Consider the following 115,343-nt stretch of genomic DNA (forward strand, 5'->3'; position numbering starts at 1 on the left):
CGAATCAAAGATACTGACTTTGCGAAAGAAACAACGTCTATGACTAAGTCACAAATTTTGCAACAAGCATCTACTTCTGTACTTGCTCAAGCAAAACAAGCACCAAATACAGCACTAAGCTTACTAGGCTAACTGAATTTGGTTATTCGCTAGATAGAGTCGCGAAGAGAATGATAAACCCTGACAGAGATGTTGGGGTTTTATTTTATCTAAGGGATCTTAAGCTGGGTAACGGCAAAAATGCCAGCTAACTTGGGATCACAGTCACAAAACACTTTACTAACAATAAAAAAACAAAAAAAATCTGATTTTTCTCTAAAGGATTCATTTCAACCGCCGTTAAGAGGAGTGAGAGAAATGAAATCGATGTGCCCAAGCGAGGTGAGAGACGCAAAAGGCATATCACCCCTAAATGCCTAAGGAGATCAATTATGGCAATAAGTGTGAACACGAATGTGTCTGCAATGACCGCTCAGCGCCACTTAAATGGTGCTAACGAGGGGCTAAACAAGTCGATGGAGCGCCTGTCTTCAGGCTATAAGATCAACAGTGCTCAAGATGACGCTGCGGGTCTACAAATATCTAACCGACTTACCGCTCAGAGCCGTGGTTTAACCATGGCAGTCCGAAACGCAAACGATGGTATTTCTATTGCACAAACCGCAGAAGGTGCAATGACAGAAACCACCAACATTTTGCAACGTATGCGTGACCTTTCTTTGCAATCGTCTAACGGCTCTAACAGTCGTTCTGAACGTGTTGCGATTCAAGAAGAGGTATCAGCACTTAATAACGAACTCAACCGAATTGCCGAAACAACCTCATTTGGTGGTAATAAACTGCTAAATGGTAGTTTTGGTAGTCAGTCATTCCAAATCGGTGCGGACTCAGGTGAAGCTGTAATGCTTGGCATGGGAAATATGCGCTCTGATGATGTTGCTATGGGTGGTAAAAGCTACGTAGCGCAAGAAGGAAAGGCTGCAGATTGGACGGTTCAATCTGGCGCAAATGATCTGGTTATTGCCTATACTGATAAACAGGGTGAAGCGAAAGAGATCAATGTTGAAGCCAAAGTAGGTAACGATTTGGAAGAATTGGCTACCTATATTAATGGTCAAAATAGTGATGTTAAAGCGTCGGTAGGTGAAGAGGGTAAACTACAAGTTTTTGCCTCAAATCAGAGTGTTGAAAACGGCGAAGTCACCTTTAGTGGTGGTCTTGCTGGTGAGCTGAACCTTGGTGGAGGAGTAGAAAAAACCGTTAATGATATTGATGTAACAACGGTTGCAGGCTCTCAACAAGCGGTATCTATTATTGATGGCGCACTGCAAAATGTTGATAGTAATCGTGCTCAATTGGGTGCGTTCCAAAACCGATTCAATCACGCGATCAGTAACTTAGATAATATCAACGAAAACGTTAACTCATCGAGAAGTCGGATTATGGATACTGACTTTGCTAAAGAAACCACGCAGATGACTAAATCTCAAATTTTACAAAATGCGAGTACCTCTGTGTTGGCACAAGCGAAGCAGACACCATCGGCAGCTCTAAGCTTATTGGGTTAAGTAGGTTCGGGTTTGTAGCCTGTGCTTGCTATCAAAGTGATTAATTCGCTTACCCAGAAGGTGGAAGGGAGATCAGTATGGATATTTCAGCATACACATCGAACGTCCAGCCTTACGGCTCTTCTGGTGGCACAAAACTTGCTTTAGGTAGTGGCGACGCAACAAATAATTCGGTATCTACTGATAAACCTGTTGAACGAAAAGCCGACTCTGAAACGGCTCAAAAAGCCAAAGCTGTGGAACAATTAGTTCAGAAACGAATTGATTTGAATAAAGAGCAGCTAGAGAAAATGGTGGAGAAGATGGATGAATTCGTTAACTCTATTAATAAAGGACTTTCGTTCAAAGTTGATCAAGAATCAGGGAGAGAAGTGGTCACAATTTATGAAGCCAGTACTGGTGACATAATAAGGCAAATCCCAGATGAAGAGATGCTAATTATACTAAGGCGTTTAGCGTCTGCCTCCTCAGGGCTATTTATTGAGGAGACGGTGTAACTGTCATAAAGGTGAGTTTGAATGAGTGTAAACCCATTGGGTGCATCTGGCATGGATATTAACTCCATGGTCAGTAAAATCGTGGAATCGGAGCGTGTGCCTAAACAGCAACGAATCGACCAGGATCGTGCCAAAATTGATACTAGTATCAGTGCCTATGGGCGACTCAGAGAGTCACTAGATACGATGAAAAACCTGATGGCAAACTTTCGTCAAGAGAAAGCGTTCGCAGTGAGAACGGTTGAGTCTTCTGATGAAAATGCGGTGTCTGCCACAGCAACGACAGAAGCTATCGCTGGTAGGTATGCTATCGATGTGTTGCAGCTTGCTCAGAGTCATAAAGTAGCGTCAGAGGCTTTTGCTGATGACCTAGAATTTGGCCCGGGTAAGCTGCAAGTTAATTTAGGCGATAGGGTCTTTTCCGTCGAGGTTAAGGACAAATCTAACTTAGTTGATGTTGTAAGAGGAATAAATGGCGCGAGTGGAAATCCTGGCGTCAGAGCCTCAATCATAAATGACACAAATGGACAGCGACTTATTGTCGCTTCAGATAAATCGGGTATTGATAACAACATTAAAATCAGTGTTGATGCGGATGAAGGAAATACCCTAAAAAAACTTGAATATAAAACGTTAGAAGAGAGAGTTAAAGCGCTTGAGGAGGCAAGAAATGCAGCCGCAGAGGCATTAGCTGCACCGCTGCCAGGGCAAGATATTGCCAATCAAGATGAAAATACCTTAATTGATGGTCAGGAAACCGATCCAAGTAAAGCATCAGAACAGAAATTAAATGCGGATGGTATGCCAGTAGATGCGGATGGTAATCTAATAGATGCCGACCTAGATCCATCTCTTCCTGTTCCACCTCTGTCTACACAGCCAGAAGATACTATTCCCGGTTGGTCTGAAACTGCCTCCGGAACCTTGCTGGATTCCTATCAAGCCCCAATCCCTGAATTAGACGATGTTGCCTTAGACAAAATGTCTCAAGTGCCTGGATGGAATAACTCCGCGTCAGGGACCTTAACGGACTCTTATGTTACGCCTAAAGAAGCGACAGCAGAAGAGAAAGCACGTATGGCCGAAGAAGATGCGGCTATTGCGGAAGCTGTTGCAACTGGACAGCTAACAGAAGAGCAAGCGTATCAACTCAAGCTACAACGAATGACTCCAGAAGAGCGCGAGCGGCAACTGAAAATTGATGATACGCAACAAGCATTAAAGAGCGCTGAAGAATCAATGGCCTCTTATGATGGCATGACAGAAGTACAAGAAGCACAAGATGCGATAGTCATGCTAGATGGTATCGCTCAGCTAAGTAGTGAAAACAATGTGATTGAAGATGCCATAGATGGTATTGATTTAACCGTCAAAGGTGTAACTGATCCAAGTAAGCAGAAAACTGAAATCGGCGTTGAGTATGACCGGCAAAGTGTACGAGATGATATCGAACAGTTTGTTTCCTCATATAATCAGTTTTATCAAGTCAGTAAGGAGCTATCCGCTGTTGATCCTCAAACAGGAGTCGCTGGTCCGTTAGCTGGTGATAGCGTAGTGAGAGGTGCTCAGTCGCGATTGAAATCGGTGTTCTCTGCTAATATAGAGACAGCCCCTGAAGACCTAAAAACGTTAACAGAGTTTGGTATTACAGGTACGAGGCAAGGGACGTTAGAAATAAATTACGATATGCTGGATAAGCAGCTAAATAAAAACTTTACCAAATTAGAAGACTTTTTTGGCGGCAACCAAGGCTTTGCTAAAAAAGTGGAAGATGCCATTCAGTCTATGACTGGGGTTACTGGTACAATACGAACCAGAGAGAAATCGCTTTCTGAACAAAATTATCGCTTAAGTGATGATCAATCTGCACTTAACCGGCGCATGGATAGCTTAGAAGAACGGACCAAGAATAAATTTATGGCAATGCAAGATGCAACGACGAAGATGCAAGGGCAGCTTTCTGGTATGATGAATGCGCTTGGATAAAGAGGTGACGGAAGGTTTACTCGTATTACGTGAGTTAGATCAGACTTTGTTCTCTCTTTTCGCCGAAGACGAGTTAAACAGTGAAGAAATACTGTTGTTGGTCGATAATAGGGAACAATTATTGCAAAGCATAATTGAGGATGTGAAATCACTTCCAGATTTTGATAAAACATCAGATTGGCAGGAAGCCATAGAAAGAACAAAAAAGATTGTTACTATTATGCAGTCTACAACCAATCAAATTGGTGCGGAATTGAAGAAATATCGACACGGTAATAAGTCGGTGCAACGTTACCAGCAGTTTTTATAAAAAGAGGAATACCATGCGTGGTTCATTACAAGCATACAAAAAGGTATCTGTAGATAGTCAATTAAGTGCGGCATCTCCGCATAAAGTGATCCAGATGCTAATGGCCGGTGCGATTGAACGTTTGGTGCAAGGCAAAGCAGCAATGGAGCAAGGCAATATTGCTGTTAAAGGCGAACGTCTGGGTAAGGCGCTTGATATTGTTATTAGTCTTCGTGGCTGTCTATCGATGAATGATGGTGGTGATGTGGCGCAGAATCTTGATCAATTATATGAATTTATGATCAGTCAGATTTCTATAGCAAATGCTGAGAATAGACCTGAACCTATCGATGATGTTATCGATATTATTCGTGAAATAAAATCTGCTTGGGATCAAATTCCAACGGAATATCACAATCTAACATCCGCTGAATTAGGGCAATAACCGCCATTTTAATAAGACAATCCTTACATTCCCTTGGTTGCCTTATTTTTTTTATTTAATAAAATGGTAACCTTGTGCAAGGATGACCACTTTTTTAAAAAGTTGAACACACATCAAAGTCCACACTCTAGTGGACTTTTTAGTTTGCTGTTCTACGCTAATTGTCTATCGTTAGTAGTGGTTATATAGTTTAGTGATATCACAAAGATGTTGTGCAATTTCTGATATTATTCTGCTAATAAAACAATAATTAAGAACGACCAGCCACAAGATAATTAAAGATAAAGGCAACTATTTTATTAATATGCAAGATTTAGCAAAGTTACTCGTCATTGAAGATAGCAGTGCATTAAGGCTTCAGTTATCTACGATTCTGGATTTTCTTGGAGAACAGGCAGAATACTACGATTCAAATGAAATAGACGTAATTGATTGGTCTAAAAATTGGTCAGGATGTATTTTAGGCTCACTAGGCTGTGATGAACTGTCGAGTCAACTGTCTGTAAAATTGCAGAAAATTATTCATATTCCACTATTAGCCCTAGGCTCACCTTCTTATCAGTTGAATGAATTTCCGCAATATATCGGAGAGTTGGAGTTTCCACTTAACTATCCGCAATTAACCGACGCCCTTAATCACTGTGCTACCTTTTTAGGCAAGCAGGGCAGTGATTATAAAACAGGACGCAAGGCGACTCTATTTCGCAGTTTAGTCGGCCAAAGTAACGGTATAAAAGAAGTTCGGCACCTAATCGAGCAGGTGGCTGTAACGGAAGCGAATGTATTGATTCTTGGCGAGTCAGGAACCGGAAAAGAAGTGGTTGCGAGGAATGTTCATTATCATTCTTCACGGCGTAATGGCCCTTTTGTTCCCATTAACTGTGGAGCAATACCTGCAGACTTATTAGAAAGTGAACTTTTCGGTCATGAAAAGGGAGCATTTACCGGAGCGATTACTTCTCGTAAAGGGCGCTTTGAAATGGCTGAAGGCGGGACTATTTTCTTAGATGAGATCGGTGATATGCCAATGCCGATGCAAGTCAAGTTACTAAGGGTACTGCAAGAGCGCTGCTTTGAGCGAGTCGGGGGCAATAGTACCATTAAAGTTGATGTACGAATCATTGCTGCCACCCATAGAAATCTAGACACCATGATATCTGATGGTGGCTTTCGAGAAGATCTATTTTACCGGTTAAATGTTTTCCCTATTGAAATGCCAGCATTAAAAGAGCGGTGCGATGATATTCCTCTGTTGCTTAAAGAGTTAATGTCTAGAATGGAGGCTGAAGGGAGTCAAACCGTACGCTTTACATCTCGATCTATTAACTCGTTGATGGAACACTCTTGGCCCGGCAATGTAAGAGAGTTGGCTAATTTAGTTGAGAGAATGGTGATTCTTCATCCCAATAAACTTATTGATGTAAACCATTTACCAACGAAATATCGTTATAGTGATATCCCAGAATTTCAAATGGAAGTGTGCAGTGAGACTTCTACGATTGAAGAGCAAGAGAGAGATGCACTGAACGGTATTTTTTCTGAGAATTTCAGGCTAGAAGATGACAACAGCCTGATGAATGGTCAGCTCGACAGTCTCGCATTGCCGAGTGAAGGGCTATCTTTGAAAGAATATCTGGCCGATTTAGAAGTAAGCATGATTAATCAAGCACTTGATGCTCAAGATTGTGTTGTTGCTCGAGCGGCAGATATGTTGGGCATGCGTCGTACTACGCTTGTAGAGAAAATGAAAAAATACAAGCTTCATCGGTAATGAGTTTTATAGAGAACGTCAATTTAATGACAGTTTTTTATGTATAACTCATTGAAATGTAATGATAATTAGCTTGGCCTGTATATTGCATGTCAAGCTATTGTCTTATTAAGCCGAGAACTCGACATGTCATCCGCCTCTACACAAGAAAATCAGACACACTTAGGAACACTTGAAGAACAAGTGATTCGTTATAAACAAGTGCTTGATGTGATGCCTGCAGGCGTGATTCTACTGGATACTCAGGGCGAGGTGAAAGAAGCAAACCCAGAAGCTCAGCGTCTGCTGGATGTTCCATTAGTCGGTGAAAAGTGGTTCGCGATCATTCAGAGCGCTTTTGCTCCTCAAGAAGATGATGGCCATGAGATCTCGCTAAGAAATGGTAGAAAAGTGCGCTTGGCCATTTCGGCATCATCAACGGGGCAGTTAATTCTAATTACTGACCTAACCGAAACACGTTTACTGCAATCTAGAGTGGGAGATCTACAACGTTTATCCTCTTTAGGACGTATGGTTGCGTCACTTGCTCATCAAGTTCGTACGCCTCTCTCTAGCGCTATGCTTTACGCTTCTAACCTCGCGGCAGCCAACCTTGCTACTTCCACTCGTGAAAGATTTCAAAGTAAACTGATGGATCGCCTTCATGATCTAGAGAAGCAGGTAAATGATATGTTGCTGTTTGCTAAAGGCGGCGACAATAAAGTGGTTAATTCATTTTCAGTGGCTGATCTGGTTAGCGAATACCAGCCCATGGTAGAAACGGCGATAAAAAATAATCATATCGACTATCACATAGAAGTAGAGCAAGATCAGATGGTTATGCTCGGCAACGCAAATGCTATCGCCTCAGCGATTAGTAATTTGGTCATTAATGCCATTCAAATCTCAGGCAAACATTCGCAAATAGATATCTTTTTTAGACCGGTATCAGGGGAGCTAAAAATCTCTGTACAAGATAGCGGTCCAGGTGTTCCAAAAGAACTCCAAAGTAAAATTATGGAACCCTTTTTTACCACTCGATCTCAAGGCACAGGCCTTGGTTTAGCTGTTGTGCAAATGGTATGTCGAGCACACAAAGGTCGTTTAGAACTCTTATCAGAAGAAGGGGACGGTGCTTGTTTCACCATGTGCCTTCCACTGACTAATGAACAATCCGGAGAAAAATAATGGCTCAAAGTAAAGTATTGATTGTGGAAGATGATGAAGGCTTAAGAGAAGCCCTAGTCGACACGTTAGCACTTGCAGGGTATGAGTGGATTGAAGCAGATTGTGCTGAAGACGCCTTGATCAAGCTTAAATCTAACGATGTCGATATTGTTGTCTCTGATGTGCAGATGGCGGGTATGGGGGGATTAGCCCTACTACGCAATATCAAACTTCACTGGCCTAAATTGCCGGTATTGTTAATGACGGCGTACGCCAATATCGAAGATGCGGTCGCGGCAATGAAAGAGGGAGCCATAGATTATATGGCCAAGCCGTTTGCTCCTGAAGTGTTGTTAAACATGGTGTCACGATACGCGCCAGTTAAAAACGATGACAATGGTGATGCGATTGTTGCCGATGAGAAAAGTTTAAAGTTGCTGGCATTGGCCGACAAAGTGGCTAAAACAGACGCTAATGTCATGGTGTTAGGGCCGAGCGGATCAGGCAAAGAAGTGATGTCTCGTTACATTCATAACATGTCGAATCGTAAGGATGGCCCGTTTGTTGCGATAAACTGTGCAGCGATTCCAGATAATATGCTAGAAGCAACGCTCTTTGGTTATGAGAAAGGTGCCTTTACAGGCGCGATTCAAGCGTGTCCCGGTAAATTTGAGCAAGCTCAGGGGGGCACGATTTTGCTGGATGAGATCAGCGAAATGGATTTGAATCTGCAAGCAAAACTGCTACGAGTATTGCAAGAGCGAGAAGTTGAGCGTCTTGGTAGCAGAAAAAGCATTCAGTTAGATGTTCGGGTATTGGCTACCAGTAACCGAGATTTAAAGCAGTATGTTGCAGAAGGTAATTTCAGAGAAGATTTATATTATCGTTTAAATGTATTTCCAATTGCATGGCCGCCATTGTGCGAGCGTAAAGGTGATATTGAACCATTAGCCAAACATTTGGCTGACAGACACTGTCAAAAACTTGGCTTGCCAGTCCCTTCCTTGTCGAATGACGCATTAAATAAGTTATTGAGCTACTCATGGCCGGGAAATGTTCGTGAGCTTGATAATGTGGTTCAGCGCGCCTTGATACTGAGTGAACAGACAAACATTGAGTCTGAGCATATCTTGTTAGAAGGTGTCGACTGGCAAGATGCTAATAGCTTGCAAACGGCATTAGAAACCAATGATGTAGCACCAACTATTAAGCCGATAGCAGAAGTGAATCACGAACCAGCGATTGCTAAATCCCTTTCAAGTGGTGAAGGACTAGGTAACGATTTGAGAGATCAAGAGTTTGCGATTATTTTGGAAACGTTAGTCGAGTGCCATGGACGCCGCAAAGAGATTGCTGAAAAGCTCGGTATTAGCCCAAGAACCTTACGCTATAAGTTAGCAAAAATGCGTGATGCGGGTATTGATATTCCTTGTTAACAAGGCGTCCGATAACGACAAAACGTAAAGTGATATGTGCTGGCATATAAATTGCTTCGTCAATATAAGGTCAAAAATAAAAGTCAAAATATTGGCTTGGAGAGAATGAGATGAATATTGGTGGAATACAGGGTGAAATGCAGGCCATGATGCTAGAAGCATCAAACACCACAACACCTGCGACAAGTCAAAAAGTATCCGCCGATTTTGGGCAATTACTCAATACCGCTATTAACAATGTTAATGGCTTGCAAAAGAGCTCTAGCGACTTGCAAATGCGCTTCGACAGAGGTGATGAAAACGTCTCATTGTCTGATGTGATGATAGCGAAGAACAAATCGAGTGTTGCTTTTGAAGCCACAATACAAGTAAGAAATAAGCTGGTAGAGGCTTATAAAGAAATGATGAACATGCCGGTTTAGGGTTGGGTGATTAATAGTGGCTGAAGAAAAACAATCAACAGACTTAGCAGTTGCCGATTCTGCTGGCAGTGGTGCACTTGCTGCGACAAGTGACCTTGATGATGATATACAGAATCCCGATTTAGACGAAAAAAGTTCGTCTAAAGTCGATTTAGCCATCGGGGATTTAGACCTACTGCGCCAAGTTGTGCTGGTACTCTCTATCTCAATTTGTGTGGCGCTGATTGTGATGCTGTTCTTCTGGGTTAAAGAACCAGAGATGCGACCTTTAGGCTCTTATGAAACCGAAGAGCTCATTCCTATCCTAGATTACCTTGATCAGCAAAAACAGGATTACACTTTAGATGGCAATGTTATTCATGTGCCAGCGACGGAATATAACCAGTTAAAACTGAATTTGACCCGAGCAGGTCTAAATCAATCTGTTGATGCTGGTGATGAGATCCTGCTGAATGATATGGGTTTTGGCGTTTCCCAACGACTTGAAACCGAACGATTAAAACTGAGCCGAGAGCGACAGTTAGCACAAGCTATTGAACAGATGCGATTAGTGCGCAAAGCGTCAGTACTGCTCGCTTTACCTAAACAGAGTGTGTTTGTTCGCCAAAACCAAGACGCTTCGGCTACGGTTTTTGTTACCTTAAAAATGGGCAGTACCTTAAAGCAGGAAGAAGTCGATTCGATCGTTGATATGGTATCGAGTGCGGTTCCAGGAATGAAACCTACGCGTGTGACTGTGACGGATCAACATGGACGATTGCTCAGTTCTGGCTCGCAAGATCCAATCGCGACCGCTCGCCGCAAAGAACAAGATTTGGAGCGTAAACAAGAGCAGTCATTAAGAGATAAAATAGACTCTGTTTTGACTCCTATCCTTGGCATTGGCAACTATACCGCGCAAGTTGATATTCAGCTTGATTTCAGTGCCGTTGAGCAGACACGTAAACAGTTTGATCCTCAAACTCCTGCCACTCGAAGCGAATACACCTTAGAAGATTATAATAACGGCAATGTTGTCGCAGGTGTTCCTGGCGCATTAAGTAACCAGCCTCCCGCTGATGCTTCTATTCCGCAAGACGTGGCTCAAATGAAAGATGGCTCCTTGCTTGGTCAAGGATCTGTACATAAAGAAGCGACACGAAATTTTGAACTTGATACCACTATCAGCCATGAACGTCGTCAAACCGGTGTTATTGACCGCCAAACGGTTTCTGTTGCGATAAAAAATCGTGCGGTAACCAATGCGGAGACGGGTGATGTCAGCTATGAACCACTATCTAGTAGTGAAATAGAAGCCATTAGGCAGGTACTTATTGGTACCGTTGGTTTTAACCAACAACGTGGTGATCTGCTTAATGTTCTAAGTGTTAAATTTGCGGAACCAGAATTTGAGCAAGTGGCAGAAGCCTCTATATGGGAACACCCTAATTTCAATGATTGGGTGCGCTGGGCAGCCAGTGCCTTGGTTATTATCATCGTTATTATCGTGTTGATACGACCTGCCATGAAGAAACTGCTTAATCCACATGCCGATGATGAAGATGAAATTACATACGGTGCTGATGGTATGCCAATTACGGGTGATGAAACCAGCCTGATTGGCAGCGATATTGAAAACGGTGACTCTTTCGAATTTGGTTCAGGAATCGACTTACCAAATCTGCATAAAGATGAAGATGTGCTTAAAGCTGTACGAGCACTGGTGGCAAATGAACCTGAGCTAGCGGCTCAGGTAGTACAAAACTGGTTAGCAAATAATGCCTGATGAAATAGTAAAACGTGATGACGGTGGCCCACTTGCAGAGAGTGAAGTGGATATTGAATCCATTGCCGGTGATGAACGAGCTGCGATTCTGCTGCTCAGTTTAAGTGAAGAAGATGCCGCTGGCATTATCCGCCATTTAGAACCAAAGCAGGTACAGCGTGTTGGTGGTGCTATGGCTCGTGCTTCTGATCTTAATAATGAAAAAGTCACGGCTGTACACCGAGCTTTTCTGGAAGACATTCAGAAATACACCAACATAGGTATGGGCAGCGAAGACTTCATGAGAAATGCTCTGGTTGCCGCGTTAGGTGAAGATAAAGCTGGTAACTTGGTGGATCAAATACTGCTAGGAACGGGCTCAAAAGGGTTGGATTCTCTTAAGTGGATGGAACCTCGTCAGGTTGCTGCCATTATTATTAACGAGCACCCGCAAATTCAGACCATTGTTTTATCCTATTTAGACCCAGATCAGTCTGCGGAGATACTGTCGCAGTTCCCTGAAAGGGATCGTCTCGACCTTACCATGCGTATCGCAAACCTTGAAGAAGTTCAACCATCAGCACTGGCTGAGTTGAATGAGATTATGGAGAAACAGTTTGCTGGTCAAGCTGGTGCTCAAGCAGCGAAAATTGGTGGCCTGAAAGCGGCAGCCGAAATCATGAACTACATGGATAACAATGTCGAAGGCATCTTGATGGATCAAATTCGAGATCAAGACGAAGATATGGCGACTCAAATTCAAGATCTTATGTTTGTATTTGAGAATCTTATTGAAGTTGATGACCAAGGTGTGCAGAAACTGCTTCGAGATGTACCACAAGATGTACTGCAAAAAGCGCTTAAAGGTGCCGATGAAGGATTGCGTGAGAAGATTTTCAAGAACATGTCCAAGCGTGCTGCAGAGATGATGCGAGACGATATCGAAGCGATGCCGCCTGTTCGTGTGGCAGATGTAGAGTCTGCACAGAAAGAAATTCTTGGTATTGCCAGAAAACTGGCAGACAGCGGCGAAATTATGCTCTCTGGTGGCGCAGACGAGTTCTTGTAATTATCAGACATAAAAAAGGTGTGATATGTCTCATGAACGAAAACGCGGTTTTTTGCGACCAGATGAAGATGGAAGTGATGTAAAACCAGAAAAATGGGGTTTACCCGATTACACGTCTGACGTACATAAGTCGGCCAAGGAGACCGCTCTTAATTATGATCCGAGTTGGATTCCTAATTTTGAAACAAATGAAGTAGAAGCCCCTGTCGAGCTAACTGAAGCGGATATCGAACAGATAAAAGAGATGGCGAAGCAGGAGGGTTTCCAACAGGGACAGGAAGCCGGATTTAACTCAGGCTATGAGAAAGGAAAAGAACAAGGGTTAGAAGCGGGTCATAGTGAAGGCTATGAGGCAGGTAAGCAAGAAGGCATCACCGCAGGTGAAAGCCATATTCAGCAGCAAGTCGATCTGTTTATGAACTTGGCAAATCAGTTTGCTCAACCTTTGGAACTGATGAATGCTCAGGTCGAAAAACAGCTAGTGGATATGGTGCTCACGCTGACCAAAGAAGTTGTGCATGTTGAAGTTCAAACCAATCCACAATTGATTCTTGATACCGTTCGAGAGTCGGTAGAAGCCCTTCCTATATCTGGCCATGCAATTACCTTAAAGTTACACCCAGAAGACTGCGATATCATCCAAACATCTTATGGAGAAAAAGAGCTCGATTGCCGTAATTGGACTCTGGTTTCTGAGCCATCTCTTAATCGAGGTGATGTTCAAATTGAAGCTGGAGAATCAAGTGTCAGCTACAAAATGGAAGAGCGTGTACGTACAGTGCTGCAATCATTTTGTGGTGTAAACAGACATCAGGGAAGTGAGTAATGCTGGCATTAGCAGATAGACTCTCTCAATACAAAACCCAAGGCATCACTACTCGCGCTATTGCGTCGGGTAAGTTGGTACGAGTAGTCGGTTTAACGTTAGAGGCGACAGGATGCAAGGCGCCTATTGGCAGCTTGTGTAAAGTTGAAACCTTATCTGGTGAAATGGAAGCGGAAGTGGTTGGCTTTTCGGGTGATAATCTCTATTTAATGCCCAGCGAACAGATCACAGGTGTGTTACCCGGAGCAAAAGTAACCCCCCTTACTTCAGAAACCGGGCTGTCCGTTGGCATGGAGCTATTGGGAAGAGTGATCGATGGTGTAGGCAATCCTATTGATGGCTTAGGTGAAATATATACTGACCATAGAGCCTCTTTTAATTCAGAACCGATCAATCCCCTAATGAGAAAACCCATATCTGAACCTCTGGATGTCGGCTTGAAAGCGATTAACGGCTTGCTTACCGTCGGTAAAGGTCAGCGGATAGGTCTATTTGCAGGTTCCGGTGTAGGTAAATCTGTCACTCTCGGTATGATGACCAGAGGAACAACGGCTCAAGTTGTGGTTGTTGGGTTAATTGGTGAACGTGGCCGTGAAGTAAAAGAGTTTATTGAAGAGATTCTGGGTGAAGATGGCAGACGTCGCTCTGTCGTGGTGGCAGCGCCTGCCGATTCATCTCCTTTAATGCGACTAAAAGGCTGTCAAACGGCGTTGACCATCGCCGAGTATTTTCGTGATCAAGGCCTGGATGTATTACTGCTAATGGATTCACTGACACGTTTTGCTCAAGCGCAACGTGAAATTGCTCTCTCTGTGGGCGAACCTCCGGCGACAAAAGGTTACCCGCCATCCGTGTTTGCTAAGCTGCCCGCCTTGGTTGAGCGAGCAGGTAATGGTAGCCCTGAGCAAGGTTCGATTACCGCCTTCTTTACCGTATTAACAGAAGGTGATGATCTGCAAGACCCTATTGCGGATGCGTCACGAGCGATTTTGGATGGCCATATTGTCCTCTCTCGTGAAATGGCAGATGCCGGACATTATCCTGCAATTGACGTAGAGAAATCCGTCAGTCGTGTTATGCCTCAGATAACGTCAGAAGAACATGTGCTTATGTCAAAAGCGGTTCGTCAGGTTCTTTCTATCTGTCGTAAAAATCAGGATTTGGTCTCCATTGGCGCTTATAAACCCGGTACTGACCCTGCGATAGACGGTGCATTTACCTTAAAACCGACGTTGGATCAGTATTTGCAGCAAGGGATGAAAGAGTCTGTGCCTTATGATATGTGCGTCAATATGCTGCGTCATATTTTGCAACCGGCCAGCAACGGCTAAGGGCAGTAGATGGAAAATGCATTGGATTTTCTGCTAGAGCAGGCAAAAGAGAAAGAGAACCAAGCCATACTTGCCTTAGGTAAAGCCAACTCGGAGTTAGAAGATTATTACAAGCAGGTTGCTCAGATTGAGCAGTACCGTCTGGACTATTGTCAGCAATTAGTTGACCGAGGAAAAGGTGGCTTATCCGCCAGTGAATATGGCCACCTAAATCGCTTTTTAACTCAGCTTGATGAAACGCTCACCAAACAGAAAGAAGCTGAGCATCACTTTAAGTCACAAGTGGAAAACTGTCAGGAACACTGGATTGAAACTCGTAAACAGCGCAGTAGCTACGAGTGGATGATAGAGAAAAAACAGTCAGAGCGGCTTAAACGTGAGAACCAGCTAGAGCAGCAACAGATGGATGAGTTCTCCACTCTTCAATACGCCCGACGTCGTTCAGGCTTTTAATTTGGTCTGAATATTGCATTACTCATAGATGAGTTGGCTTATGGCCTGCAACAGATAACTTTTCAGAGAATATTGAATTGGTATTCTGCCGAATGATTTAGCGTAAGAGACTGTTTTTATGAATCAAAGTTCTTTGTCGATCAGTGATATGGGTAAATCAAATACCTTACTCCAAGTTGGTGCTGGGGAGAGTAAAACCTTGCCAGACTCTGAAGAATCCGGCAGTTTTTTATCGACTCTTGGCGCGCTTTTTCAATCGGATGAAAAAGGCGGCGAAGAGGTTAAAACAGATAAACTCTCCTCTGTCAGCAGTGAATCAGGTACAGAAAGTGTCGATGAACTCATTGATGCGGGTGACGAGGTTGAAGAGGGCGAAGGATCCGAAAAACTATCGAAAAAACAACAAATTGATGAAGCATCTGTAGACGCTACAACGCTAAGTGATGATGAAGCTGTGGCCAATGGTGATGCGAGTAGCAAAGTCGCGACTGATAAGTCGGTGCTGGATAAAACAATTACCGAACCAGATAAAGCTGCTAAAGCAATGAGTGAAGGTAACGAGTTGCTGGGAAGACTTGATGAATCGAAACAGGTGCTCAATCCCACTTCCGGCAAGCCATTGCCTCCATCTGCGAGTATCAATGCAGAATCGGCCGATATAGAGGCCGATGTCCTACAAAAATATATAAATGGCGAGGGAGCAACAGATAAGAGTTCAATAGATGCTCCTGCTTCGCAACTGAATAAGACAATGTCAGCCTCTGGTAGCGCAGAGCTGAACATTAAAGCAACTGATGTAACCGATGCCAACTCAGCAACTCTCGGCCAACAAGCGAATAATCCTGAATCGATCGGTCAAGCTAACATTCATCAAGACAATGCTGAACCGCTTCTGCCGACACAAAGTTCAACCGTTTCAAATAGTGAGAAAGTGCCTATTGATCTTGACCAATTGAAAGGGGAGAACAGTAAAGATCAAACCATTGCGTGGGGAGCGGCTGGATTAACTGGCGCCGCGGTGGTATCACAACAAGCCACCAATGGTACTCTCGCTTCAGAAGTAGAACAGAGCGTTGGCTCTTTATCACCAGAGAGTGGTTCGGCGGCTAGTATGGACGCTTTAGTCAGTGATGGTACTGCAGTAGGTGAGTTGTCCGCTTTATCGTTAGAAGATGAGGTGCAAGCACCTATAAATTGGTCAAATACGGTAGTAGAGCAGAGTAAAGCGCCAATTGATGGTGGCAAGGTGGCCACCAGTTCCGCGTCAACGGCGATGGCCAGTAACCAATTATTGCAATCGGCGGCTGCACAACAGCCACTGTCTCAGCAAGCGCAGCTAGCAGGTGCAGAGAAACTTGCTAGTGCTGCTGCCGCTCCGGTGATGAATGCCGATGCATCTGTCATGCAAGCAGCAACCCCGTTTAATCCTATGCAGTTAAACTCGGCGAATAATGCTCAAGGCCAAGCTTTGAAAGCGGCACTTGCCGGTGGTGGCCTATTGGCCGGAGCCAAAATGGCAACGGGCGATAAGTCCGACGCCAAAGAGTCTGCCTTGTCTCAGCAACTTTCGGGCTTAGCATCGCAGCAAGGGGCACAACAAGCACAGTTAAAAACAGACATGCAGCAGGCTGTCGCTCAGTCACCTTTGCAATTGAGTCGAGAAGCGGCGGGTGAGAAGCTTTCTGAACAAGTACAGATGATGATGTCGAAGAATCTTAAGAACGTCGATATTCGTCTTGATCCACCTGAGCTGGGTAGAATGCAAATACGAATGACCATGAACAACGACATCGCTTCTGTTCAGTTTACTGTCTCGAACCCGCAAGCCAGAGATTTAGTGGAACAAGCTATGCCTCGATTAAGAGAGATGCTCGCTCAACAAGGAGTGCAGTTATCTGACTCATCTGTGCACCAGCAAAGTGCGGGTCAGCAACAGCAATATGCGGCAGGAAATGGCAGTGGTGGTAGCGAAGATGGCAGGGGTAATTTGACTGATGAAGGGTCAAACCTTGATGAAAGCATCAATCTTGACCTGAATATTGCGGCAAAAGATGATGGAATTAGTTATTACGCTTAATATTTTGGTATCCCATACTAATAATTCAGTGTATAAATCACTGAAATTACCGATTAAATAAGTCAGAGAATATTATGGCAGACGAACAACCCGCAGGTGATGAAGGCGCACCAAAAAGTAAAAAGAAACTGATTATTATTATAGCCGCCGTGGTGCTATTAGCCGTTGGTGGAGCCGCAGCGTTTTTCTTATTAGGTTCTGACGACTCTGCATCAGTAGAAGCAGAGATGGCGGCGAATCAAGCAGCCCTGCCTGATCCGGCTTCTTACGTTAATATTGCTCAACCATTTCTGTTTAGCGCACCAGGAAAACAAAGAGATAGACTGGTACAAATTAAAGTTCAGTTAATGGTGAGAGGGATCAAAAATGAAGATCTGGCTAGACACCATTCGCCACTGATTGAGAGTACCATTTTAAATACCTTTGGTTCGGCTACGGTAGAACAGTTGAGAACACCAACGGGTAGAACGCAATTGCGCGATCAAGCATCAGAAAACATACGAGCGACTTTGAAGCAACTGGTGGGACAGCCGGTGGTTGAAAAAGTACTATTTACTGACTTTGTGATCCAATAGGTTTATCGTGACAGATCTCTTATCCCAAGACGAAATTGATGCGCTACTTCATGGTGTTGATGATGTTGATGAAGCTGAAGACGAACTAGATACGGAAGTTGAAGGTGCGGTTAACTTTGATTTCTCTTCGCAGGACCGAATTGTCCGTGGTCGGATGCCGACCCTTGAGCTTATTAATGAGCGATTTGCTCGCCATATGCGGGTAAGTTTGTTCAATCTATTACGTAAAACTGCCGAAGTGTCTATCAACGGCGTGCAGATGATGAAATTTGGCGAATACCAAAACACATTGTATGTACCAACCAGTTTAAATATGGTTCGCTTCCGTCCATTAAAGGGTACTGCCTTGATTACCATGGAGGCACGATTAGTGTTTATCTTGGTAGAGAACTTCTTTGGTGGTGATGGTCGTTTTCATGCGCGAATAGAAGGGCGTGAGTTCACTCCAACGGAACGGCGAATTATTCAATTATTGCTTAAAATTGTATTTGAAGATTACAAAGAAGCTTGGTCTCCGGTGATGGGGGTTGAATTTGAGTATCTCGACTCAGAAGTAAACCCAAGTATGGCAAACATTGTGAGCCCAACAGAAGTTATCGTAGTGAGTTCATTTCATATTGAAGTTGATGGCGGCGGCGGCGATTTCCACATGGTAATGCCATACTCTATGGTAGAACCCATCCGAGAGTTGTTAGATGCCGGTGTTCAGTCTGACAAAATGGAAACGGATATTCGCTGGAGTTCGGCTTTACGTGATGAAATCATGGATGTTCCTGTTAACTTTCGAGTGAACTTGTTAGAGCGTGATATTTCGCTACGTGACCTAATGGAGTTACAAGTTGGCGATGTTGTGCCAATCGAAATGCCAGAGCATGCAACGATGTTTGTCGAAGAGCTGCCGACCTATCGAGTAAAAATGGGTCAAGCTAGTGATAAAATTGCCGTTCAAATATCAGAAAAAATTAAGCGACCTGATGTGGTCAAAACAGATATTGCTTTTCTTGGTACCGATATAATGTCGGAAATTGGTAACGAAGAAGAAGAAAGTGAATAAGATAAAAGTAGGTAAGTGAAGATGGAACCGAGTGAAGACCAAAAATTAGCTGATGAATGGGCTGCGGCGTTAAGCGAAGATCCAGCGGCTGCGTTGATGGGTGATGATATCGAAGTTGCTCCTTTAGAAGAGCTTTCGGATGAAGCATCACCAATAACAGAAGATGAGCGTCGTAAGCTGGATACCATAATGGATATTCCAGTCACTATCTCGATGGAAGTGGGACGTTCGCAAATTAGTATTCGAAACTTACTGCAATTGAACCAAGGCTCGGTTGTTGAGTTGGATAGAGTCGCTGGTGAGTCATTAGACGTAATGGTAAATGGTACGCTGATTGCTCATGGTGAAGTTGTTGTGGTCAACGATAAGTTTGGTATCCGTTTAACGGATGTGATTAGCCAAACTGAGCGTATTAAGAAGCTTCGATAACCGTATGAAGATTAATGTCAACGTATTCAGCTTACTTTTTCTTTCATTTCCTGCACTTGCTGCGGGTGCTCCAGAGCTGGATTTGTTAACAACGTTGGGTTCGTTACTGTTTGTTATTGCGCTCATTTTTGCTATGGCATGGTTACTAAAGCGTATGCGATTACCCGCGATGGGAAACCAGAAAGGTCTTTCAGTCATTCGTCAAGTTGCCGTCGGGACCAAAGAGCGAATTGTGGTTGTTCAGGCAGGAGAGGAACAGTTTTTGGTCGGGATCACACCCCAATCCATTAACCTTATTTCACGGTTGGATAAACCATTAGAGCAAGATCAGTTAACATCATCTAATCAGTTTGCCACTCAATTTAGTCAAATATTGAAGAAAAATGCTAAAGAATAACGCCTTCGCTGCCTTTATGGCAGCGTTTGTATTTATGCTGTTTACTCCAATTTCTGTTGCTCAGGAAGAACTTGAGACGCCTATACCCGCCACTGCCGTAGGTGCTGAGCAGATAACGGTGACAGCAATGGAGAAAGAGCAGGGGGCTGCAAGGTCTATTGGATTAGGAAGTTCATCTGGCGGTGCAGGCATTCCTGCTTTGACCATGAAGACCAATCCTGATGGTAGCGAAGATTACTCGGTAAACTTACAGATTTTGGCTTTGATGACCATGCTGGGCTTTTTGCCTGCCATGGTTATTTTAATGACGTCGTTTACCCGTATTGTGGTGGTGATGTCGATACTGCGACAAGCAATGGGTTTGCAACAGACGCCATCAAATCAGGTGATTGTTGGTATTGCTATTTTTCTCACCTTTTTCATTATGTCTCCGGTGATAGATAGAGTGAACCAAACTGCCGTTCAACCTTACCTCAATGAACAAATCAGTGCCCGACAAGCATTTGATTTGGCGCAAGATCCGATGAAATCTTTTATGCTGAAACAGACTCGGGTAAAAGATTTAGAGACCTTTGTGAATATATCGGGTTCTCTGGCGCAAAACCCTGAAGATGTTTCTATGAGTGTGCTTATTCCGGCTTTCATTACTTCTGAGCTAAAAACGGCATTCCAAATCGGCTTTATGCTGTTTTTGCCTTTCTTGATTATCGATCTGGTTGTGGCGTCGATATTGATGGCAATGGGTATGATGATGCTATCGCCTATGATCGTATCATTGCCATTTAAACTTATGCTGTTCGTGCTTGTAGATGGTTGGAACTTAATTTTGTCCACCTTGGCTGGCAGTTTTGCGTTGTAGCGGAGAAGGATAATGACACCTGAAGTCTTTGTAGAAATCTTTCGAAGTGCACTGTGGATAGTGTTGCTCTTGGTATGCGCAATTATTATTCCAAGCTTAATGATTGGTTTAGTGGTAGCGATATTTCAGGCCGCAACCTCGATTAATGAGCAGACATTAAGTTTTCTTCCGCGATTAATTGTAACCTTATTGGCGCTAATGTTTGGTGCTCACTGGATGACACAAACATTAATGGAATTCTTCTTTGAGATGGTAGAACGCTTACCTCAAGTGCTCTATTAAGGCTTGCTATGGAATATCCAACTCATATCATTCTTGACTGGATAGCCAACTACTTCTGGCCTTATACCCGTATCGCAGCGATGTTAATGGTGATGACGGTGACAGGGGCAAGATACGTCTCAACCCGAATCCGGCTTTATATGGGACTAGCAATCACGCTCGGAGTCTCTGCTGCCATTCCTGCGGTGCCACAGGGTATTGCATTACTCTCTTTTCAAGGCTTTGTGGTCACATTTGAGCAGATCATCATTGGTGTGGCGATGGGGATGGTGACGCAGTTTATCAGCCAGACCTTCGTCATGTTGGGGCAAATACTGGGTATGCAATCCAGCTTGGGTTTCGCTTCAATGGTGGACCCTGCTAATGGTCAAAATACGCCGCTATTGGGTCAGTTATTTCTATTTTTAGCGACCATGTTTTTCTTGGCCACCAATGGCCATTTGCAGCTTATCCAGTTTGTGGTAATTAGCTTTAAAACCTTACCCATTGGCAGTGGAGCGCTGACGAATGTGGACTATCGCGAGATGGCTCTGTGGATGTCGACTATGTTTAAGACGGCATTGAGTATGTCTCTATCGGGTATTATTGCGCTGCTGACGATAAACCTCTCGTTTGGTGTAATGACTCGTGCGGCTCCTCAGCTAAATATCTTCTCATTAGGTTTTGCCTTTGCGTTAGTGATCGGCTTGCTTCTATGTTGGTATTTAATGCTCGGACTGTTTAGCCACTATGATCTCTATTGGATGCAAGGTGAACAGCAACTTTGTACATTGATTAAGATGGAGTGCTAACGTGGCAGAATCTGACGGTCAGGAACGTACTGAAGACGCCACGCCCAGGCGGTTGCAACAAGCGAGAGAAAAAGGGCAGATAGCACGCTCTAAGGAGCTTGCATCGGTATCTGTATTGATCGTCGGCGCACTCTCTTTAATGATGTTTGGTGAAAAACTCGCTAAGGGGCTTTTTACCATAATGGGACGATTTTTTACTCTTAGTCGAGAAGAGATTTTTGATAGCGGTAAACTGTTTGATATCGTTTCGGGTGCTCTCGTTCACTTGATACTGCCGCTTGTTTTAATACTCATTACTCTTTTTATTGCTGCTTTAGTCGGTACAACTGGTGTAGGAGGGGTAAACTTTTCTATTGAAGCAGCAATGCCAAAACCTTCTAAAATGAACCCACTCAGTGGTCTCAAAAGAATGGTTGGTTTACAGAGTTGGGTTGAGCTGATTAAGTCTATATTGAAAGTTGCCTTGGTTGCTGGTGTGGCTTTCTATCTGATTAATGCATCAAAAGTCGATCTTTTTCAGCTTAGTTTAGATGTCTTCCCACAAAATATTTTTCATGCCTTGGAGATTCTACTTAACTTTATACTGTTAATTAGCTGTTCATTGCTGGTGGTGGTGGCGATAGATATTCCGTTTCAAATTTGGCAACACGCTGATCAGCTAAAGATGACCAAGCAAGAAGTGAAAGATGAATATAAAGAGACGGAAGGTAAGCCGGAAGTTAAAGGGCGTATCCGTATGCTGCAAAGGGAAGCAGCTCAGCGAAGGATGATGGCAGATGTTCCAACCGCTGATGTTATTGTCACCAACCCAGAGCATTTTTCTGTCGCCTTAAGATATGACTCCCTGACCGACAAAGCACCTGTTGTGGTGGCGAAAGGGGTAGATCATATGGCGCTTAAAATTCGAGAAGTAGCGCGAGAACACGATATCTATGTCATACCTGCTCCTCCACTGGCCCGTGCGCTCTATCACTCCACTGAACTTGAACAGCAAATACCTGATGGCTTATTTACCGCAGTAGCTCAGGTGTTGGCTTATGTGTTTCAGCTTAAACAGTTTAGAAAAAGCGGCGGTCAACGTCCTGTCCTTACTGAAGATAACATGCCTATCCCTCCCGATTATAAGTACTGATGGTTAAACCCTACTTGCTTGTCATTTATTTGACGAATCATATGGTCTGATACTTGCATGTGTAGTGCAAAGTATTGATTTAACTATTTTTCGTTCAAAGATTAAGCGCTGCTAAATAATGAAATTTTCTCTACCTGTTTCAAATAAATTAACATCAATATCGAGTAAGACTTTACCCGCAGTTGGTGCGCCAATATTGGTACTAGCTGCGCTTGGCATGATCATACTGCCCATTCCACCGCTATTACTCGATCTCTCATTCACTTTTAATATCGCCTTATCCATGGTGGTATTACTGGTGACAATCTATACACGACGCCCGCTAGATTTTGCTGCTTTCCCGACCGTATTGTTGGTTGCAACACTATTACGTTTAGCGTTAAACGTGGCATCAACACGGGTGGTTTTACTGTATGGGCATGAAGGAGGTAACGCCGCGGGTAATGTTATCGAAGCGTTTGGTAGCGTGGTTATTGGTGGTAACTATGCGGTAGGTTTAGTGGTCTTCCTGATCCTGATGATTATCAACTTTATGGTGGTAACAAAGGGTGCGGGTCGTATTTCAGAAGTAAGTGCTCGCTTTACGTTAGATGCCTTGCCAGGTAAGCAGATGGCAATTGACGCAGATTTAAATGCCGGTTTAATCGATCAAGAACAAGCAAGAACTCGTCGCTTTGAAGTCACAAAAGAAGCGGACTTTTATGGTTCTATGGATGGTGCTTCTAAGTTCGTTAAAGGCGATGCCATTGCCGGTATTTTAATTCTGTTTATAAACATTATTGGTGGTTTAAGCATCGGTATGGTGCAGTTTGATTTGGGTTTTCAAAATGCCATTGAAATTTATACCCTGTTAACTATTGGTGATGGTTTGGTTGCCCAAATTCCATCGCTATTACTCTCTATATCCGCTGCCATTATGGTAACCCGTCAAAATACAGATGAAGATATGGGCCAGCAGATGGTCTTTCAGATGTTTGACAACCCCAAAGCCTTGGTGATCACTTCTGCCATATTGGGCGTGATGGGTGTTGTGCCGGGCATGCCTCATTTTGCCTTTTTGCTGTTAAGTGCAATAGCTGGTGGTGTTGCTTATTGGCAGTACAAAAAACAGAAGAAAGAAGCGGATAAGCCAGCACTGCCTAAACCACAAGATACCGAAGCGCAAAATCAAAAAGAGCTGTCATGGGACGATGTTCAGCCAGTGGATATTATTGGCTTAGAGGTAGGCTATCGTTTAATCCCTATGGTCGATAGAGATCAAGGTGGTGAACTGCTTGAAAGGGTAAAAGGGGTAAGGAAAAAACTGTCGCAAGACTTTGGTTTCTTAGTGCCAGCGGTTCATATTCGAGATAATCTTGAACTAACGCCGAATAGCTACCGAATAACGTTAATGGGGGTTGCTGTCGGTGAAGCCGAGATTAGACCCGATCAAGAGCTAGCGATCAATCCCGGTCAGGTTTATGGCATGGTCGAAGGGGAACCGACGGTTGACCCCGCGTTTGGTCTTGAAGCTATTTGGATTGCTGAGGAGCAGCGGGAACATGCTCAAGCGCTCGGCTATACAGTGGTTGATTCCGCGACCGTATTGGCTACTCACTTAAGCCAACTTCTCACCAACAATGCTGCTCAGTTAATTGGCCATGAAGAGGTGCAGAATTTACTAGAAATGCTTAGTCGATCTACGCCTAAGTTGGTGGAAGGCTTTGTGCCGGATCAGCTTTCATTGGGTGCTGTGGTTAAAGTGTTGCAGAACCTATTACATGAAGCGATCCCTATCCGAGATATCCGCACTATTGTACAAACCTTGTCTGAGTATGCGCCAAAGAGTCAAGAACCTGACATATTAACCGCCGCGGTTCGTATCGCCCTTAAGCGTTTAATCGTCCAAGAAATCAATGGTATAGAGCCTGAACTGCCGGTAATTACATTAATCCCTGAGCTGGAACAAATATTGCATCAAACTATGCAGGCGTCGGGGGGCGAATCAACAGGTATTGAGCCAGGATTGGCAGAAAGGTTGCAATCATCTCTCAGTAATGCCACGCAAGAACAAGAACTTAAAGGTGAGCCTGCTGTACTGCTTACCTCTGGTGTATTAAGAACGACATTAGCGAAATTTGTTAAGAATACAATTCCAAACCTACGAGTGCTTTCCTATCAAGAGATTCCTGATGAAAAGCAGATACGAATTGTGCAAGCAGTTGGTAATTAGGTTTAGTACGAATTAACCTTGGACAAGTACATTGAAAATAAAACGTTTTTTTGCAAAAGACATGAGACTAGCACTTCTTCAGGTTAAGGAAGAACTGGGTGCGGAAGCGGTGATTATGTCTAACAAAAAGGTCACCGGCGGTGTCGAAATCGTTGCGGCAGTTGATGGTGATGGAAACCCTGCATCTCAGGCAAATCAGCCCTCTCCTGCGCCTCAACAGATGGCCTCTCGATACAATAACCATTCTCAATCATCGTCGATAGATGCTCAGACGGAACGTCGCTTACAAGATGATAGAGTGAGCTTGCAAGGCAGCAGCAAAGCGACAGCTTCACAAACCAAGCGATTTGCTAATATGCTTAAGCAATATAGTCAGGCAGATGAGTCGTTTGCCAATGAAGCCGATTCTCTTTCCGCACTGCTAAAAAGACAGAGCAATGGACAAGATGCTGCGACGGGCAGAAATGCACAATCAAAAGGTGCTATCTCGTCATCATTATCTGAAGAGTCAGGTTTAGCAAGATTAATTGCCGAGGATAGAGACGCAGAACGTCCAAAAGCAAAATTGGATCCGACTCGCTACGACAAAAATATCAGACAAGAACACAGTGACGCTGAAACCACTCAAGAACTCGAGTCAATGCGCGAAGAGATGATGTCTATTCGACGCTTGCTAGAGCACCAAGTGTCTGGGTTGATGTGGCAAGAGGTAGAAAGACGTGAACCACTTCGGGCTATGCTGATTAAGCGGCTTGAACGCATGGGGTTGGCGTCTGAACTTTCTGATCAACTCGCTTGCTATATCCCAGAAGACACACCGCCAGCTCAAGCTTGGAAAGCTCTGTTGGGATTGATTTCAGACCAAATCGCGGTAACCAAATCAGATATTCTGAAAAAAGGTGGTGTGGTTGCCTTGCTTGGTCCTACTGGAGTAGGAAAAACAACGACGATAGCAAAACTGGCTGCTCGAGCAGCGATGGAGTTTGGTCCAGACAATGTTGCACTGGTTACTACCGACACATATCGCATCGGTGCGCATGAGCAGTTAGCGATTTATGGAAGAATTATGGGTTGTCCTGTAAGAATTGCTAAAGATTCTGAGGAGTTAGCCGAAGTAATATATCAACTACGTAATAGAAAGTTGGTATTAGTGGATACGGCGGGTATGGGACAACGTGATGTTAGGTTGTCCGAACAGCTCGATACGCTGATGCAAGATAGTGGGGCGGTGATCAGTAGTTATCTTGTACTTCCTGCAACGGCGCAACGACAAGTATTGCAAGAAACCATAGATCATTTTAAACGAATTCCTTTATCTGGCTGTATTTTAACCAAGATAGACGAATCCTTAAGCCTAGGTGAATTCATAAACGTGATAATTCAAAATGTACTTCCCGTTGCCTATGTGGCCAACGGACAGAGAGTACCAGAGGATATAGTGATTGCTCAGCCAAAGTATATCGTTGCTAAAGCCAACGATCTGCTAGAGAAGTCAACAGAAGATGAACCGCATTACTGGACCAGTGATGCAGAAGGACTCTAGGCGGCAGATGACTATGATGAATGACAATATGCAAGATCAAGCAAGCGGCCTGCGTCGACTTACGCAGCCAACATTGACTAAAGTTATTTCTGTCACCGGAGGTAAAGGTGGTGTAGGAAAATCAAATGTAGCACTGAGTTTAGCCATTTCTATGGCGCGTCAAGGTAAGAAAGTCATGGTACTTGATGCAGATTTAGGTTTAGCTAATGTAGATGTGATGTTAGGCCTTAGAGCAACCAGAAACTTAGGGCATGTTTTAGCCGGAGAGTGTGAGCTAAAAGATTGTATTGTGGAAGGCCCTCACGGAATTAAAATTGTACCTGCAACATCTGGTACTCAAAGTATGACGGAACTGAGTCATGCTCAGCATGCGGGATTAATACGAGCATTTGGGTCTCTAGAAGAAGAGATGGACGTGTTAATTATCGATACCGCAGCAGGTATTTCGGATATGGTTGTCAGTTTTTCCCGTGCCGCTCAAGATGTGTTGGTTGTGGTGTGTGATGAACCGACTTCGATCACTGATGCATATGCATTAATTAAGCTATTGAGTCGTGAGCATGATGTGCAACGCTTTAAAATTGTTGCAAATATGGTCAGAAGTTACCGAGAAGGCAGAGAATTGTTTGCAAAGTTGACCTTGGTCACAGAGCGATTCTTGAATGTTAGCCTTGAACTCGTAGCATGTATCCCATTAGATGATAAAGTACGTCAAGCGGTAAAGAAACAACGTATCGTCGTCGATGCTTTTCCTCGATCTCCAGCTGCTTTAGCACTGAGCTCGTTGGCGAATAAAGCATTAACTTGGCCGATTCCGAAAACTCCTAGTGGTCATTTGGAATTTTTTGTGGAAAGATTGCTGAATAAACGAGAACCCGTAGGAGAGCCGTTTGGTGAATAAGGCGCTAACATATGACCAACGTGCGAATATAACGAGCCAGAATTCTTTTTTGGAACAATATTCGGATTTAGTCAAACGTATTGCGCATCACTTGCTTGGTCGTCTTCCTCCAAGTGTATTGGTGGATGATCTTATTCAAGCAGGAATGATCGGCTTGATTGAAGCACAGCAAAATTACGATGGCTCTAAGGGAGCCAGTTTTGAAACCTACGCAGGTATCCGAATTCGAGGTTCCATGCTCGATGAAGTTCGCAAAGGCGATTGGGTTCCTCGATCTGTTCATAGGAACAATCGAACCATTAACCAAGCCATTAATGAACTCGAGTCGATATTAAACCGAGATCCAACAGATGCTGAAGTTGCTCAACATTTAAATATGACAGCAGAGCAATATCATGTGGCATTATCAGATATTAACTGTTCACGTTTAGTGGGCATTGAAGATTTAGGTGTTTCTGATGACGTTATCGCAACAGCAGAAGAAACCCGAGAAAACTCTCCTTTTCAAGGAGTAGCGGATGAGAACTTTCGCCGTGCTTTGGTCGACTCGATCAAAGAATTGCCAGAAAGAGAAGCATTAGTTCTTTCACTTTATTACGATGAAGAGCTAAATTTAAAAGAAATTGGAGAAGTATTAGGTGTAAGCGAATCTCGTGTAAGCCAAATACATAGCCAATCAATGCAACGTTTACGCGCTAAACTTAGTGCTTGGACGAAAGACGATTAATTACACTGACTTGAACCTCAGTGGAGGTAATTTTGAATAAAAACATGAAGATCCTCATTGTTGATGATTTCTCAACAATGCGCCGAATAGTAAAAAACCTGTTACGTGACTTGGGCTTTAACAATACTCAAGAAGCGGATGATGGCTTGACTGCGCTGCCTATGTTGAAGAAAGGTGAATTTGACTTTGTGGTGACTGATTGGAACATGCCAGGTATGCAAGGTATTGATCTGCTAAAAAACATTCGAGCAGACGCTGAGCTAAAACACCTGCCAGTTCTAATGATTACTGCTGAAGCGAAACGTGAGCAGATTATTGAGGCTGCCCAAGCTGGTGTTAACGGCTACATCGTGAAGCCATTTACCGCCGCAACTTTAAAAGAAAAGCTTGATAAGATTTTTGAGCGCTTATAACTCTTTGATACGCAAAGATTAATAATAACTAGCGTAAAAGGATTTGATTAAGATGATTTCTTTAGAGCAGGCAAAAGAACTGGTCTCCTTACTTGAAGAAGGTAAGCAAGACGAAGCGGATCAAATACTGCTGTCGATTTCTCAAACAGCAGAGAATCCCATGCTCAAAGAGGTGGGGTCTTTGACTCGCGATCTGCATGACGCTTTAGGTCAATTTAAATTTGACTCAAGGATGAATGAGATTGCGAATGAAGAAATTCCCGATGCTCGAGATAGGCTTGAGTATGTCATGGCAAAAACCGAACTTGCCGCCAACCGTACCATGGATGCAGTTGAGGCGTCTCTGCCGATAGCAGATAATTTGCACGAATGTCTCTTAAAAGTAAGGCCAACATGGAACGCCCTCATGAAAGGTCGTATTGAATTATCAGAATTTAAAACGCTTTGTCATGAGATTGATCATTTGCTGGTTCAAGTGGAAGGTGATAGCACTGAACTAAGAAGCCAGCTAACTGAAATATTGATGGCGCAAGACTTTCAAGATTTAACAGGACAGATTATTACACGCGTAATCACGCTGGTGAGAGAAGTTGAAGATAGACTCGTTGAAATAATATCGACATTTGGTGTGGAAGCAGAAACGCAGTCAGAAGAGTCGAAAAAAACGTCAGTTGAAGCAGAAGGGCCAATTATGAACGCCCATGAGCGTGAAGATGCCGTTGCATCTCAAGATGATGTAGATGATTTATTATCGAGTCTCGGATTCTAAGGGTAATATATGAGCTATGAGTTAGACGAAGAAATTCTACAGGACTTTTTGGTAGAAGCTGGTGAAATCTTAGAATTGCTGTCAGAGCAATTGATTGAGCTTGAGAACAATCCTGAAGACACAGAATTACTGAATGCGATTTTTAGAGGGTTCCATACTGTAAAAGGTGGTGCAGGATTCCTTGCTTTGACAGAGCTAGTCGATGCTTGTCATGGTGCAGAAAACGTGTTTGATATATTGCGAAATGGACAGCGTTCAGTAACTGCTGAATTGATGGATACCATTTTACAAGCGCTAGACTCAATAAATATTATGTTTACTGCGGTGCAAGAGAGAGAGCCGTTAACCGCGGCAGATCCTGAAGTTCTTGCAGAGTTACATCGTCTAAGTCGTCCGGCAAGTGAAGACGAAGCTCCTGCTGCAGAACCCGAGCCGATAGTTGAAGCCGCAGTAGAACCTGAGCTAGAGCCAGTGATAGAAGCTGAGCCTGCTCCTGTAGTCGCTGAGAACAACTCTATTGATGATATTTCTCAGGATGAATTTGAAAAATTATTAGATGAACTCCACGGTAAAGGCAGTGCACCGGGTGCTTTGGCTGAGGCTCCAGCTGCGCCAGCTGCCACTCCCGCTCCAGCCGTACCGCCGGCCGGTGGCGACAGCGGTGACATAACCGATGACGAATTTGAAAAGTTACTAGATGAACTGCATGGTAAAGGTTCTGCACCAGGTGCTTTAGAGGCAGATGCTGGCAGTGTAGCAGCGCCTCCAGCAGCTCCAGTCGCGGCTACCACCAATGTTGCGGGTGGCGATCAAGACTTGATGAGTGATGATGAATTTGAAAAATTACTCGATCAACTACATGGCTCTGGTAAAGGACCTTCGGTAGAAGAGTTAGAAGCGGCAACAAAACCTGTTTCTGCTAATCCTCCACCAGTCAAAGCAAAACCAGACGTCGCGAAACCTGCAGCAGCGCCTAAAGCTGCCGCACCTAAAGCCGCAGCGAAACCGAAAGCGGCGGCTAAACCTGCTGCGCCGGCTAAAAAAGCAGCAGCGCCAGCGAGTAATGATAAAGGTAAAGCAAAAGCGGCGGCACCTAAGCCACAGGCAGAAGCGACAGTAAGGGTAGATACATCAACCCTAGATACCATAATGAACATGGTGGGTGAACTGGTTCTTGTTCGTAACCGTTTGGTTAGCCTTGGTTTAAGTCGCAATGATGAAGAGATGTCTAAAGCGGTAGCAAACCTTGATATCGTTACTGCTGATTTGCAAGGTGCGGTAATGAAAACGCGCATGCAGCCAATCAAGAAAGTGTTTGGCCGATTCCCTCGAGTGGTAAGGGATATTGCTCGGACTCTGAAGAAAGATATTGTTCTTGAGATGCGCGGTGAAGATACCGATCTAGATAAAAACCTAGTTGAAGCGTTGGCCGATCCACTGATTCACTTGGTAAGAAACTCAGTCGATCACGGTATCGAAATGCCGGATGATCGCCAAAAAGCCGGTAAGCCAAGAACGGGTAAAGTCATTTTATCTGCTTCTCAAGAAGGTGATCATATTGAGTTAGCCATCGTTGATGATGGTGGTGGTATGAACCCTGATACGTTACGCGGAATTGCCGTTAAACGTGGTTTGATGGATAACGAAGCCGCCAGTCGTTTAACCGACAAAGAGTGCTTTAATCTGATTTTTGCTCCTGGTTTCTCAAGTAAAGAGAAGATTTCAGACATTTCAGGTCGTGGTGTGGGAATGGATGTGGTTAAAACCGCCATCAATACCCTGAATGGTTCTGTAGATGTAGACTCAGAAATGGGCAAAGGAACCAAGATAACCATCAAAGTTCCATTAACGTTGGCAATCTTACCGACTCTAATGGTTGGTGTGTGTAAACAACCGTTTGCACTGCCATTAGCGAGTGTAAATGAAATCTTCAATCTTGATTTGTCTAAAACCAATGTTGTTGATGGTCAATTAACCATCATTGTTAGAGAGAAATCTATTCCATTGTTCTATCTACAGAACTGGCTTGTACCAAGAGCGGGAAGTGTCGATCAGCGTAAAGGTCACGGACATGTCGTTATCGTTCAGTTAGGCAGTCAACGTGTTGGCTTTGTTGTAGACAGCCTTATTGGACAAGAAGAAGTGGTAATCAAACCATTAGACGAATTACTTCAAGGTACGCCGGGGATGGCTGGAGCAACGATCACCAGTGATGGTCACATCGCCCTGATTCTAGACGTACCAAATCTATTGAAGGAATATGCGATTCGTTCGTAAATGTAAGAAGGAATATATGGCAGTACGAGTACTAGTTGTTGATGATTCAAGTTTTTTCCGCCGACGGGTCAGCGAAATAATTAATGCTGATCCTCGACTAGAAGTCGTGGATGTTGCGGTAAACGGAAAAGAAGCGATTCAAAAGGTAATGGACGTCAAACCTGACGTTATTACTATGGATATCGAGATGCCAGTAATGGATGGTATTACTGCAGTACGAGAAATAATGAAGGTAGCACCTACGCCCATCTTGATGTTTTCTTCGTTGACTCATGATGGTGCACGAGCAACGTTAGATGCATTAGACGCGGGTGCGCTGGATTTTCTGCCGAAAAAATTTGAAGATATTGCTCGAAATAGAGATGAAGCGACTCAATTATTGCAGCAACGAGTAACAGAGATTGCGCGTAAAAAAATGCTGATGAGGCGTCGTACTCCGACGCCAACAGCCCCACCGAGTACCAGTTCTTCATTACGTAGGCCTGTTGCATCAGCACCTGCTGCTGCAAAACCAACTTCAACCGCAAGAAGTGTTCCTAGCAAATTTAGAGCCTCTGGAAAGAAATACCAGTTGACCGCTATTGGTACATCTACTGGTGGTCCAGTTGCGCTACAGAAAATTTTAACTAAGTTACCTGCAAACTATCCGCACCCTATTGTGCTTATACAGCATATGCCAGCCACCTTTACGGCTGCTTTTGCTAGCCGCTTAAATACCTTATGCAAAATTCAGGTTAAGGAAGCTCAAGATGGTGATGTACTGAAACCTGGAGTGGCCTATCTCGCCCCCGGTGGATTACAGATGATGATAGAGGGCCGTCCCGGCGCCGCAAAATTGCGTATTGTAGATAGCGGTGAGCGGATGAATTACAAGCCGTGTGTCGATGTGACATTTGGCGCAGCATCGAAAGTTTATCAAGATAAAGTACTCTCCATGGTGTTAACCGGCATGGGGGCAGATGGCAGAGAAGGGGCGAGAATGCTCAAATCTGCTGGTGCGACTATTTGGGCTCAAGATGAAGAGAGCTGTGTTGTATACGGCATGCCGCAGGCTGTCGCGAAGGCGAATATATCCACAGAGGATTTACCGCTGGAGCGTATCGCTGAACGTATGCTTGTAGAAGTTGGCTTAGCTTAGGGAGCAAAGATGATAGTCTGGAGCGTAGCAAACCAAAAAGGTGGCGTTGGCAAAACAACGACTACCGTTACCTTAGCTGGGTTGCTGAGCAAAAAAGGACACCGTGTATTGCTTGTTGATACCGATCCTCATGCATCTTTGACAACCTACCTTGGTTATGACTCTGATGAAGTAGAAAAGAGCTTATTTGATTTATTTCAGTTACCGGAGATAAATCGCGAGTCTGTACTGCCATTAATTATTCAGTCTGAAATAGAGAACATAGATATCGTTCCTGCTCATATGTCTTTGGCAACATTAGACAGAGTGATGGGCAATCGCAGTGGCATGGGGCTTATTTTAAAACGAGCCCTTTTAGCACTGCATGGTGATTATGATTATGTACTGATTGATTGTCCGCCAATTTTAGGCGTTATGATGGTCAATGCATTGGCGGCAAGTGATCGTATTTTAATACCGGTTCAAACGGAGTTTTTAGCAATGAAGGGCTTGGAGCGAATGATTCGTACCTTGGCCATTATGCAGAAATCCAGAAATAAAGCGTTTAAGACAACGATCGTACCGACTATGTACGACAAACGAACGAGAGCGTCTTTAACGACATTGAATCAGCTCAAAAAAGATTACCCTGAAAACGTTTGGAGTTCTGCTATTCCTATTGACACCAAGTTTCGTGATGCCAGTTTGAAACGATTGCCAGCATCACATTTTGCAGAAGGAAGTCGCGGGGTTTTCGCCTACAAACAGTTGTTAATTTATCTAGAGAGGTTAGCTCTAGATGAACAATAAAACGCATGTATTGTCGGGGGAGCAGGCATTAAATGACTATTTTACCTCCCTACTTGATGAGGAAGAGCTGAACGAAGCGTTTAATACGCCGAGTAAAGTAGAGCTTTCTGCCGTTGAGTCGACAGTTTCAGCAGAGGAAATGGTACCTAAGTTACAACCTGATTATCATTCGTCCTATACTGAATTAGAATATAATGAATTTGAAGTTCCTGATTTAGAGGATGTCCAGAAATTACTGGATAAATTGGAAACAACCGATCTTGCTGCCGAGCCAGATATTGCCACCATTATAGAACGAAATAATGGTGAAATTGCTGAAGTAACAAGAGTTGAAAGTGTTGTAGAAGAGATCCAAGAGTGGGATGTCGCAACTGAAGTCGAACAAGTCGTTGCTGAATCACCTGCTGTTGAAGAATTTGAAGTGACTGAACCGGTAATCGCTGAGCCAGAGGTTGTCGAAGAGGTCGAGGTTGAACAAGAGACTGAGGTTGAGCTTCAAACAGAAACCGGTGGAGCGCACATTCAGGACTGGCAAAGCATTGCTAGAAATGAAGATTTTCAAGTGCTCTATTTTGATGTCAACGGAGTAACGTTCGCCGTACCACTTGATGAACTGGGTGGTATCCATCGCCGCGGAGAAATGAGTCACCTTATTGGCCGCCCGGGATGGTATCTTGGATTACAGACGAATAAAAATGATCAGTTAGATGTTGTTGATACCGCGAAGTGGGTAATGTCTGATAGATTAACGGATGATTCGCATAAAGAACATTACCAGTATGTGGTTATGCTTGGTGAGAGTAACTGGGGATTAGCATCTACAGAGTTAAAAGGGACTGAACTACTTAATACTGAAAAAGTCCGTTGGCGCGAGCTCTCAGGTAAACGACCATGGTTAGCTGGAATGGTAAAAGAAAAAATGTGTGCTTTAATTCACGTTGAAGCCATGATAACAATGTTAAATGCTGGTCTAGACGTAAAGTCACTGGACAGTTGATAGAAAAGTTTGTCGGTAGCGACACAAAGAGGATAAGACATGTCTCAAGTTAATGAAGTAGAGTTAAAAAAAGATCAGACCAATGATGAAGTACTTCAGTGGGTAACATTCCAACTCGAAGAAGAGACTTATGGCATTAATGTAATGCAAGTTCGAGAAGTGCTTCGCTATTCAGAGATTGCTCCTGTACCAGGTGCTCCGGACTATGTATTAGGTATTATCAACCTTCGTGGCAATGTCGTTACAGTTATCGATACTCGTTCACGTTTTGGTTTAATCCCGGGTGAAATCACAGATAACACCCGAATTATTGTGATCGAATCTGAGCGTCAAGTTATCGGTATTCTTGTAGATAGCGTTGCTGAAGTGGTTTACCTACGTTCTTCTGAGATTGACACAACACCAAGTGTTGGCACAGATGAGAGCGCCAAGTTTATTCAAGGTGTTAGTAACCGAGATGGTAAGCTACTTATTCTTGTTGATCTTAACAAGTTATTGAGCGACGAAGAATGGAATGAAATGGCACACCTATAATGGTTGAGCTGTTTAACTCTAACGGTGTGTTGGTACTGCTAGGCGGGAGTCTGTTTTTTGTTCTTGTCTTAGTGGTTATGTTGTTGAAAAGCCGCAGCCAGATGCAACGAATCACAGACAGTCAGCGACAAACCGTTAGAGGTATGGAAAAAGAAGTTTCTAAAGCGAACAACCAATTGCTGGAAGTTCGTTCAGTTGTGGTTGGTTTAGGACAGAAAGTTGCAGAGCAACAAGATGTTATTCAGTATTTATCAGAAAGAGTAACAGAGCTGGAGCATACGGATAAAGATAGCCGAATGTATTCTAGAGCCAGTAAAATGGTTCAGCTTGGTGCGGATGTTGATGAATTAATAGAAGAGTGTGAACTGCCTAAAGCAGAAGCAGAACTGATGATGACGTTGCAAAATAAAATTGCGGGGAAAGAGAAAGTCCCCCCTATGAATGTGGCAAAGAATAGGCCTAAAACATCATCAAGGTAATTGATTAATATACAACTTAAACTTGCTGGAACGGGTTTTATTGTTCTGCTGTAATCTAAACTGTCAATGATAAGAGAAGCGAAATGCTTCTCTTTTTTTTGCTCATTATATCGGCAGAAAACCGAGCAGAAAAAAGCCTTGCTGATACTAAATTGCTATTCTGTGACAAAAGTGAGTGAGCAAGTGGGATTTTATTGTGTTTCATGTTGTGTATATCCTACTTAGGATGCAGTAGCATGTGTTAATATGCCCGTTCGATTGTTAATTTTTAGTGCCCATGTTAGAAGTCTCAAATCTTACTGCTATTCGTGATGAGAGAGTGTTGTTTGAAAACCTCTCATTTAAAATTAATACTGGTGAAATCGTTCAAATAGAGGGACGAAACGGAACTGGTAAAACAACCTTACTAAGAATAATTGCTGGGCTAGGGGATAGCGAATCAGGCGATATTCTCTGGAAAGATCTGCCTACCGTATCCAATCGAGATCTATTCCATCAAGATCTGCTGTTTCTTGGTCACCAAACTGGGGTGAAAAGGGAACTGTCTGGTTTTGAAAACCTCGCGTTTTATCAATCAATTCAAAAGTGCAATACCGATAAAGCCACTCTTTGGGGAGCGCTAGCTCAAGTGGGTATCGCTGGTCGTGAAGATGTGCCTGTTGCACAGTTATCCGCTGGACAGCAGCGAAGAGTTGCGTTAGCTAGATTGTGGTTAAGTAAGCAGCCGCTGTGGATCTTAGATGAGCCTTTAACTGCTATCGATAAGCAGGGTGTGAAAGTGCTAGAGAACCTGTTTTTGCAACACGCTGAAAACGGAGGCATTGTTCTATTAACAACGCACCAGGATATGTTTACTGATTCGCCTAAGTTGCGAAAAATTAAATTAGGGGATTAGTATGCTGCAATCGATGTTGATGATTATTAAACGAGAGCTATTAATCGCTTTTCGACGCCAAGCCGACATTTTAAATCCGCTCTGGTTCTTTATTATCGTAATTACTCTGTTTCCGCTTAGTATTGGCCCTGAGCCAAATCTACTTGCTAGGATAGCTGCGGGGATTATTTGGGTTGCTGCATTGCTCTCTGCATTGCTGTCACTTGAAAGACTGTTTCGTGACGATTTTCAAGATGGATCATTAGAGCAGATGATGCTGATGCCATTGCCGCTCCAGCTTGTGGTTATTTCAAAGGTGATAGCTCACTGGCTATTAACTGGTTTACCGCTAATATTAATTAGCCCACTTTTAGCGGTATTGCTGTCGTTAGACTTCAATACTTGGTGGACGGTTGTACAGACATTATTGGTGGGAACACCGACATTGAGCTTTATTGGTGCAATCGGCGTGGCATTGACGGTAGGACTGCAAAAAGGGGGAGTATTATTGAGCTTGCTTATCCTCCCTCTTTATATTCCTATTCTGATTTTTGCCACATCTGCTATCGATGCGGCTAGTCTCGGAATGCCATTTAATGGGCAACTGGCTATTATGGCTGCCATGTTTATTGGCTCAGTAACATTAACCCCATTTGCGATAAGTGCGGCACTTCGCGTAAGTGTGAATTAGAACGGCAAAACAACACCTTATAGGTATTGTTTTGCTCTTGACAAAGAATACGATGGGGATTTCTCTTTCAGAGAATTCCTTTAGAAGTATGTCCTGAGAAGTAAGAGTGAGAAGTGATTATGTGGAAATGGCTCCACCCCTATTCTAAACCAGAAACAACATATAATTTATGTAATAAGTTGTTACCTTGGTTCGCTGTATTAACGATGTTATGTCTTTCTGTTGGCACGGTTTGGGGGCTTGCTTTTGCCCCTTCTGATTATCAACAAGGGGACAGTTTTCGAATTATCTATATCCATGTTCCTTCCGCTATCTGGTCCATGGGCGCTTATATGTCAATGGCGATCGCCGCATTTATAGGCCTTGTCTGGCAGTTACGCCTTTCTAATATGGCTGCAGCAGCAATGGCTCCGATCGGCGCTGTGTTCACCTTTATCGCTTTAGTTACCGGTGCCGTTTGGGGTAAGCCAATGTGGGGTGCATGGTGGGTATGGGATGCGCGATTGACCTCGGAACTGATTCTACTATTTCTATATCTTGGTGTTATCGCCCTTTATCATGCATTTGATGATCAAAAAACAGCTGCCAAAGCAGCCGGTATTTTAGCGATTGTTGGGGTTATTAACTTACCTATTATTCATTTCTCTGTTGAGTGGTGGAACACGCTTCACCAAGGCGCTACTATTACCAAGTTTGCTAAACCATCCATTTCAACCAATATGCTTTGGCCGTTATTGCTCAATATCTTTGGTTTTGCATTCTTTTTTATCACCTTGACGTTGATTCGTTTTAAAAACGAAATTTTGTCTAAAGAGAGTCATCGCCCTTGGGTTCAAGCATTGGTATCATCTGAGAGGACATAATCATTATGCATTTTGAAAGCTTAAGCGACTTTTTCGCCATGGGTGGTTATGGAGCCTATGTTTGGGGAGCATTTGGAGTTACGGCACTCTCCATGTTGATATTGCTGATCAACAGTCTGTTAACAGGCAAAAAAATTAAAAGCGAAATTAAGAATAAACAGGAAAGGCAAGCTCGTATTGATGCTGCAAAAAATTTGGAGAATACATTATGACCCCAAGACGCCAGAAGAGACTCGGAATTATACTTGCTCTGTTTTTTGGGGTTAGTGCAACGGTTGGGTTGGTTGTATACGCACTAAACCAAAATATGGATCTCTTTTTCACGCCAACAGAGCTTGTCTACGGTAAACCTGATGGAACGAAACCAGAAGTTGGTCAGCGTTTGCGCATTGGCGGAATGGTAGTTGAAGGGTCGGTTTCTCGAGACCCAAGCTCTTTGAAAGTGAGCTTTGAGCTGGCTGATGTCGGGCCTAAAGTGGTTATCGAGTATGACGGTATTCTGCCGGATCTCTTTCGTGAAGGACAAGGTATTGTCGCGCAAGGTGTGTTGAAATCGGCAAATACAATTGAAGCGTTTGAAGTGTTGGCGAAACACGATGAAGACTATATGCCACCTGAAGTCGCTGAGGCGATGGAGAAGGTTCATGAACCTATGGGTTATAGTGAAGAGCAACTAAAAGGAAGTGATCAATGATTGCAGAAATTGGTCATTTTGCGCTAATTATTTCTTTAGGATTAGGGTTACTACTTAGTATCTTACCTATGGTGGGGGCGTCGAAACATTCTTCTATGTTAATGGGAACAGCGAGACCTCTCTCTTGGGGGATGTTCCTGATGCTAAGCTTGTCATTTTGTATATTGCTATGGGCTTTTTATACCAATGACTTCACTCTAAAATATGTTGCGAGCAACTCTAATAGTGCTCTGCCTTGGTATTACCGTTTAACCGCCGTTTGGGGGGCTCACGAAGGTTCTTTATTATTGTGGGTACTGATTCAAGCGGGTTGGACAGTGGCTGTTGCTACCTATAGTAAAGGTATGCCGCAAGAGTCTATTGCTCGTGTGCTGGCGGTTATGGGTATTATTACTGTCGGCTTCTTGCTCTTTATTATTTTAACCTCTAATCCATTTTTAAGAACGTTACCCTTCTTTCCTATTGATGGGCGAGACCTCAACCCTCTTCTTCAAGATCCGGGATTGATTATACACCCGCCTATGCTTTATATGGGCTATGTTGGATTCTCTGTGGCGTTCTCTTTTGCCATCGCATCTCTGATGACAGGTCGACTTGATACCGCATGGGCACGCTGGTCAAGACCGTGGACAATCGCAGCATGGTTGTTCCTAACTCTGGGTATCGCTTTAGGCTCTTGGTGGGCGTATTACGAACTTGGTTGGGGTGGCTGGTGGTTCTGGGATCCAGTAGAAAATGCTTCCTTTATGCCATGGTTAGCGGGTACCGCATTAATGCACTCATTGGCGGTAACTGAAAAACGAGGAACATTTAAGGCGTGGACGGTTTTACTGGCTATCTCTGCATTCTCACTAAGCTTGCTCGGCACATTTTTAGTGCGTTCAGGCATTTTGGTGTCGGTACATGCTTTCGCTTCGGATCCAGCCAGAGGTATGTTTATACTCGGCTTCCTATTGTTTGTTATTGGTGGTTCACTGCTGTTATTTGCAGTGAAAGGTTCATCAGTTCGAGTACGCAGTAATTTTGCGCTGTTCTCGCGGGAAAATGGTCTGTTAGCGAACAATATCTTATTGGTTGCCGCGTTAGTTGTGGTTCTGGTAGGAACTCTATTACCACTTGTACACAAACAGATTGGCTTAGGCTCAGTTTCTATTGGTGCTCCTTTCTTTAATATGCTGTTCACTTGGCTGATGATTCCGTTTTCCTTTTTGTTGGGAATCGGGCCACTGATTCGTTGGAAGAAAGACTCTCTATCTTCTTTACTGAAACCGATGCTAATTAGTGGTGTATTGTCGCTTATTTTAGCTGGCGCCAGTGTGTTTGTATTTGCAGAGCGTTTTTCTGGTATGGCATACCTAGGTTGGCTAATGGCGTACTGGATCATTACCATGCACGGGTTTGAACTGCATCAACGGGCAACTCACCGTCATAGCTTCTTTGTTGGGCTAAGAAAAATACAGCGCAGTCATTGGTCAATGATGCTTGCTCATATTGGTCTTGCAGTCAGTGTTATCGGTATTGCCATGGTACAAAACTACAGTATCGAGCGCGATGTACGTTTAGCACCCGGCGAGAGTTTCCAGATATTAGACTACGACTTCTATTTCTCAGGATTGAGAGAGAAAGATGGGCCGAACTATGACGGCTATATTGCCGATTTTGAGATTTCTCAAAATGGTAAATATATTAATACGTTACATGCAGAAAAACGTTTCTATACCACGGCTCGTTCAATGATGACTGAAGCGGCGTTGGAAGTTGGTGTCACTCGTGATTTATATATCGCAATGGGTGAACAACTTGAAGGTGGCAATGCATGGGCAGTGCGACTCTACTATAAACCATTTATTCGCTGGATATGGGCAGGCAGTTTGTTCATGGCGTTAGGTGGTGCCATTGCGATCAGTGATAAACGATATAGATTTAGAAAAAAAGTTAAGGAAGTAAGGGCATAACATGAATAAGAAGATTTTATTTGTACCACTTGCTCTATTTCTTGCTTTGGTTGTGGTGTTTATTGTTCAGCTTTCTCGTAATGCGGAAGGTGAAGACCCAACCAAGCTAGAGTCTGTATTGATAGGAAAAGCGGTACCTGAATTTAGGCTAGAAGATTTAGCTGAACCCGGAAAACTGTACGATCAGGCTATTTTCAAAGGTGAACCACTGCTGCTAAATGTTTGGGCGACTTGGTGCCCAACTTGCTACGCAGAGCATCAATACTTAAATGAGTTGGCTGAGCGCGGTGTGAAGATTATTGGCCTTAACTACAAAGATGATCGTGTAAAGGCAACAGGTTGGTTGAATGACTTGGGAAATCCATACCTGATTAGCTTATTCGACGGTGATGGCATGCTGGGACTTGATCTTGGGGTTTACGGTGCGCCAGAAACGTATCTAATTGATGCCAATGGTGTCATTCAGTATCGCCATGTCGGGGATGTGAACCCAAGAAATTGGGCCGATACCCTAGAGCCTATGTATTTGAAAATGATCGAAGAGGCGAAAAAATGAGAACATTATTTACCGCTTGTTTTGTAAGTTTGCTTTTTTCTTTTTCAGCCATGGCCGCTATTGATGTGTATGAGTTTGATAATGACCAGCAGGAGCAACAGTTTAAGGAGTTAAGCCAAACTCTTCGTTGCCCTAAATGTCAAAACAACACGATAAGTGATTCAAATGCAGAGTTAGCGAAAGATTTGCGTTCTAAAGTTTATGAAATGACCAAACAAGGTAAGTCTTCGGATGAAATTGTTGACTATATGGTCGACCGATATGGAAACTTCGTTACTTATAATCCCCCTCTCACCTTTGCTACCTCTGTATTGTGGCTAGGGCCGTTACTTGTTGTTGTGATTGGATTCGGCCTTATAGTTGTAAATAGCCGCAGAAAGTCTGCTAAAGCAGCACAGAAGGCGGATTGGGATAAAGATAAGGAACAACGCTTAGAAGCATTATTAAAAGAAGATGCTAACGGAGAGAAGCAATAATGATGACTTTTTGGCTATTTGCAATTGTTCTCCTAGCCGCATCTGCGGTGTTTATCGCCTTACCACTGTTTAAAAAGAGTGAGTTTGATGATGAAGAGAGACGTGACGAATTAAATAAAGCGTTTTATAAAGATCGATTGGTCGAACTCGAAGAGGAAGCGGCAGAAGGCATCGTCAATGATAGTGATGAATTGATTGTCGATCTAAAGCAATCTTTATTAGACGATATTCCGGAAAACAAGGGACAAGATGGTGGTTTTTCACTGTCTGCTACGCAAGTTTTTGTTCCTTCAGTTCTGCTCGTTGTGATCATCAGTGTTGCTATGTATTTTAAATTTGGTGGTTTAGATCAAGTTACTCACTGGCAAGGCATCAGTGCTGAACTCCCAGCGTTAACCAAAAAGCTGATGTCACCGGATGAAGAACAGTTGACAGAAAAAGAGATGGAAGATCTAACCTTAGCGTTAAGAACTCGTCTTCATTATCAGCCTGAGGACTCTGCTGGTTGGTTATTGCTGGGTAGAATCGCATTAGCGAATCGCGATGCGGAAACGGCTGTGGGAGCAATGAAAAGAGCTTATGATTTAGCGCCTCAAGATCCTGATGCTCGTTTAGGTTATGCACAATCTTTGATGATGTCTCAAGATGAGTCTGAGCAGCGTCATGCTCGTTCAATCTTAGTGGGGTTATTGCAGGATAACTATGTTGATTTGCGAGTCTATTCTCTGTTGGCATTTGACGCTTTCCAACAAAATCAGTTCGAAGAAGCAATACGCTATTGGCGTACCATGCAAAAGTTGATTGGTCCTGAAGATAGTCGTTACAAAATGTTAGAGCGCAGTATTGTTAACGCTGAGAAGCAGCTAGGCGCTCCAGTATCGAATGTGAATGTCCCTATTACTATTTCTTTAGGTGACAGCGTCAGGCTACCAGAAAATGCTCTATTAATTGTATCCATTCATGACGGTAACGGCTCACCTATTCCAATGGCGGCAGCGCGATTTCCTCTTGGATCATTTCCTCGAACTGTGGTGTTAGATGATGGAAATGTCATGATGGAAGGGCAAAGTTTATCCAGTCTTGAAACGATATTGGTTAAGGTCAGGGTCGATACCGATGGTAATGTCGCGACCAAAGACGGCGATTGGTATGGTCAGAGTAGTGTGGTAAAACTGGGTGAACCAGTTGCATTATCCATCGAGAAACAGTATTAATATACGACTGGTTTATGAAGGCTGGTGTAAACCAGCCTTTTTCTTATGTATTGGATCCAAATTAGCATGTTTTTTGTTCGTTTAAGAACTTTCATTCCTTTAATCATTGCGCTTGCGCTAGTTGGTTGTGCGGCTTCGCCCACGGCAGATATTGATGATGATATCAATACAACTGAAGGTCCGAGTGACCCGTTTGAAGGTTTTAACCGTGCTATGTGGACGTTTAATTATCAATATCTTGACCCCTATCTTGTCCGTCCGGTATCACTCGCATACGTCGATTATACGCCTGTCCCCGTGCGTACTGGTATCAGCAATTTTTTGTCTAATCTAGATGAACCTTCTAGCATGGTCAATGACCTGCTTATGGGAAATGGTGAGTTAGCATTTAACCACTTTAACCGCTTTTGGATAAACTCAATATTTGGCTTGCTTGGTCTTATTGATGTTGCCGAGTATGGCGGGCTTCATCGTGAGGATGAGCGTGTGTTTAGTGATGTCGCGGGGCATTATGGAGTGGGTAATGGGCCGTATTTTGTCGTACCAGCTTATGGCCCTGTAACCACACGTGAAGCAACCAATTTGGTAGATGGAATGTATATGCCACTAAGTTATCTCACTTTTTGGGGTAAGTTAGGCAAATGGGCGTTTGAAGGACTTGAGTCGCGTGCTCAATTGGCGACACAAGAGTCGTTGCTAGAGAATTCACCTGATTCATATATCTTTGCTCGTGATATCTATCTTCAGCGAAGAGATTATAAAGCCCAGATAACGACAGAAACGATTGTGGATGATGAGGAAGAAGACTTCCTCGATGATTATCTAGATGAGTAGCCATTCTATTTAACTGAAGATAATAAAAAAGCAGGGGCAATTAGTAGCCACTGCTTTTTTAATAAATATGCTTTATTACTCAAACATATTTATGGGCTTGGTATAAATTAAAATTTATAACTAGCTTGTATACCAAAGATCAACACGTTACCCGAAGTCTCGCCAACGAAGGTGCCACCAATTGCTGCTGCTCCTGCATCATCAGTATAACCTCTAGGTTCATTGATGCTGGCGTCTTTGGCAATAATATAGGTAAAACCAGCGTCAAAGTTAAGTTGATCAGACCATTTATAACCCGCACCAATGCTTAGCCAAGTGCGATCCGTCTCTGGAATGGTAGCAGAGCGGTTTTTATCACTTACTGCAGAAGTATCATATGCGATACCTGAACGAACTAGCCATTTCTCATCTATTTGGTATGTTGAGCCTACTGCAAAACGATAGTTGTCACGCCAGTTTTCGATTTTAACCATCGAGTGCCCTATGGTGTCAACATTCGCCTCAAGTTTTTCGAAACTGCTCCAATCTGTCCAGTTAAAGCTTGCGTGCAGAGCTAAAGTTTCAGTTAGCTGATGGAAACTTGCTAGCTCTGCTGTAGCCGGTAAAGTAAGTGGCAAACTGCCAGATTTGGTTACATCGGCATTACCTGGACCGAAAAAACCTGCGCCAGTCGCTTTTCCTTTAAGCTTTAAATTAACTTCGGATTTATATGTTAGTCCTAATCGGTGGTCTTCATTAATTTGCCAAACAGTACCGACTTGCCAGCCCCAATCAGTGGTATCACCTTCCATATATTTTAATGTGTCACCAGCATATGCAGCGTGACCGTGAGCCGGTGCTGTCGCACCAAAATGCCCTTCCGCCATAATGTAACGAACACCTGTACCAATGGTTACTGCCGGATCAACTTTATAGGCGAAGTTTACATTGGCTTCCATGGTTTTAACTTCTGCTTTGTTGCCAAAGTGGCTAGCAGCATAATTGCTACCTAAATCGGTTTTCATACCGTAATTAGATGATAGCGCTATACCCATAAAGAACTGATCGTTAATTTGATGAGACAAGTAAGCATTTGGAATTACTGCATCGTTGGCATAATCTTTAGATGAGACATTATAGTTAGAACCGTTATAAGCAACGTTTCCCTTAACATCGATATTTGGGTCAACATAGATGGCTCCCAATGATATCTGGGTACCTTCTAAATAACCGAGCAGAGCCGGGTTACGCCACTGTGAGCTCGCGTTATCGGCCATGGCAGCTTCACCTGCGTATGCGCGGCCTAGTCCTGTCGCAGAGTATTCAGCAAGTTGAAAACCCGCTGCATTTGATGATTGACTTACTGCTAGTAATCCGCCTGCAATGGCAAGAGAAAGCAAAGACTTATTTGTTTTCATTATCTATTTCGCTGAATTTATCGTTATTGAAGAAGCTTAAAATAATGAAATTGAAATTAGAGTAAATACTTTAATAAAACAAAAGAGCAATAGCGCTATAAACGGAATATAAATTTACATTTCCTTATTATTTTAGATTTTAATTCTGATAAAATGGTCTGACCACTGATAAATTGGGCGTACATCTGTATTATGAAATAGGCTGTTAACGCTACAACTGTTCACTGAAACAGTCGATTGGATAGAGAAAGAAGAAATAGAAAAGGGCCGATGAAATCGGCCCTTTAGAGAACAAGTAATCTAGTTCAATTAGAAGCTACGGCTATACTGAAGACCTAGTAATATTGCATCTGCGTGAGTGGTACCTGTCATTGAAGATGCACCATTTGAAAGCTTCTCAGTTACCTTAACATCTTGACCAAGTAAGTAGGTAAAACCAAAATCGACATTAGATTTTTCACTAAAGTGGTATGTAAAACCAGTAGAGAACCATTGGCGATCAGAGTCTGGTACCGAGAAAGATGTAGTCTCATCCTGTGCTGATTCATCAAACATATAACCTGCACGCAATGTCCAATCTTTATTGAGGTAGTAGGTACCACCTAGAGAAATATGGTAAGCATTTTTCCAATCATAAGCTTTTGTAGTTTGGCCTGGAACGTTAGTAAACTTGATTTCGTCAAATGTCTTCCATGCTATGTATTGAAAGCTGTAGTGCACGGCAAAATCGCTATCTTTTATTTTATGAAAGCCAGAGAACTCAGCAATGTCCGGCAATGGTAAATCGATTTCTTGTTTACCATCTTTTGCTGTAATAGTCGGGCTGTAGCGATAAGCTAGACCAAATCGGTTATTGTCATCAACTTCGTATACGGCGCCTAAGTTGAATCCTAATCCCCAGCCTGTTGCGTTATCGATATTAAGCACTGAAGTCGAACCTAAGTTTGCACTTAGAGAACGTTTTAGAGTCCCTTTACCATAAATGATATCTAAACCGCCACCGAGACTAAATTGGTCGTTAATACGGTAAGAAAGTGCCGTTCCAAAGTTCATACTAACTATTTCAGTTTCTCCACCATACTCAGCACCGCGAAAATCGTCACTGAAATCTGTTCGAGTACCAAAGTTTGAGTATGCATTCACACCCCATGCCCATTTCTCATTAATAGGTACAATGAGGTGGATGTTAGGGGCCACAGATGTAGCACCAGCATTATCTTCATTGGAATCGAATGTACCAGTCAAGCCAGCATTAGCTGTATACTTTGCATCTTTGACTTTGATTTTAGAGGTGATTGTCTCAAAACCAAGAGAAAGCGCTGTTTCATCAAACAGTGCCATTGTAGCTGAGTTACGAGCCATTGCTGCAGCGTTATCAGCGATAACAGCATCACCAGCAAAAGCACGGCCTAATCCAGTAGCGGATTGAGCGTTAAGTTGGAATCCGGCAGCAAGAGCTTGCTGTGAAGCGAGAGCGACAGTGACTGCAATAATCGACTTTTTGTACAGACGCGACTTGTTCATTAGTAATTTCCTTTTTGTAATTTCGCCTCTTTGGGCGATATAACCGAGCTTTTGCTCAGTTTTATGGCTGATCCTAGTCACTATTATAACGATGAGAAATCCGACCATTAGCTAATTTGTCAGCAAATTGGTAAAACTGGTAGCTATCTTACAAGAATTGTAGTGAAACTGAGGGGTTTTAGAGTTATGACTCTAAACGCTTGTTTAAAATCATAAACAAAGCCCCTAATATAATTAGGGGCTATATAGACTAAAGTATAGGAGAGATGATAGAGGTGAGCTTAGCAGCGATAGCATCAATGTTTTCACCTTCACTACCGACTAAGATCATGCTGGAATTGGCAATAGGAACCACAACGCCAGACATCCCATTTTCATTAAAATCAATAGGTTGCCCCGAATTTATGTTAGTAACAAACATTGTTACTCGGCCTTTATCTCCTTGAAAAACCATGTGCAGAGCGTTTGAAGCACCAAATCCACAGTGATTAAGGTAATAAACGTGGTATGGAAAACTTTCGCTAAATTGGTAGGCAAAAGGTTGCAACTTTGCATTGATCTGCGTTGAACTTACCTGTTCATCGAGTTTATTTACAAATGGAGACTCATCTACCACGTGTTTCATTGCCGTATCTGCCAAACTTGCGTGTGCAGGACTTACCAGCAACGGTGTCCAGTTTATCTGCCCAATAAGAATACCTGCGGCAAATGCAACGGATGCAGCCATTGCTAACATCTGTTTAGTAAAGCTTTTACTCTCTGTCTGAGCATTTTGACTAAATAAAATGCGATCAGCGAGATCATCAGGAACATCAACCTTCATCGCTTTTTCGAGTTGAGCGTCTAAGCTCAGAATCTCTTCGGCAAACTTGCCGTTGGCTTCGGAAAGGTTGATAACGTCATTAATCTCGTTATCCCGGAATTTGGGTTCTGAGAGTATTCTGCGACGAAATTCTAAATCATCCATTTTTCAGCCCCATGTTGTTTTCTGAAGAATCAATCATTTCTTTAAGTTGATTACGAGCCCTAAATAGTCGAGTCATAACGGTATTTTTATTGAGATCTAGTATATCGCCAATCTCTTCACCGCTAAAGCCTCCAACCACTTGTAGAAATAGAGGTTCTCTATATTCCACTTCTAGCTTCATAATCTGCGCTTGAATCCATTTCTGCTGGTGGTGAGCATCATCACTGACTTTAGCTTCACTACCGTAGTCGTCGATATCAACCAGCTCCAGCTGTTTCCTTTCAAAGCGTCTAGCATTTTCTCGTCTAAGAATGGTGATTAGCCAAGATTTTGCTGCTTTCTCATCTTGAAGACTATCCAAAGACTTCCACGCCCTGAGGCAGGTTTCTTGAACAAGGTCTTCTGCAATGGATTTATCCTTGCATAACCAATAACCGTAACGAAATAGGTCTTTATGATAAGCGCGCACTAGTGCTTCGTACTTTCTTTGTTTATCCATATCCGAGTTGACCGGACTGGAGGTATTTTTCTTTCCGAAAAGATTAATTATCGACACATGTGCCTCCGTTTACCCTCTTGTTGTGCTTCGCAGAGGTAAAATCAACATTTATTGATCTACTTCAAAATCTTACATTGATATCTAGTTATAGTTAGTCTTGTCATCTAGCTAGTCTTTTGGACTAGTGTGTTGAGCAAGATGACACTTCCTTTTGAAGGCTGACTTTACTTTCTCCTAATCAGGAAACTGATTATTTTCAATTGGCGTAAGTTAATTGTTTTATATAGATTCCAACCACACAATTTAGTGTGGTTTTTTTTTGCTTATAGTTTTGGTGAATCTTCCATAATTTACACATTACTCACTTAAATATCTATACCCATTCCGATGTAAAGTTCACCGTTAACTATTTCATTCTTTTCTAATTTTATACTAGATATCACGAATTTCCTGCTGTAATTGTTAAACGGGCGTTTGAATTTGGTAACAATTTCGTTACAATAGCGAAAGGTCAGACCTCTAAGGTAAAGGAGAAGAAATGAGCAGACAAGACGTCAAAACACGCTCTGGAGAACGAATAGCGATAGTTTCTGGGCTACGAACTCCATTTGCGAGACAAAGTACCGAATTTGGTAAAGTCCCCGCGGTTGATCTCGGTAAAATGGTGGTTAGTGAGCTGTTATCAAGAACGGATATCGATCCAGCATTGGTCGAGCAGGTGGTTTATGGACAAGTGGTTCAAATGCCAGCAGCTCCTAATATTGCTCGTGAGATAGTGTTAGGAACAGGAATGAATATCGGCACAGACGCTTATAGCGTAACACGTGCATGTGCGACCAGCTTTCAAGCATCAGTGAATGTCGCTGAGAGCATTATGGCGGGTGCAATCGATATTGGTATTGCAGGGGGAGCGGATTCTTCTTCTGTTCTGCCTATCGGTGTATCGAAAAAACTGGCAGCAGGTTTATTAGCTCTTAGCAAAGCAAAAACACTGAGTAAAAAGATAAAAATAGCTCGAAGCCTTTCTCTTAAAGATCTTGCCCCTGTTCCTCCTGCCGTCGCAGAGTATTCTACCGGCTTATCAATGGGGCAAACCGCTGAGCAGATGGCAAAATCATATGGCATTACTCGTCAGGAGCAAGACGAGCTAGCTCATCGTTCTCACTCTTTAGCCTCTAAAGCTTGGCAAGAAGGAAAGATTCGTGATGAAGTGATGACGGCTTTTCCTGAACCCTATAAACAGTGGATCGATCAAGACAACAATATTCGCCATGATTCCTCTATTGAAAGCTATGCCAAGCTACGTCCAGCGTTCGACCGAAAATTTGGTACCGTCACCGCAGCCAATAGTACTCCGTTAACTGATGGTGCAGGCGCGATACTTCTAATGCGAGAGGGAAGAGCTAAAGAGCTAGGACTCGATGTGCTTGGTTATATTCGCTCATATGCATTTTCTGCCATACAGGTGGAGTACGATCTATTAATGGGGCCATCATTTGCTACGCCAATGGCATTAGACAGAGCTGGGATCGAGTTAGCTGATTTAGATTTAATTGAGATGCATGAAGCATTTGCTGCTCAGACGTTAGCAAACGTAAAAATGTTTGCTAGTGACAAGTTTGCTCAGCAAAAACTTGGCCGCTCAAAAGCGATTGGTGAAATTGATATGGATAAATTTAACGTGCTTGGTAGCTCAATTGCTTACGGTCACCCCTTTGCAGCAACTGGCGCGAGGATGATGGTTCAGACGCTACGAGAGTTAAAACGTCGCGGTGGTGGACTTGCGTTGAATACCGCCTGTGCAGCGGGTGGATTAGGTGCGGCAATGATTTTGGAGGTTGAATAATGAGTGACAATAAATCATTACAGTTAACAATTGATGATGACAACATCGCTTGGCTTTCCATTGATATTGCTGATGAAAAGATGAATGTTCTTCGAGCAGACCTAATAGAAGAGATGGAAAGCTTGTTAACTGATTTCGAAAGCAACGAAAAAGGTATCAAGGGCTTAATTATCCATTCAGCGAAAGAGGATAACTTTATCGCTGGAGCGGACGTAAAAATGCTCGATGCTTGTCAGTCAGCGGAAGAAGCGGAAGAGTTGGCGAAAAAAGGACAACAAGTTTTTGACCGAATTTCATCTGTTAAATTTCCGGTAGTTTCGGCTATTCATGGAGTCTGTTTAGGTGGCGGACTTGAGTTTGCTTTAGCTTGTGATTATCGAGTCTGTTCTGACGACGATAAAACACGCTTAGGTCTACCTGAAGTGCAATTAGGCTTGCTGCCTGGCTCAGGTGGTACACAACGTCTGCCTCGCCTAATTGGTTTGTTACCTTCACTTGACATTATTCTTACTGGTAAGCAAGTTCGAGCAAAAAAAGCGGCTAAGCTGGGTATGGTTGATGCTGCTGTTCCTAACAGTGTTTTACTGGATGTCGCTAAGCAGTTTGTAACTAAGCCAAAACGAAAAATCAAAACCGCGGGTAAAGAGAAACTGATCTCTCGTAATGGGTTAGGACGTAAAGTGATCTTTGATCAAGCGACCAAAAAAACATTACAGAAAACCCGAGGTAACTATCCAGCCGCTGACGCTATATTAGCGGTTATTCGTTTCGGTCTGGAAAAAGGATTGAAGAAAGGTTTAGCAAACGAAGCTAAAGAGTTTGGTAAATTGGTCATGACTGATGAATCAAAAGCGCTTCGTTCAATCTTTTTTGCCACAACTGAGATGAAAAAAGACAATGGCTCAGATGCTGAACCGATCAAAATCAACCGAGTCGGAGTGTTAGGCGGTGGGTTGATGGGCGCAGGTATAAGCCATGTTAGTGTCTCAAAAGCTAAGGTTCCCGTTAGGATTAAAGATGTATCTAACGATGGAGTACTTAATGCCCTTAACTATAACTACAAGTTATTTGAGAAACAGCGTAAACGTCGTATTTTAAGCAAAGCTCAGTTACAAGCTAAAATGATGCAGCTTTCGGGAGGCGTAGACTTTACCTCTTATAACAATGTTGATTTAGTGATTGAAGCTGTTTTTGAGGATCTCGACCTGAAGCAAAAGATGGTGGCAGATATTGAGCAAAATGCCAAAGCAGAAACCATTTTTGCTACCAATACCTCCTCATTGCCGATTGCTAAGATAGCGGAAAATGCTCAACGCCCTGAAAATGTGGTTGGTTTGCACTACTTTAGTCCTGCGGAAAAAATGCCATTGGTTGAAGTTATTCCACATGAAACAACGTCAGATGACGCTGTGGCTACAGTGGTTAATTTTGCTCGTAAGCAGGGTAAAACGCCTATTGTGGTTAAAGATAGTGCCGGTTTTTATGTTAACCGTATTCTTGCTCCATACATGAATGAAGCGGCCCATGTATTGATGGCCTCAGAACCCATCGAAGCATTAGATAATGCACTGTTGGACTTTGGATTTCCGGTTGGGCCGATAACACTACTTGATGAAGTTGGTGTCGATATTGGGGCGAAAATCATTCCTATTTTAGTTAATGAGCTGGGTGAGCGTTTCCAAGGACCAGATGTATTCGATATCTTGCTGAATGACAACCGTAAAGGAAGAAAAAGCGGTAAAGGGTTCTACAGCTACAAAGGAAAGAAAAAAGAAGTCGATAAGTCGGTTTATAAACTGCTAAAACTTGAGCCTAGTGCATCATTAACAAAAGACGAGATTGCTCTTCGCTGTGTTCTTCCAATGTTAAATGAAGCGGTTAGATGTCTAGATGAAGGAATTATTAGAAGCGCGAGAGATGGTGATATAGGGGCCATTTTTGGTATTGGCTTCCCTCCATTCTTAGGCGGGCCGTTTAAATATATGGATAAGATTGGTATTGAATCCCTTGTGGAACTTATGCGTGAGTATGCGTTGAAACATGGTGATCGATATGCCCCTTGTGATGGCCTGCTAACGCGATATGAAAATGGTGAATCGTTCTATTAATTCACCCTGTTAGAAGCTAAACAAGTAAAAGCCGAACTCAATAATAAACTGAGTTCGGCTTTTTTAGTTTGTGCGTGCTAACTTTTAACTTAGCAAAGCTTTATTGATTCGCTTCAAGAGATAGGGACAACCAGAATATCCACAGGGGATTTATTAATCAGGTGTTTTGAGTAAGAGAGCAGCTTGCTCCAAAAGTCGTGGTGGTGTCCACAAATTAATAGATCTACCTGACTATCATTAATGGTGCTTTCAAGTTTGTCGCTTAGATTGCCAGTACCCACAAAGCAGTGCTTGATTTTGTAGTCTGCATAGCGTTCAAATTTTTGTAATTGTTCAATGGAGTGCTCGCTGACAGGGCATTCATTATGATCTTTTTGAATATCAATTAATTCAGGGTAGATCTCTCCGTGAGTACCATCAATATGAATAAATGAAACCTCGGCTTGAAACTGTTTGGCAAAAAATACTGCTTTATCAATCAATAGGTTACTATCTTCTGAAAGCTCTATCGCAACTAAAATATGTTTATAATTCATAATTATACCTCGCCAATACTTATACACCTCTAATCATAACGAGAGGAGCAGAAATAAATGTAGAATAGCTCTCATAACGATTAAAATATTGTTAATATACAGCGAGTTTGAAGAGAGCTACTCCATAAATGAACTGGTGGTATGATGATGAACGATGAAACTATTCAGCAAACCATTGCTAAGTTTACTTCAATTGAGCAAGCACTAACTTACTTTGATATTGAGTTTGATAGTAAGTTTATTGAAGAATATGGTACTCAACTGGTAAAAAGATTTAATGGTTATCTAATTTTAGAAAAACCAGATGATTGGTTTTCAGCAAGGCGTGCGCTTAAAAATGCTTATTGTAAAGTACAACGGGGCCGTTTAGACCCACATACTCGTTCTGCATGTCGAGGCTGTACATCTTGCCAACGACGATAAATCGACGGTTTCTTACTGCTATTTGAGTTTAACTAACCCAGTTCTATATCTTTTGGCCTGAGTTGAAACTCTTCAATATTGCCAATCTCATTACCAATGTTGATAGAACAAGAGTGCTGATGATTGTTTCCTTTTGAATGGAGAATTAACCGGTTAGCGGTGCGAGGCTTAAGTACATTGACCACAAAGCGTATCATTTCTGTTTTATCTAGTTTCTCTATTTCGTCCAGCACAAGTTCTTTTTGATTAAACTCTAGATCTTTATTGCCTATAGCGACCCAAAACCGCTGTGCTCTGCCTCTTAGGTTATTATCTGGCGCGGCGATTTGGTTGCATAACCCCTGCTTACTGTTTAGCCATTGAGATTCACTTAGCTCAAGCAATAGCAAATAGAAGTCGTTTAGGAACTCATCAATGGCCTGCAATAGATCGTTGGGGGCAAACTTAGGTGACTGGACATATAAGACTAAACCGGGATGACGATTTAGCGGCATATTTCCTGTACCAACCATATAACCTAATTGTTGCTTGGTTCTAACTTCATTGAAAAATGAAGCGGACATTAGGTGATTAACCAAGGTGTATAAGGCAATACTTCTAGGATCGCAGTGTGGTGATTGATAATAAATAACGATAGCGGAGTCATCTTGGTCACAGGCTAGCTCTCTTTGGAATGTGCCTGAATTTCCAAGCATCACCAGTGGTCTAAGTGACTCTTCATACTGTTGATTCTTTACTCTCATGGCATCTTTGAGGGTCGTGGCCAACTGAGTTGCTTGCTGACGGGTCCAATCGCCATAGACGAACATTTCAATATGAAGTTCAGCAATAATTGCCTCTACAAATGTCGCTAACTCATCAACCTCTATCGACTCCAATGCTTCAATTAAGGCGGGATGAGGAGGGTTATTTGGTTGCAATAGTCCAGTCATGGCATTGAAAAGTTGCGAAATAGGGCGATCTTTTGCTGCATTACGCCAGTTTCGAAGCATCTGTGTTTTGATGGTGTCAAATCGGTGCTGGCTAAATTCTCTGTTAGTAAACTGCTGTAAGATCATGCTGAGCAGTTCGGGTTGCTTCTGACTAAAACCAGAGATAGATAACGTTACCCCACCTTGGTGGGCATAAACGTTGTATCCCATACCTGCAATCTCTGCAGGATAAGTTTGTGTAGCCAAACTATCTAAGAAAATCTCAACACAGAGTCTCATCTTGACTATTTTTCTGGGAGTAGAGACGGCATGTGGGCTATCTATAGCGATATAGACCACGCCTTTTGGTACTCTAAACTCTCTCTCTTGAAGATGCCATAACCGAAAACCGGGAAGTTCTTCAATCAGTTGCGGGACAGAGGCATCACTTTCTAACTCTTGCGGGTCTAAGTGATAGCAGATAAACGGGTTTTTTTCAGGCAACGATTGCTCAGGATTAAGATCAACATTACTCCAGTTGTTTAACTGCTCAGTTGTAAATGGAGTGACAGAGTAAGGAGTTTGGTACCACTTGGCCGTGCGATCAAAACGGCCCTCTTTGCTGATTAATGTGATTCTGGCGTTGTCGGCGGTTAAATAGGTCAGCATGGACGTTAATAACGTCTCATTATAGTCTGTCATTTTGTAGTCGCCATACACGACATCTTCTTGTGGGTAATGCTGTAAATTCATCACCAAATGGCTGACCAAGTCCATTGGACGGGCTTTTTCCTGAAAGCGGAAGGCGGACTCTAGTACCGCTTGCTTCTCTTTAAAGCGCCACTCATTGATTCCCTGCTGTTTTATCAACTCTATGTACTGGAACAGAGCTAGGATAATATCGTCTTGATAACCCATACCTTGCTGGGTTAGGTTGATGTTGACGGTAAATTCTCTAAAGTTACTGCCATTTATTCCGCCACCAGCGGCTAATGACGTTATCCATCCTTGCTCTTTTAGGGTTAGCATCAAGCTCCCTTTACCTTCCGCACCAATGAGATGAGCAAAGTAGGAGAGAGGTTTGCAGTTGTACTCTTGGTCTAGGTTTGGAAAATTGAAAGAGATGATCAGTTTTCTTGCTTCTTTAACTGGGCAAACTTTAACAAATAAGCTTTTGTCTTGATCTCTCACGAGAGGGACATCTATACCCTTGTGTTCCAGCTGTTGATTGTTAATCTGTGAGAACTTCTGTCGCACTTCAGATTCTAATGAATCAAGATCATCTGGCGTGAGTACCGATAAAGTCATCAGATCAGCAGAGTAGTGTTGCTGGTAAAAGGCGATGATCTCTTCTCTGATGGTACTATTTTCACGATCCGCAAGTGTATCAATATTACCGACAGAGAACTGGCTGAATGGATGGCAAGGGTTAATAACCTCTTTATGTACCTGATACAGCCTGCGCATATCATCTTGTAGTTTTAGACGATACTCCGAGTCGACAGCTTCTCTCTCTTTGTCTAACGCTTCAGCATTAAACAGCGGTAATACAAAAAACTGACTGAAACGATCTAAAGCTTGGCTAAAGGCACTAGGGATAACATCAAAGAAGTAACAGGTATGTTCGGTTCCTGTCCAAGCGTTATTGTGACCGCCGTTCTGGCTGATAAAATGCTGAAATTCACCAACCTTTGGATACTTGTCTGTTCCTAAAAACAGCATATGTTCTAGGTAATGAGCTAATCCTTCTCTATCTTTCGGATCGTCAAAGTGTCCCACGTTAACTGCTAGTGCTGCTGCGGATTTTTGAGCCTGACTATCTTGTATAAGTAAAACTCGTAAACCATTATCTAAACAGAGGTATCGATAATGATTGTGATCATTTGAGCTTAAGTGCACGAGCGGTCTCCAAATAGAGCGTGTTAGTTAAGTATGGCGTTGATACGGATTGCTGCAAACTAAGTGGGCAATTTATTGTGCTTTCATGGTTTTTACGACATTTTTTGATGTTTATCGTTATATAATGCCAGACTTTTTGAGCAAGGTAATTGATATATTTATATTATTTTGCTTTGCTTACTATACCCTAGTCACTCTCGATGCCGGCAACACCAAGAGACCGCCCGGGGATGTAATTTGACCTAGAAAATATCTGTACGGGAAGCAACAATGAAAGTGTTTATTATGCGGCATGGTGAGGCAGAGCATTTTGCTAATAGCGATGCGGAAAGAGAGTTGACGACGAGAGGGCGAGAGCAATCATTAGCGGTGGCTCGAGCGTGTGAACGTCAGGGGTTTCATCAATTTGACTCGGTGTTAGTGAGTCCATACATACGAGCTCAACAGACATGGCAGACCATTTCTAGTGTCTTTACCACTCATGATGACGGTTTCTCTACTTACCAAGACATCACTCCGTATGGAACCTCATCCGATGTTTTTCATTATGTATCTGCACTGATCGCGAGCAAAAACCTTGATACGGTTTTGCTGGTGTCTCATCTTCCTCTTGTTGGCTATTTAACCGCAGAGTTTGTTTCAGGTATTGCACCACCCATGTTTCCCACTTCTGGGCTTGTGTGTATCGAGTACGATGCAGAGACAATGTGTGGTGAACTGTTATGGCATATTCACCCTTAACAGAATAAACATTATTTTTCGGCAATGCTAAGCAGTATAAGCAGAGCGCCATTACCACCAAATTCTAATGGAGCTTGGTGGTAAGCCATAACATCCGGATGCTGAGCCAGCCAGATGGGCACTTTTTGTTTTAATATGTGTTTACCAATACCATGCATAACACACGCGCAGTGCACATTCTCTCTAACACAATGAGCTAACATGGCGGCTAATTCCGCTTTGGCTTCTTGTTGGGTCATGCCGTGCATATCGAGATAGACGTCAGGAACATAGACACCACGACGAAGTCGTTTTACCTCATATTTCGAAACATCGCTTCTGGCATATCGAGTTGGGCCCTCAGCATCTAAGTGCGGAACGAACTCATCTGAGAAGAAAAACTCATTATCTTTTGCTTCTCTGTCAAACCGTTGAGTATCTTTTTGCTTAATGTCTCTTTTTGGTTTTTGGATTATGGTATCCTGTCGCAACTTTTTTATGCCCTTAACTGCGTCTTGAAATAAGGCAAAGTCGTCATCAAAGTTTTGGTCTTTGTTGCTCATAATTAATCATTCTTTGTTAGATGCGGGTATTGTAGCGCTTTTTGGAGACAATTTTGGATAAGATTTTTGTAGATGAAGTGGTTTCAGAGTTATCAACACTTCAGGATATGCTTCGTTGGACTGTAAGTCGATTTAACGCAGCGGGTCTATTTTATGGACATGGCTCGGATAATTCATGGGATGAAGCCGTTCAATTGATCTTACCGACAATATATCTTCCTATCGATATACCCCCACACGTACTAAATTCTCGCCTTACCACATCTGAGCGCAGTCGCATTGTGACCAGAGTGGTTAAACGCATTAACGATAAAATTCCTACGGCATATTTGACCAACAAAGCGTGGTTTTGTGGGCTGGAATTTTATGTAGATGAACGCGTTTTGGTGCCTCGTTCACCAATAGGAGAGTTAATCGAAGCTCAATTTCAACCTTGGTTAGTTGACTCGCCATATCGCATTATGGATTTATGTACCGGAAGTGGATGCATAGCGATTGCTTGTGCTCACGCCTTTCCAGACGCGGAAGTCGATGCAATTGATATTTCTACTGATGCTTTAGAAGTGGCTGAACAAAATATTCAGAGCCACGGTATGGAACAGCAGGTATTTCCTATCCGTTCTGACCTTTTCCGAGATTTAGCCAAAGACGATAGCTACGATATTATCGTCTCTAATCCTCCTTATGTTGATCAGGAAGATATGGCTAGTCTGCCAGAGGAGTTCACTCACGAGCCAGAACTGGGTCTAGCGGCGGGAACGGATGGACTCAAGTTAGTTCGACGTATACTGGCTAACGCTCCTAATTATTTAGGTGAAAATGGCATCTTGATTTGTGAAGTCGGTAATTCTATGGTGCACATGATGGAACAGTACCCTGAAATACCGTTCACTTGGATCGAATTTGAAAACGGCGGTCATGGTGTATTCATGCTGACACGCCAGCAGCTAGTTGAATGTGCAGATCATTTTAGTCTTTATATCGACTAACATGGAACGGCAATTGTCATTGCTGAGTAAAACCCTCAAAAAGATCAGAAATATTCTGGTCTTTTTTTGTTTAGAAAGGGTTTACATCGTGCGCGGATAAAGCGAACATGAAAGCAATACCATTTTTTACTCACCCTCCGTGCTAAGGCGCTTTCTATAAAGCAGATGTAACTAAGCATGTTGCCAGAAGTTCAATGTGAATTGATGATATGTGAGTGATTAACGTTTAAAAACGCGAACAAGATAATGAGGATTTAATGGCTGGAAATAGTATTGGTCAGCACTTTACGGTAACCACATTCGGAGAGAGTCACGGTATTGCATTAGGTTGTATTGTGGATGGTTGTCCTCCAGGACTTGAGATTACTGAAGCTGATTTACAAAAGGATTTGGATCGCCGTCGTCCAGGGACGTCTCGTTATACTACTGCCCGAAGAGAACCGGATGAAGTGAAAATTTTATCTGGAGTATTTGAAGGCAAAACGACTGGTACCTCAATCGGGCTATTAATTGAGAACACTGATCAGCGTTCAAAGGATTATTCCGAAATTAAAGACAAGTTTCGTCCCGGTCATGCAGATTATACCTATCACCAAAAGTATGGGGTACGAGACTATCGAGGCGGAGGACGTTCTTCTGCTCGAGAAACTGCGATGCGTGTTGCAGCAGGCGCTATTGCTAAGAAGTACTTGCAACAAGAGTTTGGTATCGAAGTGAGAGCCTATCTTTCGCAGATGGGAGACGTCACTATCGATAAAGTCGATTGGGATGAGATCGAAAACAATGCCTTTTTCTCTCCTGATGCAGACAAAGTGGATGCGTTTGACCTGCTTATTAGAGAACTGAAAAAACAGGGCGATTCAATTGGTGCCAAAATTCAGGTTGTTGCAAGCAATGTACCTGTTGGATTAGGCGAACCTATCTTTGATCGCTTAGATGCTGATATCGCTCATGCATTGATGAGCATTAATGCTGTTAAAGGTGTGGAAATTGGTGACGGCTTTGAAGTGGTTGCGCAAAAAGGCAGTGAACATAGAGACCCACTAACGCCAACTGGTTTTAAATCTAATCATGCTGGAGGCATCTTAGGGGGTATTTCTACTGGGCAAGATATTGTCGCAAGTATTGCTCTTAAGCCAACGTCCAGCATTACGGTTCCAGGTGAGACAATAACAAAAGCAGGAGAGGCCACTGAACTCATCACTAAGGGTCGCCATGATCCTTGTGTAGGTATTCGTGCAGTGCCAATTGCAGAAGCTATGTTAGCCATCGTCCTTATGGATCATTTACTTCGCCATCGTGGACAGAACTTTTCTGTTACTACTGAAACCCCAAAAATTTAGTAGTAGAGCCTGATGACGTGAGAGCAAGGAAGAGAGTTTGTCTTTCTTGCTCTTTGTTCTTCAGTGGCGCTAAGTTGTTGGCCTTGCTTGCTCTTTGAAGTAAGTAACTAGGCGAAGATGTCGTTTGCTTTTTCAAATGATCAACACATTTGTAGATATATTATGCAACATCACTATTCAGATTTAATCTCCATTTTTAATCAAACCTTTTTTGAACAGTTTAATACTCGTCTAATGCTAGGTGATGATGAGCCGATCTATTTACCAGCTGACGAGACAGTAAGTTATCACCGTATTCTATTTGCCCACGGTTATTACGCTTCTGCGCTACATGAAATAGCCCATTGGTGTGTAGCGGGGGCAGAAAGAAGAGAGCAACAAGATTATGGTTACTGGTATCAGCCAGATGGGCGAACAGAGGCAGTGCAGCGAGAATTTGAAGCGGTAGAAATCCTTCCTCAAGCTTATGAATGGATACTCTCTGTAAGTGCGGGCTTTTCATTTACGGTTAGTTGTGACAATCTGCATGGCGATTTTGAGCCAGATAGGTTGGCGTTTATGCAGCAAGTTTATAATCAAGTTGCCACGACATTATCATCAGGACTGCCACCAAGGTTATTAGCGTTGAGTAATGCATTACGACATTTTTACAGTATTGCTGAGCTTGATATTGACCAATTTGAAGTACGATAGAGAACACTATGATTTTACAATATGAAGAGAAAATATTAGAAAAAATTGATGCATCAGTTACGACAGCGTCAGATGATGAGTTATTTGCCGGTGGCTACTTGCGAGGGCATATATCTCTTGCGGTTGCAGACTGTGAAGCATTGGACATTGATGATATTGCTGTGTTGGAAGAGAAGATAGCAACTAGCTTAGAGCAAGCAAAGTCTGAGTTATCTCCTGCTGACCGCGTTATTGTCATGGCGTTATGGTATGAGCTAAAAAAAGCGATTTGAGCTTTTTAATAAATCATGTTGATGTTATCGCTAGATATAGAGCAATGATACTAACTTGTTATTTTTTCTCTAATAACTCGATTTGTCCTAAAGAAATTAGAATGTAACGACAGATTGAAAAGTTTGACATTGCTTCCATTTAAAAATTTGATCTGAGCGACAGAATAAATTTATTTGCTTGATAAAATGTTAGCCTAAATAACAAAAATCATTAGGTGCAGAAATGAATGGGTTTGACATGAAAACAGCGGTAGTTGTTTTTGTCTTTGTTGAATACATCAGTACCTATGTATTTGCTATAACTTGGTGGCAGAATAAAGGGCGTTTCTCTGGTTTAGGTTACTTTTTTGCGGGCTTCTTTCTTTTTTCCCTTGGTCTTTCGTTAGGGGTGTTTAGAGGCGAATTACCCATACTGTTAACGGTTATTGTCGCCAATATATTGATGTTTTTTAGCAATGTACTGTTTCTGTTTGGACTTAGTGCATTCTTGAAAATAAAGTTGTACAAAAGTATTTACTACGCCTACACCATTCTCTTTACCTTACTATACAGTTATTTCACTTTAATTGAGTACGATGTTTCTAGCCGCATTATTGTCTTTAGTAGCATGATACTGGTGACTTATTCTCATATGCTGTATCTGCTTTATATCAAGGTAAAAAGCGGAGATAGCAATTTTATTTATAGTCTTGGCGTTGCCATTGTATCCTTGGCGATTATCTCTTCTTGTCGGGCCTATTTTGCGTTTGTTGAAGGTTCCCCTACTGATTACTTCTCTATCTCATCCTACGAGACCATACTTGTTATGGCGACTATTGTGGCGATGACACTGTTTGTTTTTTCATTACAGTTAATGGTTAGTGGCCGTCTTTTTAGTATTACTGAAGAGCGGGCGGCATTACAAAAAGTGCTGCTAAAAGAGACGGAAAAATTAGCCACGACTGATAGTCTTACGAATCTATTTAATAGAAGAAAAATTGAGTCGATAGTTGAACAGGAGTTTAAAAAATCCGTTCAAAACCATCGCCAGTTTTCGGTTATTTTATGCGACTTAGACTATTTTAAAGCAACCAATGATAAGTATGGGCATGATGTGGGAGACCAAGCACTTATTGAGGTGGCTTCAATACTCACGGATCTTATTGGTCGATCAGGAGAGGTGGGAAGATGGGGAGGAGAAGAGTTTATGATTGTATTGCCCAAACTGTCACTCAAAGAAGCGTTGCAGGTGGCCAATAGCCTTCAATATTACCTCAGTAACTATCGTCCTAAATTTACGACAGAAAAAGAGATGCTAACGATGAGCTTTGGTGTTGCTGATAACAGTTTCAAACATCGAGATTATCAGGCTGTTGTAAAACAAGCCGATACCGCACTCTATTCTGCCAAAAATAATGGCCGGAATAGAGTGGAGTACTCCGCTGAATTAGTTAACTAATGTCATAGCTGGCGATAGTGCTAAAGTGAATGAGATGCATTGATAGGCTTTCCTTTTAGCAACCTTCTTATCCACATTTTCCCCGGATGAATCACCTCTAACATCTCATTTGGTAATGGCAGCGGGTCGTTACATATTTGGCTGGCTAACACTTCTGCCATTAATGGAGCGGAACATAACCCTCTGCCACCTAATGCAGCAAAACAGTATAGGTTAGGGTAACTGGCAACGTTAGATGCAGATGCTTTATTATTTTTTAAATCGGCGTACTCATTGGCTATTTTTTCTAAGTCGCAAACATTTCCAACATAGGGCAGGTGATCTCGTGTTACACTGCGTACGCCCTGACGAGAGAGATTGTCACTGACATCAACTTCCTTCGGCCATTGCTGTTTTGGTAAGCTACGGAGCAACTTATACCTGTTCTCTTGTTGTATCTCTGCGTCAAAATCTTGATCGACACAGTTTCGATCATGGCTTGCGCCGATACAGTGCAGTTGATCTCGTGGATTGGAAGGCGTCATATAACCGTTATAACAGAGTACCGTATTCAGCTTGGCTAAGTTTTTTGTGGTAGGTAAATGGGAAACTTGCCCCTTAACAGACGTTGCGGCAATAGATTGAGTCTGGTGGAAATGAGTGAACTGATGGCCATTGGCGATCACCACAGACTGATGTTTAAATGGCTGTTTTTCTGATGTTAATTGCCACAATTTATCGTTATCTAGATAATCTAGTTTATCTATTTTGCAGTTAAAGTGAACAGAAAGATTGTGTTCCGACTGAAGGTGTGTAAGTAAGTTCTGCGTCAGCTGTCTAGGCGCGAGCCAGCCACCAAGAGGGTAGCTGACACTCGGGCAGTCGATAGGTAGCCCAACAACTTTGCTAGATTGTTCTGCGGTCAGCTTATGTACAAGTTGTTCAGGAAAATGCCCCTCAAGCAGTTTGTTTAATTTGTTATCGGACTTTTCATCCCATAACAATTGAGTGACGCCACACCAATCATGATCAAAATAGATGGTTTTTGCTAGCTGTTCGACATATTGTCTCGCGTATAAGAAAGCCGGGGCAAATAAGCGTGATACACCGGTGTGAGAGCCGTTGAGTAATGGGTAAAGTGCTCCTTGTCGGTTTCCTGATGCATTGAGAGCCGCTTCTTCATCTTGGCAGTACAGGGTGACTTTTTTACCTCTTCGGCATAGCTTATCTGCTAATATAGCGCTGGCGATGCCGCCTCCTATAATAGCAATATCCTCAACATTATCTGTATCAGGTCTAGCAAACCAAGCTGGTATGTTACCCTTGAACTGTTTATCCGGAAGTGTCCCAGCAATCATCTCTCTTTTATGGCCAAACCCTTTAACTTTTTTCATTTCAAAGCCGGCATCAATTAAGCCTCGGCGGACAAAACCCGCAGCAGTGAAAGTTGCGCAGCTACTGCCAACTTTTGCCAGTTGAGCCATGCCATCAAACAGTGTTTGGCTCCACATGTCTGGATTTTTGCTTGGAGCGAACCCATCAAGAAACCAGCAGTCTACAATACCAGCATCGTTAACAGGGACACTGGGTAAAGTCTCTTTGATATCCCCAAACCAGAGATCAAGAGTTATCATACCCTTTGCCATGGCTATGCGATGGCATTCAGGAAGAGCGATTGGGTAATTTTGCTGCAACTCTTTGGCGTATGTTGCAAGCTCTGGCCAAGATTGGTGCGCCTTATATAAATCAGTCTTGTTTAAGGGGAATTTCTCAAAACTGATGAAATGTAGTTCTTTTAGTGGTGAATTTGGATATTCTGCTCGAAATTTTTCAAAGCACTGCCATACTGCAAGAAAGTTTAATCCAGTACCAAATCCAGTTTCGGCGATAACAAAGCGGCGTTGTTCATATGTTTGCCATCTTTCTGGTAGATTATTTTGCTGAAGAAAAACATATTTTGACTCTTCTAACCCATTAGTGTTGGAAAAATATACGTCGTCAAATTGTTCTGAAACAGGAGTTCCAGCATCATTCCAATCAAGATTGGCATTGGTAATTGTTGTCATCGTCTTGCCGAGTGTTGCTATACTCTTGCTACTTGAAGCTGCAGCAGTGTGACAGGTAACTGGAAACCTACCTGCAAGCCTAAGTAGTTTGGGTATATGTCGAATAATTGGTTTGAATTGTACGGCTTTATAGGAAAGCTGACCACTTTTGTGTTGTAACTTGGTTATTATCTTACTGACTTAATATTTATAGGAATATGAAATGAAACGCGCTGTCATCACTGGTATGGGAATTGTCTCTAGTATCGGTAATAACGTTGAAGAAGTATTGGTATCGTTAAAAGAAGGCAAATCAGGCATAAACGCATCTGAGCAATTTAAAGAGATGGGCTTACGTTCTCAAGTATGGGGTGACTTAAAAATCAACCCTGCAGAACATATTGACCGCAAAAAAATGCGTTTTATGGGTGATGCAGCCGCATATGCATATTTATCAATGGAGCAAGCGATCGAAGATGCAGGCTTGCCAGAAGATGTTGTGTCAAATGACCGTACCGGTATTGTGGTCGGTTCAGGTGGTGCATCTGCCATCAACCAACGTGTTGCGGTAGATACTCTTCGTGAAAAAGGCGTTCGTCGTGTTGGACCTTATATGGTTCCGCGTACCATGTCTTCAACAACATCAGCTTGCTTGGCGACACCGTTTAAGATTCGTGGTGTTAACTACTCTATGAGTTCTGCATGTGCAACCTCTGCTCACTGTATTGGTCACGCTGTGGAACTGATTCAACTAGGCAAACAAGACGTTATTTTTGCCGGTGGTGGTGAAGAGCTCGATTGGACTCAGACAATGATGTTCGATGCGATGGGCGCATTATCGACAAAATATAACGAGACGCCGGATATTGCTTCTCGTACATACGACGCCGATCGTGACGGTTTCGTTATTTCTGGTGGTGGCGGCATTGTCGTTATCGAAGAGCTCGAGCACGCATTAGCGCGTGGCGCAAAAATTTATGGTGAAGTCGTGGGTTATGGCGCAACATCTGACGGCTACGATATGACTGTTCCTTCAGGTGAAGGCGCGGTACGTTGTATGAACATTGCGATGCAAGATGTTGATAGCGTGGATTATGTGAATACTCACGGTACTTCAACACCTGTTGGTGATGGTAAAGAGTTAGAAGCGATTCAAGAAGTGTTTGGTGGCAACAGCCCAGCCATTTCTGCTACTAAAGCGATGACTGGTCACGCTCTAGGCGCTGCTGGTGTGCATGAGGCTATCTACTCAACCCTGATGCTAGACAACGGTTTTATCGCACCAAGTATCAATATTGTTAATCTTGATGAAGCGGCTCATGGTTTAGATATCGTGACAGAAAAACGCGATACTGAGCTTAAGACCGTTATGTCTAACAGCTTTGGCTTTGGTGGTACAAATGCCACTTTGGTCATAAAAAAATATGAAGCTTAATCCGTAAAGGAGAGCGAAAAGTTTCCAGAATCGATCAGTTTTACTGATCTACAGACGCAAACATGTTCCTTTGAGAGCGGAATATGTCCTTTTGTTCTGGAATTTGCCCGGCTACTTAGGTAGTCGGGCATTTTTATCTGCAGGTATAATGTGTACAATCGCCATTATTCAAACATAATTAACTCTTTTCTATGAAAATCCTTATTGATGAAGCCATGCCTTATGCTGAGGCGCTATTCAGCCAACTAGGTGAGGTCATTTGCAAACCTGGCCGCACCATTCAAGCCGAAGATCTACAAGATATTGATGCGTTAATGATTCGCTCAGTAACGAAAGTGAATGAGTCCTTATTAACTCATGCCAATAAACTAAAATTTGTAGGCACGGCAACCGCGGGAATGGACCACGTTGATCAAGCGTTATTGAAAGACAAAGGCATATTCTTTACGGCTGCTCCGGGCTGCAACAAAGTTGGTGTCGCAGAGTATGTAATAAGTGTCGTCATGATTCTGGCTCAGCAAAAGGGTTTCTCCATATTTGATAAAAAAGTGGGTATTGTCGGTGCCGGTCAAGTGGGCAGCTATTTGGCAAAGTGTCTTGAAGGTATTGGTATAGAGGTTCTGCTAAATGATCCGATTAAACAGTTAGAAGGGGATCCTCGTCAGTTTGTTTCGCTCGATGTTTTGCTTGATAGCGCTGACATTATTACCTTACATACCCCCATTACCAAAGAGGGGGATTATCCGACGCATCACCTTATTGACTCTGCGAGATTAGAGGCCATGCGTGGTGATCAAATACTGATAAATGCCGCTCGCGGTCCTGTGGTGGACAATGCAGCATTAAAGCAGAGGTTAATTAGAAGTGATGGCTTTAGTGCCTCGTTAGATGTATTTGAGTTTGAACCAAAAGTAGATTTAGAACTTCTGCCTTACTTGGATTTTGCAACACCGCATATTGCTGGCTATGGCCTTGAAGGTAAAGCGCGTGGGACAACCATGATCTACAATTATTACTGCCAGTTTATGGGTGAGTCACAAAGAGCGGATGCTAATTCTTTGCTTCCAACCGCCCCTATTCCTAAAGTGGAACTGGATAGAGCCTGGAATGAAGCGACACTGCAAAATTTAATTCAATTGATCTATGATGTGCGGCTTGATGACGCAATATTTCGTAGAGAAATAGGGAAAGAAGGTGCATTTGATCAAATGCGTAAAAACTATTGGGACAGAAGAGAGTATAGTGCAATTCAATTAACTGGAAGTGACGAGTGCAATCTCGCACCTTTAGCTAAATTAGGTTTTCAAATTGAGGGTAAAAAATGAGCCAAGAATTTAATGTCGCCGTATTTGGAGCTACTGGAGCTGTCGGTGAAACCATTGTTGAAATATTACAGGAAAGAAAGTTTCCAGTTGGCAATATTTACCTATTAGCAAGTGAGCGTAGTGAAGGTAAAACCTATCGTTTTAATGGCAAAACAATCAAGGTGGAAAATGTCGAGCACTTTGATTGGTCACAAGTTCATATTGCGCTTTTCTCCGCTGGTGGGGAACTGTCTGAGAAATGGGCTCCAGTTGCTGCGGATGAAGGTGTTGTGGTTATTGATAACACGTCACACTTCAGATATGACTACGATATCCCTCTCGTTGTGCCAGAAGTGAATCCGGAAGCGATAGCGGAGTTTCGTAACCGTAATATCATCGCTAACCCTAACTGTTCAACGATTCAGATGTTGGTTGCGCTAAAGCCTATTCATGATGAAGTGGGTATTGAACGTATAAACGTATCCACATATCAATCCGTCTCTGGGGCAGGTAAATCAGGAATTGATGAGCTTGCAGGTCAAACCGCCAAACTGTTAAATGGTGTGCCGGCAGAACCTGACGCGTTTAGCCAACAAATTGCATTTAACTGTATTCCACAAATAGATACTTTTATGGAAAATGGCTACACCAAAGAAGAGATGAAAATGGTGTGGGAAACCCAGAAGATTTTCAATGATCCTTCTATTATGGTGAACCCTACTTGCGTACGTGTGCCTGTTTTTTATGGCCACGCGGAATCTGTTCACGTAGAAACCCGTTCTCCTATCGACGCGAGTCATGTAGTACAACTGTTGGAACAAACGGAAGGGATTGAGGTTTTTCATGATGCAGAGTTTCCAACTCAAGTTGGTCACGCTGGCGGAAAAGACCACGTTATGGTGGGTCGAATTCGTAATGACATAAGTCACCATAGCGGCGTCAATTTATGGGTGGTAGCGGATAATGTGCGAAAAGGCGCAGCCACAAATGCGGTGCAAATTGCAGAACTGCTAATCCGCGATTATTTTTAATAACCGCATTTTCCAACAATATTAAAGAGTAAAGCTGGCTTTTATCTAAGGAGCCAGCTTTTATTTCACTCCTTTTGATAAAGTCGTCAATGTAGTTTCTGTAAGCATTCACGACAAAAACATGTGAATTTTTGTACAAAAATCAAATAAACAAGCGTTCCAACGCATTTTTTTCTCTAATATCTATAGTTTTCCCCTCGTTATCCGATATATTTACCAGATCAGTTATATTTTTTAGAACGCACAAAGACGAGCATTTATATGTCCCATTTTCTAAAGCGTCTTATTACGCCTTTAGCGTTACTTGCAACAGTACAAATTCATTCTGCATCGGCAGAAGGTATTCGACTTATCGGGCCTGATGGAAAAGTTCAATCATCACCTCAATATAATCAATCCATTATTCAAAACCGCTCGACTCAACAAAGTCAACCCGCCAACTATTATGGCCCAACGGGTCAAAATGAGACGCTTTGGTCTATTGCGACAAAGCTACGACCAAATACTCGTTTATCTGTTCAACAAACCTTGTTAGCAATATACAAGCTCAATCCTCAAGCTTTTGCTGATCAAAATATTCACGAATTAATTCCAGGCAGTCGTTTAAGAGTGCCATCACAAAGCCAAGTTCAGGCAGAGAATGTTAATGAGGCGATAAACCTTCTAAAAGTGCATCAAGATAGGTTAACCGACAACACCATAGCTGAGCCTATCCCAGAGCAGCCTGCCACCTCTGAAGTGAATTTGGTTCCAGTAAAACCACCTAAAGTGACGTCAGAGTTACTGGATAACAAAGCGCCGACCACAGAACCGACTACGGAAACAAAACCTACGGATAAGCCAGAGCCAACAGAAGCGGCTCAGCCAATGATGGCGGAAAAAGCAAAATCTGGCGTAGAAGTTAACAAACTAAAAGAGAAGTTAACGGAGTCCAACAGTGAGTTAAGTGCGCTGGAAGAGAAAAATCACAAGCTGCGCTTAATGTTGTCGGACGTGCAATCAGAAGTCGGCAACCTAAAAGATGAGCTTAGTGATGAGAACCGCATCCGTAATGAAGTAGAGAAACTACTAGAAGAAGAGCGGATTAAGAAAGCAGATATAGAGGCAATGAAGCCTAGTCAGCTGGACCTGTTGCTGGCAAATACTTGGTTTGTCGTGCTACTTGCGCTGATTCCCGGATTGTTGTTTGTTCTTATCGTCGTTCTTATATTAACTCGCCGAGGTGGAGCACCACAGGAAGCTGAGGAAGAGATGCCTGTGCAATCAGATGTGGTGACACTCCTTGATGACGACGATGATATCGACCTCGACTCTGATATTGATGAAGAGGTCTCCATTGATGATGACCTGTTTGGCGATGATTCAGATGAAAATATCTTTGATGTTGATGAAGATGAAGACGAGGAAGAAGAGTCGGATATCTTTGCCAGCTTAGACGATAGCGATCTTGACTTTAATTTAGATGATGGTGATGGCGAAGATCCATTTGCGAGTATCGCTGACAATGGTGATTTTGATGGTGATCAAGCTGACGATGAGTTAGAAGAGAGCGCTAACGGTATTAGTGTCGATGGCGATGAGAAAGCGCTGGGTCTAGAAGAAATGGAGCGGGCTCTAGATGACGATAACACCATTTTACCAGATGACATTGAGAATGAGTTTGACCTCTCTGATGACAGCGAAATGTCACAAGCAGAGCTTGATGAACTTCTCTCCTCTGATGATGAGACGGAAGTGTTGGATGGCGATTCCCTTGACCAAGATGATTTAGACAGCCTATTTAATAATCTTGGTGAAGACGCGGATGGTGATGTCGATAGCGATGAGGAAGAGTCACATGTTGACTTCGATTCCCTCCTATCAGAAGGCGAAGACTCAGACGATTTTGACTTATCTGATGATAATGCTGACGATCTTTCTACTGGCAGCCAAGACGATATTGATGATCTGTTTAACCAAAACAGTACCGAGCTGCTTGATGATATCTCTGAACAAGAGCCAGCAACGGAAGAGTTGGACAGTGATACGACCGATTTGCTAGATGAACTGCTTCAGGAAGAGATGGATAGCAGTAGTGACGAAGCAGGTCATGAAGTTGAAGCAGACAGTGATGGAGAACTGGCAGACAACAGTACCGATTTACTGGATGAACTTCTTGAAGATGAATTAATCGCTGATGACGAAGATGTCGCGGCACTAGCAGAAGATAGTACCGATTTATTAGATGAGTTTCTTGATGATGAGTTAACGAGTGACTCTGAAGAGCTAGATGAGTTAGCGGAACTATCAGAACAGAGCACAGAACTGTTAGATGAACTGCTTGGTGATGAGTTAACCAGTGATAGCGAACAACTGGATGAGTTAGCTGAACTGTCAGAAGAGAGCACTGAACTGTTAGATGAGCTGCTTGGTGATGACTTAACCAGTGATAGCGAACAACTGGATGAGTTAGCTGAACTGTCAGAAGAGAGCACTGAACTGTTAGATGAGCTGCTTGGTGATGACTTAACCAGTGATAGTGAACAACTGGATGAGGTAGCCGAGTTATCAGAAGAGAGCACCGAACTGTTAGATGAGTTGCTTAGTGACGATTTAACCGGTGATAGCGAACCGCTAGATGAAGTAGAAGAGCTCTCAGAAAATAGCACCGAGCTGTTAGATGAACTGCTTGGTGACGATTTAGTCGGTGATAGCGAGCAGTTAGATGAGGTAGCAGAGCTATCTGAAGATAGTACAGAATTGTTAGATGAATTGCTCAATGATGAAGTGGATTCATCAACTGCTGACGCAGCGATATTGGATGAGCTTTTAGATACAAGTGTGTCGGATAAAGAGACTGTGAGTGCAGATTCAGCTTCTGAATCTAATGATGTTCAGTCACTAGACACTGATAGCACTAGCGATGATGCAGAACTTGTTGATGACGGTTTTAATTTCTCTCCACAAATTGAAGGCTCTGAAAATGTCGAGCAGATAGAAACATTAGAAAATGTTGACGATTATCTCGCGGAATTAGATGAGCTTTCAGGAGACGTTCAAGCAAAGGAAGAAGGCGCGACAGTTGACGAGGTCGCAGAAGTAACAGCAGAACCCGAGACAGAGCAAAACCAAGCAGTGGCAAATGAGTTTGGTGTTCCTCAAGATGAAGATTGGATTTTTGATGATGAAGAGAGTCAAACTCCTGCAGAGCCAGAGCCAGAGCCAGAGCCAGAGCCAGCCGATTTAGAAGACGCTGCCGAGCGTGAGCTGGAACAGACAGAAAAGTTTGAAGAAGCCGAAACAACAGAAGCTGATGATTTGCAGGAAATGGAGAGTTCGCCTGATGAGCAATTAGAAGCGCCATTAGAAAGTGATGAACCTTCGCAACCAGAGTCCGCAGAAGCTGATGTTGATATCGATGAGTTAATTTCGGTTGACTCTGAAGAGAGTCCTGTTGAGGTTGATGAAACTCAGTTAGAGAGCGTTGAAGAGCCGACATCAGAGAGCGAGTTGCTTGATGAGTCGCTATTGCAAGAAGCAGCAGAATCTGTCGAACCTGTTGAGCAGGGTACAGCCGATGATTCAATGACGTCAGAAAGCATCGAGTCTGAGCTTGAGCAGCCAGAAGAGCTGGACATTACTGAGTTAAATGAAGCAGAGCTGTCTGACGTTGATGAGCAAGATGTAGATGCTAGCGAACGTGACGCGATTGAAAGTGACTTAGACAATGTTACTGAACCTGAACCTGAACCTGAACCTGAACCTGAACCTGAACCTGAGTTTGAAGCTGAAACAGTGGATGACTCTCAAGAGCAGCCATCTGAGCTGGACATATCCGGTGATGAAGTTGGAGACGAGACTAAAGAGCATGTGCCTGCTGATTCAATTGACGCGGAAGAAATTGAGTCTGAGCTGCAAGACGATCTAGGATCAGAACTACCTAATGAAGTTGAGTTGTTAGGTGAAGATGAGTTCGAAGCAAATGAACATACTGCTATTGAGAATGACTTAACGGACGACCTCATTGAAGATGTTGAGGCAGTAGATATCGAAGCAATAGATGTTGAAGCCTTAGATGTTGAAGAAATAGAAGCTGAGAGCGATGAACTTGAACAACCTCTAGAGCAGTCCGAAGAGTTAGATGAGCTGATTGAAACCGATTCACTAGATGAAGAGTTACCACCGCTATCTGAACCTGAAATGGATATCACCGATGATGAACTTGGTGAATATACCGAGGAGCAAGCCGTTGCAGACTCAATTGATGAAGATAGTATTGAGTCTGAGCTACAGCTACAGGAAGAGCCGGAATTAAGTGATAACGAACTTGATTCGATGGATCACGACTTGGATGAAGCTCTTCTTGATGCAGAACAAGTAGAAACTGAGATTGATGCATTTGATGAACCTCTAGAGCCGTCTATTGATGAATCGCTGCAACAGCTAGGTTCTGAGCAGTCGGTTGTAGAGCCTGAGATTGTAGAAGCTGACGTTGACGAGCCCGAAGTTGATGAAGCCGTAACCGAGAAATCAATCGCTCAAGAATCGTCATCAGAGATGGATTTAGAGCTAACCGATGATGAACTTGGTGAATTTACGGAACAACAGGCATTAGCTGACGCGTTTGACTCGGCCAGTATTGAATCAGAATCAGAGCGAACGAATGATCTTGATATCGATGAGCTAAGTGAACTAGAAGAATTCGATGAGTTAGGCGAGCTAGATACAAGTGCATTAGATATAAGTGAAACAGATGACAATCAATTTAATGAGCCTGCCGATGAGCTTTCTGAAGCTGAATTAGACCTTGAGCAGGAGCAACAGCTAGAGCAAGAAAATGAGCCAGCATTATCAGATGATGAACTTGGTGAATTTACGGAACAACAGGCATTAGCTGATGCGTTTGACTCGGCCAGTATTGAATCAGAATCAGAGCGAACGAATGATCTTGGTATCGATGAGCTAAGTGAACTAGAGGAATTAGATGAGTTAGGCGAGCTAGATACAAGTGCATTAGATATAAGTGAAACAGATGACAATCAACTTGACGGCCTTGCCGATGAGCTTTCTGAAGCTGAGTTCGAGGTTGAGCAAGATCCGTTACTTGAGCAAGAAAATGAGCCAGTATTATCAGACGATGAACTTGGTGAGTATACTGAAGAGCAAGCGTTAGCTGACCTTGAAAATGATGATATTGAATCAGAGATGGATCTGCCAGAAGCTGAACCATTGCAGCTTGAACAAGAGGTTGGCTTAAGTGTTGAAGAGCTTGGTGAGTATACCGAACAACAAGCGTTAGAAGATGCATTTGGCTCTGAAGATGCGTTTGTTTCTGAAGACACTTTGGCTTCCGAAGACCTAAGGCAAGAGACGGAATCCAATGGGTTGGCTGAAGAGTTGCCTAGTGAGCAAGAAAGTGATGATGTTACTCACGATACCATTCCTCATGATGAATCTCAGTCTATGGCTGAGCTACTTTCAGAGCAAAGTGCGCCCGTTACGGCAGTGCCGGAACAAGCGCTAGATAGCGAAACTATTGATAGCGCGGGCATGGATCTTGATGCAATGCTCGATGTTGGTGGAGAAGACTGGAACGGATTCAGTTTGTCAGCAGAGCAACAGGCAGACATATCCAATGACATTCCTGATGATCAAAAAGATATCTGGGGTGAGCACTCGAGTGAACCCACCATTGATGAAGAGGATTGGAGTGAGCAGCCTGATGTTGGGCATGAAGAGGATATCGCCGGCCAGTACATGAGTGTTGATGAGTTAATGGCGCAATCAGAGCTGGAAAGTGATGATGATATTGATCCAGATGAGGAAGAATTAAATCTAGATGTTGGCTTAAATGAGTTCCCTGATGTGATAGGAGAGATCAACCAACTGGATGTAGATTCAAACTCGGAAGCCGCCGGAAAACTCGATTTGGCTAAGATCTATATCGAAATGAATGATGAAGAGGGCGCTATTCGTCTATTAGAAGAAGCTATCGTTTATGGTGATGATGAAATTCGCCAGCAAGCGAAAGAATTAATAGACAAAGTGAAACATTAATAGCAGAACAGAAAACGGCACCGTAACCATAACCAATAAAGCTTATCCTTTGGGAGAGTATTTTGACGTTACTTAGGTACAACAGGTGTCGTTTTTTTGTTCAGCCACTGTTTAAAAATAGCCTTCCAAGTCTCAGAACTCTGTTTCTTACCAAAGATAATTGTTTAATTTATTGATATTTAACTTCTTTTTATTTGTTTCTTTCAGGCTTTTCTATCTTTAACTGAAATTATATACTGCTCACCCTTTAGAAAACGAACTTGGTCAATACGATGAGAATTGCTCTAGGCATAGAATATAATGGAACACAGTATTCTGGTTGGCAGCGTCAAACACACGTGAATAGTGTCCAGCAAGAGCTTGAGAGAGCGCTGTCTATAATTGCGACACAGCCGATAGAAGTGCAGTGTGCAGGTCGAACAGATGCGGGTGTTCATGGTACAGGTCAAGTGGTTCATTTCGACACCGACGTTATTCGTAAGCCTGTTGCATGGACAATGGGAGTGAATGCGCAACTGCCTGAAGATATTGCTGTTCGTTGGGCTAAAGAGGTCTCAGAGGATTTTCATGCTCGTTTTAGCGCTACCGCCCGACGCTATCGTTACATTATTTTTAATCACACCCTAAGGCCGGGGATTCTAGCAAATGGTATTAGCCATTATCACGGCGAGCTCGATGCAGAAAAGATGCATGAAGCGGGTCAGTTCTTGTTAGGTGAAAATGACTTTAGTTCCTTTAGAGCATCACATTGCCAGTCAAATAGTCCTTGGCGAAATATCATGCACTTAAATGTCTCCCGACAAGGGCATTTTGTCATCATTGATATTAAGGCTAATGCTTTCGTACATCATATGGTAAGAAATATTACGGGCAGTTTAATTAACGTTGGTAAAGGTCAACAGGAGCCAGAGTGGATTGAGTGGCTCTTACAGCAGAAAGATCGAAAGCTTGCAGGGGCTACAGCCAAAGCCGAAGGGCTCTATTTGGTTGATGTGGATTATCCTCAACTATTTGATTTACCAACAGAACCAATCGGACCGTTATTCCTTCCTGACAATTTGAACTAGACCCATGTTTAAGGGAACTTAATCAATAGATTGTGTTCCAAATTTGTTAGCGAGAGTGATATACCTTGCTCTCAAAAATAGGTACAACCAGTTTTTTGTCTACAGATAAGAGAAACTGTGCTTTAATCTCAGCGCATTTTATTGAATTATAACTCTTTCGTCATGTGGCGAGAGAATCAAAGAAAAAGGTCTTCCATGAGTTGGCTTGAAAAAATATTAACCAAAAGCAGTATTGTAAGTTCCCGTAAAGCGTCTATTCCTGAAGGTGTGTGGACCAAGTGTACCTCATGCGAACAGGTGTTATACCATGCGGAACTTGAGCGTAATTTGGAAGTATGTCCAAAGTGCGATCATCACATGCGTATGAAAGCGCGTCGTCGTTTAGAAACTTTTTTAGATGAAGGCTTACGTGAAGAGCTGGCAAATGATCTAGAGCCGGTAGATAAGCTTAAGTTTAAAGACTCAAAGCGTTATAAAGAACGTATTGCATCAGCACAAAAAAACAGTGGCGAGAAAGACGCTCTGGTTGTGATGAAAGGCGAGCTATTAGGCATGCCAATTGTGGCCTGTGCTTTTGAGTTTTCATTCATGGGTGGCTCTATGGGTTCTGTGGTGGGTGCACGCTTTGTTAAAGCGGTTGAAGCAGCCATTGAGAATAAATGTGGTCTAGTTTGTTTTTCTGCTAGTGGTGGTGCGAGAATGCAAGAAGCACTAATGTCTCTTATGCAGATGGCGAAAACCAGTGCGGCGTTAGAAAAACTCTCAGCAGAAGGACTGCCATTCGTATCAGTCATGACAGACCCAACTATGGGTGGCGTTTCTGCTAGTCTGGCAATGCTAGGTGATATTAATATTGGTGAACCTAATGCGTTGATCGGATTTGCTGGCCGTCGAGTTATTGAACAGACTGTGCGTGAAGATTTACCTGAAGGCTTCCAGCGAAGCGAGTTTTTACTTGAGCACGGTGCGATTGATATGATCGTCGATCGACGTGAAATGCGTCAACGTGTTGGTGGATTAGTTGCAAAAATGACCAATCACACTTCTCCTTTGGTTGTCTCTGTTGATGATTCTCCCAAAGAAGAAGAATACACAGTACCCGTAGCCGAAGAAAAAGAGTAAAGTACTCATTAACGTTAACCGCTTGATGTGATCAATAGTTAAATGAGTCAAAAACAAATCCCTCAAGCCACATCGTCACTGCCGATGTGGCTTGATTATTTAGAAAATATCCATTCCAGTGCGATTGATCTTGGACTACAGCGCATTAGCCTTGTTGCCAAGAACGCGAACTTAACCAAACCTGCTGAGAAAGTAATAACAGTTGCGGGAACAAATGGTAAAGGTTCAACGTGCGCCATCCTAGAAGCTATATTGATTGATGCTGGCTATTCAGTCGGTGTTTATAGCTCTCCACACCTTATTCACTATAATGAACGCGTCAGAATTAATGGCAAAATGCTACCTGATGCTATGCATTGCCAAGCTTTTGATTATGTTGAAACGATTCGAGAAGAGACCAGCTTAAGCTTCTTTGAGTTTGGTACACTCGCAGCGTTAAAACTTTTTCAACAACAGAAGGTTGATGTCGTTTTATTAGAAGTGGGACTAGGAGGCAGACTAGACGCCACCAATGTGGTTGATCATGATGTCTCGGTCATTACCAGTTTAGCGATCGATCATGTGGATTGGCTTGGGGATGATATTACCGTAATTGGCCGTGAAAAAGCGGGCATATTTCGTCAAGGTAAACCTGCTATATGTGGGCAGCCTGATGCGCCTATATCGGTTGCTGAATATGCCGATGAAGTTGGCGCAAAACTGTATCAAGTCGGCTTCCATTTTCAGTATCAAGAAAAAGAGAATGAGTGGGACTGGCAGAGTGGCGCATTTGATTTAAATCACCTGCCAAAGCCAAATTTGCCGATGGCAAATGCCGCAACCGCTATTATGGCGCTAGGAGTGGCAGAGCTTGATATTTCGGATGTTAACATCGTTAATGGTTTAAACAGCGCTAAGCTTGCTGGAAGAATGCAAACCGTTTCAACCTCTCCAACAGTGGTGTTAGATGTTGCACACAACCCGCACTCTGCTGACTATCTCGTGGAGCAAGTAAAGTTACGTTACCCTCAGCGTCATGTTCACTGCGTAATCGGGATGTTGCACGACAAAGATATTCAGGCAACGGTTGAAGCATTAGAGCCTATTGTTGATCGTTGGTATCCCGGCTCACTCGATGGGCCAAGAGCCGCGAGTGCAGAAGAGTTAGCAAAGTACCTCCCAGCTAATAACCAAACATTTTCAACACCAACGTTGGCTTATAAAGAGGCGATAGCCTTGGCGGAGAAAGATGATGTGGTGTTAGTGGTGGGGTCGTTTAGAACGGTAGCTGAGATACTGGTGTATCTGCAGTTACAAAGGAGTCCAAATGGCAACTAGATTTCAGAGCCGACTGGTAGGCACCATTATATTGGTTGCAGCAGGTGTTATTGTTCTTCCAGATCTGCTTGATGGTGAGAAAAAACACTATAAAGAAGAGCTGGCTGCTATACCGATTAAGCCGGATGTGAATACAGAAATTGAGTCTTTTGAAATTCTTGAGCCTGTTGAAGTGCAAACGGCGCTGCCAGACTCTCCTGTACAGGCAGATAGCAGTAAAGAAAATATAAAAGATGAAGTGGCAGTCACTGTTGTTGATATTGTAGAGAATAATCAATATCAAGATAGCGCATGGATTATTCAGCTCATGGCGTTAAAAAATGCTGAAAATGCGAAAACACTTGTCGCTGACTTGCAAAAGCGAGGCTATCAGGCTCATACAAAAAAAGAGAATACATTTACTCGAATTATCATTGGCCCTGATACATCAAAAGCTAAGCTTGAGAAGCAGGTAAAAGAATTGCAAAAAATCACTGGCTCAAAAGGCCAATTGATGAAATTTAAGCCACTTAACCCATAAGAAAACGTTTGCGTCAGCGTTTTTTCTGTTAAAATGCGCGCCAACTCGAAGATACTATGCAAATGATTTGGATCGATTTTGTTATTTTAGCCTTGATCGGGCTATCGGCTTTAATCAGCTTAATTCGCGGTTTTGTTAAAGAAGCCTTGTCTCTTGTTATCTGGTTCGGAGCGTTTTTTATCTCCAGTCAGTTTTATGAGAAATTAGCGGTTTACTTTACCAATATACAAGATGAAATGTTTCGTAAAGGGTGCGCTATCGCGGCACTCTTTATTGCAACCTTAATTGTGGGTGCTGTTATAAACTATGTTATCGGCCAATTAGTACAAAAAACAGGTTTATCCGGTACAGATAGAGTACTGGGTGCGGTGTTTGGATTACTAAGAGGTGTGTTGATCGTTTCGGCATTGCTGTTTTTTATGGATGCATTTACGTCATTTCCCGGGGCTCAGTGGTGGAAGGACTCCCAGCTCATCCCGGAATTTAGCCGAATTATTGCCCCTTTCTTTGAGCACTTACGAGAAACATCAAGCTTTTTATCTGGTGCTGTTTAGCACCATTTTATGAACATTGAGGGTTAACACATGTGTGGTATTGTTGGAATCGTTGGAGCATCGCCTGTCAATCAGTCAATTTATGATGCCTTAACAGTGTTACAGCACCGTGGCCAGGATGCCGCCGGTATTGTTACCATAGAAAGCAATCGTTTTCGTCTGCGGAAAGCGAATGGATTAGTAAGAGATGTGTTTGCCGCTAAGCATATGCAAAGGCTACAAGGGAATGTTGGCATTGGGCATGTTAGATACCCAACAGCAGGGAGCTCTAGTGCTTCTGAAGCTCAACCGTTTTATGTTAACTCGCCATTTGGAATTACCTTGGCTCACAACGGTAACTTAACCAACTCTGCTGAAATCAGAGATAAACTGTTTGAGAAAGACCGCCGACATATTAATACCACCTCTGACTCTGAAGTATTATTAAATGTTCTCGCTCATGAGATTGATACCGTAAAAGGTAATGTGACTTCTGAAGATGTCTTTAGAGCGGTAACCAATGTACACAGAACGATTAAAGGCGCCTATGCGGTAGCTGCCATGATTATTGGACATGGTATGATCGCATTTCGAGATCCCAACGGTATTCGACCTCTCTGTCTAGGAAAAAGACAACAAGGGGAGCGGACTGAATATATGGTTGCATCTGAGTCTGTGGCGCTAGATGCTGTAGGCTTTGATTTTGTCCGTGATGTTGCACCTGGCGAAGCGATTTATGTTACCTTCGAAGGGCAACTGTTTACCCAACAGTGTGCCGATAATCCTCAGCTAAACCCTTGTATATTTGAATACGTATACTTTGCTCGCCCTGACTCATTTATCGATAAAATTTCCGTTTATAGCGCTCGTGTGGAAATGGGTAAAAAGTTAGGGGACAAGATTCAGCATGAATGGTCAGATCTTGATATTGATGTGGTAATACCTATTCCTGAAACTTCATGTGATATTGCACTGCAGATAGCGCAAATTATGGAGAAACCATACCGACAAGGTTTTGTAAAAAACCGCTATGTTGGTAGAACCTTCATTATGCCGGGTCAAACTCAGCGGAAGAAATCGGTACGTCGCAAGCTAAACGCGATTCGCTCTGAGTTTAAAGGCAAGAACGTATTGCTTGTTGATGATTCGATCGTTAGAGGAACCACTTCTGAGCAGATCATTGAAATGGCGAGAGAAGCGGGAGCAAATAAGGTTTATATGGTTTCTGCGGCGCCAGAGATTCGTTTCCCGAACGTATATGGTATTGATATGCCAAGTGCCAATGAGTTAATTGCTCATGGTAGAGATTCCGATGAGATTGCTAAATTGATTGGTGCAGACGCACTGATTTATCAGTCACTAGAAGATCTTATTGCCGCGGTTGGTCTCGGTAACATGGATATTAGCCAATTTGAAGCATCCGTTTTTAACGGCGAATATGTCACTGGTGATATCGATCAGAAGTATTTAGACTTTTTAGAATCACTGCGTGGAAATGATGCAAAACTGCAAAAAGATATTCAGCAAGATTTAGCCAGTTTAGAGCTCTACAATGAAGATGCTTAAACATCATGGCTTGTAAGTGATTATGTATAGATAAAAAATAACCCGGATTATCCGGGTTATTTTTTATTAATGATTGTAATGAGTCACAAAGTCGATCAGTAAGCGAACTTTTTCTGGTTGATGATCTTTATGGTTATAGAGCATATAGATATCCCGCGGGTTTGCGCTCCATTGATCTAATACTCTAACGACATCCCCCCTCTCAAAATACTCAACCAGCATAATGTCTGGCATCAGAGTGATTCCCAAACCGCTAGCGGCTGCTCGTCGAACAACATTTAAAGTGTTTGCCTCAAATCGTGCTTTATCATTGTTAATGACCGTTTCACCATCCGTGTTGGTCAGTTGCCACTTCATCAGTGGGTGACCTTTTAATAATGAGTGTTGAGTTAGGTCGTCAGCATGTTCCAGTGGTGCGCCGTTATTGGCTAAATAATCAGGGCTTGCAACTAATATATCTTTTACTGAATCAATTTTGCGAGCAATAAGACTGGAGTCTCTTTGAGGGCCAACTTTAAAAATAATATCCCATTCAGTTGGATCTATTTGATCGGCTTTATTGCTCATAGTGAGTTCAATATTAATGTCTGGGTATTGCGCCATAAAATCGCTAAGCATCGGTAAAATAAGACGCTTAGTTAAATTTGAAGGAGCGGAAATACGCAACTTACCCGCGGCGCCTCTACAATCATCCGTGATCTCTTCAGTTGTGGTGGATAATCGTTTTAATAATGGTGAACACTCTTGATAAAAGCGCTCTCCAGCTTCCGTTAAAGAGAGTTTACGAGCGTGGCGATTGAGCAGCCTCAGGTTTAAGGAGTCCTCAAGTGCCTGAATACGTCGAGTAATCGTCGCGACAGGGATTAATGTTTTACGAGAAGTAGCGGTATAGCTACCATTTTCAACTACAAGCCTAAAAAGGTTCAAATCGTCAAATTTCATGAAAAATACAGACTTCCAATATACGAATTAGACCAATTTAACCCTAAGTAGGTATATTTAGTTTGCTTTGTATCAATTTGTTGTTGTGTTTTTAAACAAAACTGTAGGTTTTTTGCTGTTTTATTAATATATTAATTAATTACTCGGTAGCACATGTTGTATTAATTACGATTGGCAACTACCTTTTATAGGGAAAAACAAAAATTATAAAGATGTCCTCAGACCTATTTACGTGAGGTTTATATGGTTACTAATACAGCCGAGAGTGATCAGTTGGTACAAGATAGTGAGCTCGACAGTAAAACGGTAATGTTGGTAGATGATGATGCCGTATTTCGTCGTTTCATCTCAGCAGTGTTAGAAAAAGAAGGGTATAGCGTTGTAGAAGCAGAACATGGTTTAGATGGGTTACAGCAGTTAAGAGAGCATGTTCCTGATATCATCATCTGTGACATTTCTATGCCAATACTCGATGGTATTGAGTTTGCCGAAGAGGTAAGTTGGGAATACCCTGACATACCCATGATCGTTGTCTCAGCCACCGATGACATGTCAGACGTAGCGAAAGCGTTGCGATTTGGTATAAAAGATTTTCTAACTAAGCCTATTACTATTCCGAACCACTTAATGTCCGCTATCGCTAATATCTTGGATGATGATTCAAAGCACTCGTCTATATCCCGTGATTTTTCCAGCCAATGGTTTCGTGTGGGCGAGCAGGGAGACATTCCGGAAGACAACGAACTGCATTGGCATTTGAATTACTTAAAAGACAATCCTAATGCAGCAAGAGAGCTTCTAACTGCATTGTTACCAAATCGCGACAGCAAACAAGGCGACTGGCATTGCAGTTATAATTTGTTGCAATCATTAGAGTCCATGCCTCTGGTGTTTGACTATGCGTGGCTTATTGATGGTCAGTTCGCTTTTTATCTGGTGGACTCGACGGCAGATGATGGTTGCGGTGTCGGCAGTGCTCTGCTTATTCGAGCACTATTTAACGACTGCCTTCGTCACCAAGAGTTTGCGGTAAAAACCGCTGACTTTGTTGCGAGGTTAGAGCAAGGAATAGAGTGCACGGAGTGTGCTGCTAAAGTCGGTGCTATATTTGGTGTGGTTGATATGACAGATTGCAGCATCGAGATCATACCTGCCGGATTGGAAGCAATTTGGACAGATGGTCAAAAAAGTTTTCATATTCTTCCCGGTAATAAACTGGGGGATTCGTGTGTCGATAATGATGTACTTAAGTCTTTGCCAGTGGGTGTTAATAGCAAATTAACCCTTGCTAATATTGGTGTGAGTCATTTTAATTTGGAGATTCGTCAAAAAAGCAAATGATTGCTGCTTTATTGGCCTAGTGGATCTGTTTTTTGTGCGAGTAGTCAGGTTTTTTGTAACATAGCGGCAGTTTGAACGTTTGCGTTGCTTTCCCTTATTGCCCCCGCAACAGAAAATCACTAACATAATGAGGAAGTGTGCCCACTCTTCGGAGTGGGCATTTGTTTTTTATGCGCGCCAAAATCTGCAAGCTCTGCGATCATTGGCGACTTTTTTAAAGCGCTCGCGTTACTCAAGATAATGACAAAAACAAATTTGAGTATACAAACGCTGGCATCACAACAAATAAATGACTATGACAACTGAAACTATTTCACTGATTAAATCAAGTATCAAATCCATTGCTGACTATCCGAAACCAGGTATTTTGTTTCGCGATGTAACAAGCCTTATGGAAGACCCAAAAGCTTATCAAGCAACGATTCAGCTACTGGTTGAGAAGTACAAAGACCAAGGTTTTACTAAAATCGTTGGTACAGAAGCTCGTGGTTTCTTATTTGGCGCGCCTTTAGCGTTAGAACTTGGCTTAGGCTTTGTTCCAGTGAGAAAACCTGGCAAACTGCCTCGTGAAACCAAATCAGAATCTTATGAATTGGAATACGGTACTGATACTTTAGAAATACATGTTGATGCAATTTCTGAAGGCGATAAAGTACTGGTTGTTGATGATTTACTTGCTACTGGCGGTACAATCGAAGCAACGACAAAACTAATCCGTCAACTTGGCGGCATCGTTGACCATGCAGCATTCGTTATAAACCTACCTGAAATTGGTGGTGATAAGCGTCTAGAAGCTTTAGGTCTTGATGTATACAGCATTTGTGACTTCGAAGGTCACTAAACCGTCTCGGAAATATTGAATGAGTTATTTAGCGTTAGCGCGAAAATGGCGTCCACACCAGTTTAATCAAGTGGTTGGACAGGCACATGTATTAACAGCATTAGAAAATGCGTTAATACAAAATAAACTGCACCATGCCTATCTATTTAGTGGCACAAGAGGTGTAGGCAAGACCACCATTGGTCGTCTTTTTGCTAAAGGGCTCAACTGCGAAACGGGGATCACATCAACCCCTTGCGGTGAATGCGATACGTGTCGAGAAATCGATCAGGGACGTTTTGTTGATCTACTAGAGATTGATGCGGCGTCTCGAACTAAGGTTGAAGACACGCGTGAGCTGCTCGATAACGTTCAATATAAGCCAGCTAGAGGGCGCTTTAAGGTTTACCTGATAGATGAAGTTCATATGCTATCTCGTCACAGCTTTAATGCGCTCCTTAAAACATTAGAAGAACCACCCGAATACGTTAAGTTTTTGTTGGCAACGACCGATCCACAAAAACTGCCGGTCACCATTCTATCCCGATGCTTACAATTCCACTTAAAACCGATAAGTGTCGATAATATACATCAGCAATTAAATTTTATACTTGAACACGAAAACGTTACCGCGGAAGCGCGAGCGTTGGGCATGATCTCCTATGCCGCTGATGGCAGTATGCGTGATGCACTTAGTTTGACCGACCAGGCTATTGCTCTTGGCAACGGAACGGTTGATACCGATACCGTTTCGACCATGCTGGGAACGATTGATACTGACCAAGCGATCTATTTGCTGGAAGCGATTAGCAGCAAGCAAGCTCAGGTTGCGATGTCGGTGGTGCAAGAACTCGCTGCTAACGGTGCTGAATGGGACTCGCTACTGCAAGAGCTAGCCAGTCAACTGCATCGCATTGCAATGTGTCAGGCATTACCCGCAAGCTTAGATAAAAGTAAACCCGATGCGGAGCGTATTGCTCAGCTAACACAACATCTTTCTCCTCAAGATGTGCAGCTTTACTATCAGATAGCGTTGAAAGGCCGACAAGATTTAGCTTATGCCCCTTGCGAAAGAATGGGGGTTGAAATGGCAGTACTGCGCATGATTGCCTTTAGGCCGGCAAAAAGCGTCACAGCAACCAGTATTGATACCACGCTGCCGGAGACTAAACTGCCAAATCGTCAGCAGCCTGAGATTAAGCAACCAGAGAATACACAAGCGACGGGTGTAGCAAAAACGGTTGAAAAAATAGAGCCTACAGTGACACCTGAAGCTAGGCCAACAGCTAGCGCCGAGATGGTATCTCCTTCTATACCTGTTACAAACCCTATACCTGTTACAAATCCTGTGCCTGTAACAGAAGAAGCCCAGCCTATATCAAGGCCTGCTCCGACAGTAGAGCAGCCTCCAGTTGAGAGTCATCGAGTTGCTCATCAAGAACAGCCACCTATGCCTTCTGAGGATGATTATCCTGCCGAAATGGAAGAGTATGAGCCGATGAGCTACTCAATGCAGGACAATAACGACTATCCATTAACACAGCCAGAAATGACGCAAGCTTCGCAGCCTATGGTAGAACCAGCTGCTCCAGTGCAACAAGCCTCGTCACAAGTACCTCAGAGTACGGCTCCCGCTAGAGTAGGGTTACGTCATCAATTACGTTCTAAAAGAGCGTCATCAAACCCGACAAATAGCGAGCGTAATCAAGTAAAAAAGTCTAAATCGGTATCGCCAGTTAATGTGTTAGATAGAGTCGCGCAGCAGCACGGTGTTGCGGCTAAAGCGATGCCGATGTCATCAACAGAAGAGAAAAGTAACACCGATAACGAACCTTATCAGTGGAAGCCGAGTAAAATCGTTGTTGAAAAAGAGAGTGGTGAGTTAACACCTACGCAGGTAAAACAAGCTTTAGAACATGCTAAAACGCCAGAGATGATGGAGAAGCTTCGAGTCGAGTCGGTAAGTAGTAACCCTTGGGCGGCATTGATTCAATCACTAGATACCGCAAAGCTAGTTGAGCAGTTGGCGTTGAACTCCTACTATGAAAAACATGGTTCTACCATTCAGCTATTTCTGAGACCGTCTCAAGCTCATTTAAATACCGATAAAGCTCAGCGAGAATTATTACAGGCTCTTAATCAAGCACTAGGTGAACATTGCTACTTAAGAGTTGAAATCAGTGATAAAGGTGAAACACCTTTAGAACTAAGAGAAGCGTTATATCAACAGAAACTACAATCTGCATTCTCGACGCTAGAAAATGATGCCAATGTACAGTTTATCCAAGCTCGTTTTGCTGCATCATTGGACAGAGAGAGTGTAAGACCAATATAAAAGGGTTGAAGTTCGTCAACTTTAACCCCATTGTTAAGTGAAACAATCGTTAACCAGAGAGAATAAAATGTTTGGTGGAAAAGGCGGTATGGGCAACCTAATGAAACAGGCCCAACAGATGCAAGATCGTATGCAGAAGATGCAAGAAGAAATTGCCAATATGGAAGTGACCGGTGAATCAGGTGCTGGCCTTGTAAAAATTACCATTACCGGTTCCCATAGTGTTCGTCGCGTTGACATTGACGAAAGCTTAATGGAAGACGATAAAGAGATGTTGGAAGATTTGATTGCCGCAGCGTTCAATGATGCAGCACGTCGAGTTGAAGAGACACAAAAAGAGAAAATGGCGTCTGTTACCGGAGGTATGCAATTACCACCGGGCATGAAAATGCCATTCTAATAACAAGTTTACAATTAAAGCTACCTTGGCTTATTTATCCCAAGCCGAGGTTACTTAGGTAATTTATGCGTACCAGTCATATGCTGGAACAGATGATGGAGGCCTTACGGTGTCTGCCTGGGGTTGGTCCCAAGTCAGCGCAACGTATGGCCTTTCATTTGTTACAGCGAGATAGAAAAGGTGGCTTGCAGCTAGCTGAAGCGTTATCGAAAGCGATGACAGAAATTGGCCATTGCAGCGAGTGTCGCACCTTTACAGAAGAAGAAACCTGTCATATTTGTAACAATGCAAAAAGACAAGAAAATGGCTTACTTTGTGTAGTTGAAAGCCCAGCGGATATCGCCGCGGTGGAAGCGACGGGTCAATTCTCTGGCCGTTACTTTGTCTTGATGGGGCATCTATCACCACTTGATGGAATTGGTCCTGGTGATATTGGACTCGACACTTTAGATTTCCGTCTACAGCGTGGTGATATAAACGAAGTGATCTTAGCAACCAACCCAACGGTAGAAGGTGAAGCCACCGCTCATTATATAGCGGAGCTTTGTCATGCCCATAAGGTGAATGCCAGTCGTATCGCTCACGGTGTTCCCGTAGGGGGAGAGTTAGAGTTGGTGGATGGCACCACTTTGTCCCACTCATTACTGGGTAGACAAAAACTGTAAGTCGTACCGTCTCTAGGAGTTAGAGTGTGTAAGTTACACGCTCTAGTTCTTCAATATTAATTAGCGCTTGCGCGTTACTGGTTGAACAGATATCAGGACACGTTTTAAAATCGTGACAGACTTTGGGTCTCTCTGGTTGACCAAATAGCTTACAAAGATTGTCATCATTGAGCTGAACACAACGAGTATTGGCTGGCTTACCCTTCTCCATACCGGGAATGGGTGACGATATACTTGGTGCAATACAACATGCCCCGCAGCCTAAACGGCATTCCATAATAGATCCTCATATTCAGTAGCGGCGGGCATAGTAACAAAGAAAGGAACCTCTTGCACTTTACTGATGACAGGAGTATAAATCTCGCCCTAAATCCTCAACAGTGAATAAGCAATGACAGACGCATTTTGGCAACATACACCCTTAGAGCAAATGACAGAATCTCAGTGGGAATCATTGTGTGACGGCTGTGGAAAATGCTGTCTACATAAACTAATGGATGAAGACAGCGATGAAGTGTATTACACCAATGTGGCGTGCAGTTGGTTAAACAGCAAAACCTGCAGCTGTAAAGATTATCCTAATCGTTTCAGTTCTGGCGAAGAGTGCTTAAAGCTGACCAGAGACAAAATTCATCAGTTTAATTGGCTGCCAGATACTTGTTCATATCGGTTACTTGCGGAAGGAAAAACGCTTCCACAATGGCATCCACTTATTAGCGGCTCGAAGTCCGCTATGCATGCCGCGGGTGAAAGTGTCCGAGGCAAAGTAGTGTATGAAATTGATGTTGTTGATTGGGAAGACCACATTTTGAATCATCCTCATCGTAGTTAATTGGCACTATTCTCTTACTCAGTCGCTATCAATAAACGTAAGTCCCAATCCCCAGTGTCGCCATCTCTTTGGTGGCACAGGATAAAAATACTGTATATAAAGTCAGTATTTTCTTGATCTATTAGGGTGAGATTAGTTAATCTAGCCTTTTCATTACTCTTCCGTGCTGTATGTCGACTTTATATATTGCAGAAAAACCGAGTCTAGCCAGAGCCATAGCGGCGGCACTGCCAAATCCACAAAAAAAAGAACAAGGTTGTATTCGCTGCGGTAACGGCGATATTGTCACTTGGTGTATTGGACACCTATTAGAGCAAGTGGAGCCGGATGCGTATGATGAGAAATACAAGAAATGGAATCTACAAGACCTACCGATAATGCCACAGCAGTGGCAGCTAAAACCGAGAAAAACGGCCAGTAAACAGCTTTCAACTATCAGAAAACTACTGAAAGAGACGCAACATATTGTGCATGCAGGAGACCCTGATAGAGAAGGGCAATTGCTGGTGGATGAGGTGATAGACTACCTAAAAGTATCGGCGAAAAAGAAGTCGTCCATTGAGCGGCTACTGATTAACGACTTAAACTTACCTGCGGTTAAGCGTGCGCTTACTTCTATGCGTAGCAATAAAGAATTTATTCCTCTGTCCGTTTCCGCTTTGGCACGCTCAAGAGCAGATTGGCTGTATGGCATGAACATGTCTCGAGCTTATACCTTATTAGGCCAAAAAGCGGGCTACCAAGGCGTATTGTCTGTTGGTCGAGTACAGACGCCAGTGCTAGGTTTAGTGGTACGAAGAGACGATGAAATTGCCAATTTTGTTGCCAAAGACTATTTCACTCTGCATGCGCTCATTCCCTACCAACACGACGGGAAGACATTTGATATTCGTGCACGCTGGAAGCCAAGCGAAGCGTGTTTGCCATGGCAGGATGAAGAGGGCAGGGTTGTTCATAAGAGTTTGGTAGAGAACGTAGCCAAGCGCATTGCGGGTCAACCGGCAACAGTGACGGACTCTGAGCAAAAGCAGACTAAACAAGCTCCGCCATTGCCTTATTCACTCTCAGCTCTTCAAATTGATGCATCAAAACGTTTTTCAATGAGTGCGCAGGAGGTACTAAACTGTTGCCAATCTCTGTATGAAAAACATAAGTTAATTACATACCCTCGGTCAGATTGCCGTTATTTGCCTAAAGAACATTATGGCCAAGCGGGTTCCATTATGCAGGCATTAAGTAGCAATATTAATGAGATGCGAGATGATATTGCTCATGCCAATCTGACGATCAAATCAAAAGCGTGGAATGACAATAAAGTCGAAGCTCACCATGCGATTATCCCTACACCGAAGACAATGTCGTTAAATGCTCTGTCGGGCAATGAGATGAAAATCTACCAACAAATAGCAAGACAGTATGTGATGCAATTCTACCCGCATGCGGTATATGCAGAGGCGAAGTTGGTGTTTGATATTGCCGGAGGCTGCTTTATTGCTAAAGGGCGACAGTTAGTAGAGAAAGGTTGGAAAGCCTTAATGGGAAAAGCCACCGAAAAAGAGGACCAAGGCGTTGATACCGTCCCGCCATTAAAAAAAGCAGAGACGTTATTGTGTCGAGAGGGAGAGATAAAAGAGAAAAAAACGGAACCGCCAAAGCACTTTACTGAAGCCACTTTATTACAAGCAATGACAGGTATTTCTCGATTTGTTGAAGATAAAGAATTAAAGAAAATTCTACGAGAAACCGATGGTTTAGGAACAGAAGCAACAAGAGCGGGCATATTAGATACGCTATTTAAACGCCAACTGTTAACTCGAAAAGGTAAAACTATTCTTAGTAGTGCCGCAGGACGTGGATTGATCTACGCGTTACCCAATGAGTCAACCTATCCAGATATGACGGCACATTGGGAGCATCAGTTGCAAGGTATGGCGGAGAGAAATCAAGCCTATCAACCATTTATGCAAGCGCTAGAGAGCCGGATAGAACAGTTGATTGAGACGGTGAAAATTGCACCAGTGCCGTCGTCGTTACAATCGCTGCCCAAAGTAGAGCGAACCAAGTTTAAACGCAGAGGAAGAAGACCAGCTAAAAAGAGTGCCTAGTCTTCATATCACCAACGGATGATCAAAAAAAAGCCTTGCTTCATATTAGCAAGGCTTTCTGTTTTATTATTCAATAGAAATTATCGAGTAGCGATGACTTCTATTTCTATCTGAGCATCGAGAGGAAGACGAGCGACTTCAACACAAGAGCGTGCTGGATATGGCGCGTTTCTTTGCTCGAAAAAACGTTGATAAGCGGCATTGATAACCGGGAAATCATTTAAGTCTTTCACAAACACAGTTGTTTTAACGATGTTGTGAATGTCTAACCCTGCTTCAAGCAGAATAGCAACGGCATTAGAGAGTGATTGAATAGTCTGGTTCTCAATGCCTTCTGCCATTAATCCTGTTTCAGAATTGATAGGCAACTGACCTGAAGTGATTACCATACTCCCTAAATCGACACCTTGAACATAAGGGCCAATCGCTGCTGGAGCGTGTTTTGTATTAATTGCAGTCATTGTTTAAACCTTGATTAACCTGCGTATGACGGTAAGTAACCGGCCATAGACATAAAGTGGAATAGTGCAGTACAAGTACCAAATGCGATAAGTGCATAAATCAATGCATTACCACCCGGTGTTTTAAAGTCATCAGCGATTTCAGCTTCACCGTTTGCTTTAGATTGTGCGCGTGATTTACGAACCAACAGAGCAGGGATGATACATGTCCATACTGTGGCTACTGCGCCGGCATAACCGATAGCGATAACAAATCCAAATGGGAACAGTAAAGAAAGTACAAGTGGTGGAATAAAGGTTACTGCCCACGCTTTAGTACGACCTTGACGGTTGTTCTCAAACTTGAAGAAATCAGCAAGGAAGTCAAATACACCCAAGCCTACACCAATAAATGATGACAAAATTGCTGCCATTGAGAACATGCTGATTGCGTTAGATACTTTGTCAGAGTCAATCACGTTGCTTAGTGCTGCAAGTAACGCATCAACGTCTCCACCTTTTTCGATAACAGGACCAAATTGATCGCGAGGTAAGTTACCGTATACAGATACAATCCATAGTGCATATAAGGTAAGTGCGATAAGCGTACCGTACATTAAAGCTTTGCTCGCTGTGCGCTCAGAGCCGTAGTAATCACGCATTGATGATACTGAGTGGTGGTAGCCAAAAGAAGCCAATGCAACAGAGAATAGGCCAAATACGTAAGGACTGTAAGAGCTAGTTGTGCTGCCTGTATCCAGTATCGTACCAATATCGACTTTGATTGCGAGTCCAGATACACCAAAGACAAAACTCAATGCCATAAAGGAGATTAGAACAACAGAAATACGGTCAACGGCTCTGGTGGAGTGCCATACTAATAATGAAAATACCAACACAAAAAGGATGGAAGCCAATTTGCTGTCAAGACCAAGTACATCTTGCAGAATAAGGCCAGAAGTTGTGATATAGGCATATAAAAGAATGCCACCAACAAAGTAAACCGCTAGGTTGTTAATAAAGTTAACTTTTTCACCGAGGAGATCTTTAGTTACCGTATCAAAGGAAACTTTAAAATCGTATTTTTTGAATGTCTCTAATAGCATCCAGCCTGACATGGTCATTAAAACCATAGTCAATAGAATAACGAGTAGAGTCCAGATGGTCCATGCGCCAGCACCTGCACTAGGTAAACCTAGCATGCCAGCACCCACACAGACACTCGCAATTATGCAAGAGCCACCAATAATCGAAGGTTCTTTTTTCATGTTAAACGCCCTATAAAACTAAAAAAAGGGGGAGCAAAATACTCCCCAAAATCGAGTAAGTTATTAAACTTCTTCTAAACGAGCAGTGAAGTGACGAAGTACTGCTGGCTCATAAGTTAAACGCAAGCCTTTCACTGTATGTGCATTTTCAAGAACATCTTTAAATGCATCAACAATGTAATCACAGTGTGATTTAGTGATAGTCATACGTGGAACAGTCAAGCGTAGTAGTTCCATCGGCGCTTCAATTTGCTTGCCGTCGCGGTCACGACCTAATAGAAGTGAACCAATTTCTACAGCACGGATACCACCTAGTTCATACAACTTACAAGCAAGTGCGTGTGCAGGGAATTGATCGCCTGGAATGTGTGGAAGAAGACGACCAGCATCAACGAATACTGCGTGTCCACCAGCCGTTTGACAAGGAACACCAATTTTTTCTAACTCGTTGGCTAGGTAAGCAATTTGGCTAATACGGTAAGCAAGGTAATCTTGATCTTGACCGTCGTATAGGCCGCGTGCCAATTCTTCAATCGCCTGACCAGAAAGACCACCGTAAGTTGGGAAACCTTCCATAGGAACACAACGAGAACGACACTCAGTGAACTCGTCTAGGTAAGTGTCATCTTTAACACATAGCAGACCACCGATACGAACCATGGCATCTTTCTTCGCAGACATCGCTAGCATATCAGCGTATTGATACATTTCTTTTACGATTTCGCCGATAGACTTGTCTTGGTAACCTTCTTCACGTTGTTGGATGAAGTAAGCATTTTCGCAGAAACGAGCAGAGTCCATAATAACTGGAATCTCAAAACGTTGAGCTACTTCATATACCGCTTTTAGGTTTGCCATTGAAACAGGTTGGCCGCCCGCTGAATTGTTAGTGATGGTAGAGATAATGGTATAAACGTTTTGTGGACCTTTTTCTTCGATAGTTGCCACAAGCTTATCAATATCAAAGTTACCTTTAAATGGGTGGTAAGTACCTGTATCCATACACTCGTCGATAACAACATTCACGGCTACAGCACCGTTGATTTGAGTATGACCTTGAGTGGTATCGAAGTGCCAGTTAGAGATAGATACTGGCTCTGTCATGCCTTTTTCACGCTTACGTTTTTCAATTAGCGTTGGGATGATTAGCTGTTCAGCACCACGACCTTGGTGAGTAGGGATAGTGTGCTTATAACCAAAGATATCTTCTACAGCAGCAGACAATTTGTAGTATGACTTAGAACCAGCATAAGCTTCGTCCCCTAGCATACCAGCTGCAAGCATTGTGTTAGTAATCGCACCAGTACCTGAGTCGGTTAATAGGTCAATAAATACATCTTCTGATCTTAGTGCGAATGGGTTCATGCCAGATTCTTTGATCGCTTCCTGACGCTCTTCTAGTGTTTTAAGAACAATTGGTTCAACAACGCGGATACGGAATGGTTCTGGAAGATGTTTAATATTACTCATGATATTACCCTTAATTTAATTGTATGTATAAAGTGAAGTTAAATAAATTTTAATTATATTAACAATCACTTTTTTAATATGTTTCTAAACGAATTTTTTACTGTTTTATCTAAGTTAAATAATTTTTAGGCGTAACAACTCGCGCTAATTAATTAAATAACGTAAATAAAGGATTTGATTGTATGGCTTTAATAGCCCGATGTTATCGTCGCGACGTTATCGGGAAGTAGTCCGAGATTTTTCCATCTTCGTTGTACCAAGTTTTACCTCGATACAATGAAATAGATTGCCATTTAAGATACATGTTCACACTGTAGACCTATATGAAAATCAATGGGTTAAATTCACATAACTAGTTGTTCTTAAAGAGTTTTCTTTAAGTTTCTAGTTTAGTGGTGGATAAATTATACTTAACAGGAATAACGCCAAATACAAAAGTACTTGATGTTTAGTAGAACGAAGGAAGGTCGAAAGATAATCTGTGATCAACGTTATACCACGCTAACAAAGTTAGCAGCGCGTATGATTGCCATCTGAGGTACAAATTCATATTGTAAATCCTATTTTAAAGCAACGTTATCAAAGAATGGTCAGAGTATCCTATAGTGGAAAAAATAAAACTATGCTAGTTGTCAATAAATGTGATCGAATTAAATAATTAATCTTAATAATTAAGTTTATTTCGAGGTATATCTCAATTATTTTGTATTTTATGGTGTTATTGATGCATTGAACTGATGACGGGTAACTTGGTTTCGGCCATTTTCTTTAGATTGATAAAGCGCTTTGTCCGCTGCATCCACTATGACGTTAAAGTCGCCATTTTGTTGAGGGATCATGGTACAAAAACCGATACTAATAGAAACAACGTTAGAAACTTGCGAATCTTCATGAGGGATCTGCAAGTCGAGAACCGCGAGTCGACACTTTTCTGCAATGGATTCAGCATTGGTTGTATCAGGAAGAATAAGTGCAAACTCTTCTCCGCCATATCTGGCAACCAAATCTGATGGACGACTAACCACTCTTTTTAATCTCTTGGCGACACGTTTCAGGCAGAGATCCCCTTCAGGGTGACCATATTTATCGTTGTAAGGTTTAAAATAGTCAATATCAATAAGGATAAATGAAAGCGCAGTTTTATTGCGATAAGCTAACTGCCACTCTTTCTCCAGTACCCTATTCATATAGCCTCGGTTTGAAATTCCGGTAAGGCCGTCAGTTCTCGATATTAATGCCAGTTTTTCATTTGCTTCAGTAAGCTCTTGAGTCTGCTCTGCCACAAGACGTTTAATCGTGCTGGTTCGGTTAGTGAGAATATAGATATACAGTGCGATAGTGACGGAAAAGAGGCAGCCTAAAACAGCAATGACTATCGGCAGTGATGTTATTCTGGTGGTCATATAGCTGGTGGTTGGTGTGGCAAGAATACTCCACGTTCTTCCCCATATGTCTGGTAACACCTTTTTATAGTCCAAGCCGTGGTACGCTTCTTCGTTGGATCTTGATAGATGTTGAAAAAGCACCTCGGATTGTTCAGGTTCACTCTCATCTACCAACGTCATATTAATACCTAGTGGTGTATCCGTTAGAGAGGAACTATTAAATATGTCTCTAATTCTGTATACACCTAATACAAACCCTTTTAAGTTATTTTGTCGGTTTTTCTTAGTGATAGAGACTTCTTTATATACGGGCAAAAACGCCAAAAAGGCTTTTTGTTTGTCGACTGATTGTACTAAGGAAATAGAAGCTGTGGCCATTGGTGAGCCAGAGTCACGAGACTCTTCTAACGCCGCTAGGCGTGTTTTACTGGATGCTAAATCGTAACCAATAGCCGCTTCATTGCCGACAATAGGCTCGATAAAATAGACGGGGTAGTGTACATCACGCTGTTTAGCGGTAACCATCTCTCCTTGCGTGCGTACTTCTATGAATTCAAAACCGGGAAAATCTTTCTGCTGTGCTTGCTCGTACTTTGCTCGCATGGGAGCTTTGACGATAGGGATCCACTCTAACGCTTGTATGTCGTCGTGTCGGGCAAGAATTCGTTTTGCTTCTATGCTGAACTCAGATTTTAATGGGGTTTTATCTTGGTTAAAGAGAATAGATAAAGCTCTCAAGGCTTCAAAGTTAACCACGACAGCACGGTAAAGGGACGCAACTCTAACGTCGACATCATGACGAAATTCATTCATAACCGAACTGCGTTCTGAACGATACACAGACCAACTGCTAAATGCAGAAAGGATGAGACCAAATACTATCACTATTAAAGGAATGATAAGCGTTCGTTTAAATATACCAGTCATTAACAACAGCAAACCTTGCAGTAATTTATCTTAACGACAACATTGTCGTGCAATTAGTAGTTTAGAACCTTGTATGGATAAATGACTAGTTTTTTAGAAAAAAAAGCACAAAAATCAATGCGTTTTGTGCTTTCTATTCATTTTTTGCTTATCTATTGAGCAGTTAAAAGCGGTTAGCAATTCATACTATGGAAAAAATGAATTCACCTTAGCTGGTAGCCAGCTCAATAAAGAGTTGAACACCAATAAGCATGGCATCATCGTCAATGTAGTAAGGATTGCTGTGCAAGTAATTGTTAATGCCTTTTTTACTATTGCCTACACCTAAAAAGAACATCGCGCCATTTTTATTTTTGCAGGCGTTAATCATTTCACTGAAATCTTCACTTCCTGTCATGGGTTGGCATTGTTCATTAATGTAATCCGTTGGTACGGTACTTTCCGCTGCACGTAGTACTCGTTGATAAGCTTTTTTATGGTTGATAACAGCGGGATAACCCGCGACCGCAGAGGTTGTGGTAAATCCTCGTTGATTACTCTCTTCTATCAGCTTCTGAAACTGTTTTTTAAGGTGTAAATCTGTTTCGCTGTCCATAGCTCGAATTGTTCCGCGGGCAAAAACATAATCTGGAATAGCATTGGCGACCGTTCCGCCATTAAATAGGCCACAGCCAAAAACCGCAGGCTTAAATGGACTCACCGTCTTTGCTATCAGGTAATCCATCTCGGTGACGATGCGCATGCCTTCCCTTACCGCATCTAACCCCAAATGTGGGGTAGAGCCGTGGGACGATTTACCATGAACTTCTAATGTCCACGCTGAGCCATAAGAAGACATGATGCCGTTGTTAATGTAAATTCGGCCCCAGTCTAACGAGGCATCGTTGTGCAGTGCGTATACTTCATCCACGCCTTCCATACACCCCAGCTCTACCATTTTATAAGCACCGGGAACGCGGATGTCTTCCTCTGCCATCTGGAAGATAAAACGAACATTATACTTTAGCTCTTTTTTGTTTTCGGCCAGATAACAAGCGGTCGTTATGGCGATGGCCATATGGCTATCATGGCCGCAGTTATGAGCTCTTCCTGAATGAATGGAGGTGTGATCATTATCAGTATGGTCAGGCATATCAAGCCCATCCATATCGGCACGAAAGGCGATACGATCAAAGCTGTCATCGATAGTTAAATCGACATAAAAACCGGTGTAATCTGCAAACTCAACAATGTCATAGCCTGCTTTTCTCAGCTCTTCTTTGCAATAAGCGGAGGTTTTATATTCTTCGCCGGATAGCTCTGGAATTCGATGAAGATGATGTCGTACAGAAGTACAATAGTCTCTTAAATTCATTAAGTTATTCTCAATATTGAAGTTGTGCATACAGTACCTATTAAAAAATCATCAATGACGGCATGATGGATTAATATAATTTAAATTGGCCGACAATCGCTTTTAACTGTCTATTTGCTGTGGTCAGGTTCACTGATTCAGCGGATGTTGCATCACCTGTCTCGGACAATTGATAAACTATCTCACGAATGGCGGTCACATTTTTAGTGATCTCTTGAGCAACAGAGCTCTGCTCTTCTGCAGCGGTGGCAATCTGAGTATTCAAGTCATTGATGTGTGTGACAGACTGAGTAATGGTTGCCAGCTCACTGGTGACCTGAGAGGTATTGTCGGTGGCTTTTTGACAGCTTGATTGAGTCGTGTTCATTGCCAATATGGCTGACTCAGAACCATTGCGTAAATTGGTTAATTTCGCTTCAATCTCTGCGGTGCTGGTTTGTGTCCTTGCCGCAAGTGCTCTGACTTCGTCAGCGACAACAGCAAATCCTCTTCCTTGCTCACCCGCTCTTGCGGCTTCAATGGCGGCGTTAAGAGCTAATAAGTTGGTTTGTTCTGCTATCTCTCCGATGATATTGAGAACATTGGCAATCTCAGCAATGTCTTTTCCTATTGCTTCAATACTTCCAGAGGTATTTTCAACATCATCGACCAGTTGAGAAACCGTATTGGAGGTGCTTGTTACTACATTGCTTGAGTTACGTACTTGCTCGTTGGTGTGATTGGTGTATTGAGACGCTTGAGAGGCGTTGTTGGCAACTTCATCAACCGTTGTACTCATCTCTTCAATGGCAACCACGATTTGATCCACTTCGGTGGTTTGCGTGGCTAGTATCTGGCTGTTTTTCTCTGTCTGCTCTCGTAATTGCTCCACGCTGGTAAAGATATAGTCGGAAGATTTTGAGACCTCCAGCATTAGCGTCTGCAAATTGTCGATGAAGGTATTGATATCTCGAGCGATAAAACCTAAGTCATCTTTGGTTGTTACCTCTAACCGTTGGGTGAGATCACCATTTCCGCCGGCGAGATCGGCCACGGTTCTTTTTAGGGCATAGATAGGACGGTATAGAATCGAAAGCAGAAAGAACACGGCCACGATACTCAGTACAACAAGAATGGATGATGTGAGTGCGGCTGAGAAGAGAGTATCGGAAAGTTGCGCAAAAACCACCTCTTTTTCTACATCAATAATTAAGTACCAGCTAGCGTTGCTGAACTGAATTTTTTTAACAAAGAACATAGATTCTTTGTCGTTAATGGTGTGCTCTCCAAACTCAACGTTATCTGAACGGTTGTTTTGCGAGGATAGGGCGGAATAGACTTTATTATACGCAGGGAGACGGTTTAGTTTCTCTCCGGCAGATATCTGTTCTGATGATGTTGCGAGTATGGTCGAGTCTTGGTTGATCAAGTAAGCTTGCGTACCCGGATATGATTTTGTTCTGGCGATTGTTTTGTCAATAATATCTAAGCCAATATCTGCGAGCATTACGCCATTATTGATGGGGCCAACAGCACTAATGGACAGTTTATTAGTGAGCTGAACCGTATAAGGGGCAGTGTACACAACGCCGTTGGCGTTTCGGCCTTGAGCATACCAAGGTAGGTCTTTTGGTTGGTATCCTTTTGGTGGTTGATTGTTCTGCCATCCGGGGAAATTAACCGACGCATAGGACTCACCCGTTTCAAAGGTGACTTGCAAATTGTCAACGCCACTTGTTTGAGCTCCTAGCTCCATATTTGTAATATTATGCTCGCCTACGTCGTAGCCTTTTTGATTATAAATTTGGATTACTTTTTCTATCGCGACGGTTTTATTTTGCATAAAACTCTTAATCGATTCCGATTCTCGCTCTATAAGTAAATGTGTACGTTGAATAGCGTTGTCTTTAATTTCCTTTTCTCTCTCCATATAAGAGACAAAACTGACCACGCTGACGGATATAGCCACTAACAGTGATACAGACACCATTAATGATACTTTAAAACCAAGTTTCATGGGTGTTCCTTTTTTAAATGACGGTAATGTGTTTTTTATTTATTAATTAATTTGAGTTAATGTTAATTATTTACTTGTTGATTGCTAAATGATCGAACGCTTTCTCTACTGATGTCGAAATCAATTGAGATATATTTGATTAAAAAATTGTTATTGCAGCACAGGTCGTTATATTTTCTCTATGCTGCAATTGGGCATGTTTTATTGCTTAATAAGTCCTATTCGAGATATCAACAACTTAATTTGACGGTACAATCTAACAATAGGTTTACGCCTTTATGAATATCCTCTTTATCTGTCTCTTCTTGAGGAACGTGACTACGTCCTCCAATACTAGGTACAAATATCATTGCGGTAGGAATGTGAGCGGCAAATATGGCCGCATCATGAAGCGCTCCACTGTGCATCACTTTATAACGATATCCTCTCTGTTCAACCTGGTTCTGAATAAGAGAAACAAGGTGATCATCCAGATGAATCGGATTAGAAAAGGCTTTGATCTGATAATCGATATCCAACCCTCGTTGCTCACCAATGTGATAAAGCTGCTCTTTGAGCGCCTGTTCGGCTTTATGCAATGAAGAGGCTTGGATATCTCTTACATCAAGAGACAGGGTTACTTTTCGAGGAATGACATTTGCCGCATTGGGGATGCAATCCAGTTTACCTACCGTTGCCACTAATGTTTTTGACAAGCTTTGATTGGCGTATGATTCGACGGTTTGGATATATTGTGCAGCTCCGGTTAACGCGTCAAATCTTAACGGCATAGGAATGGCCCCAGCATGGTTGGAAACTCCATGGAATGTCATGTCGCAGTTGTAGCTTCCTGCAATACAGTTGACGACACCGATACTGGTATTTTCTTGCTCTAACACCACCCCTTGTTCGATATGCAGCTCTAGCATGGCGAGATATTGAGATGGATCTAAGCGGGTGTCGTTTAGGCTTGTTGGGTCTAAGCCATAGGCCGTCAGTACTTCTGCATAACTGCGGCCATCTCGGTCAGTCAACGCTAATAGCGTGTCACTGTCCACTTCACCCATTATTAATTTTGAACCGGCCAATGGGCAGCGAAAGTTGATACCTTCTTCTTCAGCAAAACAGGCAATTTCTATGCTGTTTACAATGCTAAGCTGCTGCTCTTTCATGGTTTGTACCACTTCTAGCCCAGCGATGACGCCAAGAATTCCATCGAGATAACCGCCGTTGACGACGGTATCTAGGTGGCTGCCAATGAGAATCTTTTTACTGTCAGGAGAGGAGCCGTACCATGTGGCAAAAATATTACCAATAGCATCCACTCTTGTCTCCAGACCTAGCTGCTGACATTGAGAAATAAAATAGTCGCAAGCTTGTTTGTATTGCTCTGTGTAAGTGAGGCGCGTAACGCCTTCACCGTGAGTTGCGCTTATCTTCTTTAAGTGGCTAAGGTGTGTTTCTAGCCTATCTATATTTATTTCCATTACAATGTTACTCACTGTTGTTGTTACTCACTGTCGTTGTTAATTTTGTTCTATTTACTCTAACCAAGATTTCTACACATATATTATTTGTTACTTTTTCTCCTGCTCTAGCACTGGGATTTTAGAGCAGAGAAGCCAGTTGCAATAAAGCAACTGGCTATTGGTCAATCAATTCATGTTTGGCAATTTATCATGCTTGATTTGACACCTTAACTGCGGCGGATTGTCCACCCATCATAATGTAATAGATGATACCGCCTAAACCTGCACCAATAACCCAACCGAATCCGGCTAGCGCACTTAATGCTGGCACCCAAACAGTACCAATGGCGAAGACTGCAGCAATGATAATGGAATGAATGGCTTTCTTGTTCCAACCATTGTTGTAGTAGTACTCACCATCAGGGTCAGAAGAGAATAGGTCTTGAATGTTCAAGTCTTCTTTCTTCAGGATGTAGTAGTCAACCATCATTACACCGTACACTGGAGCTAAGATAGCACCTAAGGTATTAACAAACCCTGCAATACCTATTTGGCTAATCAGAGATACCCAAAGCGCACCAATGAAAAATGAGATGATAGCGGTAATGATGCCACCCATTTTAAAGTTGATTTTGCTAGGCATAAGGTTAGCAAGGCCATAAGCAGACGGGATAAAGTTAGCCACCATATTGATGCCGATTGTGGCAGCAAAGAAGCAAGTCGCAGCAATGATGGTTAGGTAAATATTGTCTACGCGCTCAATGATTTCTGCTGGGTTAGTGAGTTTCTCACCAAATACCACTACCGTACCTGCGGTAACAAACAACGCGATGAAAGAGAAGAGAGCCACGTTGCCAGGCAGTCCCCACCAGTTTCCTTTCTTCAACTGGCCTTCATCTTTAACAAAACGAGAGAAATCACCAAAGTTAATAACTACGGCTGCGAAGTAGGCGATCATGGTTCCCATTACGCCGAAGAATGCAGCGATTGGGCCCGCTTCATAATCACCGGTGCCTTGGAAAATGCTGCTTACAGCTGGCAACATTTTGTCACCTGCTTTAAACCAGATCATCACCATTAGTGCGATCATAACCGCGTAGACAAATGGGCCAGCCCAGTTTAAGAATTTAGTTATCCAATCAATACCGCGCATAAACATGGCTAATTGGAACAACCAAACAGCGACATACGAGAACCAGCTTACTCCGGACATACCTAAATAAGTGGTGGTGGTGTCGAAGGTAAATAAACTGCTGAGTAAAAGAGTGACTGCGGTCGATGCAAAATAGGTTTGAACACCGTACCAGAACATTGCGACAACACCACGAGTCATAGCCGGTAGATTAGCGCCTTTAACACCCATGCTGACGCGAGCCAGTACTGGGCTTGGAACACCGTATTTAATACTCGGTTTACCTGCTAAGTTACATAAAAACATAATAACGATCGCGGCTAGGATGATGGCTGCCATTACCGCCCATCCATTAAGCCCGTATGAGATAAACAGAGAGGCTGCCAGCGTATAACCGAACAGGCTCTGGACATCATTGGCCCATACGTTAAAAATTTCAAATGAACCCCAGTTTCTATCTTTAGGCTCTAATGGTGCTAAGTCTTCGTTATAGAGTCCGGGATCGCACTTTTTAATGTCAAAATCTTGGTTAGAGGACATGTTGTGCTCCTTTATTATATATGTGTAGGTTTTGAGGTATGGGGCATATATTTGCCCCTATGCCTTTGTTATTTTTTTACTTTCAGAACGTAGGAAGAATAAGTCGTCCATACCCAGCATCGACGAGTATTTCTCCCTCTCTATAGACGGGGTTGCCCCGCACTATGCTTGTGTTTACTTGGCCGGTAAATTGCTTACCTTCCCATGGCGTCAGGCTGCTTTTTTGCATGCCCAGCGATTTTGCACCTTCGTATGTCCAAGTTTTCTTTGGATCAGCGAGTACAATGTCAGCATCAGCTCCGACGCGTAAGCTACCTTTACAATGGCTAAGACCAAAACGTTTAGCAGGTGCGTAGCACAGTAAGTTGGCAATCATTTCTGGTGACATGCCGCGCTTATTTAGTCCGGCATCTAACATCACGGGAAACATCAATTCTATTCCTGGTAAACCCGGAGGCACTTTCCATATATCTCCGTCGTGTTTTAGTCTGTCGTCATCGGTGTAAGGGCAATGATCGGAACCGATCATATTGATTTCACCTTTAAACAACATGTCCCACAAAATGTCTTGATTCGCTTTTTCACGAATAGGTGGGTTACATTTTGCAAATACTCCCCAATGATCCAGATCGCCATCATCAAGAACAAGATAGCTAGGGCAGGTCTCTACCGTCATAGACACGCCACGATTTCTCGCTGCTCGGATGGTTTCCCGCGCTTGGCCGCTAGATAGATGGCAGATATGAATATCGCATCCGGTTGCTTCACTAAATAAGGCAATACGTGAAATAGCTTCGATCTCAGCGATATCAGGTCGTGACTGTAAATGCGCTAAGCCACCGGTGATACCCTCTTTTTCCATTTGTGCAGCGGTAAAATCAATAATGCTGGCATTCTCAGCATGGAATCCGATGAATCGGCCTTGCTTTTGAATCGCTTTCATTGATTCTAGTAAGTGGTAGTCAGTCAACTTAGGGGCATCAGGGTCGGTAGACAAAAATGTTTTAAATGCCACACTGCCACATTCAATGAGCTCTTCTAATCGGTGCAGTTCATTAGATGGCAATAAACCCCATAGTGCGTAATCGGTAACAACTTGTGGATTTGCCGTATTTACTTTTAGATCAAACGCTTCTTTAGAGGTGACCAATGGATCACTTAATGGCATTTCAACGGTGGTAGTAATACCACCGGCTGCGGCTTGTCGTGTACCGCTACCAAAGTTCTCTCTAACATTGCCAGCACCAGGCTCTTTAAAATGGACGTGAGGATCAACGCCTCCCGGAAAAACCAATTGGTGAGACGCATCAATGGTCTCTTGGCTAGGTAGTACGACATCAGGTGTGGTAATCGCGGCTATTTTTCCGTCTTTAACGGCGATATTTCCTTCTACTGCACCAGTATTCAATACTAATGTGCCACCGGATATCACTAGATCCATTTCAGTGCTGTTATTAATCATAATATTAATCCCTATTCGGAATGTATAATGGTTTAATCAGTGTGAATTTTAACTACTTTAATTATAGACACACTTTATAAAACTAATTGCATTATAATAATGCTGTAATTGGCTGATACCGTATAGTAACAAGTAAAAAACAATATAGTGAGATCAGCTTCAAATTAAATATAACAATATAAATTTATTTATTTGTTTGTTAATTCGGTCATATATTCTGTATTTATAAATATATGGACGAATTAATCCTCCCCTTAATAAATATAAAGTTATATTTGTTAAAGGTTGAGGTTAATTAATGGGGTTAATTTGTTAAACCCCATTATTGCAATTAATACATAAATGGATTGTTTAGAAAATCCATTTGTTAATTAATATTTATCTTGCAAAATATTAATCATAGAAATAATTAAATTAATAATATTAATCTCTAATTGAATGATTAGATAAATGCTCTAATGCTTTCACCATTGCAGAGTGATCCCAGTTGCTGCCACCTAAAGCTGCACAAGTGTTGTATAATTCTTGTGCTGTCGCGGTGTTTGGCAAGTTAAGTTGCAATGCACGCGCTCCTTCAAGTGCCAAGTTCAGGTCTTTTTGATGCAATGAAATACGGAAGCCAGGCTCAAACGTCCCTTTAACCATACGCTCGCCGTGAACTTCTAATATCTTAGAAGAGGCGAATCCTCCCATCAGTGCTTGACGAATTTTGGCTGGATCTGCACCGGCTTTGGATGCAAATAACAAGGCTTCTGACACGGCTTCAATATTCAGTGCTACGATGATCTGGTTTGCTACTTTACAGGTTTGGCCATCTCCGTTCCCGCCTACCAAAGTGATATTTTGTCCCATTACATTAAATAGCGGCTGTGCTTTAGCAAAAACCTCTTCACGACCACCGACCATAATGGATAGGCTGCCAGCTTTAGCACCAACTTCACCACCAGATACCGGTGCATCAAGATACCAAGCGCCTTTTTCTTCTACTTTTGCGGCAAACTTCTTCGTTTCGATAGGAGAAATTGAGCTCATATCAATAACGATTTTGTCGTTAGAAAGCCCATGAATGAGGCCATTGTCACTGAACAACACATCGTTTACGTGCGGTGTATCTGGCACCATGATGATGATGATTTCACACGCTTCGGCTACAGCCGCAGGTGTTGGGAAAGAGAAGCCATTGTCGCCAAGAAGCTCAGCAGGAGCAGATTCGTAATGCTCTGAAAAATATAAGGAGTAACCTGCATCTTGCAGATTCTTTGCCATAGGCTTTCCCATTATTCCAGTACCAATAAAACCGATATTCGCCATCTTTATACTCCTAATAATTAAACAAGATTGTGGTCTTTCAACCAACCTAAGCCTGCTTCTGTACCAGCCGCAGGAACGTACTCACACCCAATCCAACCTTGATAACCGATAGAATCGAGATGCTTAAATAAAAATCCGTAGTTTATTTCGCCTGTGCCTGGTTCATGTCGGCCTGGATTGTCAGCGAGCTGAACATGGCCAATAGAAGAGAGGTTTGTCTCTACAGTACGCGCAATATCACCTTCCATAATTTGCATGTGGTAGATGTCGTACTGGTAGCTCAAATTGTCGCTGTTAACTTGGTCTAAAATAGCCAGTACTTGTTTGGTGTTTGATACAAAAAAGTTTGGAATATCTCGAGTGTTGATGGATTCCATAACCAGTTTGATGCCTGCTTGTTGCAGTTTTGATGCAGCAAACGATAAGTTTTCTACCAAGGTTTTATGGGCAAGATCGTGTTCAACTGAGTCTGGTTTTATACCCGCTAAACAGTTCACTTGGTTACATTTTAGAACTTTGGCGTATTCGATCGCTTTGTCTACGCCTGCACGAAACTCTTCGACTCTGTCTGGATGGCATGCGATACCACGTTCGCCTTTAGACCAATCTCCAGCGGGAAGATTAAAAAGTACTTGGGTTAAATCATTTGATGCTAATTTCTCTGCGATTTCTTGTGCAGAAAAATCATAAGGAAATAGGTACTCCACGCCGCGGAATCCAGCGGCGGAGGCAGCTTCAAAGCGAGCCATAAAATCCAGTTCAGTAAAGAGCATGGATAGATTAGCAGCAACTCTTGGCATAATAACTCCTAAGATATTTTGTGGCTCTTTCGAGCCACATTGTCGAAATTAAAAAGGATTAATTATCAAGTAACGTTTATTACTTAACGTTTACGATCTCTTCGAACTCAACCACTTTATCGATATCGGGCCCCATGGCGATGTTGGTGACTCGTTCTGTAATCACTTCTACTACCACAGGAACTCGGTGGTAATGTGCCATCTGCTTAGCCTGCTCTAATGCTGGACCAATCTCTTCAGGTTCTGTCACGCGAATCGCTTTACAGCCTAGTCCTTCAACAACTGAGACGTGGTCAACGCCGTAGCCGTTAAGGTCTGGAGCATTAATGTTTTCGAAAGACAATTGCACACAGTAGTCGATATCAAAGCCGCGTTGAGCTTGTCGAATTAATCCTAAATAAGCGTTGTTGATTAATACGTGTACGTAAGGAAGTTTAAATTGCGCTCCCACAGCAAGCTCTTCAACTAAGAACTGGAAGTCGTAGTCACCAGAAATGGCGACAACAGGCTTACTTGGATCTGCTTTTACCACCCCAAGTGCTGCTGGCATGGTCCAACCTAGTGGCCCAGCTTGGCACGCGTTGATCCAGTGGCGAGGGTGATGAACGTGTAAGAATTGGTTAGCCGCAATTTGAGCCAAACCAATGGTTGAAACATAACGAGTTTCAGGACCAAATGCTTTGTTCATCTCATGGTAGATACGTTGTGGTTTGATTGGTTTGTCATCAAAGTCATCACGACGCAGCATGGTACGTTTACGTTCAATGCAGTCCGCTGTCCATTTGCTGCGATCTTTAAGTTCTCCACGTTGAGCCATCTCTTCTGCGACTTCGATAAATAGCTTCAAAGCTTGACCCGCATCAGACGCAATACCAAGATCAGGACCAAATACGCGTCCTATCTGTGTTGGCTCGATATCAACGTGAATGAACTTACGACCTTTGGTATAGGTTTTAAGGTCACCAGTGTGGCGGTTTGCCCAGCGGTTACCAATACCAAACACAAAGTCAGACTCTAGATAGGTTGCGTTGCCACAACGGTGGTTTGCTTGCATGCCCATACGTCCAACCATAAGCTCATGCTCATCGGACAAGGTGCCCCAACCGCGCAGGGTTTGAATAACAGGGACGCCTGTAATTTCAGCAAATTTTTGTAACAGTTCAGACGCACCGGCGTTAATAATGCCACCACCAGCCACCAGCAGCGGTTTGTCTGCTTCATTTAACATTGCAAGAGCGCGTTCTGCTTGTGCGCGTGTTGCGACAGGCTTGTGAGGAACCATTGGCTCATACAGGTCAATGTCAAATTCGATCTCTGTCATTTGCACATCAATTGGAAGATCGAGTAGTACCGGACCTGGTCGGCCAGAACGCATTTCAAAAAATGCTTTTTGGAACGTCCCCGGAAGTTGAGCGGCTTCTAAGATAGTCACCGCCATCTTGGTCACAGGTTTAGCGATGCTCTCAATATCGACCGCTTGGAAATCTTCTTTTGCCAACTTCGCGACAGGCGCTTGACCTGTAATACATAGAATGGGAGTAGAATCCGCCGACGCTGAGTACAACGCTGTGATCATATCAGTACCGGCAGGGCCTGAAGTACCAATACATAAACCGATATTGCCATCTTTGGTGCGAGTATAACCCTCAGCCATATGAGACGCGCCTTCAACGTGACGAGCCAAAACATGGTCAATACCACCGAGTTTTTTCATCGCAGCATACATTGGATTGATTGCAGCACCTGGAACACCAAATGCGGTATCAATTCCTTCTTTTTTAAGGATTTGAACAGCTGCTTCTATTGCACGTATTTTTGTCATAATTTTTCCAGTCTTTTAAATTGTGATAAATCCGTTTATATGAATGGACCCGAATAACATTTCAGTTAAATTAATTGCGATTAAACCTAAATTACTATTTTTAATAGTTACTTCAGCGGCATTATTAATTAATGCCAAAGCTGAAAAATTAACTCGACATTTGTTTTTTCGTCGAAATACACCATATCGCAGTTATCTTTTCCGCCTTTGTGGTCAATAACTAATATGTAATCATCATCGGTTTTACTTAGTGTTCTTAATGGGCAATGCCACACACCAGTGTTATAGGTGATTCCTTGTCTGCCATTAGTAATAAATGCTTTCATGTTATCAATCTGAGGTTCATCAGAAGGGGGAGCAACAACAATAATTAATTTCTGTTGGTTTAAAGGAATCATAGATTGTTTGCCAAGTGGATGACGCTCTAACATTGGAACATTATTAGAATCGTGCAAAGGTATGATTTTAAATATACCAATATCAGTATCATCATCCACGGCATAGCCTGCTTGAGTAAAATCTCTATAGCGCTTAGCAGAACCATCATTTTTTATTTGGTAGTCATCATTTTCATTAATATCAAACTCAATGACTTGACCAAATTCAGAATAAGCTTCTTCAGTTAATGGTTCGATGGTAAGCACTTTGTGCATGGTTAATTCTCCACAAAAATAGATTAAAACAGGCTAATTTAAATATACCCAGTTACCTGGGTATAACAGTTACTGACGGAATCGCTGACAAACACTCCAATTTTTCATTAATAGGTAGTAAGTAATACCGGCAGGTAATAAACTTGCGTACCAAGAAATAGTTGGGAATGTAAATGCCACAACAACACCGGCAACTAGCGCGATAACGGCTGCTGGGTTTACACCTTTATAAGGGCCTTCATTGTCGTACAAGCTTGCCACGTTCAACTCTCTTTTTCTGATGATGTAGTAATCAACAGCCATGATGGCGAATATTGGACCAAGGAAAGCAGAATAAAACTGTACGAACATTTGCAAGCCAGCGGAAGACTCATCTTTTACCAGTTCCCAAGGGAAGGTAGCAAAAGCAAGTAGACCAACTAGAATGGTGGCTGTGCGGAACTTCATCTTAAAGACATCCATTAAGATATAAGTCGGTGGTACTACGTTATTAAGAACGTTAGTGGTGACCTGAGCAAAGGCAATAAAGGTCAAAGTAGTCACTAGAAGCGGTGTATTGTCTACCGCGCTGGAGAATACTTGGATAGGATCTGTTACCCCTGTTGCACCCGAAACCATCAAACCAATAAGCCCCATAAATATGGTACATGGCAAGATTGAGAAGGCGTAAATAGTGGTTAATATTCCTCGGCCAGTGCCTTTTTGTAACTCTCTGGAGTAGTCACTTACGTTCAGTATCATGGTGCTGTAAATACCTAGGAACAGCATTGTTGCTCCCCAAAATGGTACTCCCCAGCTTCCTTCGATATTAATTAGGTTGTCGGTTATCTCTGTTCCGTAGCGATCAACAACACTGTAGAACATATAAGTAAGTGCGACTAAAATAAAACCACTACCTATATTTTCTAACCATTTAATACCTTCAAAACCTAGTACTGATAATCCTATTTGGAAAAATTGAAATGCGATAAAGAAAAGTATTAAATTATCAAAACCAAATAAGGTGACCGAAACCGCATTTAAGGCACCTGCACCTATCCAGCTTTGAAAACCGTACCAAACAATAGCTGGTACAGCTCTTATAATACCGGGTAGTCGTGTGCCTGTAATACCAAATGCACTTCTGGTTTGAACAATAAAAGGAATACCATATTTATATCCAGCTGCACCGTTAATGCTTAATGCAATACCGATAACAAAACAGCCGATGGTGATTGCTAATATTGCTTGGATTAAATTTAATTCACCGACAATACTTGAGCCCATGGCAAAAGTACCGATTGAAACACATCCCCCAAACCATGCGAGGAAATAGGAAATACGTCCCATGATTCTTTTTTCTGTTGGTGCTAAAGAATCTTCTTTTTTACTTACGGATGTATCTTCTTGAACTACTTGATTAATTTCAGACTCTATCATTGTCAATCCTTATTTATACAATAATATAAAAATTCCGAACTTCTAATTAGTACTACTATGAAGAACACAAACAGCAATTGTTTGCTTGGTAATTAATAAAACTCGATTCCGTTCCCTCCTGAAATACGAGTCCCTGCTTTTCCTTTAATAATGTCAGACAGACAGTAAAGCGAACCAATGGCAGCTTCACCTAGTCCGGCATTAACAAATGCGCACACAGCGTCGATTTTTGGCCCCATAGAGCCCGCAGCAAATTCAATTTCAGCCAGTGCAGTAGGTGCTGCATTTTTCATTTCTCGTTGATTCTCTGTACCAAAATCTAGGTAAACAGAGTTGTCGGTCAGAATAATGAATAGGTCGGCTTTAATTTGTTCTGCAAGAAGCTCAGCAGTAAGGTCTTTATCGATAACGCACTCAACCCCTGTTGCTTTGCCATCTGAATCGACAGTCACTGGAACACCACCACCGCCACATGCGATAACAACGTTTTGCGCTGCTAACAGTGTTTCGATCTGTTTGGTTTCTAGGATGTCTTTTGGCATTGGAGACGGAACAACTTTGCGGTAGTAACTTCCATCAGCCTTAAAGGTTACGGATTTGTCTTCAGCCATTAGCTCTTCTGCGCGCTCTTTTGTGTAAACCGGGCCAACAAATTTTGTTGGGTTTTGGAATGCTTTATCTTCGCGACTGACTAATGTCTGAGTTAAAAGGGTTGCTACATTTAGCTCTGGTGTTGCGTTACGAAGCTCTTGTTGAAGCATGTAACCAACCATTCCACATGTTTCTGCACCCAACACATCCATTGGGTAAGGCGTGGTTTGAGGGGATACTTCGTTATAAGCTACGTTTTGTTCAATAAGTAGTCCTACTTGAGGACCGTTACCGTGCACAATGACCACTTCGTGATCGCTGGCAATAGCGGCAATGCTTTCTGCTGCTTTTCTGATGTTTTCACGTTGGTTCTCAGCGGTTAAAGCTTGACCACGTTGGAGTAGGGCATTGCCACCCAGAGCTAATACTATTCTCATGTTCTTCTACCTATAATTTTGGGTTGTTGTCTGCGGATAATCGTTCCCGCAGACAGCAGGGATAACATCAGGAACTCAGTTCTTGGTGTTGTCCTTTTTTGATTAATTGACCAAACCCGGCATCGTCGATTGCGTTTTCACCATCAAATACACAGCGGCCACGTACGAAGGTCATTTCTACTCGACCTTTTAGTTGTTTGCCTTGGTATGGATTGTTTTCACACTTCGCTTTTGCGTAAGAAGTTTGGTAGCTGTATGTCCACGACTTTTCTAAATCAACCAGTGCAAAGTCAGCATCTGCACCTATCGCTATGACGCCTTTTTGAGGGTAAAGGCCCATAAGCTTGGCTGGATTCGTCGCAAGTAATTTCGCCAATCTTGGCATTGAAAGACCACGTTTGTTGACCCCTTCGTCCAGCATCAACGGCACCATTAAATCCATTCCGCCAATACCTGGAGGCATTTTGAAAATGTCTTTACCGTGCTGAAGACGATCTTCATCGGTATAAGGAGTGTGATCAGTACCAATCATGTCGATTCGACCATCTAGAACCATTTCCCATAGCTTTGTCTGATTTTCAGGTGTACGCAGTGGTGGGTTACACTTGGCAAATCCGCCATGGGTATCGAGATCGTCGGTATCAAGTACTAAATAGTGAGGACAAGTTTCGATGGTCACTCGAACACCATCTTGTTTTGCGCGCTCTACCATTTGCCATGCTTTTGCGGTGCTTACGTGACAAATATGAATGCGAACGCCAGTCTCTTTAGCAAATAGCAAAACACGTTGAATCGCTTCAACTTCAGCAATTTCTGGTCTTGCGATATTGTGGGTCGCGCCGTTAAATGGACCGTGCTCGGAATAGTGTTTTTGAGCTTTGTCTACGATGTCGGCGTTTTCAGCGTGGATACCAACCAAACCATCAAACTGTTTGATCTGTTCCATCGCTTGCAATAGATCGTAATCTTCTACATGTGGATAGTCTGGGCTCGCGAACGGAGTAAAGCCTTTATAGGCGGTACAACCACACTCATGAAGTTCTTCGAAATTGCCCACCGAGTGTTTACATAGTGCTCCCCAAAGAGCGTAATCTACGATGGATTTTTTGCTGATGATCTGGTTTTTTGACGCAAATGTAGCGGTGTTGGTGACCGGTGGAACTGACAGAGGCATCTCTACAAGTGTTGTAACACCGCCAGCGGCGGCAGCTTGAGTACCAGTAAACCAATCTTCACGTTGTGGAAAATTAGTTGGCTCCCAAATGTGGGCATGAGGATCAACGGCGCCCGGCATGAGGTATTTACCCTGAGCATCGATTACGCTTGCTGCGTCAAACTCCATTTGTGCATCCGCAATAGCAACGATTTGTTCGTTTTTGACCGCAACTACAGCGTCGATAACACCATTTTCTAAAACTACTTTGGCATTCTTGATGACTAAATCGACTTGGTTCTTCATCTAACATCCTTAGCATTCGCTTTGCGAATAGACTTTATGAACGGTAGTGCTAATAAATAATTAAGGGAGGAGAAGACTCTAACTCCTCCCTTAAACTCGAGTTACGCGACGCCGATAATTGCCGCGATAAGTGCTGCACGACACGCCACTGAGAAATCCAGAGACTTGAAGTACATTTCGTTTGGTGATGTATCGAATTCGTAATCGAATTCACCAGCGTTACGAGGTAACGAGTGAGACAAACCGATGGTTTTGCCTGTTTTTTCTTTCACGCGGTTTAGCATGTCTAAAGAAACATAGAAGTTATCGATGTTGTCCATAAATAGGGCTTTCAGTGGATCGTCGTCTTTTACTGAAGAGCCTGGTAAATAGATCATGTCGACATTTTCATCAACCAACATTTGCTCATACTCGCCAATAGACAGATTGTTATATTCCACATAGTTCGCGCCTAATGTATCCAACTTATCTTTAACGATTGGTGGCGTTTTTAGTTCGCTTAATCCGTGATAAACAATACGAGCACCAAGTGCTGCGAGTGTTAGAGCGAATGATTGACCAGAACGAGCACGAGAGAGATCCGGGCTTGATACAACGATAGTCATATCTTCAAACTTACTGCCAAATGCGCGGTAACAAGTGTATGCATCTACACATAAACCTTGAGTTGGGTGAGTAACGTGACCCCAACCACCGGAGATCATTGGGCTAATGCCACCGGTTTTCTTACCGTAGGCCAACGCTTCATCTACTTCTTCAAACTCAGGGTGACGAAGCACAATACAGTCAGCGTAGTTAGAGATGGTTCTAAGACCGTCATACAGTGATTCACCTTTTGCTGTCGCAGAGTTAGTTTTAGGTGATGCTTCAGAGATAACGCGACCACCAAGTCTTAACATTGCAGCTTCATGTGAACTACGAGTACGAGTAGATGGTTGATAGAACAGGGTATATAGCGTTTTACCTTCAAGTAGGTTACAACCTGTTTTTAAGAAAGGTTCGATTTGCTCCGCTGCACGAAACAGCGCTAGGATCTCGTCTTTAGTCATATCATCAACAAACTCGAGGTTTTTACCCTTTAAGTTTGTTGCTTCGAGATTTTTACGAATGTCCCATGTAGTAAAATCATTACCTAAAGCCATGTGGTTCTCCTTCAGTATTTGTTTCTTAGGTTATTTAACGAGTGGTTAAATAACCCGTGTAGTTAGTGTTTCTGTTTCAGTATTGGATGCGTTATAAAATTGGATCGCGGTTGCAATCTTTTGAATATATGTATGTGAAATTCGGCATTTTTTCGCCCATATATGAGTCACCAACGGCGTATGAACATTGTTGTTGGAATGGTGCGAAATAGATGAAATCTTCTGGCATGATTTGGATCCAGTCTTCCCCTAAGAGGTAGATACCTTGGCCTTCTAGAACATATGCACCGTGGTTTTGCTGGTGTGTTTCAATGAATGGGTGACAGCGTCCTGGCTCAAAAGAGAGAACATGGAAGTTCATATCGAAATTGATATCGGTTGGTAGTAAATCTTTGACCCAGATACCAGGAAGATCCATGTATTGGATATAATCAGAATGGTTAACATTACCGAATACACGGTAAGGTGCGCAGCCTTCAGCAGGTTGATATTTTTGCTTATAAATTAACACTCGTACTGGTTGGTCTGTATCATTGCTAAATTGTAAGCCCGCTCCCGGTGGTGCATAAACGTAGCCGCCTTCAACCAGTTCTTGCGTTTCTTCTTCAACGGTTACTTTTAATTTTCCCGCGCCATCAATGACATAGATAAATGACTCTACGTTTTCTTCTGCAGCGTAAGGACGGCTGGTGTGGCCATCAGGTTTTACCAAGCCAACAAGCTGAACAAATGGACAAGTTAGTTGAGGAGAGCCAACAATAGTTAATTCACAGTTTTCAATTCCCGGAATAACATTGATAACACGTCCTTCAGTTGGAATAACGGCATATTCATTAAGTCTGATTTTAGACCTGGTTTTTAATTCTGGAAACATAGGGCTTCACCTGTAAAATTTAAGTAAAAGGAATACGTACAGATAATAATCTGCATGAAAAAGTAACATTAGAATAAGAGATAGCTAATATTCTTAAGCGACAAGGCAGGTAATAAATAGCTATATAACATTTGATATTATTGCAGTGCTAACTGGGATTAATTATTCGCAATTAATGATAATGGATAACTACAAGTAATTTCTTTCAGATTAATCACCGCTTTATAAATGGTCTTTCACCTTTCTAAATAACTCTGTTGCGTCAATATTGAGATATTAATGGGGTCTATTCAGTGAACCTCATCACGCTTTTTTGGCTAATTTAAAATATGTGATTAAAGTCACTATATTTTGTTGACATTATCGAAAACATGTGTGTTTGAGGTGTATGTCAGTGAAGTTGGTCACACTAATATGGATAATTATTGGAATCTGGTTGGCGGTCACGAAATTTATTTGACAAAGACAAAATGCATGTTCAAAAAAGGTTTTCAGTGAAGTTGATCACCTTATTAAATTTAATTGGATAATTGTGAGCAAGGTTCGAGAAGTGCCTGTTTTTTGTGTTTGCTAATGTTTTGCAGGCCTTGCTTAGTCAGGGTTTTGTCAGGCTTTTGTCAAATGTGATAATTTTGAAAATTTAGATTTTACTGCGTGATTAGTGGCTGTTTTTTCAGCAAAAACAGCTGTGTGTTTGAATTTAAAATATATCTGTAAACTATTAATCTATTCTTATAAATTAAAAATAAATATGCATTTTGGAAGAAATTCGCCAATTAACCTGAGCGGGCCAAGATACATGTTGATAAATGTGATCTAAGTCTGATATTTTCTGTTTTCTGGCAAAGTGTGACCAGATTCACTGATTAAGCTATCTGATTCTTGAAGAATGTAGATATACCGTTAGGAGTAAAAATAAATATATTAAAAAGTACTGTGTTCTCGTTTCTACTTACATTACTTCATTAATGCTATTTTATTTAAATCCTTCTTATATTCATGTTGTAAATAGTGTTGCTGTTTTATGGTGTTGGTCTTTATCATAAGTCACGTCAAAAATAGAAAATTGTGATTACATTGTCTGTGTAATTACATTGTCCGTATAAAGGCATCGTCCGTATAATGACATTGTCATAAACATGAATTAAATAAATTATATGGCTTAAGTGTTTAGGCTGTAAATGTCAGGAAAATCTTGGTGCATTTTTTCATCTATATCAGTATCCAATGAGTTCCTGATTATCGGCAATGTAATTATTTCACTATTACTATTGTCAGCGGAAATATTAATTAACAACATATATGTACTTGAGTATACGTTAATCTATTTATCACTAATGACACGAGGGAAACTGATATGACATTAAGTCGTCAGCAGCAAATCGAAGCGCTAGAGAAAGACTGGGCAGAAAATCCACGTTGGAAGAACGTCAAACGTACTTATACCGCAGAAGAAGTCATTAATCTTCGAGGTTCTTTTGCACCGGCAAATACTATCGCGCAGCGTGGAGCAGACAAGCTCTGGGATTTGGTTAATGGTTCATCTAAAAAAGGTTATGTTAACTGCTTAGGCGCGTTGACTGGTGGTCAAGCGGTACAACAAGCCAAAGCGGGCATAGAAGCTATTTATCTTTCTGGTTGGCAGGTAGCTGCCGACAATAATACCGCCTCGACAATGTATCCGGATCAATCGCTTTATCCTGCGGATTCTGTTCCAGCGGTTGTAAAACGTATTAATAACTCATTCCGTCGTGCGGATCAGATTCAGTGGTCTACTGGTGGGAACCCAGAAGAAGGGGTGGATTATTTTCTACCTATCGTAGCGGATGCTGAAGCCGGCTTTGGCGGCGTACTTAACGCCTATGAGTTGATGCGTGGAATGATTGAAGCAGGCGCTGCCGGTGTTCACTTTGAAGACCAGCTTGCATCAGTTAAAAAATGTGGCCATATGGGTGGTAAGGTTCTTGTTCCAACACAAGAAGCGGTACAAAAATTAGTAGCGGCTCGTCTTGCTGCTGATGTATCCGGAACCACAACGCTTGTTATTGCTCGAACAGATGCAAATGCAGCAGACTTGTTGACTTCCGATGTCGATCCTTATGATCGCGATTTCATTGAGGGTGAGCGTACGTCTGAAGGTTTTTATCGTGTACGTGCTGGTATTGACCAAGCTATTTCTCGTGGTTTGGCTTATGCACCATACGCTGACCTTATTTGGTGTGAAACCGCAACGCCTTGTTTAGAAGAAGCGCAAAAGTTCGCTGACGCTATTCATGCTCAGTACCCTGATCAGCTATTAGCTTACAATTGTTCTCCTTCGTTTAACTGGGAGAAAAACCTAGACGCTGAAACCATCGCTCAGTTCCAGCAAAAAC

Annotated in this window: 101 protein-coding genes (1 of these 101 running past the window's edge); 73 read left to right on the plus strand and 28 right to left on the minus strand. The window is 42.6% G+C overall.

From position 1 onward, the window contains the following. The 46 genes from F0227_RS04895 to F0227_RS05120 form a co-directional block, all read left to right on the plus strand. Positions 1 to 132: flagellin (locus F0227_RS04895; RefSeq protein ID WP_253822041.1), on the plus strand; the 132-nt coding region annotated here is incomplete at its 5' end. Positions 133 to 431: 299 nt separating this feature from the next. Then, positions 432 to 1,568 carry a flagellin gene (locus tag F0227_RS04900; RefSeq protein WP_171752066.1) on the plus strand — a complete coding sequence of 379 codons (1,137 nt, stop codon included), beginning with the start codon at positions 432 to 434 and terminating at the stop codon, positions 1,566 to 1,568. 77 nt (positions 1,569 to 1,645) lie between these two features. After that, positions 1,646 to 2,065: a flagellar protein FlaG gene (flaG, locus tag F0227_RS04905; RefSeq protein ID WP_171752067.1), complete on the plus strand. Its 420-nt coding sequence runs from the start codon at positions 1,646 to 1,648 to the stop codon at positions 2,063 to 2,065. Positions 2,066 to 2,086: 21 nt separating this feature from the next. Continuing rightward, entirely contained in the window at positions 2,087 to 4,051 is a 1,965-nt protein-coding gene (fliD, locus tag F0227_RS04910) for a flagellar filament capping protein FliD (RefSeq protein WP_171752068.1), read from the plus strand. Then, entirely contained in the window at positions 4,038 to 4,361 is a 324-nt protein-coding gene (locus F0227_RS04915; protein WP_253822038.1) for a flagellar protein FliT, read from the plus strand. The genes fliD and F0227_RS04915 overlap by 14 nt, the downstream gene beginning before the upstream one ends. Before the next feature lie 13 nt (positions 4,362 to 4,374). After that, positions 4,375 to 4,785, plus strand: coding sequence for a flagellar export chaperone FliS (gene fliS / locus F0227_RS04920; protein ID WP_171752069.1), 411 nt, complete (start codon positions 4,375 to 4,377; stop codon positions 4,783 to 4,785). Positions 4,786 to 5,089: 304 nt separating this feature from the next. Next, a complete protein-coding gene (locus F0227_RS04925; RefSeq protein WP_171752070.1) occupies positions 5,090 to 6,556 on the plus strand; it encodes a sigma-54 dependent transcriptional regulator in 1,467 nt (488 codons plus the stop codon). A gap of 126 nt (positions 6,557 to 6,682) precedes the next feature. Beyond that, positions 6,683 to 7,723: an ATP-binding protein gene (locus F0227_RS04930; RefSeq protein ID WP_171752071.1), complete on the plus strand. Its 1,041-nt coding sequence runs from the start codon at positions 6,683 to 6,685 to the stop codon at positions 7,721 to 7,723. Next, positions 7,723 to 9,138 carry a sigma-54 dependent transcriptional regulator gene (locus F0227_RS04935; RefSeq protein ID WP_171752072.1) on the plus strand — a complete coding sequence of 472 codons (1,416 nt, stop codon included), beginning with the start codon at positions 7,723 to 7,725 and terminating at the stop codon, positions 9,136 to 9,138. Before F0227_RS04930 ends, F0227_RS04935 begins: the two co-directional genes overlap by 1 nt. Positions 9,139 to 9,248: 110 nt before the next feature. After that, on the plus strand, positions 9,249 to 9,560 hold the full coding sequence (gene fliE, locus F0227_RS04940) for a flagellar hook-basal body complex protein FliE (protein WP_171752073.1): 312 nt from the start codon (positions 9,249 to 9,251) through the stop codon (positions 9,558 to 9,560). Between the two features lie 16 nt (positions 9,561 to 9,576). Next, positions 9,577 to 11,325, plus strand: coding sequence for a flagellar basal-body MS-ring/collar protein FliF (gene fliF / locus F0227_RS04945; protein WP_171752074.1), 1,749 nt, complete (start codon positions 9,577 to 9,579; stop codon positions 11,323 to 11,325). Beyond that, positions 11,318 to 12,373, plus strand: a complete 1,056-nt coding sequence (gene fliG / locus F0227_RS04950; protein ID WP_171752075.1) for a flagellar motor switch protein FliG — start codon at positions 11,318 to 11,320, stop codon at positions 12,371 to 12,373. The genes fliF and fliG overlap by 8 nt, the downstream gene beginning before the upstream one ends. A gap of 25 nt (positions 12,374 to 12,398) precedes the next feature. Then, a complete protein-coding gene (gene fliH / locus F0227_RS04955) occupies positions 12,399 to 13,199 on the plus strand; it encodes a flagellar assembly protein FliH (RefSeq protein ID WP_171752076.1) in 801 nt (266 codons plus the stop codon). Continuing rightward, complete coding sequence (gene fliI, locus F0227_RS04960) at positions 13,199 to 14,530, plus strand: flagellar protein export ATPase FliI (protein WP_171752077.1); 1,332 nt, start codon at positions 13,199 to 13,201, stop codon at positions 14,528 to 14,530. Before fliH ends, fliI begins: the two co-directional genes overlap by 1 nt. A gap of 9 nt (positions 14,531 to 14,539) precedes the next feature. Next, positions 14,540 to 14,983 (plus strand): flagellar export protein FliJ, encoded by a 444-nt coding sequence (gene fliJ, locus F0227_RS04965; protein WP_171752078.1) that lies wholly within the window; start codon positions 14,540 to 14,542, stop codon positions 14,981 to 14,983. Positions 14,984 to 15,101: 118 nt separating this feature from the next. Next, a complete protein-coding gene (locus F0227_RS04970) occupies positions 15,102 to 17,060 on the plus strand; it encodes a flagellar hook-length control protein FliK (protein WP_171752079.1) in 1,959 nt (652 codons plus the stop codon). A 74-nt stretch (positions 17,061 to 17,134) separates the two neighbouring features. Continuing rightward, positions 17,135 to 17,635 carry a flagellar basal body-associated protein FliL gene (gene fliL / locus F0227_RS04975; protein WP_171752080.1) on the plus strand — a complete coding sequence of 167 codons (501 nt, stop codon included), beginning with the start codon at positions 17,135 to 17,137 and terminating at the stop codon, positions 17,633 to 17,635. 7 nt (positions 17,636 to 17,642) lie between these two features. Beyond that, complete coding sequence (fliM, locus tag F0227_RS04980) at positions 17,643 to 18,689, plus strand: flagellar motor switch protein FliM (RefSeq protein WP_171752081.1); 1,047 nt, start codon at positions 17,643 to 17,645, stop codon at positions 18,687 to 18,689. A 21-nt stretch (positions 18,690 to 18,710) separates the two neighbouring features. Further along, complete coding sequence (fliN, locus tag F0227_RS04985) at positions 18,711 to 19,118, plus strand: flagellar motor switch protein FliN (RefSeq protein WP_171752082.1); 408 nt, start codon at positions 18,711 to 18,713, stop codon at positions 19,116 to 19,118. A 4-nt stretch (positions 19,119 to 19,122) separates the two neighbouring features. After that, positions 19,123 to 19,515 (plus strand): flagellar biosynthetic protein FliO, encoded by a 393-nt coding sequence (fliO, locus tag F0227_RS04990; RefSeq protein ID WP_171752083.1) that lies wholly within the window; start codon positions 19,123 to 19,125, stop codon positions 19,513 to 19,515. Next, positions 19,502 to 20,374, plus strand: coding sequence for a flagellar type III secretion system pore protein FliP (fliP, locus tag F0227_RS04995; RefSeq protein ID WP_171752084.1), 873 nt, complete (start codon positions 19,502 to 19,504; stop codon positions 20,372 to 20,374). The genes fliO and fliP overlap by 14 nt, the downstream gene beginning before the upstream one ends. A gap of 12 nt (positions 20,375 to 20,386) precedes the next feature. After that, positions 20,387 to 20,656, plus strand: a complete 270-nt coding sequence (gene fliQ, locus F0227_RS05000; RefSeq protein ID WP_171752085.1) for a flagellar biosynthesis protein FliQ — start codon at positions 20,387 to 20,389, stop codon at positions 20,654 to 20,656. A gap of 8 nt (positions 20,657 to 20,664) precedes the next feature. Further along, complete coding sequence (fliR, locus tag F0227_RS05005; RefSeq protein ID WP_171752086.1) at positions 20,665 to 21,447, plus strand: flagellar biosynthetic protein FliR; 783 nt, start codon at positions 20,665 to 20,667, stop codon at positions 21,445 to 21,447. A 1-nt stretch (position 21,448) separates the two neighbouring features. Beyond that, positions 21,449 to 22,579 carry a flagellar biosynthesis protein FlhB gene (gene flhB / locus F0227_RS05010; protein ID WP_171752087.1) on the plus strand — a complete coding sequence of 377 codons (1,131 nt, stop codon included), beginning with the start codon at positions 21,449 to 21,451 and terminating at the stop codon, positions 22,577 to 22,579. Positions 22,580 to 22,697: 118 nt separating this feature from the next. Continuing rightward, positions 22,698 to 24,791 (plus strand): flagellar biosynthesis protein FlhA, encoded by a 2,094-nt coding sequence (gene flhA / locus F0227_RS05015; protein ID WP_171752088.1) that lies wholly within the window; start codon positions 22,698 to 22,700, stop codon positions 24,789 to 24,791. Positions 24,792 to 24,822: 31 nt separating this feature from the next. Continuing rightward, on the plus strand, positions 24,823 to 26,334 hold the full coding sequence (gene flhF / locus F0227_RS05020; protein WP_171752089.1) for a flagellar biosynthesis protein FlhF: 1,512 nt from the start codon (positions 24,823 to 24,825) through the stop codon (positions 26,332 to 26,334). A 16-nt stretch (positions 26,335 to 26,350) separates the two neighbouring features. Continuing rightward, entirely contained in the window at positions 26,351 to 27,235 is an 885-nt protein-coding gene (locus tag F0227_RS05025) for a MinD/ParA family protein (RefSeq protein WP_171752190.1), read from the plus strand. Next, a complete protein-coding gene (locus F0227_RS05030; protein WP_171752090.1) occupies positions 27,228 to 27,962 on the plus strand; it encodes an RNA polymerase sigma factor FliA in 735 nt (244 codons plus the stop codon). Before F0227_RS05025 ends, F0227_RS05030 begins: the two co-directional genes overlap by 8 nt. Positions 27,963 to 28,006: 44 nt before the next feature. Beyond that, a complete protein-coding gene (cheY, locus tag F0227_RS05035; RefSeq protein ID WP_137357623.1) occupies positions 28,007 to 28,375 on the plus strand; it encodes a chemotaxis response regulator CheY in 369 nt (122 codons plus the stop codon). Between the two features lie 52 nt (positions 28,376 to 28,427). Beyond that, the gene (locus F0227_RS05040) at positions 28,428 to 29,144 is read left to right on the plus strand and encodes a protein phosphatase CheZ (RefSeq protein ID WP_171752191.1); all 717 of its coding nucleotides are present in this window, start codon (positions 28,428 to 28,430) and stop codon (positions 29,142 to 29,144) included. Positions 29,145 to 29,153: 9 nt separating this feature from the next. Next, positions 29,154 to 31,421, plus strand: a complete 2,268-nt coding sequence (locus tag F0227_RS05045) for a chemotaxis protein CheA (protein WP_171752091.1) — start codon at positions 29,154 to 29,156, stop codon at positions 31,419 to 31,421. A 16-nt stretch (positions 31,422 to 31,437) separates the two neighbouring features. After that, complete coding sequence (locus F0227_RS05050) at positions 31,438 to 32,559, plus strand: chemotaxis response regulator protein-glutamate methylesterase (protein WP_171752092.1); 1,122 nt, start codon at positions 31,438 to 31,440, stop codon at positions 32,557 to 32,559. A gap of 9 nt (positions 32,560 to 32,568) precedes the next feature. Continuing rightward, on the plus strand, positions 32,569 to 33,348 hold the full coding sequence (locus tag F0227_RS05055) for a ParA family protein (protein WP_171752093.1): 780 nt from the start codon (positions 32,569 to 32,571) through the stop codon (positions 33,346 to 33,348). Further along, a complete protein-coding gene (locus tag F0227_RS05060; RefSeq protein WP_171752094.1) occupies positions 33,338 to 34,345 on the plus strand; it encodes a chemotaxis protein CheW in 1,008 nt (335 codons plus the stop codon). Before F0227_RS05055 ends, F0227_RS05060 begins: the two co-directional genes overlap by 11 nt. Positions 34,346 to 34,384: 39 nt before the next feature. Next, positions 34,385 to 34,879: a chemotaxis protein CheW gene (locus F0227_RS05065; protein ID WP_171752095.1), complete on the plus strand. Its 495-nt coding sequence runs from the start codon at positions 34,385 to 34,387 to the stop codon at positions 34,877 to 34,879. Beyond that, positions 34,879 to 35,358, plus strand: coding sequence for a DUF2802 domain-containing protein (locus tag F0227_RS05070; protein WP_171752096.1), 480 nt, complete (start codon positions 34,879 to 34,881; stop codon positions 35,356 to 35,358). Before F0227_RS05065 ends, F0227_RS05070 begins: the two co-directional genes overlap by 1 nt. A 277-nt stretch (positions 35,359 to 35,635) precedes the next feature. Next, positions 35,636 to 36,253, plus strand: a complete 618-nt coding sequence (gene ccmA / locus F0227_RS05075) for a cytochrome c biogenesis heme-transporting ATPase CcmA (RefSeq protein ID WP_171752097.1) — start codon at positions 35,636 to 35,638, stop codon at positions 36,251 to 36,253. A 1-nt stretch (position 36,254) separates the two neighbouring features. Further along, entirely contained in the window at positions 36,255 to 36,923 is a 669-nt protein-coding gene (gene ccmB, locus F0227_RS05080; protein ID WP_171752098.1) for a heme exporter protein CcmB, read from the plus strand. A 119-nt stretch (positions 36,924 to 37,042) separates the two neighbouring features. Next, positions 37,043 to 37,786, plus strand: a complete 744-nt coding sequence (locus F0227_RS05085) for a heme ABC transporter permease (protein WP_171752099.1) — start codon at positions 37,043 to 37,045, stop codon at positions 37,784 to 37,786. A gap of 5 nt (positions 37,787 to 37,791) precedes the next feature. After that, complete coding sequence (gene ccmD / locus F0227_RS05090; protein ID WP_171752100.1) at positions 37,792 to 37,998, plus strand: heme exporter protein CcmD; 207 nt, start codon at positions 37,792 to 37,794, stop codon at positions 37,996 to 37,998. After that, the gene (ccmE, locus tag F0227_RS05095; protein WP_171752101.1) at positions 37,995 to 38,480 is read left to right on the plus strand and encodes a cytochrome c maturation protein CcmE; all 486 of its coding nucleotides are present in this window, start codon (positions 37,995 to 37,997) and stop codon (positions 38,478 to 38,480) included. The genes ccmD and ccmE overlap by 4 nt, the downstream gene beginning before the upstream one ends. Then, a complete protein-coding gene (locus F0227_RS05100) occupies positions 38,477 to 40,435 on the plus strand; it encodes a heme lyase CcmF/NrfE family subunit (protein ID WP_171752102.1) in 1,959 nt (652 codons plus the stop codon). Before ccmE ends, F0227_RS05100 begins: the two co-directional genes overlap by 4 nt. 1 nt (position 40,436) lies before the next feature. Further along, positions 40,437 to 40,991, plus strand: a complete 555-nt coding sequence (locus F0227_RS05105) for a DsbE family thiol:disulfide interchange protein (protein ID WP_171752103.1) — start codon at positions 40,437 to 40,439, stop codon at positions 40,989 to 40,991. After that, entirely contained in the window at positions 40,988 to 41,467 is a 480-nt protein-coding gene (locus F0227_RS05110; protein ID WP_171752104.1) for a cytochrome c-type biogenesis protein, read from the plus strand. The genes F0227_RS05105 and F0227_RS05110 overlap by 4 nt, the downstream gene beginning before the upstream one ends. Next, complete coding sequence (gene ccmI / locus F0227_RS05115; protein WP_171752105.1) at positions 41,467 to 42,681, plus strand: c-type cytochrome biogenesis protein CcmI; 1,215 nt, start codon at positions 41,467 to 41,469, stop codon at positions 42,679 to 42,681. Before F0227_RS05110 ends, ccmI begins: the two co-directional genes overlap by 1 nt. A 60-nt stretch (positions 42,682 to 42,741) precedes the next feature. After that, positions 42,742 to 43,515 (plus strand): MlaA family lipoprotein, encoded by a 774-nt coding sequence (locus tag F0227_RS05120; RefSeq protein ID WP_171752192.1) that lies wholly within the window; start codon positions 42,742 to 42,744, stop codon positions 43,513 to 43,515. Between the two features lie 107 nt (positions 43,516 to 43,622). Here the strand turns inward: F0227_RS05120 and F0227_RS05125 are convergent, their stop codons facing one another. The 4 genes from F0227_RS05125 to F0227_RS05140 form a co-directional block, all read right to left on the minus strand. Then, complete coding sequence (locus F0227_RS05125) at positions 43,623 to 44,912, minus strand: outer membrane protein transport protein (protein WP_171752106.1); 1,290 nt, start codon at positions 44,910 to 44,912, stop codon at positions 43,623 to 43,625. Between the two features lie 309 nt (positions 44,913 to 45,221). Continuing rightward, positions 45,222 to 46,436, minus strand: a complete 1,215-nt coding sequence (locus F0227_RS05130; RefSeq protein WP_171752107.1) for an outer membrane protein transport protein — start codon at positions 46,434 to 46,436, stop codon at positions 45,222 to 45,224. 250 nt (positions 46,437 to 46,686) lie between these two features. Then, positions 46,687 to 47,403 carry a DUF3379 family protein gene (locus F0227_RS05135; RefSeq protein WP_171752108.1) on the minus strand — a complete coding sequence of 239 codons (717 nt, stop codon included), beginning with the start codon at positions 47,401 to 47,403 and terminating at the stop codon, positions 46,687 to 46,689. Next, positions 47,396 to 47,959 (minus strand): sigma-70 family RNA polymerase sigma factor, encoded by a 564-nt coding sequence (locus F0227_RS05140; RefSeq protein ID WP_171752109.1) that lies wholly within the window; start codon positions 47,957 to 47,959, stop codon positions 47,396 to 47,398. The genes F0227_RS05135 and F0227_RS05140 overlap by 8 nt, the downstream gene beginning before the upstream one ends. Before the next feature lie 481 nt (positions 47,960 to 48,440). On the opposite strand from F0227_RS05140, the gene fadI reads away from it, so the two are divergent. Continuing rightward, on the plus strand, positions 48,441 to 49,748 hold the full coding sequence (gene fadI, locus F0227_RS05145) for an acetyl-CoA C-acyltransferase FadI (RefSeq protein WP_171752110.1): 1,308 nt from the start codon (positions 48,441 to 48,443) through the stop codon (positions 49,746 to 49,748). Continuing rightward, on the plus strand, positions 49,748 to 51,856 hold the full coding sequence (fadJ, locus tag F0227_RS05150; protein WP_171752111.1) for a fatty acid oxidation complex subunit alpha FadJ: 2,109 nt from the start codon (positions 49,748 to 49,750) through the stop codon (positions 51,854 to 51,856). The genes fadI and fadJ overlap by 1 nt, the downstream gene beginning before the upstream one ends. A gap of 113 nt (positions 51,857 to 51,969) precedes the next feature. Here the strand turns inward: fadJ and F0227_RS05155 are convergent, their stop codons facing one another. After that, positions 51,970 to 52,392, minus strand: a complete 423-nt coding sequence (locus F0227_RS05155; RefSeq protein WP_171752112.1) for a universal stress protein — start codon at positions 52,390 to 52,392, stop codon at positions 51,970 to 51,972. Between the two features lie 147 nt (positions 52,393 to 52,539). Between F0227_RS05155 and F0227_RS05160 the strand changes: the two genes are divergently transcribed. Beyond that, entirely contained in the window at positions 52,540 to 52,815 is a 276-nt protein-coding gene (locus F0227_RS05160) for a nitrogen fixation protein NifW (RefSeq protein WP_171752113.1), read from the plus strand. A 32-nt stretch (positions 52,816 to 52,847) separates the two neighbouring features. On the opposite strand, the gene F0227_RS05165 is transcribed toward F0227_RS05160, so the two are convergent. Next, positions 52,848 to 55,625, minus strand: a complete 2,778-nt coding sequence (locus F0227_RS05165; RefSeq protein ID WP_171752114.1) for an insulinase family protein — start codon at positions 55,623 to 55,625, stop codon at positions 52,848 to 52,850. A gap of 270 nt (positions 55,626 to 55,895) precedes the next feature. On the opposite strand from F0227_RS05165, the gene sixA reads away from it, so the two are divergent. After that, on the plus strand, positions 55,896 to 56,366 hold the full coding sequence (gene sixA, locus F0227_RS05170) for a phosphohistidine phosphatase SixA (RefSeq protein ID WP_171752115.1): 471 nt from the start codon (positions 55,896 to 55,898) through the stop codon (positions 56,364 to 56,366). An 11-nt stretch (positions 56,367 to 56,377) separates the two neighbouring features. Here sixA and smrB read toward each other — a convergent pair whose 3' ends face one another. Continuing rightward, positions 56,378 to 56,908: an endonuclease SmrB gene (gene smrB, locus F0227_RS05175; protein WP_171752116.1), complete on the minus strand. Its 531-nt coding sequence runs from the start codon at positions 56,906 to 56,908 to the stop codon at positions 56,378 to 56,380. 53 nt (positions 56,909 to 56,961) lie between these two features. On the opposite strand from smrB, the gene prmB reads away from it, so the two are divergent. The 5 genes from prmB to F0227_RS05200 all read left to right on the plus strand — a co-directional run bounded on the left by prmB (position 56,962) and on the right by F0227_RS05200 (position 61,643). After that, on the plus strand, positions 56,962 to 57,897 hold the full coding sequence (gene prmB / locus F0227_RS05180; RefSeq protein WP_171752117.1) for a 50S ribosomal protein L3 N(5)-glutamine methyltransferase: 936 nt from the start codon (positions 56,962 to 56,964) through the stop codon (positions 57,895 to 57,897). A 257-nt stretch (positions 57,898 to 58,154) separates the two neighbouring features. Next, positions 58,155 to 59,240 (plus strand): chorismate synthase, encoded by a 1,086-nt coding sequence (gene aroC, locus F0227_RS05185; RefSeq protein ID WP_171752118.1) that lies wholly within the window; start codon positions 58,155 to 58,157, stop codon positions 59,238 to 59,240. Positions 59,241 to 59,402: 162 nt separating this feature from the next. Continuing rightward, a complete protein-coding gene (locus F0227_RS05190) occupies positions 59,403 to 59,933 on the plus strand; it encodes an elongation factor P hydroxylase (RefSeq protein WP_171752119.1) in 531 nt (176 codons plus the stop codon). A gap of 8 nt (positions 59,934 to 59,941) precedes the next feature. Then, positions 59,942 to 60,205 carry a YfcL family protein gene (locus F0227_RS05195; protein WP_171752120.1) on the plus strand — a complete coding sequence of 88 codons (264 nt, stop codon included), beginning with the start codon at positions 59,942 to 59,944 and terminating at the stop codon, positions 60,203 to 60,205. A gap of 223 nt (positions 60,206 to 60,428) precedes the next feature. Beyond that, positions 60,429 to 61,643, plus strand: a complete 1,215-nt coding sequence (locus F0227_RS05200) for a GGDEF domain-containing protein (RefSeq protein ID WP_171752121.1) — start codon at positions 60,429 to 60,431, stop codon at positions 61,641 to 61,643. Positions 61,644 to 61,663: 20 nt separating this feature from the next. On the opposite strand, the gene mnmC is transcribed toward F0227_RS05200, so the two are convergent. Beyond that, complete coding sequence (mnmC, locus tag F0227_RS05205) at positions 61,664 to 63,688, minus strand: bifunctional tRNA (5-methylaminomethyl-2-thiouridine)(34)-methyltransferase MnmD/FAD-dependent 5-carboxymethylaminomethyl-2-thiouridine(34) oxidoreductase MnmC (protein WP_171752122.1); 2,025 nt, start codon at positions 63,686 to 63,688, stop codon at positions 61,664 to 61,666. Positions 63,689 to 63,890: 202 nt separating this feature from the next. Between mnmC and fabB the strand changes: the two genes are divergently transcribed. From fabB to purF, 10 genes are all read left to right on the plus strand, one after another. Beyond that, entirely contained in the window at positions 63,891 to 65,102 is a 1,212-nt protein-coding gene (gene fabB / locus F0227_RS05210) for a beta-ketoacyl-ACP synthase I (protein ID WP_171752123.1), read from the plus strand. A gap of 191 nt (positions 65,103 to 65,293) precedes the next feature. After that, positions 65,294 to 66,427 (plus strand): 4-phosphoerythronate dehydrogenase, encoded by a 1,134-nt coding sequence (locus F0227_RS05215; protein ID WP_171752124.1) that lies wholly within the window; start codon positions 65,294 to 65,296, stop codon positions 66,425 to 66,427. Continuing rightward, positions 66,424 to 67,437 (plus strand): aspartate-semialdehyde dehydrogenase, encoded by a 1,014-nt coding sequence (locus F0227_RS05220; RefSeq protein ID WP_171752125.1) that lies wholly within the window; start codon positions 66,424 to 66,426, stop codon positions 67,435 to 67,437. The genes F0227_RS05215 and F0227_RS05220 overlap by 4 nt, the downstream gene beginning before the upstream one ends. Positions 67,438 to 67,698: 261 nt before the next feature. Beyond that, positions 67,699 to 73,473, plus strand: a complete 5,775-nt coding sequence (locus F0227_RS05225) for a FimV/HubP family polar landmark protein (protein ID WP_171752126.1) — start codon at positions 67,699 to 67,701, stop codon at positions 73,471 to 73,473. A 272-nt stretch (positions 73,474 to 73,745) separates the two neighbouring features. After that, the gene (gene truA / locus F0227_RS05230) at positions 73,746 to 74,540 is read left to right on the plus strand and encodes a tRNA pseudouridine(38-40) synthase TruA (protein WP_171752127.1); all 795 of its coding nucleotides are present in this window, start codon (positions 73,746 to 73,748) and stop codon (positions 74,538 to 74,540) included. Positions 74,541 to 74,735: 195 nt separating this feature from the next. Further along, positions 74,736 to 75,662 carry an acetyl-CoA carboxylase, carboxyltransferase subunit beta gene (gene accD / locus F0227_RS05235; RefSeq protein WP_171752128.1) on the plus strand — a complete coding sequence of 309 codons (927 nt, stop codon included), beginning with the start codon at positions 74,736 to 74,738 and terminating at the stop codon, positions 75,660 to 75,662. Between the two features lie 42 nt (positions 75,663 to 75,704). Next, complete coding sequence (gene folC, locus F0227_RS05240; RefSeq protein ID WP_171752129.1) at positions 75,705 to 76,979, plus strand: bifunctional tetrahydrofolate synthase/dihydrofolate synthase; 1,275 nt, start codon at positions 75,705 to 75,707, stop codon at positions 76,977 to 76,979. After that, on the plus strand, positions 76,969 to 77,499 hold the full coding sequence (locus F0227_RS05245) for an SPOR domain-containing protein (protein WP_171752130.1): 531 nt from the start codon (positions 76,969 to 76,971) through the stop codon (positions 77,497 to 77,499). The genes folC and F0227_RS05245 overlap by 11 nt, the downstream gene beginning before the upstream one ends. A 62-nt stretch (positions 77,500 to 77,561) precedes the next feature. After that, positions 77,562 to 78,053 carry a CvpA family protein gene (locus F0227_RS05250; RefSeq protein ID WP_171752193.1) on the plus strand — a complete coding sequence of 164 codons (492 nt, stop codon included), beginning with the start codon at positions 77,562 to 77,564 and terminating at the stop codon, positions 78,051 to 78,053. 30 nt (positions 78,054 to 78,083) lie between these two features. Beyond that, positions 78,084 to 79,598: an amidophosphoribosyltransferase gene (purF, locus tag F0227_RS05255; RefSeq protein ID WP_171752131.1), complete on the plus strand. Its 1,515-nt coding sequence runs from the start codon at positions 78,084 to 78,086 to the stop codon at positions 79,596 to 79,598. Positions 79,599 to 79,664: 66 nt separating this feature from the next. On the opposite strand, the gene F0227_RS05260 is transcribed toward purF, so the two are convergent. After that, on the minus strand, positions 79,665 to 80,540 hold the full coding sequence (locus tag F0227_RS05260; RefSeq protein ID WP_171752132.1) for a LysR family transcriptional regulator: 876 nt from the start codon (positions 80,538 to 80,540) through the stop codon (positions 79,665 to 79,667). Positions 80,541 to 80,783: 243 nt separating this feature from the next. Between F0227_RS05260 and F0227_RS05265 the strand changes: the two genes are divergently transcribed. From F0227_RS05265 to recR, 5 genes are all read left to right on the plus strand, one after another. Continuing rightward, entirely contained in the window at positions 80,784 to 81,881 is a 1,098-nt protein-coding gene (locus F0227_RS05265; RefSeq protein WP_253822040.1) for a response regulator, read from the plus strand. A gap of 295 nt (positions 81,882 to 82,176) precedes the next feature. Further along, the gene (gene apt / locus F0227_RS05270; protein WP_171752133.1) at positions 82,177 to 82,722 is read left to right on the plus strand and encodes an adenine phosphoribosyltransferase; all 546 of its coding nucleotides are present in this window, start codon (positions 82,177 to 82,179) and stop codon (positions 82,720 to 82,722) included. A 19-nt stretch (positions 82,723 to 82,741) separates the two neighbouring features. After that, the gene (gene dnaX, locus F0227_RS05275) at positions 82,742 to 85,036 is read left to right on the plus strand and encodes a DNA polymerase III subunit gamma/tau (protein WP_171752134.1); all 2,295 of its coding nucleotides are present in this window, start codon (positions 82,742 to 82,744) and stop codon (positions 85,034 to 85,036) included. 67 nt (positions 85,037 to 85,103) lie between these two features. Then, the gene (locus F0227_RS05280) at positions 85,104 to 85,436 is read left to right on the plus strand and encodes a YbaB/EbfC family nucleoid-associated protein (RefSeq protein WP_171752135.1); all 333 of its coding nucleotides are present in this window, start codon (positions 85,104 to 85,106) and stop codon (positions 85,434 to 85,436) included. A gap of 65 nt (positions 85,437 to 85,501) precedes the next feature. Next, on the plus strand, positions 85,502 to 86,101 hold the full coding sequence (gene recR / locus F0227_RS05285; protein ID WP_171752136.1) for a recombination mediator RecR: 600 nt from the start codon (positions 85,502 to 85,504) through the stop codon (positions 86,099 to 86,101). Positions 86,102 to 86,120: 19 nt separating this feature from the next. On the opposite strand, the gene F0227_RS05290 is transcribed toward recR, so the two are convergent. After that, positions 86,121 to 86,378 (minus strand): YkgJ family cysteine cluster protein, encoded by a 258-nt coding sequence (locus F0227_RS05290; protein WP_171752137.1) that lies wholly within the window; start codon positions 86,376 to 86,378, stop codon positions 86,121 to 86,123. Between the two features lie 114 nt (positions 86,379 to 86,492). Here F0227_RS05290 and F0227_RS05295 point away from each other — a divergent pair, with 114 nt between their 5' ends. Both F0227_RS05295 and F0227_RS05300 read left to right on the plus strand, forming a co-directional pair. Then, positions 86,493 to 86,933, plus strand: a complete 441-nt coding sequence (locus F0227_RS05295; protein ID WP_171752138.1) for a YcgN family cysteine cluster protein — start codon at positions 86,493 to 86,495, stop codon at positions 86,931 to 86,933. 170 nt (positions 86,934 to 87,103) lie between these two features. Then, on the plus strand, positions 87,104 to 89,038 hold the full coding sequence (locus tag F0227_RS05300; protein ID WP_171752139.1) for a DNA topoisomerase III: 1,935 nt from the start codon (positions 87,104 to 87,106) through the stop codon (positions 89,036 to 89,038). An 80-nt stretch (positions 89,039 to 89,118) separates the two neighbouring features. Here the strand turns inward: F0227_RS05300 and F0227_RS05305 are convergent, their stop codons facing one another. The 18 genes from F0227_RS05305 to allE form a co-directional block, all read right to left on the minus strand. Further along, positions 89,119 to 89,499, minus strand: a complete 381-nt coding sequence (locus F0227_RS05305; RefSeq protein ID WP_171752140.1) for a Rid family detoxifying hydrolase — start codon at positions 89,497 to 89,499, stop codon at positions 89,119 to 89,121. Positions 89,500 to 89,513: 14 nt separating this feature from the next. Continuing rightward, positions 89,514 to 90,746, minus strand: coding sequence for an aromatic amino acid transporter (locus F0227_RS05310; RefSeq protein ID WP_171752141.1), 1,233 nt, complete (start codon positions 90,744 to 90,746; stop codon positions 89,514 to 89,516). Between the two features lie 63 nt (positions 90,747 to 90,809). Continuing rightward, entirely contained in the window at positions 90,810 to 92,216 is a 1,407-nt protein-coding gene (locus F0227_RS05315) for a tryptophanase (RefSeq protein ID WP_171752142.1), read from the minus strand. A 710-nt stretch (positions 92,217 to 92,926) separates the two neighbouring features. Further along, complete coding sequence (locus F0227_RS05330; RefSeq protein WP_171752145.1) at positions 92,927 to 94,528, minus strand: diguanylate cyclase; 1,602 nt, start codon at positions 94,526 to 94,528, stop codon at positions 92,927 to 92,929. Positions 94,529 to 94,736: 208 nt separating this feature from the next. Further along, a complete protein-coding gene (locus F0227_RS05335) occupies positions 94,737 to 95,912 on the minus strand; it encodes a M20 family metallopeptidase (RefSeq protein ID WP_171752146.1) in 1,176 nt (391 codons plus the stop codon). A 40-nt stretch (positions 95,913 to 95,952) separates the two neighbouring features. Continuing rightward, complete coding sequence (locus F0227_RS05340) at positions 95,953 to 97,878, minus strand: methyl-accepting chemotaxis protein (RefSeq protein WP_171752147.1); 1,926 nt, start codon at positions 97,876 to 97,878, stop codon at positions 95,953 to 95,955. Between the two features lie 230 nt (positions 97,879 to 98,108). Next, the gene (locus F0227_RS05345; RefSeq protein ID WP_171752148.1) at positions 98,109 to 99,344 is read right to left on the minus strand and encodes a Zn-dependent hydrolase; all 1,236 of its coding nucleotides are present in this window, start codon (positions 99,342 to 99,344) and stop codon (positions 98,109 to 98,111) included. Between the two features lie 190 nt (positions 99,345 to 99,534). Further along, entirely contained in the window at positions 99,535 to 100,998 is a 1,464-nt protein-coding gene (locus tag F0227_RS05350) for an NCS1 family nucleobase:cation symporter-1 (RefSeq protein WP_171752149.1), read from the minus strand. 82 nt (positions 100,999 to 101,080) lie between these two features. Then, complete coding sequence (gene allB, locus F0227_RS05355) at positions 101,081 to 102,460, minus strand: allantoinase AllB (RefSeq protein WP_171752150.1); 1,380 nt, start codon at positions 102,458 to 102,460, stop codon at positions 101,081 to 101,083. A 423-nt stretch (positions 102,461 to 102,883) separates the two neighbouring features. Then, positions 102,884 to 103,771, minus strand: coding sequence for a 2-hydroxy-3-oxopropionate reductase (glxR, locus tag F0227_RS05360; RefSeq protein ID WP_171752151.1), 888 nt, complete (start codon positions 103,769 to 103,771; stop codon positions 102,884 to 102,886). Positions 103,772 to 103,788: 17 nt separating this feature from the next. Beyond that, complete coding sequence (gene hyi, locus F0227_RS05365) at positions 103,789 to 104,571, minus strand: hydroxypyruvate isomerase (protein WP_171752152.1); 783 nt, start codon at positions 104,569 to 104,571, stop codon at positions 103,789 to 103,791. Between the two features lie 79 nt (positions 104,572 to 104,650). Further along, positions 104,651 to 106,393 carry a glyoxylate carboligase gene (gene gcl, locus F0227_RS05370; RefSeq protein ID WP_171752153.1) on the minus strand — a complete coding sequence of 581 codons (1,743 nt, stop codon included), beginning with the start codon at positions 106,391 to 106,393 and terminating at the stop codon, positions 104,651 to 104,653. Between the two features lie 128 nt (positions 106,394 to 106,521). Beyond that, on the minus strand, positions 106,522 to 107,046 hold the full coding sequence (locus tag F0227_RS05375; protein ID WP_171752154.1) for an ureidoglycolate lyase: 525 nt from the start codon (positions 107,044 to 107,046) through the stop codon (positions 106,522 to 106,524). 69 nt (positions 107,047 to 107,115) lie between these two features. Beyond that, positions 107,116 to 108,465 carry an NCS1 family transporter gene (locus tag F0227_RS05380; protein ID WP_171752155.1) on the minus strand — a complete coding sequence of 450 codons (1,350 nt, stop codon included), beginning with the start codon at positions 108,463 to 108,465 and terminating at the stop codon, positions 107,116 to 107,118. A 92-nt stretch (positions 108,466 to 108,557) separates the two neighbouring features. Further along, a complete protein-coding gene (arcC, locus tag F0227_RS05385) occupies positions 108,558 to 109,493 on the minus strand; it encodes a carbamate kinase (RefSeq protein WP_171752156.1) in 936 nt (311 codons plus the stop codon). Positions 109,494 to 109,560: 67 nt separating this feature from the next. Continuing rightward, complete coding sequence (gene allB, locus F0227_RS05390) at positions 109,561 to 110,952, minus strand: allantoinase AllB (protein WP_171752157.1); 1,392 nt, start codon at positions 110,950 to 110,952, stop codon at positions 109,561 to 109,563. 101 nt (positions 110,953 to 111,053) lie between these two features. Continuing rightward, the gene (locus tag F0227_RS05395; protein WP_171752158.1) at positions 111,054 to 112,094 is read right to left on the minus strand and encodes an aspartate carbamoyltransferase; all 1,041 of its coding nucleotides are present in this window, start codon (positions 112,092 to 112,094) and stop codon (positions 111,054 to 111,056) included. A 91-nt stretch (positions 112,095 to 112,185) separates the two neighbouring features. Continuing rightward, the gene (gene allE / locus F0227_RS05400; RefSeq protein WP_171752159.1) at positions 112,186 to 112,968 is read right to left on the minus strand and encodes a (S)-ureidoglycine aminohydrolase; all 783 of its coding nucleotides are present in this window, start codon (positions 112,966 to 112,968) and stop codon (positions 112,186 to 112,188) included. A 1,357-nt stretch (positions 112,969 to 114,325) separates the two neighbouring features. Between allE and aceA the strand changes: the two genes are divergently transcribed. Continuing rightward, a protein-coding gene (gene aceA, locus F0227_RS05405) for an isocitrate lyase (RefSeq protein ID WP_171752160.1) crosses the window boundary here: on the plus strand, positions 114,326 to 115,343 show its 5' portion. 287 nt of this gene lie beyond the right edge of the window; 1,018 of the gene's 1,305 nt are visible here — the first part of the coding sequence; it begins with the start codon at positions 114,326 to 114,328; its stop codon lies off the right edge, out of view.

Source organism: Vibrio sp. 99-8-1, from assembly GCF_013114595.1.
Lineage (GTDB): Bacteria > Pseudomonadota > Gammaproteobacteria > Enterobacterales > Vibrionaceae > Vibrio.

Coding starts and splice junctions, on each gene's coding strand:
- F0227_RS04900 (WP_171752066.1), top strand. CDS start 432: ATGGCAATAAGTGTGAACACGAATGTGTCTGCAATGACCGCTCAGCGC.
- flaG (WP_171752067.1), top strand. CDS start 1,646: ATGGATATTTCAGCATACACATCGAACGTCCAGCCTTACGGCTCTTCT.
- fliD (WP_171752068.1), top strand. CDS start 2,087: ATGAGTGTAAACCCATTGGGTGCATCTGGCATGGATATTAACTCCATG.
- F0227_RS04915 (WP_253822038.1), top strand. CDS start 4,038: ATGCGCTTGGATAAAGAGGTGACGGAAGGTTTACTCGTATTACGTGAG.
- fliS (WP_171752069.1), top strand. CDS start 4,375: ATGCGTGGTTCATTACAAGCATACAAAAAGGTATCTGTAGATAGTCAA.
- F0227_RS04925 (WP_171752070.1), top strand. CDS start 5,090: ATGCAAGATTTAGCAAAGTTACTCGTCATTGAAGATAGCAGTGCATTA.
- F0227_RS04930 (WP_171752071.1), top strand. CDS start 6,683: ATGTCATCCGCCTCTACACAAGAAAATCAGACACACTTAGGAACACTT.
- F0227_RS04935 (WP_171752072.1), top strand. CDS start 7,723: ATGGCTCAAAGTAAAGTATTGATTGTGGAAGATGATGAAGGCTTAAGA.
- fliE (WP_171752073.1), top strand. CDS start 9,249: ATGAATATTGGTGGAATACAGGGTGAAATGCAGGCCATGATGCTAGAA.
- fliG (WP_171752075.1), top strand. CDS start 11,318: ATGCCTGATGAAATAGTAAAACGTGATGACGGTGGCCCACTTGCAGAG.
- fliH (WP_171752076.1), top strand. CDS start 12,399: ATGTCTCATGAACGAAAACGCGGTTTTTTGCGACCAGATGAAGATGGA.
- fliI (WP_171752077.1), top strand. CDS start 13,199: ATGCTGGCATTAGCAGATAGACTCTCTCAATACAAAACCCAAGGCATC.
- fliJ (WP_171752078.1), top strand. CDS start 14,540: ATGGAAAATGCATTGGATTTTCTGCTAGAGCAGGCAAAAGAGAAAGAG.
- F0227_RS04970 (WP_171752079.1), top strand. CDS start 15,102: ATGAATCAAAGTTCTTTGTCGATCAGTGATATGGGTAAATCAAATACC.
- fliL (WP_171752080.1), top strand. CDS start 17,135: ATGGCAGACGAACAACCCGCAGGTGATGAAGGCGCACCAAAAAGTAAA.
- fliN (WP_171752082.1), top strand. CDS start 18,711: ATGGAACCGAGTGAAGACCAAAAATTAGCTGATGAATGGGCTGCGGCG.
- fliO (WP_171752083.1), top strand. CDS start 19,123: ATGAAGATTAATGTCAACGTATTCAGCTTACTTTTTCTTTCATTTCCT.
- fliP (WP_171752084.1), top strand. CDS start 19,502: ATGCTAAAGAATAACGCCTTCGCTGCCTTTATGGCAGCGTTTGTATTT.
- fliQ (WP_171752085.1), top strand. CDS start 20,387: ATGACACCTGAAGTCTTTGTAGAAATCTTTCGAAGTGCACTGTGGATA.
- fliR (WP_171752086.1), top strand. CDS start 20,665: ATGGAATATCCAACTCATATCATTCTTGACTGGATAGCCAACTACTTC.
- flhA (WP_171752088.1), top strand. CDS start 22,698: ATGAAATTTTCTCTACCTGTTTCAAATAAATTAACATCAATATCGAGT.
- F0227_RS05025 (WP_171752190.1), top strand. CDS start 26,351: ATGAATGACAATATGCAAGATCAAGCAAGCGGCCTGCGTCGACTTACG.
- cheY (WP_137357623.1), top strand. CDS start 28,007: ATGAAGATCCTCATTGTTGATGATTTCTCAACAATGCGCCGAATAGTA.
- F0227_RS05040 (WP_171752191.1), top strand. CDS start 28,428: ATGATTTCTTTAGAGCAGGCAAAAGAACTGGTCTCCTTACTTGAAGAA.
- F0227_RS05045 (WP_171752091.1), top strand. CDS start 29,154: ATGAGCTATGAGTTAGACGAAGAAATTCTACAGGACTTTTTGGTAGAA.
- F0227_RS05050 (WP_171752092.1), top strand. CDS start 31,438: ATGGCAGTACGAGTACTAGTTGTTGATGATTCAAGTTTTTTCCGCCGA.
- F0227_RS05055 (WP_171752093.1), top strand. CDS start 32,569: ATGATAGTCTGGAGCGTAGCAAACCAAAAAGGTGGCGTTGGCAAAACA.
- F0227_RS05060 (WP_171752094.1), top strand. CDS start 33,338: ATGAACAATAAAACGCATGTATTGTCGGGGGAGCAGGCATTAAATGAC.
- F0227_RS05065 (WP_171752095.1), top strand. CDS start 34,385: ATGTCTCAAGTTAATGAAGTAGAGTTAAAAAAAGATCAGACCAATGAT.
- F0227_RS05070 (WP_171752096.1), top strand. CDS start 34,879: ATGGTTGAGCTGTTTAACTCTAACGGTGTGTTGGTACTGCTAGGCGGG.
- ccmA (WP_171752097.1), top strand. CDS start 35,636: ATGTTAGAAGTCTCAAATCTTACTGCTATTCGTGATGAGAGAGTGTTG.
- ccmB (WP_171752098.1), top strand. CDS start 36,255: ATGCTGCAATCGATGTTGATGATTATTAAACGAGAGCTATTAATCGCT.
- F0227_RS05085 (WP_171752099.1), top strand. CDS start 37,043: ATGTGGAAATGGCTCCACCCCTATTCTAAACCAGAAACAACATATAAT.
- ccmD (WP_171752100.1), top strand. CDS start 37,792: ATGCATTTTGAAAGCTTAAGCGACTTTTTCGCCATGGGTGGTTATGGA.
- ccmE (WP_171752101.1), top strand. CDS start 37,995: ATGACCCCAAGACGCCAGAAGAGACTCGGAATTATACTTGCTCTGTTT.
- F0227_RS05100 (WP_171752102.1), top strand. CDS start 38,477: ATGATTGCAGAAATTGGTCATTTTGCGCTAATTATTTCTTTAGGATTA.
- F0227_RS05105 (WP_171752103.1), top strand. CDS start 40,437: ATGAATAAGAAGATTTTATTTGTACCACTTGCTCTATTTCTTGCTTTG.
- F0227_RS05110 (WP_171752104.1), top strand. CDS start 40,988: ATGAGAACATTATTTACCGCTTGTTTTGTAAGTTTGCTTTTTTCTTTT.
- ccmI (WP_171752105.1), top strand. CDS start 41,467: ATGATGACTTTTTGGCTATTTGCAATTGTTCTCCTAGCCGCATCTGCG.
- F0227_RS05125 (WP_171752106.1), bottom strand. CDS start 44,912: ATGAAAACAAATAAGTCTTTGCTTTCTCTTGCCATTGCAGGCGGATTA.
- F0227_RS05130 (WP_171752107.1), bottom strand. CDS start 46,436: ATGAACAAGTCGCGTCTGTACAAAAAGTCGATTATTGCAGTCACTGTC.
- F0227_RS05135 (WP_171752108.1), bottom strand. CDS start 47,403: ATGGATGATTTAGAATTTCGTCGCAGAATACTCTCAGAACCCAAATTC.
- fadI (WP_171752110.1), top strand. CDS start 48,441: ATGAGCAGACAAGACGTCAAAACACGCTCTGGAGAACGAATAGCGATA.
- fadJ (WP_171752111.1), top strand. CDS start 49,748: ATGAGTGACAATAAATCATTACAGTTAACAATTGATGATGACAACATC.
- F0227_RS05155 (WP_171752112.1), bottom strand. CDS start 52,392: ATGAATTATAAACATATTTTAGTTGCGATAGAGCTTTCAGAAGATAGT.
- F0227_RS05160 (WP_171752113.1), top strand. CDS start 52,540: ATGAACGATGAAACTATTCAGCAAACCATTGCTAAGTTTACTTCAATT.
- sixA (WP_171752115.1), top strand. CDS start 55,896: ATGAAAGTGTTTATTATGCGGCATGGTGAGGCAGAGCATTTTGCTAAT.
- smrB (WP_171752116.1), bottom strand. CDS start 56,908: ATGAGCAACAAAGACCAAAACTTTGATGACGACTTTGCCTTATTTCAA.
- aroC (WP_171752118.1), top strand. CDS start 58,155: ATGGCTGGAAATAGTATTGGTCAGCACTTTACGGTAACCACATTCGGA.
- F0227_RS05190 (WP_171752119.1), top strand. CDS start 59,403: ATGCAACATCACTATTCAGATTTAATCTCCATTTTTAATCAAACCTTT.
- F0227_RS05195 (WP_171752120.1), top strand. CDS start 59,942: ATGATTTTACAATATGAAGAGAAAATATTAGAAAAAATTGATGCATCA.
- F0227_RS05200 (WP_171752121.1), top strand. CDS start 60,429: ATGAATGGGTTTGACATGAAAACAGCGGTAGTTGTTTTTGTCTTTGTT.
- mnmC (WP_171752122.1), bottom strand. CDS start 63,688: ATGACAACAATTACCAATGCCAATCTTGATTGGAATGATGCTGGAACT.
- fabB (WP_171752123.1), top strand. CDS start 63,891: ATGAAACGCGCTGTCATCACTGGTATGGGAATTGTCTCTAGTATCGGT.
- F0227_RS05215 (WP_171752124.1), top strand. CDS start 65,294: ATGAAAATCCTTATTGATGAAGCCATGCCTTATGCTGAGGCGCTATTC.
- F0227_RS05220 (WP_171752125.1), top strand. CDS start 66,424: ATGAGCCAAGAATTTAATGTCGCCGTATTTGGAGCTACTGGAGCTGTC.
- F0227_RS05225 (WP_171752126.1), top strand. CDS start 67,699: ATGTCCCATTTTCTAAAGCGTCTTATTACGCCTTTAGCGTTACTTGCA.
- truA (WP_171752127.1), top strand. CDS start 73,746: ATGAGAATTGCTCTAGGCATAGAATATAATGGAACACAGTATTCTGGT.
- accD (WP_171752128.1), top strand. CDS start 74,736: ATGAGTTGGCTTGAAAAAATATTAACCAAAAGCAGTATTGTAAGTTCC.
- folC (WP_171752129.1), top strand. CDS start 75,705: ATGAGTCAAAAACAAATCCCTCAAGCCACATCGTCACTGCCGATGTGG.
- F0227_RS05245 (WP_171752130.1), top strand. CDS start 76,969: ATGGCAACTAGATTTCAGAGCCGACTGGTAGGCACCATTATATTGGTT.
- F0227_RS05250 (WP_171752193.1), top strand. CDS start 77,562: ATGATTTGGATCGATTTTGTTATTTTAGCCTTGATCGGGCTATCGGCT.
- purF (WP_171752131.1), top strand. CDS start 78,084: ATGTGTGGTATTGTTGGAATCGTTGGAGCATCGCCTGTCAATCAGTCA.
- F0227_RS05260 (WP_171752132.1), bottom strand. CDS start 80,540: ATGAAATTTGACGATTTGAACCTTTTTAGGCTTGTAGTTGAAAATGGT.
- F0227_RS05265 (WP_253822040.1), top strand. CDS start 80,784: ATGGTTACTAATACAGCCGAGAGTGATCAGTTGGTACAAGATAGTGAG.
- apt (WP_171752133.1), top strand. CDS start 82,177: ATGACAACTGAAACTATTTCACTGATTAAATCAAGTATCAAATCCATT.
- dnaX (WP_171752134.1), top strand. CDS start 82,742: ATGAGTTATTTAGCGTTAGCGCGAAAATGGCGTCCACACCAGTTTAAT.
- F0227_RS05280 (WP_171752135.1), top strand. CDS start 85,104: ATGTTTGGTGGAAAAGGCGGTATGGGCAACCTAATGAAACAGGCCCAA.
- recR (WP_171752136.1), top strand. CDS start 85,502: ATGCGTACCAGTCATATGCTGGAACAGATGATGGAGGCCTTACGGTGT.
- F0227_RS05290 (WP_171752137.1), bottom strand. CDS start 86,378: ATGGAATGCCGTTTAGGCTGCGGGGCATGTTGTATTGCACCAAGTATA.
- F0227_RS05295 (WP_171752138.1), top strand. CDS start 86,493: ATGACAGACGCATTTTGGCAACATACACCCTTAGAGCAAATGACAGAA.
- F0227_RS05300 (WP_171752139.1), top strand. CDS start 87,104: ATGTCGACTTTATATATTGCAGAAAAACCGAGTCTAGCCAGAGCCATA.
- F0227_RS05305 (WP_171752140.1), bottom strand. CDS start 89,499: ATGACTGCAATTAATACAAAACACGCTCCAGCAGCGATTGGCCCTTAT.
- F0227_RS05310 (WP_171752141.1), bottom strand. CDS start 90,746: ATGAAAAAAGAACCTTCGATTATTGGTGGCTCTTGCATAATTGCGAGT.
- F0227_RS05315 (WP_171752142.1), bottom strand. CDS start 92,216: ATGAGTAATATTAAACATCTTCCAGAACCATTCCGTATCCGCGTTGTT.
- F0227_RS05330 (WP_171752145.1), bottom strand. CDS start 94,528: ATGACTGGTATATTTAAACGAACGCTTATCATTCCTTTAATAGTGATA.
- F0227_RS05335 (WP_171752146.1), bottom strand. CDS start 95,912: ATGCACAACTTCAATATTGAGAATAACTTAATGAATTTAAGAGACTAT.
- F0227_RS05340 (WP_171752147.1), bottom strand. CDS start 97,878: ATGAAACTTGGTTTTAAAGTATCATTAATGGTGTCTGTATCACTGTTA.
- F0227_RS05345 (WP_171752148.1), bottom strand. CDS start 99,344: ATGGAAATAAATATAGATAGGCTAGAAACACACCTTAGCCACTTAAAG.
- F0227_RS05350 (WP_171752149.1), bottom strand. CDS start 100,998: ATGTCCTCTAACCAAGATTTTGACATTAAAAAGTGCGATCCCGGACTC.
- allB (WP_171752150.1), bottom strand. CDS start 102,460: ATGATTAATAACAGCACTGAAATGGATCTAGTGATATCCGGTGGCACA.
- glxR (WP_171752151.1), bottom strand. CDS start 103,771: ATGGCGAATATCGGTTTTATTGGTACTGGAATAATGGGAAAGCCTATG.
- hyi (WP_171752152.1), bottom strand. CDS start 104,571: ATGCCAAGAGTTGCTGCTAATCTATCCATGCTCTTTACTGAACTGGAT.
- gcl (WP_171752153.1), bottom strand. CDS start 106,393: ATGACAAAAATACGTGCAATAGAAGCAGCTGTTCAAATCCTTAAAAAA.
- F0227_RS05375 (WP_171752154.1), bottom strand. CDS start 107,046: ATGCACAAAGTGCTTACCATCGAACCATTAACTGAAGAAGCTTATTCT.
- F0227_RS05380 (WP_171752155.1), bottom strand. CDS start 108,465: ATGATAGAGTCTGAAATTAATCAAGTAGTTCAAGAAGATACATCCGTA.
- arcC (WP_171752156.1), bottom strand. CDS start 109,493: ATGAGAATAGTATTAGCTCTGGGTGGCAATGCCCTACTCCAACGTGGT.
- allB (WP_171752157.1), bottom strand. CDS start 110,952: ATGAAGAACCAAGTCGATTTAGTCATCAAGAATGCCAAAGTAGTTTTA.
- F0227_RS05395 (WP_171752158.1), bottom strand. CDS start 112,094: ATGGCTTTAGGTAATGATTTTACTACATGGGACATTCGTAAAAATCTC.
- allE (WP_171752159.1), bottom strand. CDS start 112,968: ATGTTTCCAGAATTAAAAACCAGGTCTAAAATCAGACTTAATGAATAT.